Genomic DNA, 115,343 nt, shown 5'->3' with positions numbered 1-115,343 from the left:
GCGGGTTGCTGTTCAGTATGCTCATGCTCAACCACATGCTGCTCTGCAAGTTGTTGAATTCCTTCCTCTACTTTTTCATCCACTGGCGGTTTGACTGCATCCGTGTCTTTTGCCTGGATCGAAACCTTGGCAATCACATCATTCTTTGGCGCATCTGAAGCTGTAGTCTGCGTAGCAGCAGGCTCTACATTATCCGACTTCTGTTCAGTGGCAACCTCAGCCCCCTCCCCATCCAGAGTCTGATCCTGTTCTGTCTTCAACGCAGGTTGCTGTTCAGTATGTTCATGTTCAGTCACATGCTGTTCTGCAAGCTGTTGAATTCCTTGCTCTACCTTCTCATCAACCGGCGTTTTGGCAACATCACTATCTTTGGCCTGAATTGAAACACTGCTAATGACATCATTTTTTGGTGCATCTGAAATCACACCCTGCTTAACCTCTTCCCCACTTGTATTTAATAAGCGCGGTGCTGCCTTTTTCAATAAAGTCTCGGCTTTATAGTAGGCTTCCAGTGGAGAAATATTTTCATCCGGGTGCTCATTTAAATAGAAACGCGCTGCACCAAAAATAGCTTGTGATTTGTGCCCGACATCTTCCAGCAGTCTCCAGCTATAAAAACCGCTCAACACAGCTCCGGCAACAGGGGTTAGCTTACCGACCACGGAAACTTGAGGAACACGGTTTAACCAGCCAAATTTAAATTGTCCTTGTTCATCTACCAGCCACTTCTTGACCAAATCAAAATCATTATTCGATCCGAGTAGTTGCTGAAACTGTTGCAGGTCATGTGTTTCCAGCATTGACTTCAAGGCTTTTAAAGCCACCAGCAGGGTTTGTTTTTCTGCCACCAGACTCAGGTCAATTTCCTTAAAGATAAACGCCACAATCTCTTGATCAGTCTCTTCCGACAAATCGAAGCCATGGGAACGTCCTGTCTGATAAATGGTTCGCAAGGTCAAAACAATCGAAGCAGGAATATCGATGGCTGCACCCCATACACCTGTTGCCCCTGTGACCGCACCCTGAACAGCTGCCAATAATTTATTCTGCTCAATCAGGGCCTGACTTAAACGTTGGGAACGGCCTGTATCTTTGGTGAGTTCGATAATGTCCTTAACCCCGGCTTCTTCAAGGATTTTTTCAGTCAGGGAACTATTCGAACTGAACTCGTTCAGCCACTGGAATAAATAGTCAGAGGCTTTTTCTCCCAGATCAGGCGATACGAAAGATGCGATACTGTTTACGCGCGTGTAATGACGACCTAGAAACTGATGTGAAAGTTTAGGAAATTGCTGACGTAACATTTGTTGTGGACTTTCATATTTTTCCACTTCAAAAGGGCTTTTAAAACGAGCTTTTCCTTCAACCGTCTTGGAAGTATTTGCAAGTTCCGCCCCAGATGTAATCGGCGCTACTTGAAATTTTTGTAATTCAGAACTGAGCTTTTTAGCCACTCCAAAGGCTTGTGCAAATAAACCTGAAGATTGCTTGTTTTTAGATTTTGTCATCAAGAACCTCTGTTGTGTAATATGTGAATTTCTAGGTAAATACTAGGTTGAATGCAGATTTATCTCAACTTTTATGTGTGTACTTTCATTACGTTTCGTCACCAGAACTGCAATATTTACGAATATTTACACAACTGGAAATAGGCATAAGATTTGCCATAAGAAATAAAAAACCTTTCTGCTATCATGGTGTCATTCACTCATAAGCCATTCTAATCGTTATTTTCTCCTGATTTGTATTCATAGCGAGATGCACAGGGCTTAAGTATTACCATAAAAGGGATCTGTAAATGAAACGTGTTGTAATCACTGGTATGGGCATTAACTCATGTATCGGTAACTCTTTAGAAGAGGTCACTCATTCTTTAAAAAATGGAATCTCAGGCACACGTTTAAACCCAACTTATGCAGAACTGAATTTCAAGAGCCATGTTAGCGCTGCAGCTGAACAGGATTTTGATGGCATTGACCGCAAACTGAAACGTTTTATGGGCGTTTGCGCCATGTATGCCTATAACGCGGCAGTCGCAGCAGTTGAGCATGCGGGACTAAAACAAGAAGATTTGGCAAATAATCCACGCTACGGTATTGCTGGTGGTTCTGGTGGTAACTCAACTGCCTCTGTTGCAGAAATGATCAAACTGCTAGAAGAAAAAGGTGCACGTAAAATTGGTCCTTTCTTCGTGCCGCGCAATATGTCAAATACCATTACGGCAAACGTTGGTGTTGCCTTTAAACTTCAAGGTGTGGCGCATTCGATTACCAGTGCATGTGCAACTTCTGCCGATGCAATTGGTTATGCCTACAACCTGATTCAATTGGGTAAACAGGATCTCATGCTTGCGGGTGGTGGTGAAGAAGATCACTGGTCACAAAGCTTGCTGTTTGATGCGATGGGTGCATTGTGTTCAAAATATAATGACACCCCGGAAACTGCTTCACGCCCATATTCAAAAGACCGTGACGGTTTCGTGATTGCTGGCGGTGGCGGTTTCGTCGTGCTTGAATCACTTGAACACGCACAGGCACGTGGTGCCAATATCCTTGCCGAAGTGATTGGTTATGCAGCAAATAGTGATGGTGCTGACATGGTTGCACCAAGTGGTGAAGGCGCAACACGCTGTATCATCATGGCACTGGATGAAGCAAAGCAGCATGGCGTCGAGCAGATTGACTATGTCAATACTCACGGTACATCAACACCAGCAGGTGACGTAACCGAGCTGAAAGCAATGGAACGTGCATTTGGTGAAGGTCAGGTTCCACCACTCAGCTCAACCAAATCGATGACTGGCCATAGCTTGGGTGCTGCAGGTGTTCAGGAAGCGATTTATTCTGTATTAATGATGCAAAATGACTTTATTGCACCGAACATCAACGTAACCGAGCTGGATGAAGGCGCACAAGGTTTCGATATTGTACTTGAAAAACGTGATGCAAAACTGAATACTGTCATGAGTAACAGTTTTGGCTTTGGCGGTGTAAACGCCTGCCTTATTTTCAAGAAGTGGGATGCATAATCCCGCTTAGCAGGATTATCGATGGATGCACCTTCTGATGCTTTTTTGTGGGTAAAAGCATTACATATTATTGCCGTGGTTTGCTGGTTCGCTGCTTTGTTCTACTTACCACGCCTTTATGTTTATCATGCCATGAGTGAGGATGCCATCAGTCATCAACGCTTTGAAGTGATGGAACGTAAGTTGTATCGCGGGATTATGTGGCCGTCCATGATTGCCACATTAATTACCGCCCACTTTCTGGTCGACTGGGGTGATGCAACCCGGCATTATCATGAAGCCTTATGGTTTTATCTCAAGGTCGGTCTGGTCGGTCTTCTGGTGATTTACCATCTAGTGTGTGGTTATTATCGTAAAAAACTGATTGGCAATGCCCACTACAAAACACATAAGTTCTGGCGCTTCTTTAATGAGATGCCGACCCTGATCTTATTTGCGGTGGTGATTCTGGTTGTGGTAAAACCTCAGTTCTAACTGAGGTTTTTTTATTTTAGAATTCAATACGTCCTATCAATTTTCATACTTGAATTTCAGATGATCAAAGCACTTCAACAGGCGCTAAGACAAATAAATAACTGGTTCATTACAAACTTGATTGTATATCTCAAAATGAATCAGTTTCACTATCGCAGCTTAAGCTCTGGCGAGGTTGAAATTGCACGTCCTGTGTTTGGTGACCTGATTGATTATGCACAGGTCAAAGTTTTTAATATTCCCTATTTGCCCTGGCAACCCGTAAATATATTTATGGCACCAAATGGCAATTTATTTGTACATCAAAAATATTTTAGTACGGATTATTCAAAGTGCTCTCCCTCCTTACAAGGGATTTTTATTCATGAGCTGGCCCATGTTTTACAGTTTCAGCAACAGGTCCATGTCATTTTTAAAGGTGCTGTCCTGCAACTTGGCTACTATCTCAGTTTTAAAACATACGATCCTTATCAATATCAATTTGAACCCAATAAAGCCTTTTCCAGCTACAACATCGAACAACAGGGAGATATTGCACGCGATATTTTCTTCAAGAAAATTCCCAATATTATTCTGAAAAAATAAAAAAGCCCTGTCATTCTATACAGGGCTTTTTAAGTTAAAGCATCGCAACGGGTGTTATGCAGCTGTGCCTTTGCCAGTTTCATTAGCAGGTTCATAATCGACATCCATATCTGTTGTAAAATCTACACGCATTGCATCCTTAACAATGGTACCCATACGTCCAAAGCCTATCGCTAAACCCAAAGCGATCACTGGCAATAAAATCGTTGAACTCATAATCTCTTACCTCACGTTATTTAAAAGAGAATCTGATATTTAAGCTTGTGGTTCTTGTTCACGGAACATGACCGTACCGATACGACCAACCACAACTGCTAAACCAAACGCAATAACTGGAAATAATAAAACTGACATATCAACCACCTCTTGATTTAAGTGTTGCAATACACTTGAGTAAGCTCAAAGTGTATAGCCATTCACATTAATCAGGATCATAGCAGTGCACAAATGTACACTCAAGTGTAGCAAAGATATTCCCGATAAACGGTATATAAAACATACAAAAATCAAACAAGCATCTGAAATAAATATATTTTTTATCAGGTACAGCTGTTCCTCATTTTTTTGAATTATTTAATAGCTTTATCAAAGCCGCTCTTTTTATTAGAAATTTTAGAATTTATTGCACTTGTCACCGGGGTGTCATCTCAATAGGCGAAGATGACATTAAAAAAACTTGATGTGGTTATATTCAATTTATTCACAATCATGCACCATAACTACCTAAACATTGAGAAATGTTGCTTTTTCATACAGAAAAACTCGTTATTTTTACGCAGAAAAATGCGCATTTAGTATATATTAGTAAACTTGTCATTTTTCTTTAAGATATAAAATGTTTGGCGCCATGATATACAATCGTTTTTAACAACTATACTTATATAAATCAAAAACTTGTGTATCAAAACTTGTTAAGACTTAGGATTAGGTTTGAATGAAAAATTTTAAAATTGCCCTTGCTCAGTTCTCTCCGCATATTGGCAATGTTGACTCAAATACTCAAAAGATGATTGAGCAAGCAAATTTAGCGAAACAACAACAGGCTGATTTGATCATCTTTCCAGAACTTTCAACCATCGGTTACCCTGCGGAAGATTTAGTGCTTCGCCCAAATCTTCAAAAACGTACTCAAAAAGCTTTTGCCCAGCTAAGTGAAGTCAAAGACATCGTGATGGTATTTGGCTTTGTACACCAGACCGAAGATGGTCATCGTTATAATTCTGCTGCGGTGATGAAAGACGGTCAGGTACTGGGTATTTATAACAAACATAACCTGCCAAATTACGGTGTGTTTGACGAGAAACGTTACTTCCAGGAAGGCCATCAGCACCTTGTTTTTGAATATCTCGGTCATAAATTTGGCGTCCTGATTTGTGAAGATGTCTGGTCACTCAACACGGTGAAGCAGCTTAGCCAGCTCAATGTTGAAACCGTGCTGGTACTCAATGCTTCGCCTTATGAAGTGGGTAAACCACAGCACCGTATTCAGACCCTGAATGAATTGGCGAAACAGTTGCACCTCAATATTGTTTATGTCAACCAAGTCGGTGGACAGGATGACCTGATCTTTGATGGTTCCAGCTTTGTCAGCAACAATAGCGGTGAGCTGGTATTACAGGCACCGAGTTTCCAAGAAGCTGTTCATTTTGCTGAATATGATGCAGAACAAAAACAGTTCAAGACAGCTGCAGCAGTTCCAGCTTTAGAAACCTTTGCTGAAATTTATCAAGCATTGGTCATGGCAACCCGTGACTATGTACAACGCTCAGGTTTCCCTGGGGTTATTCTGGGTTTATCTGGCGGGATCGATTCAGCATTAACCTTGGCAATTGCTGTTGATGCGATTGGAGCAGACAAAGTCCAGGCCGTGATGATGCCGTATACCTACACTTCACAAATGAGTGTTGAAGATGCGGCTGAGCAGGCGCGTCGTATGGGCGTGACTTTCGGTATTGCCGAGATTCATCCAATCGTGAATAGCTTCATGCAAACCCTATTCCCATTCTTCGGCAATGCCCCTGCGGATGCGACAGAAGAAAACCTGCAGGCACGTACCCGTGGTACCCTGCTGATGGGCCTATCTAATAAATTTGGCAACCTTGTTCTTGCGACAGGCAACAAATCCGAGATTTCAGTCGGTTACTGTACACTTTATGGTGATATGGTCGGTGGCTTCTCGGTACTTAAAGATGTCTACAAAACCATTGTATTTGAGTTGGCCAAATACCGTAACACGCTGGAAGAAACGCCGGTTATTCCTGAACGTGTGATTAGCCGTCCACCATCAGCAGAACTCCGTCCAGATCAAAAAGATCAGGATTCATTACCTGCTTATGATGTACTTGATGCCATCTTGTATGCTTATATAGAAGAAGATCTCAGCCAGGCCGATATCATTGCCAAAGGTTATGAAAGCGATGTGGTCGAAAAAGTAATTCGTCTGGTGGATCGTAATGAATACAAGCGTCGTCAGGGCGCGATTGGGCCGCGGATCAGTTCACGTGCTTTCAGTCGTGAACGACGCTACCCGATCGTCAACGGATGGACCGCGAATGACTGAAAAAATTGTTTCTGAAAAGTCACAATTACTTGCTCAAGCACTTTTGCTTGAGCAAGTTAAGTTTTATAAAAATCAACTTACAACACAACTTTCCGCTGATTTCTTCCAGCAATTTATCCAGCTCTTTCTGCAACATGCACCCAATATTCAACTCAAAGAAGTGGTCGAATTAGCGCAGATTCAGGCTGTGGTCAAACGTTATGCTTTTGAAATGCAGCTGGGTGCAGGCTTACTGGAATTTATTGGCGAGATTGCACAAAGACTGCATGTGTTTTCGCTACAGTCATCCGCCCAGTTACAAGATGTATTTTCAGACCACCAGTTTGAAATGTGGCTGTCCAAGTTTCTGGAACTTGAAAATATCCGTCATTATTTAAACCAGTTTCTAAAAGAAAGCCCTTCTATTCAGCAATTATGCCAATACATTGCGACCACAACCTTACAGAACAAACTACCTAAATTATTTACTCAGTCAGATGACGATAGAACTTCAGAAAGTAAATATGAGTGGCAACAAAAACTAAAAAGCTTTTCACATCGCCAGCAACAGCGTATTGAACAGAAAATTGAAGAAAGTATTGCCCGGTTTATTCAAGAACAGCTGGCCGATCTTAGTCTGCTGTCTAATGACGATCTGGAAAGTCTGGCCCGTAATGTCTGGGATGACAATAAAGCCAAACCTTTATCAGAATATACCAAACAGGTCACGCCACTGGATGTGGAAGAATTCTTTGTCATGATTTATGAATACTGGAAAGAATTACGCCAGTCTGCATTCATACAGGATTTAATCCTTTATGGCGTCAAAGTCTTTTATGATTTCTATAAAGATGAAAGTCTGGCCGATGTCTTTGCTGCCATTGGACTGGAAGAGGCCGACCTGCTGAATGAGGCAGTGCGTTTTTATCCCAAAGTTGTGGCCGCTTTAGACCAGCACGGTGTCCTCGAACCGATCATTACCCTGATCCTGAAACCGTTCTATGACAGCGCTGACACGCTCGCCGCCATCGAAAAACACCTATAAAAATAAAGCCTGTAAATACATCATTTACAGGCTTATATACGTGTCAATTATTTTTAAATCATATAGATAAAAAGAAACCACGCAGGAGCGTGGTTTTTAAAATGGTGGCTATGACGAGACTTGAACTTGTGACCCCCGCATTATGAGTGCGGTGCTCTAACCAACTGAGCTACATAGCCGTAAACTGTGTGCGCATTATCTAGTGTTACGTGCAACGGGTCAAGTCTATGATCTTGAAAATAGAAGACATATGCGTGGTTTTTGCACAAAGATATTATCAACTGTATATTTTTAACTCAAAGTCTGTTCTGATAGCAATTTCCACCTCATCTTCCAGCCGATATTGCTCTGAATACTTCTTTTCGGCTTAATGTTTTTCCCGATAAGACACGTAGGAACAGCCAATGCACGCCACCATAATCATGATAATTGCCAGAATCTGGTAAAGATTCAATGCTTCTCCCAAAATACACCATGCAGCTACAGCGCTAATCGCAGGTGAAGCGCTGAGTAACATCCCGAATACATGTGCAGCCAGTCTTTTCATCGCCACAATATCCAGCAAAAAAGGAATCATGCTTGAGAATAAGGACACAAATACGCAGGTAAAGAAAACCTTATAGGAGCTCACCACTAAATCTAGATGCTGAAAACCTACTGGAAGCGCACATAACGCCGCCACTAACATTCCGACGGCGACAGAACTGCCACCGGCAGAAGCGACTCGTCGTCCATAGATGATATACAACCCCCAGCAGATCGCCGCCGCCAATGCCAACCCCATGCCTTGGTAACTAAAATTCTGGTTAACGCCTCCCAATGGCAATATGACGATTCCAATCAATGCACACCCCGCCCACAGCAGGTCCTGCTTACGCTTGGACATTAACATCGCAACAGTCAACGGACCGAGAACTTCAATGGAAATTGCAATACCAACCGACATATAAGCAAAAGCTTTATAAACCAAAACATTCATTCCACTGATAAACATGCCGTAAATCACCAGATTGCGCCAGTTGGTCTGCTGATAGAACAATTGCCACGGCCTGAAAATAACACAGAGAAGAATGGCGGCTATGCCAAGACGAACCAACGCAACTGTTTCTGGGCCTAAAACCGGAAACAGGGTTTTGGCCACTGATGCTCCGATCTGAACAGATACCAACGATAATGTCGCAGCGAGAAATGCAATGCTTTGTCGCGAATCCAGTCCGACCATGACCATGCCCCGTAATATAGAGATGCAATTTTAATTCACACATCTCCGTTTAATTCTGCAATTTTATGCAAGAATATGAGTAAATTACTCTTTATTATTCTTAGGATGAGAGATTTAATCGTGTCAGACATTTCATTGGATCAGTTCGATTATGCAATTTTAAGACAATTACAACACGATAATAAAATGTCGCATCGGAAAATAGCCGAACTGGTCAATCTCTCCCAAGCGTCAGTACAGCGGCGTATTGCCAGGCTTGAACAAGAACAGGTGATTGAGAAAAATTGTGCCGTGCTCAATCCCAAAAAGTTTGGCGAAAAAATTACATCAATTATTGAAGTGCGTTTAGCGGAAGACCGTTCTATCGTGATGGATCGGGCCAAACAATATTTTGCCCATATCGATGAGATCCAGCAGTGTTATTTCGTCAATGGTGGCGTTTCTTTTATTATCATTATGATTTCCGATACCTTATCCCATTTTGAGGCGTTGGTACGCAAGCACTTTGCAGATAATCAGGATGTCAGCACTTATCGGACACTGATCGTTTTAGATCGGGTCAAAGTCGGATTAGAGTTATCTATTTAAAAACAGCAGATAAAAAGAGACCACGCAGGAGCGTGGTCTATAAAATGGTGGCTATGACGAGACTTGAACTTGTGACCCCCGCATTATGAGTGCGGTGCTCTAACCAACTGAGCTACATAGCCGAAAACTGTGGGCGCATTATCTTAACTTTCGCTACACACGTCAAGCACAATTTTCAAAAAATTTAAGAAGTGGGCCTATAAGCCGGGTTCTGTCGAGGACGATCATTCCTCTAGGCGTACAATCACTCATACGCTCAAGCGACCTACCCGAATCCAGCACGGGCCGTGCCTCAGGATTCCTATTTGGTCTTGCTTCAGGTGGGGTTTACCTTGCCGTGAACTGTTACCAGACACGCGGTGCGCTCTTACCGCACCCTTTCACCCTTACCTCACGAATGAGGCGGTCTACTCTCTGCTGCACTTGCCGTCGGCTTTCGCCGCCCAGGCGTTACCTGGCACCTTGCCCTTTGAAGCCCGGACTTTCCTCCCCTGCTTCAGTCACGGAGACCTCCACAGCAGCGACCGTCCGGCCCACTTCGTGGCGCATCTTACCAAAGTTCGCTGTTAATTGCTTGCATTTTTTTGCGCAGTCAGCTTTTTATATTTCTCCATCAACTCATCATGCGATTCCACATGCTGAGGATCTAGCGGAATACAATCGACCGGGCAAAATAACTGACACTGTGGCTGATCATGATGTCCGATACACTCTGTACACAGTGCAGGATCAATCTCATAAATCAGCTCACCCATATAAATGGCGTCATTGGGACAGACAGGTTCACAGACATCGCAGTTAATGCATTCATCTGTAATATATAAAGACACGTTACCAACCTTGTTGATGTTTACGTTCAAAGGCCTCGACCACAACGCCAGGCACAAATTTGTTTACATCACCTTTTAAACGGGCAATTTCTCTCACCAGTGTCGATGAAATAAATGAATATTGCTCAGATGGAGTTAAAAATACCGATTCAAAATGTGGATCAAGCTGACGATTCATATTGGCCAGTTGAAATTCATATTCAAAATCTGAAATTGCTCTTAAACCACGTAGTACAGCTGTCGCACGCTGTTCACGGAAAAAATTGACCAGTAAGCCATCAAAACCTACAAACTCAACATTGTTCAAATGACTGAGTGAGGCTTTTGCCAATTCAACACGCTCTTCTAAACTAAATACCGGATTTTTATGATGACCAATCGCAATGGCAACCACAACTTCATCAAACATTTTTGATGCTCTTGCAACCAAATCAACATGTCCATTGGTTATTGGATCGAAAGTCCCCGGATAAATCACACGTGTTTTAGACATGCGGTGTACTCTAGTGAATGAGATAAGGTGCGTATTTTAACAAATCTTCAGCCTAAACGCGAAATTCCTAAACATTGGAAAAAGATTGCGTTTTACGGCACAATAGAAGCAATTGTGGAAGTTTGAATTATGGCGCAAGCAACAGTTGTAAAAAAACATAATGGTGGCACGATTGCTCAAAATAAAAGAGCGCGCCACGATTACTTTATTGAAGAAAAATTTGAAGCAGGCATGTCTCTCCAAGGCTGGGAAGTAAAATCCCTACGCGCTGGGCGTATGAGCCTGACGGAAAGCTATGTCATTTTTAAAAATGGTGAAGCTTATTTATTTGGTTCACAAATTCAGCCGTTACTGTCTGCATCAACACATGTGGTTCCAGAAGCAACCCGCACCCGCAAGTTGCTGTTGTCTCGCCGTGAGCTGGAAAAGCTACTCGGTGCAGTCAATCAAAAAGGTTATTCATGTGTACCATTGGCATGTTACTGGAAAGGTCATCTGGTCAAGCTTGAAATTGCCCTGGTAAAAGGTAAGCAATTACATGATAAGCGTGCGACCGAAAAAGATCGTGACTGGCAGCGTGATAAAGCACGTATCCTGCACAAATAAAAAAAACCTCCAATTGATGGAGGTTTTTTTTATTTCGATCTTCAACTTACACATGTTTGAGTCTTAATTCAGCCAGATATTGGCCAAACTTGCGTGCTGTTTCCAGATCACCTTCGGGTGGTGTCACTTCAACACTGGCATTGTCAGATTGCGTCATTAGTCCTAAAAAACTCGACATCCGGTTAATATCCGATTGACCACGCCCAGTGGGCATAAACGGTAAACCTGCCCATAACATGCCATGCTGCATTGCAAATAAATTTATCTGCTGCAATACGGCCAGCTTATCACCGCTGAGTCCACCGCCATTGGTAAAACCGGCAGCCAGTTTGCCTTGCCAAGTACGCGCCAACCAGCGTTTGGAGGAATCTTCCATAAACTGTTTCAAGGCAGAAGTTAAGCTTCCCATATAAGTTGGACAGCCCATGACAATCACATCCGCCTGATCAAGCAAGTCCCATTGCGGTGCAGCCACAGACAACAGATGCACTTCGGCACCTGCCTGCTCTGCGCCCTGAGCAATGTATTGCGCAACTTTGGCCGTGTGCCCATAAGGGCTGTGATAGACCACACACACTTTGACCTGGGAAGAATTCAACTCAATAACAGACATGGAAAATTTAAAAAACCAAGGAATTAGATCAAGTTTAACATTTTTAAATGCGACAAGGCCAATCGGCAATGCAATGCCGGCAATTTATTGCATAAATACAAAGCTGGCCATGCGACCGGTTTTGGCATCACGGCGATAGGAAAAGTAATCCTCAGCTTGCTGATACGAACACTGATCACCACCAAGCACCGTTTCCACGCCCAAACGCTTTAAGATAAAACGAGCGATTGCATACAGGTCTGCCTGATATTTACCCTCGATCTGCCCTGCCATAAATGCAGATGCCAGTTCAGGATATTTCTCACAGAAAGCAGCCTTGACTTCTGCCCCGACTTCAAAACATGGCTGGCTAATAGCGGCGCCTAACCATACCCAACTCGGCTGAGACTGCATTTCAGCGATTGTATTTTCCACAATGCCTGCCGCCAAACCGCGCCAGCCTGCATGCAGGTTGGCAACTTCAGTCCCTTCAGCATTGCCCAAGACTACAGGCAGACAATCAGCTGTCATCATCATCAAGGCATGACCGGCACGTTGTGTAACCAGACCATCGCCCTCAAGGGCAATAAATGGAATTTGCTCATTCACGGTATGACAGATGGTGCTGTGGGTTTGCGTCATCCAGGTGATTTTATCCACACCGAATTCACTCAGTTGATTCAGCAAAATCATACGATGTTGCTGAACACGCTGCGCCTCATCATTGACATGCAAAGCCAGATTGAACCCTGACAAACTCTGATTCGGCGTTGCGACTGTGTCTGGATGGTCAATGCGTGTTTGGCCGACAAAAACACCTTGAGGCAGACCTTGTACAAATTCCATAAATATCTCCAGAGCTATTTTTCTACCGTTAACCTATTCCTAACTCTCGCCTAAAAAAGAAGAGGGAATTTAAAGCACTGTAAGGCATTAAATTCACCAAAGTCTTCCACCTTTAAGGAGGAAGGCTTAGAGGGAGCTAGCGCTTCAATTAATAGGCTTCATTTTCACTGCGTAGCACTTCAACCAGTTGCGTGAAGTCTTCCGGCCACGGCGCCTCAAACATCATTTCTTCGCCTGTACGCGGATGCACCAGACCCAGTTTGGCTGCATGTAAGGCCTGACGCTTAAAGTTACGCAACATATTACTTAACTTTTCTGAAGCACCTGCAGGAAAACGCACACGGTTGATATATACCGGATCTCCAACCAGACCATGGCCTAAATAACTAAAATGGACGCGAATCTGGTGAGTACGACCTGTTTCAAGCTGAGCCTGAACACGGGTAAAGTCACGGAAACGCTCTTTCACATTATAGTGTGTCACCGCATCACGACCGCCTGGCAAGATTGCCATTTTGATACGATCCACTGGATGACGTTTGATCGGCTCATCAATGGTCCCACCCGCGATGATATTGCCGTAGGCAATCAGATCATAAACACGATAAACTGTTTTCTTTGCCAGTTGCTTGCTGAGTGAAAACTGAGCTTCCAGATTTTTAGCCACCACCAGTAAACCACTAGTGTCTTTATCGATACGATGCACCAGACCGGCACGAGAAAGTTCGGCCAGTTTTGGTTCATGATAAAGCAATGCATTTACCAAAGTTCCAGATGGATTACCTGCACCCGGATGCACCACCATGCCAACTTCTTTATTGATCACGATAATGTCGTCATCTTCATAGACAATATTTAACGGAATGTTTTCTGGCTGGCTTGAGGTTTGCGCTTCAAGCTCAACTTCAAGTGTAAGGAGCTCATTTCCTTCACAGCGGTACTTTGGCTTGACAATGTTACCATTTACCAACAGATGGCCGTCTTTCATCCATTGCTTGAGTTTTTCCCGTGAAAACTCGCTCCACACCATTGCGGCAACCTGATCAATACGTTGCCCTAAATAGTTTTCATCGAGTTGAATTTGCAACGATAAACGTGTTGCAGTTGAGTCAGAATTATGATTATCTGCATCGACAGAATCTTCGAGTAAGAAATCTGTTTCAGAGATGTTTGAATTGGAAGATTGTGCTGAAGTCATTTGATGATCGGTACAAAAATGGTTTAATAGCACCATTGTAGCTCATTGCCCAGAATAACAGAGGAGTTTTTATGTCGCTACCACGTTATAAAATTACGGTGCTTGCACTATCTTTAGGTGTAGCGTCTGCATTTGTGGGCTGTAGCAGCAATCCAAGTAAGAAAGAAGTGGTTGATAAAGGACCACAATCAAGTGAACAAGTTTATTTCGAAAAAGCGCAGAAATCACTTGAACGCAATCAATATACTGATGCGGTTAAATCACTAGAAGCGTTAGATACCTATTATCCAACGGGGCAATATACCCAACAGGCACAGCTTGAGCTTCTCTACGCGAAATTCAAACAGAAAGATTATGAAGGGACGATTGCGCTTGCAGAGCGTTTTATTCGTTTAAACCCGCAACACCCGAATGTTGACTATGCTTACTACGTGCGTGGCGTCGCCAACATGGAAATGAATTACGACAGCCTGATTCGTTACACTTCACTACAGCAATCACACCGTGATGTAAGCTATGTCAAAGTGGCGTATCAGAACTTTGTTGACCTGATCCGTCGTTTCCCAAGTAGCCAGTATTCTGTAGATGCTGCACAGCGCATGAAATTTATTGGTCAGGAACTGGCTGAAAGTGAAATGAATGCAGCGCGTTTCAACATTGAACGTAAAGCATGGCTGGCTGCCGCTGAACGCGCACAATGGGTGATTGAACATTACCCACAAACTCCGCAAACCCCTGAAGCTTTAGCCACTTTGGCATATAGCTATCAAAAATTAGGTGATCAGGCGACCTCTCAACAATATGTTGAAATTCTCAAGCTGAACTATCCGAATTTAGTTAAATCGAATGGTGAAGTGAATTTACGTGCAGCACGTAAAGAAGGTAGTTGGGTCAACCGTGCCACTTTAGGTCTGTTAGGACGTGAATCAAAAACCGTACAGGTGAAAGAACAAGCCAAAAGCGATACGGAACAACGCAGCTTAACCAACCGCTTAAGTTTTGGCCTACTGGATAAACCTGAAACTGAAGCAACCGTTGCGCCAGCACCTGTGGCTGCTCCGGAAGCACCCGCAGCAAGTACAGACAAACCAAGCTGGAAAAACCGTTTAAGCTTTGGCCTGTTAGACAAGCCTGAAGCAAAAGCCACGACTGAGGACGATGCTGCAAACTAATTTGCAATCATCTGATACAGCAAACAGGCAAGTCTCCCTTGCCTGTTTTTTATTTTATGCAACAATGATTGCTGACATTTTTGCAGAGCAACGATGTTTTATTTTCTGTCTGAAATGGTTTAACGCACATGGCAATTCCACAGCATACGATTGATCAAATTCTGGATCGAACCGACATTGTCGATTTGATCGGTCAGCGTGTGAAGTTAAAAAAGACGGGCCGTACCTACTCCGGCTGCTGTCCATTTCATCAGGAAAAATCACCGTCTTTCCACGTCTATCGGGACAAGCAGTATTATCACTGCTTTGGTTGTCAGGCCAATGGCAATGCCATCCGTTTCCTGATGGATATCGACGGCCGTAACTTTGTCGATGTGATGAAAGAGCTGTCTAACAAGACCGGTGTCGACCTCCCCAAAGATAATCACGACAATAAAAAACTCTCTTATAAACGCAGTCCACAACAAGCCGCTACACCTCAGCCAGTAAAACCAGCACAAGAAAATCCAGTCGCACCACCTGTAGTCGACGAATTTATCGATGGACATTTTGTCGATATGGATCGGGTGATGGATGATCCGTTTGCCCAGTTTGATCCCTCATTCAACATGGATGAGCAGGTACAGGAAGGTAATCTGTATGATCTGCTGGAGAATGTGGCGCAGTTTTATGAACGCCAGTTACCGAATAGTCAAAAAGCCCAACACTATTTCAGACAACGTGGCCTCTCGGCACAAACCATCCAGTTTTGGCGTTTAGGTTATGCACCAGAAGACTGGCAGCATCTCGAAAAAGCCTTTCCACAAGATATTGAAGGCTTAAAACAGCTCGGCCTGATTCGCTCAAGCGACAGTGGCCGGGATTTTGACTTGTTACGTGAACGGGTGATTTTCCCAATTCGCGATCATAAAGGTCGTGTGGTCGGTTTTGGTGGTCGTGCGCTCAATGACGAGATTAAACCGAAATATATCAACTCACCCGACTCGGAAGTGTTCCATAAAAACCAGTTGCTTTACGGTCTCTATGAAGGCCGTAAACTGAAAGCAAATGACTGGTTGATGGTGGAAGGCTATATGGACGTAATTGCGCTACAGCAATACGGTATCAATGGCGCCGTCGCAACACTTGGAACAGCCAGTAATGCCGATCACTTAACCACGTTATTTAAACAAAACTCTAGAATTACCATTGCCTTTGACGGGGATGCCGCAGGACAAAAGGCCGCACGACGCACGCTGGAAATTGCACTGCCGCTACTGAATGATGGCCGTGAATTAAAATTCTTTGTTTTGCCCAATGAGCATGATCCTGACTCGCTGATCCGCCGTGAGGGTCTGGAAAACTTCCAGAAATTACTGCAACAGGCACCGCTGTTATCCGACTTTGTGTTTGCCCATTTAACCGGCCAGCATGACGTCAGCACGCCTGAGGGTAAAAGTCTGGTGATGGGTGAACTGCGTGAATTGACCGACTTGTTGCCGAAGCACGGTTCATTCCGCTATTTGCTGAGTCAATCTTTCCGTGAAAAGCTGGGTTTAGGCAAACGTTTTACCCCCCAAGTCAGCCACGATGCTTCATTATCTTTTAACATCCAGACCAAAGATGAAGATTTCGCGGTGGCGATTTTGATGCACCATCCCTTCTTGTACATTCATTTTGAAGAATTACGCGCGGTGATTGATCAGGATGAACTGTTGGCAAAAATTTTAGCCGTATTAAATATTGTGTTTGATGAATTGCCTGATGATCAGGAACTGGCAACCTATTATGTGCTAGGTGCATGTAGTAATTATAGTCATGAACTGGCTGATATCATGCAACGCACTAATATTCAGTCTTTAACTCAAGCACCTGAAATTGCAGATAAACTTGCCAAAGAATATGCATTGGGTTTACAAGAAAAATATCTGCGCTTAAAACTTAAATCACCGATTTCCTTGATTGAATCACGCAATTTGCGTCAACAGCTGAATGAGTTAACCAAACAGATTAGTTTGCGACTGTTGTCTTAGTATCGTAGCGTTACTGCCTCGGTTTACGTTCGTGCTCAAATACGTCTTGTAAATGCTGCTGTAGCCATTCGAAATAATCCGGATTTTCAGCTTTGGCGGCCTCTCTTAGCAAGATTGAAGTCGGGTGCATTAACTTCTGGGTTAAACGATGCGCGAACTCGTGTAAGACCTGCTCTGCGGCATGTCCATGCTGTAATGACTCTAAGGCATGCGTCAATTCTTTCTGACTGATTTCTTCACTATGCTGACGATAGGCCTGAATGGTACCACTCGCCTCTTTGACTTTTTGCTGGGTCATCAACTGGGTAGCCAATTGATTGACCATAACCTCGGCTTCAACCGCTGCCTGACGACGTTGTGCCAGATTTTCATCAATCACACTTTGCAAATCATCAACGCCATACAAATATACGTTATCCAGTGATTCAACTTTGGGATCAATATCACGTGGCACCGCTAAATCGACCATCAGCATCTGTTGATAGCGACGTTTTTTCAATGCCGCTTTGACATCTGAATATTCAATCACTTGATGCAAACTACCTGTACAACTCGAGATGACATCTGCTCGATGCAAATTCTGTGCAAGTTCCGTAAAAGGAATAATTTCAACATCAACCTGATGGGCAATTTCCTGTGCCAGAACATCGGCACGTTCACGGCTACGGTTACAGATCAGGATCTTTGCCACCCCCATTTCAGCCAGATGTTTAGCGACTAAACTGTTCATCTCGCCCGCAGCCACCACCATTACGGTCAGTTTTTCTGGACGGCTAAACACTTGTAATGCCAACTGAGCAACGGCATAACCCATTGAAACGGCATGACTTCCGACAGAGGTTTCAGAACGGACCCGCTTGGCGGCATAAAAGGCATATTCAAAGACACTGTTCAGTTCAGGCGAAACGGTTTCTGCCTCTTTTGACAGCGCCAAGGCACTTTTTACTTGCCCCAAAATCTGTGGTTCACCTAGCATCAGCGAATCCAGACCACTGGCAACCCGCATCAAATGTGTAACAGCCTGAGCATTCTCGTAACGATAAACATGATGAATTAACTGTTTTACATCAATATTATTCACTTGGGCCAGCCAATTGAGGACACTTTCGGCATCTTCTGTCATGGCATAGACTTCGGTGCGGTTGCAGGTCGACACCACCACAAGGTCATTCAAGGATGACTTCTGGTTTTGTTCAAGCAATAGCGCAGCTAATCGCTCTGCATTGAAAGCAATTTGTTCACGAAGTTCAACAGAAGCTGTTTGATGGTTGACACCCAATGCAAAGAAAGACATATCAGATCATCATTTCGCTAAATTTATGTTATTGTGCAACATCGGTGTCATAAAAAGCATTACTTTGGATCAATAAAAATTGCGTCAGCTATATCGCCGTACCCTTTTTAGCGGCAAGACGATTAGACGGTATTCTACCACAATCTTGTTGTTAGGTAGCATGAGCTCTTATGTCTCTGCACAAGCAATACACGACATGTATGCAGATAGCAGCTTTGAAAATGCTTTACAACAAAGCATGATTGCTGAATTTTCTCTTGCTTATGATGATATTGCAACTGCTCTACACAATTATACCGTGCTTGCAATTCGTAGTAATTCAACCACAATCAAGCAGCGCGCCTTAGATGTAGCCTTAGAATATAATGACTTACAGTCTGCCTTAGACATTGCAACCCATTGGGTAGAGCAAGAACCCAAAGATGTACCAGCGTTATTCTATTTATCGCATATCGCGCTCAAAACGCATGAGTACGAGCTGGCTGCAAAAACCCTGGATAAAATTTTAAATATTGATCCGACTGCCGATCTGGAAGAAATTTTAGCCGGGATTGCCCCCGAACAGGCACAAGACCGCGAAGTGCTGTTAAATGCCCTGCGTGCCAGCGAAGAGCGTAACAATCCCTCTATTCTGGCCTTGATTGCAGGTTTAGAAGCGCAAGATGGTTTGTATGAACAAGCGCTTAAAAATATTAATCGGGCACTCAGAAAACGCTCGAAAACCACCAGTTTCATTTTAATGAAAGCCAATCTGCTCATGGCTTTGCAAGATGATGAAGAAACACAGAAATGGTTTGCCAAAGCAAGTCGCAAGAACAAAAACAATATTGATATTCGTCTGGCCGAAGCACGCTATTACATTCAGATCAACCAGCAGCAGCAAGCTTTAGAAAAACTTGAAGATATCATTAAAGATCATCCCAAAGCCGAAGAAGCGCTGTTTATTGCAGGTTTGACCAGCATTGACCTGAAGCAATATGAAAAAGCCGAGCAATATCTGGTGGAATTACGTTCATCCGCCAAATATCAAAATGAAGCCTATTACTATCTGGCGATCAATGCCCAGCGCAAACAGCATTATGAAACAGCCAAGGCTTATTATCGTCTGGTCGATGGTAGCCTGTATATCGTTTCCAGACGCAACATGATTGCGATTTTTGAGAAACAGGACCAGCTCAATGATGCCTTACGCTTCCTGACGCAGGAACGTGTTAACTATCCGCAACATGCCAGTTTCCTCTATCAGGCACAGGCCGATATTCTGAAGAAAATGGATAACAAAAAGGCCGCTTTGGCGTTGCTGGATGAAGCCATCAAGAACTTGCCGGATGATCCGGAACTGATTTATGCCGAAGTCCTGTTACTCGACCCATACACAGATCGGGACAAATTAGACAAAACCTTAAAGCAATTGCTGGTGCTTGAGCCAAATAGCCCAACTTATCTAAATGCATATGCCTACACCTTAGCTTTGCAAAACCGCCGCCTCAAGGAGGCGCGTAAATACGCCGAGATGGCACTGGATTTTGCACCTGAACAGGCATCGATTCTGGATACTCTGGGTTATATCGCTTTCTTACAAAATGATTTTGACACGGCTGCCAAAGTGCTTGGTCAGGCCTATTCGCTCAGTCAAAATGTCAATATTGGTATTCGCTATGCCAAAGCCTTGTATATGCAAGGCGCACTCACGCAATTTAGCGAGGTGTTACAGCAATTGAAACAAAAACATGCCAATGCCCCACAATTACAACAGCTTGATAGCTTAATCTTACCCATCACTGTAAAAAAGAGTTAAACCCATGCGCGTGTTTTCAAAATTATGCTTCGCCGTGTGTAGCAGTAGCATTTTGTTTTTAACCGGTTGTCAGAGTCTGAGCCAGCCCAATAAAGTGATTACCTCACCACAACTACAAGACGAAAATAATTTTAACCTGCAAGGCAAAATCGGTGTCCGCACACCGCAACAATCTGGCAGTGCATTTTTTACATGGGTACAGCAACAGGATCAGTTTGATATTGAGCTGACCGGTATCCTCGGCGTAGGTAAAACCCAGATTGAGGGCAAACCTGGTCAGGTCACCTTAAATAGCGCTAAAACAGGCTTGATTACGGCCGCAACACCAGAAGAATTACTGGAAAAAGCAACCGGTTGGCAAGCGCCGATTATGCATCTTGCCTACTGGATTCAAGCCAAACCCGCAACCCAGAATGCTCAAGTCAGTAAAGATGAGCAAAATCGTCTTAAACAGCTGATTGAAGATGGCTGGACTGTAGATTTCAGTTATAACGATGCACAAACGCTTCCGAATAAGCTTTTGTTGAAGCAAGCTCTTGCAGACGGTAAAGAAAACCGTATTACAATGGTGATTCAAAACCGATAATTTTTAGATTATTTTTTATGATTAGAGCACCTTCCCCCGCCAAGCTGAATTTGTTTCTGCATATCACCGGTCGTCGTGACAATGGTTATCATGAATTACAGACCATTTTTCAGTTGATTGATTTATACGACTGGATGACTTTTGAACCGCATGCGGAAGAAAATATTCAGATTGAAGGTCTGGCAGAAGTACAACTCGAACAGAATTTAATCTATCGCGCTGCACAGTTATTACGTCCGCATGCCAAAAAACCATGTGGGCTGAATATCCGGATTGAAAAAAATATTCCGATGGGTGCTGGGCTGGGTGGCGGTTCGTCCAATGCCGCGACCACCCTGATTGTGCTGAACCAGCTCTGGCAATGTGGCTTAAACGAGCAACAACTCGCCGACTATGGTGTACAGCTGGGTGCGGATGTTCCTATCTTTGTTTTTGGCCGCAATGCTTGGGCTGAAGGCATCGGTGAACATTTATCATTCATAGACTTAGCTCAAAAAAAATTCATAATCCTGAAACCTGACTGTTTTATCAGCACTCAACAGCTTTTTTCGCAAAAAACATTGACAAGAGACTCTAAGATCACTAAATTTTGCGCCTATCAGATAGAACCTTCTAATTTTGGAAATAACTTTGAACCTCTGGCTCGACAGTTATACCCTGAAGTAGAAGAAGCAATGCAGTATTTAGATCAGTTTGGTCGAGCAAAGCTTACAGGTACAGGTGCTTGTGTTTTTATTGAAGTAACCGGTGAAATGGATACAACGCAAATTTTGCAAAACTCGCCTTGTAAATCTTACTTGGTCAACAGTTTAGCAGAGTCTCCGTTAAGACATTTCTCAGTTACACGTTAGGGGCGTCGCCAAGTGGTAAGGCACCGGGTTTTGATCTCGGCATCCGTTGGTTCGAATCCAGCCGCCCCTGCCAATTTTCACCTGTAGATGTATATGTAATAGGGGCGTCGCCAAGTGGTAAGGCACCGGGTTTTGATCTCGGCATCCGTTGGTTCGAATCCAGCCGCCCCTGCCATTACATATCATCGAATTTAGGGGCGTCGCCAAGTGGTAAGGCACCGGGTTTTGATCTCGGCATCCGTTGGTTCGAATCCAGCCGCCCCTGCCATATCTTTAGACAGACTTGTTTTGTATCGATATTTGCTCAAATATATTGACATTGTCCTATAAAACGATTAAAGTTCTGCCGCATTAGGGGCGTCGCCAAGTGGTAAGGCACCGGGTTTTGATCTCGGCATCCGTTGGTTCGAATCCAGCCGCCCCTGCCATATAATAGATTGTTTCCAAATTACCCGTTGGAAAAATTAAAATTTTTCCCTTGCGCTCGGTCGAAGCATAGCTTCGCTTAACCCTCGCTCAGGTGCTTCATGCCCAATCTTGTCGTTTTTAGTGGAAGTGCTCATCCACAGTTCGCCCAAAAAGTCGTAAGCCATTTACATATCCCACTCGGTGCTGCTTCTGTAAGCAAGTTCTCTGATGGGGAAATTTCAGTTGAAATTACTGAAAATGTTCGTGGTAAAGACGTTTTTATCGTCCAATCTACTTGTGCCCCAACCAATGATAACCTGATGGAAATCTTGGTGATGGCGGATGCTTTGCGTCGCGCAAGTGCTGGTCGTATCACTGCCGTCATTCCTTACTTCGGTTATGCCCGTCAGGATCGTCGTCCACGTTCTGCACGTGTACCGATTACTGCCAAAGTTGTTGCAGACATGCTAACAACTGTAGGTATTGACCGTGTAGTCATGATTGACTTACACGCAGACCAAATTCAAGGCTTCTTTGATATCCCGGTTGACAACATTTACGGTACGCCAGCGCTACTGGCTGACTTACGTCAACAACAACATCATAACCTCGTTGTGGTTTCACCTGACGTTGGTGGTGTTGTTCGTGCCCGTGCTGTTGCCAAGCAAATGGGTGATATCGATTTAGCCATCATTGATAAACGTCGCCAAAAAGCAAATGAATCACAAGTGATGCATTTGATTGGTGATGTAAAAGATCGTGACTGTGTCATCGTTGATGATATGGTCGATACAGCAGGTACGCTTTGCAAAGCTGCCGATGCACTAAAACAATTTGGTGCTCGTCGTGTTGTTGCTTATGCAACCCACCCTGTTTTATCTGGCAAAGCCATTGATAACCTTCGTAATTCTGTGATTGATGAACTGGTTGTTACAGACACCATTCCACTTTCAGATGAAGCCTTGAGCCTCGGCAAAATTCGCCAGGTTTCGGTTGCGAGCATGGTTGCTGAAACAATTCGTCGTATTAACAACGAAGAATCTATTAGCGCAATGTTCGATAGTTATCTATAATAGCCCAGCTTTTTTTCTTAAACCCTAGCTCGCTAGGGTTTTTCTATCACTAAACTGGTCGCAAGTTTAGTTCATTAAACTCCATTGAGGATATGCCCATGGCAAACTTCGTATTAAACGCTCAAGCACGTGAAGTCGCACAACAAGGGAAAGGTTCGAGCCGCCGCCTTCGTCACGCTTCACAAATTCCAGCAATCATCTACGGTGGTAGCGCTGAGCCTGTAGCAATCACTTTAGAGCTTCGCGAAATCGTTAAAGCTTTAGAAAACAATGCTTTCTTCGAAGAAGTGATCGAAATCAAAATCGGTGACAAAGTTGAAAACGTTAAAATCCAAGCGTTACAACGTCACCCAGCGAAAAACACACCTATGCACGCTGACTTCAAACGCGCATAAGTGTTAAAGGCGTAAATTAGTGTCAAATATTTCGCTAATTGTCGGTTTGGGCAACCCTGGAAAGGAATATGCCCAAACCCGCCATAATGCAGGCTTCTGGTTCGTTGAACAGCTTGCAGACCGTTATGGCATTTCCCTAAAAGCTGATCCTAAATTTCATGGATACAGCGGTCGTGGTCAAATTGAAGGTCGCGACGTACGTCTATTACTTCCCACCACTTTTATGAACCGTTCTGGTCAAAGTGTTGTCCCTTTTGCCAAATTTTATCAGGTTGCACCAGAAGCAATTTTAATTGCCCATGATGAACTGGATATGGACCCTGGCATCATCCGTTTAAAAACAGGTGGCGGACACGGCGGACATAATGGTCTTCGTGATATCGTTCCGCATATCGGTGCAAATTTCCATCGCTTACGCATTGGCATTGGACATCCAGGTTCCAAAGAACGTGTTTCTGGTCATGTGCTCGGCAAAGCGCCTAGTAGTGAACAAGCTCTAATGGATGCAGCCATTGATCATGCCTTATCAAAAGTGAAAATGCTGGTTGACGGACAAGTATCACAGGCAATGAATCAAATTAATGCTTATAAACCCGCTTAAACTGAATTGTTGATCAATCACGCTTGCCATATTGCATTTTTAGGCGCAAAATGCGCATCAAACCGCCCCTAGCCCGCGGAAAACGTGACAAGTCAACCATAAGATAATCATCTTAGGTCTTACTCAGGAGACGCTAGCCATGCTATCTCGTTTATTAAAATGTAAAATTCACCGTGCAGTTGTGACGCATGCAGAGCTTCATTATGAAGGTTCTTGTGCAATTGATGGCGTATTAATGGACTTGGCAGGAATTCGTGAATACGAAGAAATCCACGTATGGAACGTTACGAATGGCAAACGTTTCACCACTTATGCAATCCGTGGTGAAGACGACTCAGGCATTATCTCGGTCAATGGTGGCGCAGCCCATCAAGCTGATGTGGGTGATCTAGTGATTATCGCAACTTTTGGTGATTTTACTGAAGTTGAAGCCAATCTTCACAAACCACGTCTGGTATATGCAAACCCGGACAATACCGTGAATCACACCGCAAACTGTATTCCGGTACAAATTGCATAAAGCATAAAAGATTCCTAAAAAGCCATGAGCCGCGAATCAAGCTGCTCATGGCTTTTTTTATTGGCACCCCAAACCGTCCTCCCCTATTCGCATAAAAGCTGTCCTACTTCAGCTCAAGCCTGATTTTACGCAAACAGACTTGAAAAACATCGCCAGGCTTTGTTTAATAAACAGACAATAACGATAATTTGATCAATATGGATATGCTTAATATTCTCAGCAAAGTCAGCCTTTTTGCTGAATTGGATGGTTCGACACTTGAGAGCTTGATTCCCGCTTGCCATATTCGTCATCTACAAACCGGACAAACTCTGTACTGTGCCCATGATATTGCCGATCATGTTTATATTGTGATTTATGGGCGGGTCAAGCTCACCACCACAACGGGAGTATTGACTTACTATGGCCGTCATGAACTGGTTGGCGAAACCGGTGTGATTTCCAATCAGCCACATCATTGTACGGTGAATGCAGTTCGGGACACTGCACTGATTGGTATTCCACAGCAACAATTTTTGGATTTCATCCATCAGCATCCTAAAGTCCTGTTCGCTTTATCCCGGCTGATCATTCATCGCTCGCAATCCGAACAGCAGCATAGTCATGCCATGGGCAGTAGCCGAACGCTCTCTGTTATTCCTGTCTCGGCCCATATCCCTGCCACCCATTTGGCAGAAAAACTGACTGAACATTTACAGCGCTGGCCGCATGTTCGCTTGGTGTCAGCAGCCCATGTCGATGCCCTGTTTGGGTCTGGTTTTAGTCAAACCCCATTGGATTATAGCCCTGCAGATTTACAGCTCAGGCAGTGGCTTGCCAGCTTGGAAGAAAAACATTGCTATGTCCTGTATGCTGCCGATAATAGTGAAGATGAATGGTCAAAACGCTGTTTACATCAGGCGGACCGAATTCTGATTCTGGCAGAAGCCAATCAAACCCCGACTCGAACCCCACTCTCGTATGTGCTCAGTCAACATGACTGGCAAAGCCCGATCGAACTGGTTTTGCTGCGTTCCGAAGGTGATCCTTCTCCCCACACCCTATTATGGAAGCAGCTTTATCATGCCCGCGCCCACTATTTTGTCCACCCCTGGGCGCAAAATGATATCTGTGCGGTAGCACGACAGATTTCCAGTCAGGGGGTTGGGTTGGTGCTGGGTGGCGGCGGTGCTCGTGGATTCGCGCATATCGGTTTGATTCGTGCCCTGGAACAGCTACATATCCCGATTGATATTGTCGGTGGAACCAGTATGGGGGCATTTGTTGCGGCGCTGGTGGCATGTGGTTTTGATAGTGTCGAAATGACCCATATCGCCTATGAGACTTTTGTGGCACGTAACTATCTGAATGATTACACCATGCCTCGGGTTTCCCTGATTCGGGGACAACGTTTCCATAGCCGCCTGCATGCCATCTTTGGGCAACGGCGGATTGAAGAACTCAGACAGACCTATTACTGCATCTCCACCAATCTGACCACCGGACAGGCGGTCATTCATGATCAGGGGGAACTTGCCACCTGGGTTGGCACCAGTATGAGTGTGCCAGGCGTTGCACCCCCTGTGGCCTGGCATGAAAATCTGCTCTGCGATGGCGGTGTGATCAATAACCTGTCCACCGATGTCATGCAAAATCTGGAAAGAGGCACCATTATTGCCAGCAATGTCAGCTTGCATGATGATATTCGCGTTCCCGGTATCGGACTGGAAGAACCCGATTAGAGTGCCCTGCTCAACTGGAATAAAATTATTAAAGATAAGCTGTTACACGCACCACGACTGGCTGAGATCCTGATGCGTACTGCGACCCTTGCCAGCGATACCATGATTCAAAGTGCAGCGATTGAACGGGCGAATTTACACATTCGTATGCCGATTGAGGGAATTGGCATGTTTGACTGGCATAAGCTGGATGAACTGGTCGAACGCGGATATGAACATGCGCTCGAAATGCTATTGCCTATTCGGGATACACTTCCCTCATCTTGAATTTAGCTTCCCGATCCGGTCATAGCGGACTGAATCTGGTAACGCTCCAGCAATGTATCTAAATATTGATAGGTCTCAGGATCTAACTGCTGCATATAGCCATCAAGGATTCGATGGCACTCCTGCTGCTTTGCGACAGGCATGCGTCGCATGATGTCAAATGTCACTTCCCACTGGGAACGCAACAACGAAGCATAGGCAATATGGTGCAGGACCTGCTCATCAATTTGTGCAATTGCGCGCGCGACCACGTCTCTGGCCTCATCTTGCATATAATTGACAATCACCAGCATATCCGTCCATAAATCACAACGGTCAGCCGCCTCAACAATACTCTGGATAATCTCGACCCGTCTTAAGGCCGGCAAATTAGCAACAAAATGCTGGGCTTGTGCTGACAGGCAAGCCACCACCGGTAGCATATCTTCCCACAACTGATCTTCTTGCGCAGCCTGAATAATGGCATTGATTACAGGCTCGCCTTGCAGAACCGCCAGATCACCCAGCTCCTGCTTCAACCCATAACTGATGTAACTCATCAAGGCCAAAACTTTTGGCCAGATGAGACGCTGTGCCGGATCACCAATAATCAATAACGCTTTCTCGATCCGCTGTTTCGGTAAGACATGCACCAGATGGTCAATTTGCTCGCGTGACTCAATAAAAAATGCAATTTCCAGCAAGTCACTTTCACTCTCGACCACTTGCGCCACATCTTGTAATACCGCATCGGACAGCATACTGACGAAACGCCCCATGGTGACAAAGTCACGTTGTTCCAGTAGAACTCGGGTAATCTCCGTAATCTGATGCGTGGTGAGATAGCCCAACAATTCTCTTGCCAAGCGTGGGTCGAGATACACCGAGATAGCAGCTACAGTTTTGGCAGGTAAATGCTTTACGATGCGATAAGAACTTTCTGTCGATAAATACACGGCAATTTGTGCCACGATAAATGGCTCTAAGCAGTGTTTGACCATAAAAACACTGATCCAGCGCGGCAACCAGCTTACCCAGGCAGCCAAATAACGGAAGCGTTTTTTCTGCTGATTTTGTAATCGTTCTAATATGGCAAAACGGAATTGTCTTAAATTTTCTGGTGCCAAAGGCTGCAAAAAGGCTAATTCAGCTTCAGTGACCTTCAAGATACGCGCCAATTTGATTAACTCTGCCTGTACCGCGAGTCGAGTCATAAGCTTGCCCCCTAGGCTTTATCTCGGAACAGCCAACGTAGAAAAAAAGGAGTTTGATACAAACTCTGATTCATTTTCTGATCTTCATGTTCTAGGGTATGTTGTAATTGTTGGTTGAGCCAGGCCAGCTTTTGCGGGTTTAATTGAGAAAATGCCTTCAGGCTCATGACAGGCCGATGTAATTGTTGTGCTAGCTGTTCCAGCTCGATTTTATCTGTCTTTTCCATGATAGAACCTACTCCAGATTATTGTTGTTTTATCTTTTCAGTCTATGCTCAATTGAAATCGATTACCAGTTGCACTGATCATGATAGAAAGTAGCGTCAAGTCTCAGCAGTTTTCTTCATTTTTATAGAACGATACATTCTATAAAAAGTTGCCTTTTCACTTAAAAATCTGGCTATAATCGACGTACATCGCTTCAGGGCGGGGTGAAATTCCCCACCGGTGGTAAGTTAGGCAACACAATCAAATGACCTACCCAGCCCACGAGCCTGTATATATTTTTATATACTCGCAGATTTGGTGAGATGCCAAAGCCGACGGTATAGTCCGGATGAAAGAAGACGAAACCACTGAAACACGCTTTTGCGTTGTTTTGGTGTACGCTTATTTTTTACATCAGTCCTGAAATGTTCAACCGTATCCTATTTACGAGAGCGTTTCATTATGTCTAGTTTAATTCAACCCGAACTTTTCTTCTCAGCCCTTTCCCCTGCTGAACAACGTATTCAACAAGCTTTAGAAGATATCCGCCAAGGCAAACCTGTGTTGGTGATGGATGACTTCGACCGTGAAAATGAAGCTGACCTGATTATTGCAGCCGAAACACTGACTGTTGAAACCATGGCACAAATGATCCGGGATGGTTCAGGTATTGTATGCCTATGTTTGACTGAAGCGCTGGCAGATCATTTAGAACTTCCACCGATGGTCGTGGATAACTCAAGCCAGTTTAAAACTGCGTTTACCGTGACCATTGAAGCAGCACAAGGTGTAACCACAGGTGTATCGGCCAAAGACCGCGTCACTACCGTTTTGGCAGCCACCAAAGATGGGGCTGTAGCGAGTGATCTAAGCCGTCCTGGTCATGTGTTCCCTTTACGTGCACGTGAAGGTGGTGTTCTGACCCGTCGTGGTCATACCGAAGGTACGATTGATCTGGCGCGTTTGGCAGGTTTAAAACCATCAGGCGTATTATGTGAACTGACCAACCCGGATGGTTCAATGGCGTCAGGTATTCAAGTGTTAGCTTATGCACAAACCCATGGCTTGACCGTGATCAGCATTGAAGAACTGGTGCAATACCGCTTAAAACATAATGTCTGATTAGACATAAAAAAGCCTCGATATTTCGAGGCTTTTTTTACTACCTGGATTTTAAGAAACCTTACGTTCTGCATTCAGTTCAGCCACCGTTTCAATGAGCTGGCTAAATTGAGAAATTTGCGTTACCGGCTGTGCCTGAGCCAGTTCCTCTGCCCGACCATAACCATAATTAACGGCAATGGTTTCAATCCCGTTGGCACGTGCACCCATAATGTCATATTGACGATCCCCCACCATGATACATTGCTGGGCATCGAGATGTTCTTGCTCAAGAATATAGGCAATCAAGTCCGCTTTATTGGTCCGCTCACCGGTTAGCTCACTGCCATAGATGGCGGTAAAATATTGATCCAGCTTGAAATGAGCCAAAATTTGTTTGGCAAAGACCACGGGCTTGGCGGTGGCAAGAAATAATCGATAGCCTTCCGCCTGTAATTGCTGCAGTGTTTCTGCGACTGAAGGATAAACTTCATTTTCAAATAAGCCTGTCACTGAAAACCGCTCACGGTAAGCTAGTAATGCCTGCTCAGCCAGTTCATCATCCTGGGTATTGAGTAATTTTGCCAAAGATGCTTTTAAGGGTGGGCCAATGGTCCAGTCCAGATCCACGTCATCAGTCAAAGGTTGACCTAACTTTTGCAAAGCAAAACGAATTGAACCATGAATTCCTGTTTTAGGGTCAGTCAGCGTCCCATCTAAATCGATGAGAATATTTTTGATCGTCATTCGTTCAATCTCTTGCAGCCTTACACAACAGAGTCGAGAGTTTCTCGAAACTTCCCTATACTACCGTATATTGAAGACTAAAAGGAAATTGCAGTGCGTCCGACCGTGCTTTGTTTTTCAGGTTTAGATCCATCTGGCGGGGCTGGCTTACAGGCAGATATTGAAGCTATTGGACAAAGTGGTGCGCATGCTGCCATTGCCTGTACCGCATTAACCATCCAAAACTCACAACAAGTATTTGGCTTTGAAGCCACTTCAAAAGAATTGCTCCTTGCACAGGCCAATGCCGTGGTCGGTGACTTGCCGATTAAATGTGTAAAATCAGGCATGCTGGGCACAACTGATAATATTGCTGCACTGGCTGAATTCTTGCGCGCCCATCCAGACTATCTCTATGTCCTAGACCCTGTTTTAGTCGCAAATAGCGGTGGTTCATTGGGTGACCAAGCCACATTAGTCAAAGCCTTTGTTGAATTGATTCCTTTAGCGACGGTAATCACGCCCAATACGGTTGAATTAAGAGCTTTAACCGGTCTGGAAGATATTGAACAAGCCACGCAAAAACTGTTTGAAATAGGTGCAAAAGCAGTATTGGTCAAAGGCGGCCATGAAGATACACCTGATCATATCCGTAATGTGCTTTATGCAGATGGAAAAATGCTTGCAGAAAGCCGCTGTCCACGCTTAGAAGGTCAATATCACGGTTCAGGTTGCTCTCTGGCAAGCTTCATTGCAGGACGTTTGGCACTGGGTGATTCTTTAAAAATTGCCGTTCAACATGCCGAAACCTGGTTGTTTGGCGTACTGAAATGGGCAGAAACCCCTGTACCCAATGGGCAAAAGATTCCAAAACGCTTTTAAGCGCTGCAGAAACCGGTCGTTTTTTCAAAAAATTTTCACTAAAAAAGGCGCATCAAGCGCCTTTTTTAGTTCCATCAGATTACTGTGGAATACGTAAAACCTGTCCCGGGAAAATGTCATCGGCATTTTTAAGTAACGGACGGTTCGCTTCAAAAATCTTGTTGTACTGGTTCGGATCGCCATAATATTCTTTTGAAATCTTCGATAGGTTATCGCCTGATTTCACGGTATAGAATTTACTTTCTGGTTCTGGTGTTTCCACAGTCATCTGATCATCCACTTTCGCAACATGATCTGTGTTTCCGACCGCCAATACGATCTTTTCTTTATCGGCCTGACTTTTTACCTGACCTTTAATTGTTGCGGTATCTGTACTGCCATTATAGGTCACAGACAAACCTTCAACCCCTAGACCCAAACTCTTAATCAAACCTAATAACTTATTTGCAATCTCTTGAGCTGATGGTTCAGCTGGTGTTGCTGGCGCAGCTTGTGGCTCTGCTGGTGCTGTATTTTTCTTACCGATACCTTTAACAAAATCAAAAAGACCCATTGTTATTACCTCTGTAATTATTAATCTCAAATCGTCAAAATAGACTTACTTTAGTTATACCGAAAAAAATAATCACTCGAGTTTCAATTTAAAGCGGTCTTGTAAATATATGTATATCCACTAAAACTCAGGATATTTTCTGCTCTTGTTCAATAGCCCATAAAAAAGCCACCTGACGGTGGCTTTTTTATCATGCAAGCTGATTAAGCAAGTTTCTTAGTTACGTAATCGATTGCAGATTGAACAGTTGTGATTTCATTTGAATCTTCATCTGGAATCGTGATGTCAAAATCGTTTTCGAAAGACATTACAAGTTCAACCAAATCTAAAGAGTCAGCACCTAAGTCATCCATGAAAGATGCTTCGTTTTTAATCTCTTCAGCACGCATACCTAATTGTTCAGCTACAGCTTGTTTGATGCGTTGTTCGATATCGCTCACAGGAATTCTCCTCATTGCTTGTGGCGTTTTAATTTGCCACTAGTTTAATTGAATATAAAAATTTTTAAAAGTTTATACATCGCCAGTTAGGCCATGTATAGACCACCATTTACGTGTAAAACTGTACCAGTAATGTAACTCGCCTTATCGCTGGCAAGGAAACTCACTGCATCAGCAATATCTTGAGGTTCGCCTAGACGATTTAAAGCTACTTGATCAGTCATTTTTTTACGAATCTCTTCGCTTAACTGATCAGTCATTTCAGTGGCAATGAAACCAGGTGCAACACTGTTCACTGTAATCTGACGGCTCCCCATCTCTTTTGCCAAGCTACGACTGAATGCTTCAATCCCTGCTTTCGCTGCCGAGTAGTTCGCTTGTCCAGGATTGGCAAAATGAGCAACCACTGAACTAATATTAATAATGCGGCCGAAACGTGCTTTGGTCATGCCTTTCAATACACGCTTAGATAAGCGGTATACCGCTTTCAGATGAATATTGAGAATGTCATCCCAGTCATCTTCCGACATACGCAGCAACAAATTATCTTTGGTAATGCCTGCATTGTTAACCAATACCAGCACCGAACCATATTTTTGTTCGATATCTGAAACCAGTGCATCAATCGCAGCACCATCACGCACATCGAGTACAGCACCTGCACCATGTTCAGCAAAGCTTTCTGTCAGCTTTTGCGCGCCTGCTTCAGAAGTTGCGGTGCCAACCACAAAAAAACCGTCTTGAATGAGTTGCTGTGCAATTGCAGCGCCAATACCGCGGCTTGCTCCTGTCACTAACGCAACTTTTCGTTGTTGTGTCATGCAATTTTTCCTTCTGCCACTAACACTGCGTTTAGGGCATCTTCCATACGTGCTTTGCTATCAATGGCAAATGCTTTTTCTATGTTCGGTAATCGCTTGGCAAGATTGCTGAGCACAGTCCCTGGTCCACATTCAACCATGTACTGGATTCCCTGATCTTGCAGATATTGCATGGTCCGTGTCCATTGAACCGACTGGTACAATTGGGCTGTTAAGGCCTGACGTAACTGCGCAACATCTGTCGCGATTTCCGCGTTGACATTTTGTATTACAGGAAGGCATGGTAGCTCAATGGCAGTTTGTTCCAAAGCTTCAGCAAACTTTTCTGCTGCCGGCTTCATCAAGGTACAATGTGAAGGCACTGAAACTGGCAATGCAATCGCTTTACCTGACTGCTCTTTTGCTTCAGCCATCACTTGCTGAACCAATGCAGCACTACCCGCAATCACAACCTGTCCCTGTGCATTGTAATTTGCAGCTTCAACAGAACCTTGACCCGCAGCAGAGACCTTTTCACAAAGTTCAACCACTTTGTCATCTGCCAAGCCAAGAATTGCTGCCATTGCGCCTTCGCCTTGAGGAACAGCGCTCTGCATTAATTGACCGCGTAAATGAACCAGTTTAACCGCATCAGCTAAAGTCATGGCTTCTGCTGCAACAAGCGCACTGTATTCCCCTAAAGAGTGCCCAGCAAGGTACTTTGGCACAATTCCACCCAGTTCTAACCACACACGCCATAAGGCAATACTTGCAGTTAATAACACAGGCTGGGTGTTTTCAGTCTGGTCTAAACCTTCACCGCTCTGGGCAATATGCCAAAGATCAAAACCAAGTGCTGCCGATGCTTCTGCAAATGTGTCTTGAACGACACTAAATTGCTCTGCAAGTTCAGCCAACATACCTGCTTTTTGTGAACCCTGACCAGGAAAAACAAATGCTGTTTTTGTTGCTTGAGCAGCCTGCTCAAGTCGCTTAGTCGACATATAAAAATCCTTAAAATGGTCTATCGCCAATTTCATCAACATGCATGATTCTACATGAGAATGACAACAGACTCTTTTCCGATGCGGCAATTTACCATTGATTAAATCGTTTTTTAATTGCGAAAAACAACAAAAAAGGGAGCTTTCGCTCCCATTTTTTCTATACTTTAAGCTAACGCTTAATGCATATGGTTCAATTATTCAGCATCAGCTGCTTTAGCGAATAATTGACGACCACGGTAGATACCATCTTTAGTCACGTGGTGACGACGATGAGTTTCACCCGTAGTTTGGTCTACAGATAATGCATTCTCGGTTAAAGCGTCATGTGAACGGCGCATGTCACGGCGAGAGCGACTTTTACGGTTTTGCTGAACGGCCATGATGGCTCCTTACAAAGATCGAAAAAATGGATCAGAAACAAATTCAGTTGTCTTAACTCAACATTATATCACAAATTATGAGTTAAGTTTACCCTTCAAACTTGCCAAAACATCAAACGGATTATCCCGTTTCTCTTCGACAACGTCCTGAATGGCAGGTCGATGCTTATGCTCACAAACATCATGCTTGGGAGATAAAGGCATCAACAATAACAGTTCATCTTCTAGTAGTGCGAGCAAATCAATCGAAGCAGGTGTATCAAAATCACCTTTTTTCGAAGACTCGCTTTCACCTAAAACGATGAAATCAGCATCCTCATCCAAGCGCTCTATCAGTGACTCATCATCGATCAAGGCCAAATGAAAATCTGAAACAAGTTCAGTTTCAACAGTATCCAGACAACGCTGGCATTCCATTGGAACTTTCGTTTCAATACGTCCATCCAGCCATACAATGCGATGATATGCATCCATTGATAGCTTACAGTCTACGTTGATCAATCGATCATTAATTGATCCAACAGCTTCACGAGCGATACGAGCAAAGCGAGACAATGGCAGTGTGCCTGACCATGTAAAGCCCTGTTCAGCCCATTTAAACGGCTCAATCTGTGCCGGAAAGGTATTTGCTGACATAATTAAGGCGGCAATTCTACAAATTCATCGGTACTCTGTCAAAGATTAAGATACAATTTTGCACTTCTTTAGACAGAACTCGGGGTAAATTAAGCAATGCACCTGTTGCAGCCGCAACTTGAAGTAACAACTTCATTACTTGTAAGCACCCATTCAACCTCTGCTCCTGCATTAACGCCAGATCAAGTGCAACGCTCATCTTGGCAAAAGTTAACATCAGAACCAGAACAGGTCGATTGGCTTATTTTACACTTTAATCACTGGTTTTCCCACCATAATGTCACACTAGTTAAAGGTGATTTTGAACCAGAATATTTCCCGGCGGAAAATGGACAGCCTGCAAGAATCCAGTTTGCCCACGGTTTCTTTAATAGTGCCCTGCATGAAATTAGTCACTGGAGCATCTCTGGTGCACAGCGTCGCCTACTCCCGGATCTGGGATACTGGTATGCGCCAGATGGTCGAACTGCTGAACAACAAGCGCTGTTTGAGCAGGTTGAAATCAAGCCACAAGCCATTGAATGGTTGTTTGCAAAGGCTTTTGGCCGGAAGTTCCGTGTCTCTTTAGATAACTTGACCGGCGATGGCGGTAATGGTCAGCAATTTAAAGATCATGTCTTTGCTCAGCTACAAGATTATTTTTCAGGTGAAGCCAAGTTACCACGCGATGCTGCGCATTTTATTCATTACATCTGTCTATGTACCCGTCATGGCCGACCGTTACAACTCGATGAATTTAAACGTGAAGACCTTGATTAAAGGACAAAATTGTCACATCTAATGCTTGCAACTTGACCGCAACCCGCTTCATACTCAAATTAGCCATATAGATCAGGGAGTTCAAAGATGTTGCATTTACATATTCATCCCGAAAATCCACAGGCACGCTTAATCACACAAGCAGTGGAACGTATTCGTGCTGGGGATGTGGTGATTTATCCGACCGATGCGGCCTACGCCATCGGTTGTCAGATCGGAAATAAAAATGCGATGGAACGTATTGCACAAATTCGTGGTCTGGGGCCAAAGCATCAATATGCCATTATGTGCTGTGACCTCTCTGACATTGCGACCTATGCCAAAGTCGATAATGCCATGTATCGTTTATTAAAAAATAATACACCTGCTGTCACCACGTTTATTTTGCCGGCGACCAGCGAAGTACCAAAACGTTTAATGCATCCGAAGAAAAAAACCATTGGCCTGCGTATTCCTAGTAATCCTGTTGCGCAAGCTTTATTAAAAGAACTCGGTGAACCGTTACTGACCAGTACTTTAATTTTGCCAGATCAGAAAGACCCACTGGATGATCCATACGATATTGAAAACCAGTTGGGTAAACGTATTGATGTGTTTATTGACAGTGGTTTCGGGACCTTATCAACCACCAGTATTGTCGACCTGTCAGGAGAGAATCCTGAAATTGTGCGTCGTGGTGTCGGTGATGTCAGTGCTTTTGAATAAGGACTGACACCCGCTCTCTTCTCCCAAGCTTAGGCATAGGGAAAGTTTGGACATTGCGCCAGAACTTGCTGGGTACTTTGTATGTTCTGGCCAGACATATTAAAAATTTCGATTTCAAATGACAGCCGATCTTCAATTAAAAGCCCATACACCTTGGTTCTTGTGCTTTGTTTAAGCGTCTGAAAGTTTTTTAGAAAGATACAGCTTTGCTGCTGAAGCTGCGCAGCGCTGACCGGGTTATGACCTTCACCTCGTAATTTCATCTTCACCCTAATCTTCGGGTAGGAATTAACGGCGTGAATATCCATTTTCCACTTCGAAGCCGTCGGGTTGGCGCGATGATTAATCTTGCTGACGATCAATCTGCCTAAATACTGCCTTAACAGTTCTTTTTGAACAGAAGGATTGTTCCAGACAAAAAAACTTCCGATCAGAACAATCGGTAAGGTCAGCATCAGGCCAACAATTATTTTTCTTTTCATTGAAGTGATATACCGCAATATTTCTCATTAAAACGACGAACAACAACTCAGATTTCAAAAAAGTCTGATAATCGCTGTTTCTGGAATCCCTGTGCATCAAAATTTGATGGATTTAACCACTGTAAGTAGCATTGTTGCAGTGTCGGCCACTCCTCATCAATGATTGAGAACCATGCAGTATTACGGTTACGGCCTTTAGTGATGCGGTCTTGGCGGAATAGCCCCTCATATTGAAAACCAAAGCGTAAAGCCGCTGCTTTAGAGGGTGCATTGCAGTCATCACATTTCCACTCTACCCGTCTAAAGCCCTGTTTGAAGCATTGTTGTAACAATAAAAATATGGTTTCCGTCGAGGCTTTGGATTTTTTCATCTGATGTGAGTAGTACACATTACCGATTTCAATCGCTCCATAGTTTAATCGTGGGTTCAATAGCGCAATCCAGCCCTGAACTTTGCCATCCACTTCAATCAGAAAATGGGTGGAACCCTGAAAGCCAAATAAATCATCTAAGCTTTGTTTTAGTTGTGTTTTGCTCTCTGGCGCAGAATAAGGTAAATAGGTCCAGCATGCCGCATCAGGCTCAGTTTCTACAGCCTGCCAGATTTCAGTTGCAGCCTGATCGGAAATTTCACCGTCAATATGAAGCAGTTGAACGTATTGCCCCGTCAGATTTTGCTCAATGGGTAGACAGGGCTGATGATCAATGGCAAAGCCAACACTTTGTCCAAACGGATTTTGTTGCGTTTTTAAATATTTTTTCATGGCAATTTATAATTAAGAAGCAAACATGATTTTCGCTGCTCATTTAAGCATAAGTTTTTTAGCTGACCTAGCTGATCCTACATAAATAGGAAAAATACCCTGAGAAGTTTAAGGTTTTTGTAAGTCAGCAATTTATTAAATTTGGGTTTTCGAGTAGAATGAGCGTGCTCTTGGTAGCATGTGCCTTTCTTGCACAAAAATTATATCTTTTCATGCTTTTGAAAATTCGCGTGGCTTATAACGGTAATGAACCAAATTCTCCCCCAAACTTTGGAGTCCACTCCTTCCATTCGCGTGCTTGACGAGTGGCAAGAAGTCATACCTGAAGATTTGTATATTCCACCTGCCGCGTTTGAAATTTTACTGGAACAGTTTGAAGGGCCGCTGGATTTCCTGATTTACCTGATCCAAAAAAATGGCTTTGATCTATTACAAGTGGATATTTCACCGATTGCCACCCAGTATCTGTCTTATATGGACAGTATGAAATCGTTGAATATCGAACTGACAGCGGATTATATGGTGATGGCCGCGCTTCTGGCGGATCTGAAATCACGTCTGTTATTGCCCAAACCTGCTGTTGTCGATCAATTTGAAAAAGATCCAAAACAGGAATTGATTGACCGTCTGGAAACCTATTTACGGATTAAACAGGCTGCCGAACGATTGGGACAAATGCCGATCTTCGAACGCGATACCTTTAGTGCCAATGTCAGTCTGGGGCATATTGCACCGATTTATGAAGGCTATGATGTCGCTGCCTTACATGATGCATTATTTTGTGTATTTAACCGCCCTGAACCGGTCACGCATGTGGTCGCGCAGGAACCCGTCTTGCTAGAAGAACGGATTGCCTTTATTGAAAGCCAGCTCGCATTAGGTGAAGCGTTGAGTTTTATTGAATTATTAAATCCCCAGCAAGGTCGTATGGGGATGGTGGTGACCTTTATGGCCGTACTTGAACTCACACGTCAGCAAAAAATCCAGATTATTCATACTGGTATTGAAGCTCCGTTGACCATTCAGGGAATTGCCGCATGAGTTTAGAACAGTTAGAACAAAATGAAAGCCTGTCACTTGAAGACATTCATCACGATGTTTTATTACAAATCGAAGCGATCCTGTTCGCCAGTGACTCACCAGTTTCGATTGCCCGTCTAAAAGAAGCCTTTCAAAACCAATATAATAAACAACAATTACGGACCTTTGTGCAGCAACTGGCGATGTTGCAGCATGGCCGTTCGGTTGAATTGATTGAAACGGCGCAAGGCTTTCGTTTTCAGGTGCGCGCCAAATATCGCAATATCATTGCACAAGTCTGGCCGGAACGTCCGACCAAGTTATCACCCTCATTACTCGAAACTGTCGCAGTGATTGCTTATCATCAACCTGTAACCCGTGCCGATATTGAGCAGATTCGTGGTGTCTCTAATAACAGCCAGATTTTAAGAACACTTTTTGACTGGAACTGGATTAAAGAAGCCGGTTTCAGAGATTTACCCGGAAGACCTGCGTTGTTGATTACAACGCCCCAGTTTTTAAATGCTTTTGGTTTAGCTTCGCTAGGTCAATTGCCTCCCCTGCAGAACGCCAAGGAAGCATTCATGGCTCTCGATGCACATGCGCCGAAGTCTTGAGAAGGTGAACTGTTGATCATTATGTCTAAGGTTGTGCTGTCATGAGTGAAAAATTACAAAAGGTTTTAGCGAGAGTCGGGCTCGGCTCGCGTCGCTATATGGAGGAAGTCATTGCTGCTGGTCGTGTCAGCATCAATGGTCGTATTGCCCAGGTCGGTGAACGTATCGAACCAGGTGATGAACTCCGTATCGATGGTCGTAAAGTACAGTTCCAGATTGAAGACGAAATCCGTCGTCGTGTGTTGATTTACTATAAGCCAGAAGGTGAAATTTGCTCACGCAATGACCCTGAAAAACGCCCAACCGTATTTGATCATTTACCTCAAATTGCCAATGACCGCTGGGTCATGGTGGGTCGTCTGGACATCAACAGTACAGGTCTGTTGCTATTCACCAATGATGGTGAACTTGCCAACCGTTTAATGCACCCTTCAAACGAAGTTGAGCGTGAATACGCGGTTCGTGTCATGGGTGAAGTGACACCGCAAATTCGCAACAACATGCTCAAAGGTGTTGAGCTTGAAGATGGCCCTGCGAAATTTGAATCTTTCTCTGAAATTGGTGGTGACGGCATCAACCGCTGGTATCAAGTGGTGGTAAAAGAAGGTCGTAACCGCGAAGTACGTCGTATCTTTGAATCACAAAGCCTGAAAGTCAGCCGCTTGTTACGTACTCGTTACGGCACGGTGATTTTACCGCGTGAATTACGTACCGGTCGCTGGATGGAACTGGATAAAACCGATATCGACAATTTAGCCAAATCAGTCGAGTTAAAACCACGTCAAGGGACCGGTCTATTCGGCATGGCAAAACGTCGTACCGAACGTATGGCAGATAAGCCAATGGCTGCACGTCGTGGTGGATATTTACGTCAACAGCGCCGTGATGATGAACAAGATCAATCACAGCAACGTTCAAGCGGCAATAGCAACAATAACAATGGTCGTAAAACCATTGGTTTCAACAAAGGCTTTAAAAAGTTTTAAGCCTGAGATCTGAAATAAAAAAACGCTCTTATTAGAGCGTTTTTTTATGACTTGATTTTAATGATGGGCAATCCCTTGCGGAATTGCATTCAATAGTTTCTTGGTATATTCATGCTGTGGATGCAAATACAGTTGATCCGAATTGGCGATTTCAACCAGTTCACCATGATTCATCACCATCACCTGATCTGAAATATATTTCACCACCGATAAATCATGTGAAATAAAGATATAGCTCAATCCAAACTCATCCTGTAGATCCTGCAATAAATTCAATACTTGTGCCTGCACCGATACATCCAGTGCAGAAACCGATTCATCACAAATCAAAATCTCAGGTTTTAAAGTCAAGCAACGTGCAATCGCTATCCGTTGCCGTTGCCCGCCAGAAAACTCATGTGGATAACGGTCATAAGCTTGTACTGGCAGACTTACTCTTTCCAGTAATTCCAAAGCAATCTTTTTCCGTTCCGCATCATTTTGACCAATACCATGAATTCGCATCGGTTCCAATAAAATCTGTCCGATGGTAAAGCGTGGATTAAGTGAAGCATAAGGATTCTGGAAAATGATCTGGATCTTGCGTTGATACTGGCAAAACTCTTTCTCACTCATGGCCAGAATGTCTTTACCGCCAATCAATGCCTGGCCACCGGTTGCTTGGTGTAAACGCATCAATAACAACCCGATGGTGGTTTTACCTGAACCCGACTCACCGACCAAACCCAATGTTTTGCCTTTGGCCAGTTGAAAGGACACCCCTTTCACGGCCTGAAACTCCTCTCGTCCCCATAAGCCTTTACGACTATAAAACGATTTTTTCAGGTCTTTGACCTCTAAAATAATCTGTTCATCTCCCTTCAGACCACGAGTACGTTGTTTGAGATTCAGGTCAGATCGCTGGCTCACTTCAACCCATTGTCCATGTTCCTGTTTCATAAAGTCACTAGTCACAGGCAAGCGGTAAGGTCGTGAAGCCAACTGCGGACGACAATGCAGCAAAGCTTTGGTATAGACATCTTGTGGCCGTTCCAGCACTTGCTCAACCGGACCACATTCCCGAATTTCCCCATGCCGCATGACAATCACCTCATCGGCAATTTCCCCGACCAGTGCTAGATCATGGGTAATAAACAACATCGACATCTGGTGACGTTGTCGTAATGACTCTAGCAAATCAATGATCTGTTTCTGAATGGTGACATCCAGCGCTGTGGTCGGTTCATCCGCAATCAAAAGCTTCGGTTCACAGGCAATAGCCATCGCAATCATGACCCGTTGCTGCTGTCCCCCCGAAAGCTGGCTGGGATAGGCATCAATCTTGGTTTCAGGTGCAGGAATACCAACCTCCCGGAGCAATTCCAATACCCGGGCTCTGGCCTCCTTGCGCCGCAAACCCAGATGAATACGTAGGACTTCGGCAATCTGATCACCAACCGTAAATACCGGATTTAATGAGGACATGGGTTCCTGAAAAATCATGGCAATGTCTTTACCACAAATCTTTCGGATTTCACCTGCTGACAGGTGCAGTAAATCCTTGCCTTCAAACTTGATCTGGCTGCGTTCTGCAATCTGGCTCTGACCTTTTGGCAATAGCCCCATCACCGCCAGTGAGGTCACTGATTTACCGCTGCCGGACTCACCCACCAAAGCCACGGTTTTATTTTTAGGGATCGAAAATGAAATTCCTTTCACGGTTTCAATCCACTGTTTATTTTCGCCTTTAAAGCTGACCCGAAGATCTTGTACCTGTAATAGCGGTATTTCATTCTGATGTTGCATATTGTTCTCTCCGCTATTTCAACTTAGGATCTAGTGCATCACGTAAAGCATCGGTAAACATCGAGAATGCCGTGACCAGTATCGCCATTGCCATTGATGCGGCTGCCAGCTGCCACCATTTCCCCAGAATCAGTTCACTTTGCGCTTCATTCAGCATACTGCCCCAAGACACCACACCGACAGGCACACCAAAACCGAGGAAGCTAAGGATTACTTCCGATTTGATAAAAGACACCACCAGAATCGAAATCTGTACCAGTGCAATATGACTCACATTAGGAAAGATATGCACAAACATACGGCGTAAATGACTGACACCAATCGCCTTGGCAGCAAGCACATATTCACGCGACTTGTGTTTCATATATTCGGCACGAATCAGACGAAATACTCCAGTCCAGCCCGTCAAACCGAGAATAAGTACAATCGACAAAATGCCTTTTTGCTGGAGTACTGCGGCAATCGCCAGGACCAGCAACAAATAAGGAATCGAGGTAAAAATGTTGTAAAACCAGTTCAGAATATCATCGACCCAACCGCCAAAATAACCTGCAATCGCCCCCAGAAAAGTCCCGATCACCACGGCCAGCAGCGCCGACAATAAACCGACCAGAATCGACGTTTCCGCCCCTTTAATGGTTTTTAATAAGATATCCTGCCCCCATTTATCGGCACCAAATGGCAAGGTGGTTTTTAACTCCTGCTTTTGTTCAAGCAAATGCCCACCCAGTTGCTGATCAATTTGCTGCATATCTTCCGCCAAAGGATCAACCACACCATAATGATCCACATAACCGCCTTGCTGTTCATTCTGGATCTCGCTGTTGAGCTGGCGGATGACATCTTTTAAGGGGTCTACCGGATTTTCTGGTAGCGTTTCGTTAAGCTTCGCCGCTTCCCCAGTTGACGAGGCATCGGCATCTGCGCCTAAAAAGGTTGGTGGTGCATAACTGACCGCCACTTCCTTATTCCAGTCCGATGCAATCACACCGGTCATGGATAAGGCCAGCAGGATGAAATAGAACAGCACCACAATAAAGGAAACTACCGCAATACGATCTGATTTCAGTCGCTTTAATGCCAGTTGCCATAATCCTGTCGCAGCAATGGATTCATCAGAAGATGCTTTGCTTTTAAAAATTGTACTTAGCATTGTGCTCTCCTCTACTTCAACTGAACACGAGGATCGAGGAGCTTATAAATCAGATCGGCGATCAGGTTAAAAATCATGGTCATTGCAGCGATATAGACCGTAATTGCCTTGATTACCGGAAAATCGCTACGCTCTACTGCGATAATGATTTCCCGTCCAATTCCCGGGATGCCAAAAAAACGCTCAATCAGGAAGGCACCAATTAACAAAGCCGGTAAACTTGCCATGACTTCGGTCACAATCGGGATGGACGCGTTACGCAGCACATGCACACCCAGTACACGCGATTCGCCCACACCTTTGGCACGGGCGGTACGTACATAATCCTGATGAATCTCATCCAGCACAAAACTGCGATACAGCCGTAAAGTCGGTGCAATACTTACCACCAGCATAATCAGGATCGGTAATAGGGCGTATTGAAACAGGTTTTCACTGAAATGATCACTCCAGCCCTGCACCGGAAACCAGCTCAGTTGATAAGCCAAAACGTACTGGAAGACAATGATATACACCAGAATACTGATCGACATACCAATGGTGCACAGCATCATCACCATACGGTCTGTCAGCGAGCCACGTACCGAAGCAACCGCCAGAGCCAAGATAATTGAAATTACGGTTTGTAAAATCGTCAGTGGAATCAATAACGTCAGTGATGGCCCTAAACGGGTCAGAATAATCTGTGAGACCGATTCACCGGTACTCCAGCTGACACCATAATCAAAGCTCAGAATCTGCTTGATAAAAATCCATAGCTGTACGTAGTAAGGTTGATCTACGCCCAACTGTTTACGGATGTTTTCGATTTGCTCCGGGTTAGACATCTTTCCTGCCAGAATGTATGCAGGATCGCCCCCCACCCAGTTAAATAAAAAGAAAATCAGCAAAATAACACCCAACATGGTCGGGATCATTTGCCATAGTCTACGCACGACATAAGCAAGCATAATGGCAAATCCTTATTTGACCCGTTGACCAGTAATTTCATTAAAAAATGCTTTGTTATCAGGCTCTCGACCTAAGAAGTCTTTCACCAGTTGGGCTGCATCCTTTTGGCTGCCTTGTGACAGAATGGCTTGGCGATAGCGTTGGCCAACTACCGGATTGTTCAAGTTGTCCCCAAAAGCCGACAACATGTCCAGCGCCAGTACTTCAGACCACATATAACCATAGTAGCCAGCCTGATAGCCCATCAAATGCCCAAACTGGCCTGGAAATTCGGTAGTGGGTACATAGCCTAATGCCGTGACTGACTCCATTTTCTTCCAGACATCCATCGGCCGGACTTTCAAGGCATCGGCGCCATGCAAAGCCATGTCGTATTGTGCATACAGGGTCTGACGTGCATAACGCATACCACGTCCATAATTATGGACCGATTTCAAACGGGCAATCAGGGCATCATCCACACGTGGACAAGCTGGATCACAATAATCCGCCACTTTAGCTAAGGTCTCTTTGCGGCGAGCCCATTCCTCATACATTTGTGAAGGCGCTTCAACAAAATCACGCTCTACCGAGGTTCCTGACTGGCCTGAATAACGGGTTTTCGACAGGATGCCATGTAAGGCATGACCAAACTCATGCACAAAGGTTTCAAGCTCATCACTATTTAAACCTTTGCGGTTAAAGTTGGTCACCAGTACAGAAATCGGTTTACGCTTGCTTAAAGTGCTGCCCCCATAGACGCCCCACACCGCTGCATGACCATATTTGCCTTCACGCGGGAATTTATCCATATACAGGCCACCCAGCACTTCGCCGGTTTTCTTGTCTGTCACATCGTAATATTCAACTTCATCCTGCCATGTATCAACTTTGGCGGGTTTAAACTCGATGCCATACAGATCTGAAGAAATCGCAAATAGCCATTTTTGCGCGGCTAAAGTTGGAAAATAATCACGCAGTTTTTCCTGATCAATCTGGTATTTAGCTTTACGCAGCTTTTCACTCCAATACCCCACATTCCAGCGATTAATTTCTGTTTTTTCAATCGGCGTGTTTAAGGTTTTAGCTTTAAACGCACGTAGTTCTTCTACTTCTTTTTGCTCGAGTGGTGCCACCACTTTATGTACATCCGTCAAGAAGCTATTCACTGTTTTTGGTGTTTTCGCCATGCGTTTTTTTAAGGCCAGATCAGCATAACTAGCCTGACCAAACAACTGCGCCAGTTCATAGCGCAAGTCGATAATCTGTTTCAGTAAAACCAGATTCTTTTCCGTACCACGACGGGTAAAGGCGGTTTGATAACGCTTACGTGCAGCATCGCTGTCTGCCAGTTCCATGAAAGGCTGATATTCAGGATATTCAAAGCCTAATAAATAATTACCTTTGTCATTTTTCTTTAACCCTGCAATATAACTGTCAGGTAAGCCCTTTAATCCCGCAGGGGTAAACTCCAGTTTTTCCGGATTATCACGGATATTACGGGAGAACTCTTGCGAAAGTTTGGTCAATTCATCAAAAATCGTTTTCACCCGAGCTCGCTTCTCAGGGGCTAATTGCACACCGGTATCTTCAAAGGCATCGAGGATGTCCTGACGATATTTACGATCAATGGCATCTGCTGCCACAGTATTTTTAATGCGCTGATACAGTTTCGGATTCTGATAAATTTCAGTTTGTAGCTGGTTCAATTTGACTTCACAGTCTTCGGCAGCTTTACGCAATTTCGCATCCGGATCAACATTGCTATATAAGCTGATCGGTCCGGCAAAATCTTCAAAGCTTGCCATCAGTTGATCCCACTCAGCCAAGACTGGTGCGGCATCAGACTGCTGTTTTACTGTTTGTTTTTCAAGTTGAGCAATACGCTGTTGTAATTTTTCTAAGTTGGCATCACACCATTGCGCACTAGCCGCGGTTTTTAAAATAGGTAAGGTGGTTCTTTCAGCCCAGATATTCTGGCTCATGCCGATGGCCGTCATGGATAACAAAGCCAGACTCGATAATTGCAATATTTTTTTCGCCATTCTTTCTCTCCAATTTAATGTGTTGGTTATTTCTTATCTTGTATATCAATGTACATCCACTCGGCTGGCAAGATAGGATGCTTTTTATAGCCCAGCACCCGAGGCTGTGCGACCACAGTCCGATAACGGGTCGAGACGAATTGTACGGGTGAGTAAAACTCTAAAAGACGTGACATTTTGCGATATAACATATCGCGTTCAGGCCCATCGTCCAGTTTCAGGGATTGTTCATATAAACGGTCATATTCTGGTAATTTAAAGCAGGTATGGTTAGTGGCATGAATATTATTGCCATAGAATAACTGCATAAAATTATCGGCATCGGGATAGTCGGCAATCCAGGCAGAGGCTTTAAACATGGTCTTACACTGTTTTTCCACCTTTAAACCTTCCGCGAAAGGAACGGGCTTGGATACCATATTAATTTTGATATTGCTCAGGTCTTTCTTGAGTAGTTCAGCCATTTGCATACTACGGGCACTGCTGGTGGATGGCATAAACTCAATCACCAGCGGCTTGCCATCAGGCAGTCTGCGCCAGCCATCGGCCCCGACTTTATAGTGATACCGATCCAGTAACAGATTTGCGGCCTTGACCGAATAAGGAATACTGCTTTTATACTCAGGGTCATGCCCCGCGACCCCATAAGGAATCGGAGATTCCAGTTTTTTAGCATTGCCTTTAGCCAGAATCGTAATCATTTTATCTTTGGAAATGGCCATCGACATGGCACGGCGCAAGGCGATTTTATCTTTACCAAAACCACCGACCACCGGATTCTGGATATTCCAGTACAAGTAATCAATCGATGGATCCGGTATACGCGACAATTGAATACCTTTCTTGGCCAGCTCGGGCTTTAAGCTGCCATCTTGCTGTAAGGCTTGTGCAGGTAACTCACCGTCCAGTGTGAATAAATCCAGACCGTCTTTCTGAAAAGCAAGCCATCCTGATTGTGATTCTTCAATGACGCGAATATCAATCACTCCGATCTGCGGCATTTTTTTGCCTTGCATCTGCTGGACGATTTTCTGCTCGTCTGGTGTGTTTGCCTTAAAGTTCCAGTTAAAACCGCGATAATCAGGGTTGGCTTTCAAAATAATCCGTGAACCTGGCGTCCAGTGTGCCAGCACATAAGGGCCTGTTCCGACGGGATGCGCCATGGCATAGCCTGTTGTTTTATCCCGATAATGTTCAATCACTTCACGGGCGACTGCTCCTGTCGGTTGATGGGCAAGCAGCATAGGGAAATTATGATTCGGTTCTTTCAGACGAATCACCAAGGTATAACGATCTGGTGTCTGTAATCCGCTGATCGGCTGATCGTAGTTAAATTTTCCGGTTTTACTGGCCTGTTGAATTAAAGCATCCATCCCGTTAATTTTGTCTTCAAATAACCAACTATTCGGTGAGCGTAAATTCGGGTCCAGTAAGCGCTTATAGGAATAGGCATAATCAGCTGCCGTCAACTCTCTGGGCTTGCCTTTAAATACCGGATCAGCAGCAAAATAAATCCCTTTCTTTAGCCGGATGGTATAGGTCAGGCCATCTGCACTGACCTCGGGCAAGGCAACCGCAGTATTCGGAACCAGTTTTGCTGGAGATGCCAGATAGTCATAGGTATAGAGGGTTTCAAAGACAGAATATAAAACATGGGCAGAATATAAATCTTGAGTCGCCACGGGATCAAAGCCCGTTTCTGCCACCGGAAAAGCATAACGCAAGACTTTTTTGGGATCGGCAGGGTTTTTGGCTTGTACTGAGCTGAAACCTGAACCTAGGGTCGTCCCCAATACCAGTGCCAGTCCTGCACGCAAAATAGAAATTTTAAAATTTTGCTTCATCGTATACACATCACTTATTTTTGATTTGGTGAAGCAATATCAAGGTATTGCCAATTGGTATTCATAATAGGATGAGCCTTAAACCCCTGAACTTCTGGTTGAATCAACCAGTTGCGAATCCGTGTATCCTGTAAAATCCAGGTATTGTCGGCCTCAATCTGGCGACTCATTTTTTCATAGAATGGTATGCGTTTTTCAGGTGGTTGCTGCATGGCCTGCTTATATAAATTGTCATAAGCAGTAGATTGATAACAGGACTGATTACCGCGTCCAACATTAGGTCCATAAAGTAACTGAGTGAAGTTTTCCCCTTCAGGATAGTCGGCATGCCATGCACCACTCCACATCATATATTGACACTGCGTGGCCGCTTTTAGGTTATCGGCAAAATTACTGACTTTAAAATCAGCACGTATCCCGATTGCGTCCAGATTTTTCTTCCATAATTCAGAATACATTACTGAAGATGAGCCACTTTCAGTATTGATTTTTAAGGTTAAAGCTTTGCCATTAGGTAGGTTACGATAACCATCGGCACCCTTTTTATAACCGAAATGATCCAGCAGTTTATTGGCCAATACAGGATTGTAGCCAATGCTACTGCGGTAATCGGGGTTATGCCCACTAATCCCTGCAGGAACCAGCATTTCAGCCTTCACTGCCTGGCCTTTTCGTAATATGCGAATATATTCATTCACATTAAACGACATTGCGATTGCTCGCCTTAAGGCAATTTTGTCCAGACTCTTCCCGCCGACTACCGGATCACGCATATTCAACATCGAATAAGTAATCTCAGCCTCTTTATTGGCATACAGGCGAATCCCCTGTTTTTTTATGGCGGGCTTGAGTTGATTGTTGTGATCAAGCACTTTAGGAATCGCATTTGAGGTGACTTTGTCAAAATCGAGCTGCTTGGACTGAAATGCCAGCCAGCGCGACTGTTCTTCTTCAATAATACTGATATTGACCTTGCCGATTTGTGGCATCTGCTTGCCGCTCATTTCCTTAACCAGTTGATTGTCCCAAGCCGTGCCCGTCGATTTAAAGTTCCAGACAAAACCCCGGTAATCCGGATTGGCAACCAGTTCGATCTTGCTGCGAGGGACATATTTACTCAGCATATAAGGGCCCGTACCGACAGGATGCATAGCCAAACGATCTTTATAGTATTCAACCACTTCACGTGCAGTTGCCCCAAATGAACTATAAGCCAGAATATAAGGAAAGTTATAATCAGGTTGCGTCAGCGTAAATTGAATCGTATATTTATCGAGTGCCTTGATCCCTTCAATCTTGGCATCATAATTAAAATTTCCAGTTTTCTTTGCCTGTTCAATCAGCGCATTGGCACCGACAATTTTATTATCAATAAAAGAAAATGATGAAGCATGATTTTTAGGATCTAAAATGCGTTTAATGGAATAAACATAGTCTTCAGCCACCAGCTCCCTGCGCTTACCTTTAAATGCGGGATCATCCGTAAAATAAATACCTGACTTTATTTTAAAGGTATACACCTGTCCATTTTTTTCAATGACCGGTAAACTTTGTGCAGTTCCAGGCATTAGTTTAACGGGATCTGCCAGATAATCATATTGAACCAGTCTTTCAAAAATAACATCAGCGACATTTCCACTATAGTAGTTGAAGGTTTTAACCATATCAAAACCATCATCTGGCGCCTCAAAAGCAACACGGAGTACTTTGTCAGCTTGAGCTGGTGTTTTTGCATAAACCATGGGCATACATGCAACTACACTGGATAAAACAGTGACCGTAATAAAAATAGACTTCAACTTAATACTCACATCATCGTTTTTTAATAAATACTAGACTTTCGCATAGCATTCAACACCACAACCATTTCTCTTCTTTAGATTAACCTTGAAAAATTTTTATCATAAAATCATTTGTTTAATAAAAATTTATCATTTGGAAAAAATTAATCCCAAGAAAGAATGCTTTATCACAAAAAAATTAACTAGCGAATTTCGTGCCACTTTTCCAATAAAAAAATAATGCTTATTTTTTGACCATAAATATTTTAATGCCATTCCGGTTTTCAGGCATCTTAAATAAAAGTAACTTTCTGCCAAATCATATTTTTTTATATTAATTCCCATTTCCATGAAATCATATTAATAAAATACATGTTTTCTGTGGATAGAGAAGCTTTTGCACTATAAAAAAGCAAAAATAAAACGTTATGATTCATTTTAATGCGTAGGAGAAGAACACATTAATTGGTACTTTATGACAAATACCCCACATTCTTTATTATTTTATGTTTTTAATAATTGGTAAAAATATGAAAAGCTTATAAATAAAAACTAAAACACTTTTACATAATTTATTCTACATTAAGCGAAATCTAAAAATAGGGCTTGGCACAGGTCTTGCTAAAACGGATTTATCTAATTTTAGAGTGGCAAACCATTAGGGGTTCAATAAACAATGAAAAAAGCCAACTTCGCTCAACCTAACGCTACGTCAAAAACGAGCAAAACCCTACTTAAACTGAGCACCTTGAGTTTAAGTATGCTGTGTCTAACCATGGCACATGCTGCCGACGCGGACTCAACAACTGAAGAAAAACCCACCAAGGTGGTTAAGGTCGCCGTGACGGGATCTTCCATCAAAGGCGTTGCAGCTCAAAGTGCCTCGCCGATTACCATTATCAAAGCCGACGACCTTGCTAAACAAGGCGTGACCACCGTTGAAGAAGCGTTAACCAAAGTGAGTGCTAACCAGGCTGGTTTCGCAACCGCCCAAAATGTGGGAGCAAGTAATACCGAAGGTTCATCAGCGAATTTACGTGCTTTAGGTACCGACAAGACTTTGATTTTATTGAATGGTCGCCGTTTAGCGTATAGCCCTTTTAGTACATCAACAACCAACTTGAATATTATTCCAATGGCGATGGTTGATCGTATCGAAATCCTCCGTGATGGCGCTTCTGCAATTTATGGGGCAGATGCGATTGCAGGCGTAATCAATTTTATTACCAAAAAGTCCTTTGAAGGATTAAATATTAGCGCGGGTTTAATCCAGCCTGAAGAAAGTGGCGGTGATAAGCAGGATGTCTCAATATTTGGTGGCTACGGAGATCTGGAGGAACAAGGTTTTAATGTGATGGGCGTCATTGATTACCGCCGTTCAAATGACATTATGGCAAGAGATCGTAAAGCCAGTAAACGAGGCGGGCTTCTTCCGGAATTAGGAATTGATGCCAGTTCAGCCAATGGTTTTCCAGCCAATTTTCGTGATCCGAAAACAGGAAAACTTGGCAACCCTTATGCAAGTACAGCATGTAATAATGCTCCAAATACCGTTTCAGATGGTGAACTGTGCTATCTAAATACTCAAGCATTGATCGGTATCGTTCCAAAATCAGAAACAATTTCTGCACTCGGACGCGGCACGTTCAAATTAAATGACAATTTTAATGCTATTGGTGAATATATTTATTCACGTAACGAAGTTACAACGTCTATTGCCCCTGATGTTTACAGCCGTTCGGTTACGCTTCCCTCAACAAGTCCTTATTACCCAGGAAATGGTATTACCCCTGCTGTCAGTGGTTTAAGTGGCGAACCTTTAGAACTTTATTTACGTTCGCAGGCAGGAAATCGTATATCTAATCCTGTCAATGAATCACATCGAGCACTACTTGCTTTGGAAGGTGAAGCGTATGGATGGGATATCAACACGGGGATTTCCTATGCACGCAGTGAAGCAACAGATGGTTTTGCTGGCGGTTACCTCAATCAGAGCCAAGTACAAGCTGCTTTAAATGCTGGGAAACTGAATCCATTTGGTCCAAGTGCGGATCAAAATATATGGCAATCATTTGAAGTTAAGGGAGATACCAATAAAGGCACCTTAACGGCAACGACATTTGACTTTAATGTCAGTCGTCCAATTTATACCCTTCCCGCTGGTGATGTTGGCTTTGCATTCGGGGGAAGCTTTAGTTCTCAAGACTGGAAAGCAAATGTTAACTCAGAAATTGTAAAACAAGTTCCAGGGAGCGGTATTGATCCAGACAAACCAGAAAGTAAAGGTAAACGCGATATCACAGCTGTTTTTACTGAGCTACATATACCCGTTACCAAAACACTAGAAGCCCAACTTGCTGCCCGTTATGACAAATACAGTGATTTTGGTGATACTTTCAATCCCAAAGTCGCCTTCCGTTGGGAACCTTTAAAACAGTTAATGTTCCGTACATCTTATAGTACAGGTTTCCGTGCACCAAGTCTGTATGACATCAATGCACCTCAGAGTAAGACCTATACTGGAGCGAAATACAATGATCCTGTGCTTTGCCCAAATGGCCAAGCCATCTCAGATCAATATAAGACCGAATGTAATACACAGTTTTATCGTACTCAAGGTGGAACTAAAGGTTTGCAACCGGAAGAATCTACCTCGATCACGGCTGGTTTCGTCGTAGAGCCGATTAAGAATCTTGTTTTCTCTGCCGACTATTACAACATCAAAATCGATGGACTGATTAATAGTATTGGTGAAGCCATGATCTTTGGTGATCCGGAAAAATATGCAGATCGCTTCATTCGTGGAGATGATGGTCGTCTCCAATATATCAATAGTGCATTAACCAATATGGGCGGGGTTAAAACTCAAGGGATTGACCTTGCCCTCAATTATCTCTCCCCAATGACCGTAACAGGTCGCTTTGGCTTTGGAATTGATGGTACCTATATTATTAATTATGACAGACAAGAAGAAAAAGGCGGAACTTGGGATGGCTATGCAGGCAAGTACGATGATCCTGCAATTTTACGCTGGAAGCATGTTGCAAATGTAAATTGGAGCTACGAAAACTGGAAAATGGTATTCGAGCAAGAATTCTATCGAGGTTATAAAGACCAGAATGAAACGGGGGATGATAAATATGACAATCACCGTGTTAGTGACTACACCCTCTACAACATTTCAGGAACCTATAAAGGCTTTAAAAATCTAGAACTTACTGCAGGTATAAAAAATATATTTGATGCTGAACCATCTGCATCGAATGTATTAGACAACTTCCAATATGGTTATGACCCACGCTATAGCGATGTCACAGGTCGAGCATATTTCCTAAGAGGCACCTACAAATTTTAATACGTTTCGCCACTATGGCATGACTACTGTTCTGTCGTAGTGGTTCACCGTAATCCTCTGATTCATTGAACATTAAAGTGGTCAGTATCAATTTTTAATTGATCCCTTCCTCCAAACGACGATGAATTCATGATTACAATTTCAGGAGTAATTATGGGCATCCCCTTTTCTGAGAATGAAAATCAACCTGCCAAACGCCTTGTTGGTATTGGTTTGGTGTTATTTCTACATCTCATTATCGCCTATATTCTGATGACAAGTTTAGCGACCGACTTTAGCAAGCCTGTCGATAAGCCTGTAGAACTACAGATTATTCAGGACATCAAACCACCACCGCCTCCAAAACCAGAGGAACCAAAACCTAAAGAAAAGCCACCCGAGCCACCGAAAATGGTCGAAAAAGTGGCCAAAATGCCTGACCCACCTAAACAGGTGGAGAAAGTCACACCTGTGCAAAAACCAGCCCCAGCTCAACCGACCAAAACGGCTGTTGCTACACCAACACCTACGCCTGCTGCAGCAAGTCCAAGTCCTGTTGCTGCTCCAACAGCGCCTGCCGCACCTGCGGCTCCAGCTAAACCGGCAGGAATTTCACGCGGCGTTTCTGAAGGCGAAGCGGGCTGTCAAAAACCTGAATATCCTCGTGAAGCCTTGATGAATGAAGAAGAAGGTACGGTGCGTATTCGTGTACTGGTTGATGGTTCAGGCAAAGTCATTGACTCAAAAGTCAAAAAATCAAGTGGCAGTAAAAGCTTAGATAAGGCGGCTATTAAAGCGTATAGCCTGTGTACTTTTAAAGCAGCAATGAAAGACGGTGTACCACAACAAGAATGGTACGAAATCGAATATCCATTCACGCTTTCCTAATTAAATGTATCGAACAAACAAATTTTTGGAGAATTTAAAGATGACAAACACAGCAAAACGTATTTCTCAAATCGCAGCAATTGGCCTGATTGCAGGAAGTACCTTACTGCCCGTTGCAACCGTGTGGGCCGATGAAACTACGCAAACCACAGCGGTAACAACTGTAGCGACTGATGCCACAGCACAAGCAACACCAACCCCGCCACCATTACCTGCAACTGTTGAAAAAGTCCATAATCCTTATGGCCTGGAAGCCCTGTGGCGCGAAGGTGACTTAGTCGCGAAATCAACCTTGTTTATTTTAGTCCTGATGTCGATTGGGACGTGGTACATCATTCTGTCGAAAGTATTTCAACAAAGTAAAATCAAGCGCCATGCTACAGAAGCTGAGCGTAATTTCTGGGAAGCGGAATCTTTAAATAGTGCAGCCGATAGTTTAAATGCAAACAGTAGCTATCGTTATATTGCAGAAAAAGGCATCCGCTCGACCAAACACCATGACGGTACCTTATTAGAGCGTATTGATTTCAACACATGGGTGACCATTTCAATCCAACGTGCAATCGAAAAAGTACAAAGTCACTTAAGCAATGGTCTAGCCTTCCTTGCTACTGTGGGTTCAACCGCGCCATTTGTCGGCTTATTTGGAACAGTTTGGGGGATTTATCATGCGCTTACAGCGATCGGTATTTCAGGCCAAGCATCGATTGATAAAGTTGCTGGACCTGTGGGTGAAGCACTGATTATGACCGCAATTGGTCTCGCTGTGGCTGTTCCAGCTGTACTTGGTTATAACTGGTTAACCCGTCGTAATAAAGCGGTTATGGACAATGTTCGCTCATTTGGTTCGGACCTACATGCCGTACTCCTCAGCGGTGACTTAAACAGTAACCATCCAAACCGTGATTCTAAATAAGGAACACCATTATGGGCATGATGATTAATTCAGATCAAAATGATGATGATGTGATCGGAACAATTAATACCACCCCGTTAGTCGACATCATGCTGGTACTACTGATTATCTTTTTAATTACAGTGCCAGTGGTCACACACACCGTTCCAGTAAAACTGCCTGAAGAAAAAAATACACCTTATGCCACCACACCACAAAATATCCAGCTTTCAGTGAATAAAACGGGTGATATTTTCTGGAATGAACAACATGTTGCAAATAAGGAAACCTTACTTGCACGCTTACAGGCCGAAGCACAAAAACGTCCGCAGCCTGAGGTTCATATTCGTGGCGATCAACTGACACATTACGACGCGATTGATCAGGTAATCAGTACAACTCAGCAAGCGGGTATTGGCAAAATTGCATTTGTCACGACCCCACCTGCGACCACACCATAATAGGAGAATCACACATGGGTATGAATGTGGGTTCAAAAAATGATGAAGAAGATGTCATGCTCGACGTCAACATGACACCGCTGATTGATGTCATGTTGGTGCTGTTGATTATGTTCATTATCACTATCCCGATTCCGAATAATGCGATTAACATTAATTTGCCAAATGGTACGCCACCGCCACCAACAGATCAAAAACCACCAGAGACCATCAATCTGCGGGTCGATGCGCAAGGGCATATTTTCTGGAATGATCAGGCAGTGGCTGATCGTCAGGCACTAAAGGTTTTATTTGAATCAGTTGCCAAAAAAGCCGATCAGGATCAAATCAAGTTTAAACCTGATGCCCAGGCGGAATATAAAAACATAGCCATGGTGATGGCACTCGCTCAACAGAGCAATGTCACCAAAATTGGCATCGTCAGTAATAACTAAACAATAAAAATAAGAAATTCATTCAATAATGACAAGTTTACTCCTGTGCTAACAAGTTCGCTTGTTAGCTTTTTTTATTTTATTTCACTAATTACAATCGGAATCAGCTTACTACTCACTTTATAGCCTTGAGGTTTATTGTTGCAGGCATCCCCTGTCACGGTGGTTCGAATAACATAAGGTGAATAAGGCATCACATTTAAATAGCCTGAATTATCTCGACCAGTACGACAGTCTTCTGCTCCTGATTTATCATCATAACGCCCTTCGTAAGAAGACTCCTCTACCTCTGCAATCAGCTTACTGGTCCATTGATTTAAATAAACCAGACTTTTACTCGACTCTACGGTGCCCTGTCCTGAGCCTGCGCTTTCAATTTCGATCAGTTGAATCGGCTTACCTTTATAAACAGTTGGATGCACTTTAAAACTATTCGATTGACCACCAAACGCTTTCAAGATTCGCGCCTGCTTTAATTTTGGACGGGTTAATACATAACCTCCCCAAAAGTTACGCCCTGCATTTTCAAAACTCACACCCGATAAATAAGCTTCTTCTCCTGAGATCAGTTTTACGGCTTCAGTAGAATCGATCTGAATGGCTTGGGGTGGATTGGCATTTGAATCTTGTAAGTTGGTGATCCAACTGATGATGGTTTTATCTGTCGGTACAGCAGCATAGGATGCTGAGACTGGAATCAAAAATCCAAATAAAATGGATAGAACTAATTTATTTTTCTTGTTCATTTTAGGCCTTACTTTTATACAAGCGAAACTTTCACATGAAATATGATACTCGGAAACGTCATCCACAACCTGCGTGAATTTTGCAATATATTGTTTCTGCGAGATAATAAAAACAAGAACAAAAAGAGAACAGGTTTTGTGGATGACAATGCCTTTGCCTACTTTGGGCGAAACCAAAGTAGGGCGAACCGCAGGTTTATCCCAAACCTTAGCTTAAACTCGGCACGACTCCATGAAGAGCCACTATTTTGATTCTAATTAAAATTATTTAAACTTTTCCAACTCAATCCATTGCGCATCAGGAAAATGCTTTGCCAGATAAGCTCTTAGATAATCTGCGGTATCTTTAGAAATCACCGGATCTTTCGACTCATCCTTTAAGTTATACACTAAAGCATGCAAACTCAAACCACGTTGCTTTAATGCCTCTAAACTCAACAAAGTATGGTTAATACTCCCCAAACGCCCAGAAGTGACCAAAATCACAGGAAATTGATGCTGAGCGATATAATCGATGGTCAGCAATTCTGTGGTTAAAGGCACCATTAAACCACCCGCACCTTCTAACAACACCACCTCAAAACGCTGAGCCAGCTCTTTGGTCGCAGCTTCAATCTTGGCAAAATTCAGATCACGCCCATCCAGACGGGTGGCTAAATGCGGCGAGGCAGGATAAGTAAAAATTTCAGGCATGGTGAGCTTGTCATGGTCTTCCTGAAACCAGCCACTGCCCATAATTTCACGGTGTTTTTCGATATCTTCCGAGACATCAACATTCCCCGTCTGCACCAGCTTCTGGGTAATCACTCGTCGCCCTTGTTCGGTCCAAAGCTTGGCGAGATAGCCTGTGGCATAGGTTTTACCAATTTCGGTATCAATGCCGCTGACAAAATAAATTGCTGCACTCATGCTATTCTCCGTGCAATCACATAAATCGGATGATAAGTCAGGCGGAAACCCTGCTCATCATAAAACTGTTGATAATCTGCATAAAACTTCTGCAAGGATTGCTTGGTCCAGCGATGTGATTTCGCTGTTGCGGTTACCCCAGTCGCTTTCAAATGCTGCAATACCGATTTGGGATGATCAAAATAAACCTGCTTCAGTTCTTGCGCGATGAATAGCACTTCAAAGCCTTGCTGTTGCAACTGCTGTTGCAGCACATCACGATCGACATAATTTAAACCCTGTCCTGTCAGTTGCTTAATTTCAGTGAGATTATCAGGACCAAAGGTAGAAAAGCCGAAATATCCATGAGGGTTTAACGTCCCATGAATCCGTTGCAATAACGCAGGCAGGTCCATCATCCATTGCAAAGCAGAACTGGAAATCACTGCATCCAAACATTGCGGTAACATTAGTTGCTCAATATCACCGATCAACCAATTAATCTTGTCAACGCTTGAAAAATGCTGCTCGACATCCTCATATAAATCGTTTAAAAACAGCTGTTCAACCTGAAAATGGGACTGAAACAAATGAGTGAGATTACCCGAACCACAACCGATCTCAAGAACTGAGTCCAAGTTGTGTGGATAATATGCTTTCAGATATTCAAATAATTGCGCACTAATCTGTTTCTGTACCACAGCATGCTCGACATAGCTTTGCCCTGCTTTGGCAAAACGTTGCGCAACCAGTGTTTTATTGATGCTCACAAACACTCCACCAATTGCTCCAACTCTGCTTTTTGCACCAAAGAGGTTAAGGAAATACGCAAGCGTGAACTATTCTGTGGCACGGTTGGTGGGCGTACTGGCATGGCATAAAAACCCTGTTGTTGTACATAGCGTGCTTTTTCAATGGCCGCTTGGCTTTCGCCTAAAATAATTGGAATGATATGACTGCTGGAAGGACTAGAGAAACCTTTGGCAACCACTGCCTGTTGTAAATACTGACTGATCTCAGCCAAGTGCTGACGCTGTGGCTGCATGCTCAATACTTTATTAAACATGAAATCTGACCATGCCATCGAGATCGGCGGTAACGCAGTACTAAAAATCAGTGGCCGCATTTTATTGATCAGATAATCACGGATGATTGAATCACAAATGATATAGCCGCCTACCGAGGCAATTGCTTTACCAAAGGTTCCCACCAAGAAATCAATCTGATCCAATACACCATATTGTTCAGCACAACCAAGACCTTGCTTACCCCTGACGCCAATCGCATGAGCTTCATCGACATACAACATGGTTTTGGCAAAGCGTTGCTTTAACTGTACCAATGCAGCTAGATCCGTTTCATCACCATCCATACTAAAAATACTTTCGGTCACCACAATAATGCGTTCAATTTGCTCATCTTGATGATACTTTTGCAATAACTGTTCCAGATGCTGCAAATCATTATGACGATAACGTACATATTGAGCAGTTGATAATCGAATGCCATCAATCATACTGGCATGCACCAGTTTATCGGCCAGAATCATGGTTTTACTATCAGCTAAGGCTGGCAAAATACCGATATTCATGTGGTAGCCGCTATTAAAGAGTAAGGCCGCACGGCCAAAGGCTTTGCTTAGGCTATTTTCAAACTGTTCATATTCTGCAAAATTACCTGTGAGCAAGCGTGAAGAAGATGAACTAAAGAGCGACCGTTCGATTTTCAGTGTATCAAGAAACTCTTCTCTTAAAGTTAAATCAGCGGCAAGACCTAAATAATCATTGGATGCCAGATTCAACATGGTTCGATCTTGAATGGTGATCCATCGTCCTTGCTGTTGATTTGAAGTAAATTGGCGAAAATTACCTTGCTGTTTGAGTTGCTCAAGCTGCTCGGCATAATGATCAAGCAAGGACATTGGCATTTACTCCTTGCATATTTTTCACCACCTCACTCATCTGTGCTAATAAATAATGGAGTTCATCATCGCTAATCACATACGGTGGCATTATATAGACCAATTTTCCAAATGGTCGTACCCAAATCCCCCGTTCAACAAACTGTTGCTGTAAGGTTTTCATATCCACATTGCTGGTTAATTCAACCACGCCAATCGCCCCTAAAACCCGTACATCCGCAACGTGGTCAAGCTGTGCTAAATCGGTTAATTGTTCAACCAGAATCTTTTCAATTCGTTGAATATTGGCTTGCCAATCCTGTTCCACTAATAATTGAGTACTTCTTAAAGCAACTGCACACGCCAATGGATTCGCCATAAAGGTTGGCCCATGCATAAATACGCCTGCTTCCCCTCGACTAATGGTTTCAGCCACTTGTTTAGTGGTTAAGGTCGCAGACAGGGTCATATAACCGCCTGTTAAGCCCTTACCTATACACATGATATCGGGTTCAACCTGTGCGTGTTCCCACGCAAACATTTTACCTGTGCGCCCAAATCCCGTGGCAATTTCATCAAAGATTAACAATAGATTGTATTGCTCACACAACGCTTTGGCCTGACGTAAATATTCAGGATGATAAAAACGCATGCCGCCTGCACCTTGTACAATTGGCTCGATAATGAGGGCTGCAATACTGTGATGATGCTGTTCAATCTGTTGCTTGAGTTCCTGAATGTCTTGTGGATTCCATTCTGCATCGAAGCGGCTTTGGGGCGCAGGCACAAAAATGCGATTGGGTAAACTAGTACCAAAAATCTGATGCATTCCCGTGACTGGATCACAGACAGACATTGCATTCCAGGTATCACCATGATAGCCAGAGCGCGTGGTAATAAAATTGGTTTTCTCGGGTTGATTCAACGCAGTCCAATATTGCACGGCCATTTTTAAAGCCACTTCTACGGCAACCGAACCTGAATCTGCATAGAAAATCTTATCTAAGTTCGGCGGCGTAATTTTTAATAAGAGTTTACCTAATTCAATCGCCGGTTCATGAGTCAAACCGCCAAACATGATATGTGCCATGTTCTGCAATTGATCAGCAACGGCCTTGTTCAGTTCAGGATGGTTATAACCATGAATCGCACACCACCATGACGACATGCCATCCACCAAAGTTCGACCATCTTCCAGTTCAATAGTTGCACCATAGGCACGTTTCACTTTAAAAGTTGGCAGTGGATTCAACATCGAAGTATAGGGATGCCATATATGTTCTAAATCAAATAAATCGGTCATCCTTTACCTCATTTGCTACTATTTCAAAATTTACCATTTGCCTGATCACACTTTTCGATACTCGGAAATGTCATCTGCAGCCTGCGTGGTATAAATAAAATACAAGGCTTCGTACACTTGATCAAAAGAAAAAATGAAAGAAGTGAGCAGGTTCTGCAGATGACAAATGGTTTTGCCTACTTTTCCCGAAAGAAAAGTAGGTCGCCGAAGGCATATCCTGAAAATGGATGAGTACTCGGCACGATTCCGTTAGATCTATAAAATAGGTTTTATCTTAAACTTGTCAAAATCTAAAATATATTGCGAGAACTTTCAATTCAAGCAAGATTAAACTGTCTACTGAATAAAATCTTCAATTATTTGCACAGTCTGCTCCACCATAAAGCACGGAAAACCATGCGAAGCGCCATCAATCGAAACAACAGATAGATTACTTGCAGCTAAATCTTTAGTTTTTTGTACAACTTGGTAAGGAACTAATGCATCATGCTCGGCAAAGACATGCAACTGTCTACCTTGATAATTTTCATACCACTCAACCAAGTTCAATTGCTCCAGCAACTCTAATCCCTGCCGAAGCAAGGCAATCGGTTGTGGACGAATCAATTTTTGCATCGCTACGAAATCTTTCTTTGCAGAATTTGCACCTTGACAGACCAACAAGCCAAAACGCTTTAAAGTACTAATCGCATCCTGTTCAAATGACTGTTTGAACTGCATAAAGGTTTCCACAGGCATAGCAGTGCTCCAATCTGCTTGTGCTACAAAACATGGATTCGACGCTAAAGTGATTAAAACTTTCTGTTCAGCATATTGTTGTTGGATTTGATTGGCCAGTAAGGTTGCCAGTTGTCCACCAAGCGACCATCCCACAATCACATCAAATTTCACTGCACGTTCAACCTGCTGTTGCAATATCTCATCATCCAGCGCATTAAAGATATTAATCCGTTCAACGCGATGTCTCTTTTGTTCTAAAGCCTCATGTAAAGGTTTTAATAATTCGGCACCACCGCCCCATCCCGTGATGAGTAGAATCTTATAGGTCACGTGCTTGCTCATTTCCAAAAACTTCAATGCAGTATACCCTGATTAACACTGCTCATTATTTTCCAAATCTACCAAAAGCTGCGCTGGAATCACCTGCGCCCAATGCTGCTTGAACTGTCGATGGACTTGATCAATCTCAAAGGCACTGTTTCTTGCAACCTGTTGTGCATGCGCAATATCTTTAGCACGCATATAGGCGAGTAAATAATCGTCGCCATTCAGTTCAAGTTGAAACCAAGATTCAACGGTTACTCCTTCAGCTTGCAGCGTTTGAATCGCTTCGGCTTTACGTTGTTGAATTTCACGTTGCCAGACTTCGACATCGGCCATGCTATTGGCTTTTAATTTAATCAGGACTGCACCAACATCCATTGATTTTCCTTTTCTTTTTTAATGATCATTCGGTTTAAATATATAAAGCAGATCAAAACTCTGTAAAGAATTTTCTACCCCATCCAATCTCTAAATTTGCTAAAGTAGCTGCTATTACACTTTGAGATCAACATGATGAATACGATAAAGTCCAAAGTTCTTGTTTTATGTAGCTCACTTTTTTTACTCGGCGCACCCACATTAACTAGTGCACAAAATACCTTATTTTCGAAACAAGATACTGCACAAAAAGAATGGGTTGGAAAATCCGCACCGGATTTCAAACTGCAAGACCAGAGTGGGAAATGGCATACATTGAGCCAATATAAAGGCAAATGGGTGGTGCTCTATTTCTATCCAAAAGATAATACGGCGGGTTGTACCCAAGAAGCCAATCAATTTAAATCACTCTACCCTCAATTTACCAAATCAAATGCTGTGGTGCTGGGGGTCAGTCTGGATGATGTTGCCTCACATCAAAAATTCTCGGAAAAACTCGGCCTGCCCTTCCCAATTCTTGCAGATGATCAGGGTGAACTGGCAACTAAATTTGGCATCGTTCGAAACCTGGGTATTACTAAAATTGCCAAACGCGAGAGTTTTTTGATTAATCCTCAAGGCGCGGTGATGTATCACTACACCAGCGTGAATACGCAAACTCATGCCGATCAAGTCTTGAAAGATCTCAAAACTTTACAAAGCAAATAATTGCGTTGAAGATTCTGAGTCAGCTTAATGAGTAATAATATGCCTAGCTATTTGAAGTCTAGGCATTTTTATACTTACTTAAAAATCAATGCCATTGGAATCATCAATCGGATTCTGATCCAGTGTAAATACAGTGCGCTGATAAGGAATGCCTTCCAGATCATAGACCTGATAAACACAATCAAATAACAACTGTAGGTCTTCACTACGATCCATTGCCCGTGCGGTCAGAAAGATGGGGCTGACGGCTCCATTGTCCAGAATTGGAATGTAATTGAGATGGGGAAAACGAATGGTATCCGCACTGGCAGGAATCACACATAAACCTTCACCTGCCGCCACGAGACCTAAAGCCAGCTGGATTTCCCGTATCTCATGCATATTTTTGGGGACCAGGCTATGCTCGGCAAAAATATTCAACAGTTGAGTCGAAAAATTAGGTTTTGGAGATGTGGGATACATAAACATCTTTTCATCAATCAGATCAGCCAGATAGACTCCTTCCGTCCGCTGCGCAATCGGATGGCTGGTATGCGCCGCCACCACCAGACGTTCCTTGCGCAATAAAATTCGCCTAACCGCAGGGTCACTAATTCTTAAGCGACCAAAGCCCACATCAATGCGACCTTCTTTTAAGGCTTGCACTTGTTCTGTGGTGCTCATTTCCACCAGTTGAATATTAAGATGCGGCTGCTGTTGCCTGAATAAATAAATGATCCGTGGCAATAGGCCATATAGCAACGATCCGACAAAACCAATCGTGACACTGCGTTCAATCAGTCCTATCCGTTTCGCCATACTTTTAATTTCTTCAGCATTAGACAAAAGTTTAATCGCATGCTGATAAAAGAAATGTCCGGCAGGTGTGGTTTGTAGAGGTCGACTACCGCGCTCGAACAGTTGAATACCCAACTCACTTTCCAGATTTTGAATCTGCCGGCTCAAAGGTGGTTGAGCAATAAATAGTTTTTCTGCGGCCTTGGTGAAGCTCTGTTCTTCAACAACCGCAACAAAATACCGTAAATGACGTAATTCCATGAGGTTTCCATACCTTTAAGATATATAAAAATATAAATTCAGTCTTAGACAGAGTTTACTCATTCTTTTAAGGTATAGACAAGAGATAAACCGATGAAGTTATGAATCGCTTCCGCTAGATTCCAGCTGCCCACATTCATCCTTATCGGTTCAAGCCACCACACTCGCTACATTCAACTTATTAGGATATCGAGACGCTTTAAGCGCAACTCGATGACTTCCACAGTTTTGGAAAGTCGGAGAACGGACATGCCACGTATTCCTGTAATCAATACCAGCCATCTTGACCGCATTGATGAATTACTGGTCGATAATATCGACACGGGTGAATTTAAACTTCATCGTTCAGTGTTTACCGATCAAGCGCTATTTGACCTTGAAATGAAATACATTTTCGAAGGCAATTGGGTGTATCTGGCCCATGAAAGCCAAATTCCCAATAACAACGATTTCTACACCACCCACATTGGTCGTCAACCTGTCATCATCGCCCGCAACCGTAACGGCGAACTGAATGCCATGATTAATGCCTGTTCGCATCGTGGTGCCCAACTTTGCCGTCATAAACGCGGTAACAAAGCCACCTATACCTGCCCTTTCCACGGTTGGACCTTTAACAACTCAGGCAAACTCCTCAAAGTGAAAGATCCCAGTGAAGCAGGTTATTCGGATTGCTTTAATCAGGACGGTTCACATGACCTGAAAAAAGTCGCACGTTTTGAAAACTACAAAGGTTTCTTGTTCGGTAGCCTCAATCCAGATGTACCCTCACTTGAAGAATTCTTGGGTGAAACCAGCAAAATCATCGACATGATTGTTGATCAATCCGAGCATGGTCTGGAAGTACTGCGTGGCACATCATCCTATACCTATGAAGGTAACTGGAAACTGACGGCTGAAAATGGGGCTGATGGTTATCACGTTTCGGCAGTGCACTGGAACTATGCCGCCACTACACAACACCGCAAAGAGACCCAAGCTGCCGATAATATCCGTGCCATGAGCGCAGGTTCTTGGGGCAAGCAAGGCGGTGGTTCTTATGGTTTTGAAAATGGTCATATGTTGCTATGGACGCAATGGGCCAATCCAGAAGATCGCCCGAACTTCCCGAAGGCAGATGAATATACCGAGAAATACGGTGCAGCCATGTCGAAATGGATGATTGAACGTTCGCGCAATCTGTGTCTGTATCCAAACGTATATTTAATGGATCAGTTCGGTTCGCAAATTCGGGTATTACGTCCTATCTCAGTCGATCGCACTGAAGTCACGATTTACTGTATTGCGCCAAAAGGTGAAGCCCCAGAGGCACGTGCGCGTCGTATTCGTCAATACGAAGATTTCTTTAATGCCTCAGGCATGGCCACTCCCGATGACCTGGAAGAATTCCGTGCCTGTCAGGCCGGTTATGCCGGGATCGCACTGGAATGGAATGACATGTGTCGTGGTTCCAAACACTGGATTTATGGTCCTGATGAGGCTGCCAATGAAATTGGTTTAAAACCCATGCTCAGTGGGATTAAAACCGAAGATGAAGGACTTTATCTTGCCCAACATCAATATTGGTTAAAAACCATGAAACATGCGATTTCATCAGAGAAACAAATTGCTGATCAGGGAGAAACAGCATGAGTGCCCAAGACAACCTAACTTTAGAAAATATTGCTCAGTTTCTCTATCGTGAGGCTCGCTTTTTAGATGATGAACAATGGGATGACTGGCTGAATTGCTATGCAACTGAGGCCAGTTTCTGGATGCCGGCATGGGATGACAATGACCAGCTCACGCAGGATCCACAGTCTGAAATCTCGCTGATTTATTATCCAGATCGTCAAGGACTGGAAGACCGTGTGTTCCGGATCAAGACCGAACGCTCTTCTGCCACCATGCCTGATACCCGTACTTGCCACAATATTGCCAATGTTGAAGTGATTGAACGCGACGGCGATAAAGTCACCGTTCGCTTCAACTGGAATACCTTGAGCTTCCGTTATAAAAGCACCTATAGCTACTTTGGCATGTCACGTTATGTGATCGATTGTTCGGGTGATCAGCCCAAAATCCTGAGCAAGTATGTGGTTTTGAAAAATGACTATATCAATCAAGTGATTGATATCTACCACCTGTAAAAAATAGCTCTCCTCAGCCAAACGGACTGTTGGCTGAGGGTAAAAGTTTCAAATATTTTGTAGGATACATGCCATGTCAAACCACAATATCGCACTTCAATTTGAAGATGGTGTGACACGTTTTATCAGTGTCGCTCAAGGTGAAACCCTGTCCGATGCTGCTTATCGCCAAAAAATTAATATCCCGTTGGACTGCCGTGACGGTGCCTGTGGTACTTGCCGTGCATTCTGCGAATATGGCAGTTATGACATGCCGGAAGAAAGCTATATCGAAGATGCCCTCACCCCAGAAGAAGCGGAGCAAGGCTATATTCTGGCGTGCCAATGCCGCCCAAGTTCAGATGCCGTATTCCAGATTCAAGCTTCTTCTGATGTCTGCAAAACTGAAATTCATGCTTTCCAAGGCACATTGGCTCGGGTTGAGAATCTATCAGACTCGACCATTACTTTTGACATCCAGCTGGATGAAGGTCAGCCCGATATTCACTTCCTTGCAGGACAATATGTCAATGTCGCAATTCCTGAAACAGGTGAAACCCGTTCATATTCATTTAGCTCAAAACCGGGCAACCGCTTAACGGGCTTTGTGGTGCGTAATGTCCCAAATGGCAAAATGAGCGACTTCTTAAGCAAGACCGCACAAGCGGGCGATAAAATGACCTTTACCGGTCCTTTCGGTAGCTTTTATCTACGCAATGTAACGCGACCTGTGCTGATGCTGGCAGGTGGTACCGGTATTGCCCCATTTATCTCGATGCTACAGGTGCTGGAAGAAAAAGGTTCTAACCAACCTGTACGTTTAGTGTTTGGCGTGACCAACGACTTTGATCTGGTGGCTTTAGAAAAACTGAATGAGTTGCAGGCGAAATTCCCGTGGTTCGAATATCGAACGGTGGTGGCAAATCCTGACAGTCAACATGCGCGTAAAGGCTATGTCACAGGCCATATTGAATCTGAATGGCTCAATAGCGGCGATGTCGATATTTATCTGTGCGGTCCTGTACCGATGGTCGAAGCTGTCCGTGGCTGGTTAGATGCTGAACAGATCAAACCTGCCAACTTCCTGTTTGAGAAATTCTCAGCAAACTAATTCAAGGTGAGAAAGTTATCCATGTCAAACCTGCAAAGATTTAGCGATAAAGTGGTGATTGTCACAGGTAGTGCTCAAGGCATTGGTCGTGGGGTGGCGCTACAACTGGCGGCGGAAGGTGCACAACTGGTTCTGGCCGACCTTTCCGATTATGTGCAGGATGTGTTGGCTGAAGTCAAAGCCTTAGGTGCTGAGGCCATTACGGTTCAAGCCGATCTGGAAAGCTTTGCAGGTGCACAAACTGTGGTTACCAAAGCTATTCAACATTTTGGTCGGGTCGATGTGCTGATCAATAATGTGGGGGGCGCAATCTGGATGAAACCTTTTCAGGAATTCTCTGAACAGGAAATTATCAAGGAAGTGAATCGCTCGTTGTTTCCGACATTATGGTGCTGCCGAGCGGTCTTGCCTACAATGATTCAGCAACAGGCTGGTGTGATTGTCAATGTGTCATCGATTGCAACTCGCGGGATTAACCGTATTCCCTACTCTGCCGCCAAAGGTGGCGTTAATGCACTGACGGCATCGCTGGCCTTTGAACATGCCAAAGATGGAATTCGCGTCAATGCCATTGCCACAGGCGGCACCGAAGCCCCACCACGTAAAGTGCCGCGCAATAGCAGTCCACTCAGTCAAAATGAAAAAGACTGGATGCAACAAGTGGTGGATCAAACCATAGATCGCACCTTCATGGGCCGTTATGGCAGTATTGAGGAACAGGTCAAAGCCATTGTCTTCGTTGCCTCCGATGATGCCTCTTATATCACCGGCAGCGTCATCCCCGTGGGAGGTGGAGATCAGGGTTAATCCTGATCTTTTGCATTTTAGATAAAGTACCGGATGTGCATGGAGGCCATCACCTAATGACAACTTTACTCAAAACATTAAAACAAGATTGGTCCATTTCAGCCACGGTTGCGGGTTTTCTTGCGGTTCTGATTTCTTATTCAGGACCACTGATTATTTTCTTTCAAGCGGCGCAACGTGCCCATGTCTCAACCGAGATGATGGTGTCATGGATCTGGGGCATTTCCATCGGTGCTGCGGTGGCGGGGATTTATCTCTCGATAAAATATAAAACACCCGTTATTACCGCATGGTCTGCGCCCGGTACCGCCTTATTGGTGACGCTATTTCCTGACATTTCACTGAATGAAGCAGTCGCGGCCTATATCACCTCCGCCATCGTGATTTTTCTCATTGGGATTACAGGCTGTTTCGACAAACTACTGAAATGGATTCCGCAAGATGTTGCTGCAGGGATGATGGCGGGAATCCTGTTCCAGTTTGGCATCAATCTGTTTACTGCTTCAGATCATATGCCGTTGATCGTGTTTAGCATGTTGATTGTGTTCTTGGTCGCTAAAAGGCTGATGCCGCGCTACACCATGATTTGGGTGTTAGCTGCTGGAGTTTTATTAAGCCTCATTTTAGGCAAAATGAATCCGGTTGATGTGAGTTTTAGTTTAGCTATTCCACAGTGGATTAGCCCAGAATGGACATGGAACTCAACACTCAACCTCGCTGTTCCGCTCATTTTAGTCAGCCTAACCGGCCAGTTTTTACCGGGTATGGCGATCATGAAACTGAGCGGCTATGACACGCCTGCCAAACCCATTATCAGTGCTACCAGTATTGCTTCTTTAGCCGTTGCCTGTGTTGGCGGTATTACCATCGTCCTCGCCTCGATTACAGCGGCCTTGTGTATGGGCAAGGATGCCCATGAACTGAAAGAAAAACGCTATATCGCAGGGATTGCCAACGGGATTTTTTATATTCTCGGCGGACTGTTTGCAGGCAGTCTTGTGATGTTATTCAGTTTGCTGCCAAAAGAACTGGTTGCGGCTTTGGCTGGCCTCGCCTTACTCGGCGCAATTGCAACCAATATCACCGCTGCCATGCAAAATCCTCAACACCGTGATGCTGCACTGATTACTTTTCTCGCCACCGCTTCTGGCATGCATTTTCTAGGCTTAAGTTCAGTCTTCTGGGGGATTTGTATCGGGGTAATTGCCCATCTGATTCTCACGCCAAGCAAGCATGCAGCTTCGACTTAACAACAAAATTACGCTTCTTTTCTAAATCATACGCTCTATTTTTCCAGAAAACTCAGCTCTTGCTAGACGTTTTCTGGATTTTTGCATTTAAAAATTTAAACTCAAAAAGAATTAATCCGAAGATAAAACGAATTTTATTCTGTATTTTAACACTTGATAAAACAACCCGATCATTGAATAAAAACCTTATTTATTCACTTATGATTATTGATCCAAAAATATTTAAAAACACCACTTTAAAATAACCAGTATTCTCGTATTTTAATATTTAACACTAATTCACCCTCTTATACCACAGCATAAAAACATAAATTAAAAACAATATTTTTCAAATATTTAACCAATAAAAATCACAATACTTTAAAGACATAAAGATATATCAATTAGGTTTTTGACTCTGCTCCGATAACAAAATAGTTTAATAAAAAATAACCTGTACTTCACAAATTGGAGGTGAAGCAATGGACACAAACAAGGTCAATATTAATGACATTATTGATAAAGCCCGTTTTACCGCATTTCACTGGAAGGTTTTAATCTGGTGCCTGATCATTATTATTTTTGACGGTTATGATCTGGTCATTTACGGTGTTGCACTGCCCTTGCTGATGCAGCAATGGTCACTGACTGCCGTGCAAGCGGGATTGCTTGCCAGTGCAGCGTTGTTCGGAATGATGTTTGGTGCCATGATTTTTGGCACACTCTCAGACAAACTGGGCCGTAAAAAAACCATTCTGATCTGCGTCACTTTATTCAGTGGCTTTACCTTCTTAGGTGCTTTTGCAAAAAGCCCCACTGAATTTGCCATTTTACGTTTTATCGCGGGACTTGGCATTGGTGGTGTGATGCCAAACGTTGTCGCGTTGATGACCGAATATGCACCGAAAAAAATCCGCAGTACCTTAGTCGCACTGATGTTTAGCGGCTATGCCATTGGCGGCATGAGTTCTGCCTTACTGGGTGCATGGTTAGTCAAAGACATGGGCTGGCAGATCATGTTTTTAATTGCAGGCATTCCGCTGTTACTGTTGCCTGTGATCTGGAAATTTCTGCCTGAATCATTGGCTTTCTTAGTGAAATCGAATCATCACGATCAAGCCAAAATGATTGTCACTAAAATTTCACCTGAAACTGAATTAACCCACAATTCAGCGCTGGTTCTAAATGAAAGTACCACGACTGATGCCCCTGTTCGTGCCCTATTCCAGCAAGGTCGTAGCTTTAGCACCTTTATGTTCTGGATTGCCTTCTTTATGTGTCTGTTAATGGTCTATGCGTTGGGTAGCTGGTTACCGAAACTGATGCTACAGGCGGGCTATTCTTTAGGTGCCAGTATGCTGTTCCTGTTTGCATTGAATATTGGCGGCATGGTCGGTGCAATTGGCGGGGGTGCCTTAGCGGATAAATTCCATTTAAAACCCGTGATTACCAGTATGTTCGTGATTGGCGCTGCTGCCCTGATCTTACTGGGTTTCAATAGCCCACAATTTATCTTGTATAGCCTGATTGCAATTGCTGGTGCCGCAACCATTGGCTCACAAATCTTACTCTATACCTTTGTTGCACAATTCTACCCCACCGCAGTACGTTCAACCGGTATGGGCTGGGCCTCAGGCATTGGTCGAATTGGTGCCATCATCGGTCCTGTGTTAACCGGTGCTTTACTCACCTTTGAATTGCCCCATCAAATGAATTTTCTCGCCATCGCGATTCCCGGCATTATCGCCGCGCTCGCCATCTTCCTAGTGAATTTAAAAGTCTCTGTTGCGGCTCAACCCGCGACCCGCTTTAACTCCCAACCTTCATTGACTCAGCAATAAAACCCTGTGCACCGAGGACTGGTGCACTGACTTCGGATATGGATTATGAAATTATTACAGCACTTTTCCCCTTCGCACTTAACGGTTGCAACCTTATTGGCAATGGGCGGCTTGGCTTGCCCAATGGTTTTTGCTGCCGAGATGACCCAGCCCACTCAGGATGAATGGAAATTTACCCTGAAAAATGCTTATATCAATCGCGACTATGACAACCCAAGCCTGAAAGATACGGGAAGCTGGTCACAAGCGGCGTCTTTATTTTACAAATCCAATATGCAGGATACGCCACTGCAAATCGCAGATAAGCCAGTCACCATCGGGGCAGATGCTTCAGTGCAATATGCGCTACGTTTAAGCAAGGATAAGCATGTGGCAGATACGGTGTTACCCTTTGACACCCAAACCCAATCACAAGCCTCTGATTATTTAAAATATGGTGCGACCCTGAAACTGGGCTATGACAAGACCCTGCTCAGTGTCGGTGAACTCTGGCTGGATCTGCCTGTAACGGCAGTAGATGCCAGTCGCCAGTTATTGGCTTCTTATTGGGGTACCAATTTAAAGTCACAGCTCTCTGACCAGCTCTATGCCGAAATAGGCCGTGTCACCAAAGTATCGTCCCGCAATGAAGAAGATTTCCGTAAATTTTCTTTTACCGCGAATGGCAAAACTGAATATTCCGATGGCTTAAATTATCTGGATCTGCGTTATCAACTGACACCTTCATTAAAGGCCGAATACTACTTCGGCAATTTAGAAGACCTCTACAATAAACACTATGTGGGGCTAGAGCATACCTGGAAACAACCCGACTTCACCCTGAATTCCAAGTTTAAATATTTCAATGCCAAAAATGACGGTAGCAACTTTGATATTGATGCGCAAAATATTGGTGTTCTGGAAATGCTAAAACTAGATAATCAGTCTTTTGGTTTGGGCTATCAACAGATTATCGGGGAGTCTGCTTATCCTTTACCTGACGGCTTCCTGCCTGAAACCTATTTTATCAACTGGAATGCCACAGGTTTCTTCAAAAAGAATGAAAAGTCATATCACCTGATGTATGGCTATGATTTTAAGGACTATATGCCTGGGCTGAATGCCATGGTGAAATATGTCTATGGACATGACTTTAAGGCAGCCAATGGTGAGAAAAACCATGAGACCGAGTCCAATATTATTGTGAATTATGCCTTTCAACAGCCGTATCTCAAAGGCTTTGCTTTGCAGTACATCCGCATCGACTATGATGTCAAACATGGCAATGACTTTGGTGAAGACCGCTTATTTGTGAACTATAGTAAAAAATTCTAAGTTTTATATTTCTTCCTCACAAAAAAAGAGAACTTCAGATGAAGTTCTCTTTTGCAGCACACATTCAAACGGCTCAATTAGATTTGTGATTGAATATAATTCTGCAAACCGATCAATTCAATTAAACGTAATTGCTTTTCTAACCAGTAGGTATGATCTTCTTCTGTATCAGAAAGCTGCTGACGCAACATATCACGGCTAATGTAATCGCCTTTATCTTCACACAGTTTAATACCCACTGCCAGTTTTTCACGGACATGGTATTCAAGTGCTAAATCAGCCTTTAAGCAGCTGACAACATCTTTACCGACATTAATGTCTTCACGGTTCATATTCGGTTGAGCACCAAGAAACAGAACACGACGAATAATGGCATCAGCATGAGATGCTTCTTCCTGCATTTCATGGTCAATACGCTCATAGATCTTGTTCAGGCCCCAATCTTCGTACATTCTTGAATGAATTAAATATTGATCACGAGCAGCCAATTCACCGCCAATGAGCATATTTAAATAGTCGATGACTTCTGGATTGCCACGCATAATACTTACTCCTATCGAATGACAATATTATGGCCAAGTTATAATGGAATTGCAAAAATAAAAGTGTGTAAGTTTATGATTTTTATAAAATTAAAATGAGAAACATACGCATTTACAGTTCTGGTTAGCCGAATTTATCTAAATAAAATAAGCCTTTGCATATCATTTATTGCTTTAAAAATGGATAATTCTATTGAAAATCATTTGTTTGATTTTTTGTAACGATTAGCAATGCTTCTTATTTCGCCGAAGTTTTGATCAAAAAAACCTAAAAAATGACTGCCCAGCTGTTGTTTGTTTAAGCAAAATTCGGTAAATAACAGCAATCACAAAAACATAATGTGGAAACCACAATGGATAAAAGTAAACCGATTTTGGTCACTGGCGCGACGGGTTATATTGCAGGCTGGATTATTGAACGCCTGCTCAAGCAAGGTTATACGGTTCATGCCACAGTGCGTGATCCATCAAAGAAAAACAAGATTCAGCATCTCTATGATCTGGCAGAGCTATCATCTGGGCACATCCAGTTTTTCAAAGCAGATTTGCTTGAAACAGGTTCATTTGATGAAGCAATGAAAGATTGTGAAATCGTGATTCATACTGCATCACCGTTCGTGGTCACCAACTATAAAGATGCAGTCAAAGACATTATTGAGCCGGCGGTAAAAGGCACAGAAAATGTTTTAAACAGCGTTAATCGCACTGAATCGGTTAAACGTGTGGTACTCACCTCAAGTATTGCCTCAACCTATGGCGATGCAGTTGAGATTCAAAATACCGCCAATAATGAATTTGATGAAAATCACTGGAACACCACCAGTAGCGAAACACATCAGCCCTATCCTTATTCCAAAGTCATGGCCGAACGCAAAGCCTGGGAAATGGTAGAACAGCAAGATCGTTGGGATCTGGTGTGCATTAACCCGGCTTTAGTCATGGGGCCATCCCTCACCGATGCGAGTCAGTCAGGCAGTATTGAAGTATTGCAACAGTTTGGTAATGGCACCACCTTGTTTGGTGTACCACCGATGTGGAATGGCATTGTTGATGTACGTGATGTGGCAGATGCCCATGTCGCCGCTGCATTGAATCCGGAAGCACACGGCCGTTATATCATTTGTGGGGGCACACTCAGCTTATTGGACATGGGCAAAGCACTTACTCAGAAGTTTGGCTATAAGTTTCCCTTCCCGCATTTTACTGTGCCAAAAAATGCCTTTGCTTTTGTCGCGCCAGTCCTCGGCCATTCACGTGAATTTGTAAAATTGAATATGGGTTATCCAATCTATTTTAATGCGCAACGCAGCGTCAAAGAACTCGGCATTGAATATCGCGATGTGCGTGAAAGTGTCTGTGAACATTTCCAGCAATTGCTGGATGATGGCATTGTGAAAAAATATATTTAATACAAGAAAAAGGCGGCATTGATGCCGCCTTTTTATCAATTCACACTGATTCAAAATTTAAATCAAGAATCTATGCTTCATACTGTTGCAAGAACTCTAAGAACTCTTGTTCATTCATTACGCGAATTTCCAGTTTCTGCGCTTTATCCAGCTTGCTACCCGCTTTCTCGCCCGCAACCACACATTTGGTTTTACTGGACACACTGCCACTGACACGGGCACCTAAGGCTTGCAGCTTTTGTGTCGCCTCATCACGTCCCATGCTTTCCAGCGTTCCAGTCACCACCCAGCTCTCACCATTCAATGGTTGACGCGTTGGTGCAGTCGGTGCATCCCAATGAATACCCGCCGCCATTAAACGATCCAGTACCTCAATGTTATGCGGTGCCTGAAAGAAATCAGCAATCCATTCTGCGGTAATATCACCGACATCAGGTGTTTTCTTGAGTGCTTCAATATCTGCTGATTTCAGAGCCTCAAGCGTCTGGAACGTATTCGCCAGCATACGCGCTGTGGTCTCACCCACTCCACGGATCCCCAGGGCATAAATAAAGCGTGCCAACGTGGTTTTCTTGCTGGCTTCAATCGCATCAATCAGGTTCTGAACCGATTTCTCACCCATTTTCTCGATGGTCAATAAGGTCGCGCGATGTTCATGCAAATGATAAATATCAGCCACATCTTTGAGCAAGTCGAGATGCAAAAGTGATTCCACCCAACGATCGCCTAAACCTTCAATATCTAGTGCTTTACGTGAAACAAAATGACGAATCGCCTCGATACGCTGCGCTGCACAATACAAACCGCCCGAACAACGTGCCAAGGCCTCACCTTCCGGCATCACCACAGGCGAGTCACAGACGGGACAATTTTCTGGAAGATGTACCATCTCGGCATCCACAGGACGGAACTCTGCCCAGACTTTCTCAACTTTTGGAATCACATCGCCAGTACGGTAGACACTGACGGTATCGCCAACGCGCACATCTAAACGATGAATTTCACCAATATTGTGTAAGGTCACATTTGATACCGTTACCCCACCCACAAAGACAGGTGCTAAACGTGCAACCGGTGTCAATGTTCCTGTACGACCCACTTGCCAGTCAATATTTTCAACTTTGGTCAGTGCGGCCTGTGCAGGGAATTTATAAGCCGTGGCCCAACGCGGTTCACGACTCAAAAAGCCGAGTTGCTGCTGCTGTTTAAGGCTGTCCACCTTAATCACCATACCATCAATTTCAACCTTGAGGTCTGGGCGTTCTTGTTGAATCTGTTCATAGCGCTGTTGTACCTCTTCAATTGAAGCACACAAGAATTGACGTTCTGCAATTTCAAAACCAAATCGGGTTAACCAATGCAAACTGTCATGCATGGTCTCAAGTCCATGATTCGGTACACACTGCGCAATCCCATAGGCATAAAACGCCAATGGGCGTGAGGCTGCAATATTCGGATCAAGCTGTCTTAAGCTACCTGCTGCAGCATTACGTGGATTGGCAAAGGTTTTATCGCCTTTGGCTTCCTGATCGGCGTTGAGCTTTTCAAAGCCCTGCTTCGGCATCAACACTTCACCACGAACCTCAAGAAACTGTGGAATGGCTTGATGCTGGCCAGATAATACTTTTGGCAAGTTGCGAATGGTTTTGACATTCTGGGTAATGTCTTCACCCGTCTCGCCATCGCCACGAGTCACACCACGCACCAACACCCCATTTTCATACCACAGTGAAATCGCTAAACCATCCAGTTTCAGCTCTACTTCATACTGGACTTTCTGATTCGGTAAACGTTCATCAATACGGCGGGCAAAAGCAAACAGGTCTTCCTGATTAAAGACATTGCCCAATGACAGCATCGGTACTGCATGGGTAACACTTTCAAATTTTGATAAGGCTTGTCCCCCCACTTTATTGGTCGGGGTATCTGCCTGAATACAGTCTGGATATTGTTGTTCGAGTGCTTTCAGTTGATGAAATAAATGGTCATATTCACTGTCTGAAATGGAAGGCTGATCCATCACATAGTAAGCATGATTATGTTTTGCAATCAGTTGAATCAACTGACGCATTTGCTCAATAACTGAGTTGTGTTCCATTTAAATTTCACCATATAAAAGGGCGGAAAAACCGCCCTATAACTTTTCACTGAATTTATTATAAAAGATTCATTAAGCTGTTGCTTGATTTGGACGATAATCAATCACGTGATGACGCCAATGTTCTTTTAACTGCGGGGTAAATTCCAGATTATTTTCATCATAAACCTTACCATCCACTTCACGCGCAATTAAACCGGCAATACTGGTCATCATGTCATAACCGGTAACGGCTTTGCTATTGGGTAAAGCCAGGAAGAATGCAAGACCTTGCACCTGTTCGCCAGATAAGGTTTCCAGATCAAAACCCGCTGGGCCATTATCGGTCATACGCAATACCGAGAACATCAAGGCACTTGGTTCATCGGTATTTTCATAACGGTGGAAGCACGACATTTCACCGAAACGTAAACCGTATTTCAATAAGACTTTGAGTGCTTTATCACCTGACAAGGCACGGCGCGGATTCGGATAAACATTCAGGGCAATGATCTGCTCTGCGGTGGCTAAAGCACTCTCATCGTCGTAGCGTTGCTGCTCATGTAAATGCACATCCAGAATATTACTTTCGCCATCGAACTCTTCAATGACGACCGTTTCAATATTCGGATTCAAGCTCAGTTCTGCTTCGGTTTTATTTTCCTCAGCTTTCTCTGTAGTCTCTGTATTTTCAGGGACGACTGTTGTTTCTGCTTCAGCAGTCACGGTCTCATCTTTTTGAACAGTTTCAGTGTCTACAACTGCTTCAACAGCTTCTTCTTTAGCCACTTCTGCTGTTGAAACTACAGCTTCTGTTTTTTCTACAGTATTTGCAGTCTCACCTGTTGTTTGCACCTGCGTCTCTGCCGCAACCGCATCTGTATATAAGCTTGGTTCAACACGTTCAGTTGTGGTGACCACTTCGTCTGGTAAAACTTGATCTCGTACATGACGAGGAATAACAGGCTGCTGACTTTCAGGATTAATATATAAATCCGCTTCTAATGACGGCTCGACCGGTTTTGGTTTTCTAAACAGCATCATTAAACCAACGAGCATAATCACAACGGCGATAACAATGCCTATTATTGTATTCATTTCCATACTATGACTCCGCAACTAACCCGTATTCTTTTGCCTGCTCTAAATCGACAGTCACTAATTTTGATGTGCCTGGCTCTGGCATGGTCACTCCCAGTAAGTCAGTTGCCATTGTCATCGCCAATTTATTATGTGTAATGTAAATGAATTGCACCTGTTCAGAAAGCTCTTTTACCAAATTACAATATCGCTGCACGTTAGCATCATCCAGAGGGGCATCAACTTCATCCAGAACACAGAATGGTGCAGGGTTTAATCTAAAGATTGCAAACACCAGCGCCAATGCGGTCAAGGTTTTTTCACCACCAGACAACAGCGCCAATGAACTATTGCGTTTACCTGGTGGGCGTGCCATCAATTTCACCCCAGATTGCCAGTCATCCTCAAGACTTAAGCTGGCTTCCCCGCCATTAAAGACTTTAGGAAAGAGGACTTGCATCTCTTGATTGACCTGATCAAAAGTGCTCATAAATAACTTACGGGTTTCCTGATCAATGCTTTTCATGGCATCTTTCAGTTGATCAACCGTATTTTGCAAGTCCTGCATCTGATGACTCAGCTCATCAAAACGCTGCGACACCTCCTCATATTCTTGTGAGGCTGCCAGATTGACCGCACCAATTTTTTCGAACTGCTGCTGGGCCTTTTCCAGTTTCTGCTGATGATCTTTGATTTCAATCGACAAATCGGATAAAACGTCTGCATTCAACTCTTTCAGTTGTTCCAGATAGTGCTCACGATCCGATTTGGCTGCCTGCCAAGCCAAACGCTTTTGCTCTAACTGTTCACGCACCTGCTCATCTTTTTGCTGGGCTTGATGACGCTGTTCAGTCAATTGCTGCTGTTTCTCTTGAATCTGATTCAGTTCCAGTTGCCATTCATTCCAGTTTTTTTGCAATTTTTCGGTTTGCTGAAATTGCTGCTGAAATTGTGACTCTAAATTTGGCAATTCCAGCTGAATCGGATCAACAAATTTTTTCGCCTGCTCAATTTGTTCAATGATCTGATGATATTGCGTTTTCAAGAACGAAATATCTTTCTCTAACAGTTCAATTTGCTGATTGGCCTGAGAGGTCTGGCGACGCAGACTTTCACGTTGCTGTTGCTGCTGAAGCAGTTGTTGCTGTTGCTCATCCAGTTGCTCATTCAGGTTTTCCACCTGAAACTGCAAGGTTTTATAATTTGGCAATACTGCTTCGAGTTTGAGTGCAAGTGCATGCAAATCTATTTCCAGATCATCACGCTGCATCGCATCTTCTTCAAGCTGTAAATCCAGCTGTTTGAGTTGATCTGCCAATTGCTGTTGCTGCAACACAAAAGCCTGTGCAGTACTTTGCAATTTGGCAATTTGCACATCCAGCTGTTGCAGCTCTTTCTGTTTTTGTTTCAGACTGTGCAGTTGTTGCTGTAACTGTTGTTGTTGCTGTTGCAAGCGCTGCTGCTGTTGAGAAAATTGCTGTTCCAGTTCAAGCAGCTTAGGCTGTTTCTCCGCAAGTTGCAGCGCTATTTCGTCTAAACGCACCTGATGACTGAGCATACCTTGTGCGCTTTGGCTATCTTCATCGTAATGCAGACCAATCACCCAATCTGCGCCAACATGATAACCATCCAGCGTTAAAATTGACTGTGTCTGTTGGAGTTGTGCTTGATGCGCTAAGGCGATTGCCAGATTTTCGGCTACAGCCACACTGGCCCAGAGTGAAGACTGTGGCGCTTCAATCCAGTCACTTAGACAGGTCAAATGTTGAATTTGAATACGTTGTTGCGTCGCTGACTTTAATTGACGCGCCACGCCTTCTTGAAATGACTGCTCATCATCCAATAAATGCGCTTGTAACCATTTGGCTAAGAACTTTTCAATGATACTGGCATGGCTTTTACCTTGCGCAGTTAAACGCAGGCTTTGCATCAAGCGAAGCGTATTCTGCTGCTGATTTGGACTTTGTTTCGCCACCAGTTGATTCAAATTCTTTTGTTCAGCCAGTAAAACCTGTATTTCGGTTTTAAGTGTCTGCACATCCGCCTTATCCAGCTGTTGTTGTTCTTGTTGTGCCTGTAAATTTTGCTGTAGTTCTTCAATGGCTGCTTCCAGTTCAACCATCTCTAGATGCAGTTGTTGCTGCAATTGCTCAAGCTGCTCCTGTTCTTCATCTTGAACCTGCGCACGGATCTGACCACTTTGCGATTGTAGCGTTTGCTTTTGCTGTTCGATTCGCAGCACATTTTTGGCAAGCTGCTCAATTTGTGCAGCCATCTGCAATTTTTGCTGTTGCTGTTTGTCAACCTGTGCTTTCAGTTGTTCAAACTGCTGCAATGCCTGCTTGTGCTGGGCCTGAACATCACTCACATTTTGTTCAGCCGTTTGTGTTTGCTGTTCTAATGCCAACAATGTTTGATTTTGCTCATCAAACTGGGCAGATAAAGTTTCGATCTGGAGTTCAGACAACTGTAAACGTTCTTTGGTCTGGACTTTTTGCTGCTCAAGCTGCACCAGGTTACTGCTATTCTGCTGGTACAGACTCTGCTTCTGTTCCAGTGTCATTTTCAGCTCAGCCAGTTTTTTCTCTGCCTGTTGCCACTCCTGTTGCAACGGTGAAGACTGCTGAATCAGACGCTGGAATAAAGCACTGGTTGCTTCCAGATCATGTTCAATGGTCTGTGACTCGGAACGCACCAGCTTAAAATTTTCACCCAATGCCGTCATTTCAACGGTATATTCTTGCTGTAATTTTTGACTTTGATTGGCTTGAAAAGACAGGATTTCAATTTTTAAAGTACGGATCTGGCCTACTAAGGTTTTGTATTGAATCGCAGCTTCAGCTTGACGCTTCAAACTTCTCAGCTGTGATTTCAGTTCTGCAGCAATGTCATCTAAACGCGCCAGATTCTGTTCAGTATGTTCTAAATGCTGCAAAGTCTCGCGACGACGCGCCTGATAACGAGATACGCCAGCCGCTTCTTCAATAAAGACCCGCATTTCTTCAGGCTTGGCATCCACCAGACGGTTGATCATTCCTTGCTCAATCACTGCATATGAGCGCGGTCCTAAACCGGTCCCCAAGAAAATATCGGTGATATCACGACGACGGCAACGTGTGCCATTCAAAAAGTATTCAGACTTGCCTTCACGCGTCACCTGACGACGGACGGCCAGCTCATTATAGGCGTTATATGCCCCACCCAATTTGCCATAGGTATTGTCAAAACGAAGTTCGACACTGGCGACACCAACAGGTTTACGCTTGGCGGTCCCGGTAAAGATGACATCCTGCATGCTACCGCCACGCAATTGACGTGCGTTGGACTCGCCCATAACCCAGCGAATCGCATCAATGACATTGGATTTACCACAACCGTTCGGCCCCACAACCGCAGTTCGGTTCGCCTTGAAATTTAATGTTGTACTATCGGCGAAAGATTTAAAGCCTGAAAGTTTTAAACTACTTAAACGCATACTGCCCTAACTAGCGGCGTGAGCGTCTAGCCCAGGCCAATTCAATCTGTTTCATACGTGTCAGAGATTCCAACACAAGGTTACGCAAGTGTCGACAAAAATCTTCCATAAATAAAGCGGCTTGTTGTGATTTTCGGATCAAAATAGCATCAATCACCAGCTTAAACAGGGTAAATGACTCTTGCAGCTCCCGACGCGAGGTATTCAGGGTGAGAAAATAGCTACGACGCAAGGACGGCAACAGTTCCTTATAAAATTGCATCAGGTATGGATTTGCCACCATTTCATGTTGTTCGGCTAAATATTTAAAAATCGCATCGTAAAATTTTTCAATGTCACCAGCGCGTACGAACTCCACCAATTGATCGAGTAACGCTTGTAAATGCTCTGCTTCATTGACACGCCAGGTTTCGCTAATCCGTTGCACGATATGCCCGAGTACCATCACATTGGTATCAAACAACGCTTTGACCTGTTGTGCCGACATTTCCGAGACAATCGCACCACGTCGTGGAAAAATTTCGATTAAATAGGTACGTTCCAGTAATAACAATGCTTCACGGACAGAACCGCGACTGACATCCAGTTCTTTTGCAATGCGCAACTCTTGAATACGTTCGCCTTCAACCAGCTCGCCGCTAATAATTTGTTCACTAATATATTTTGCAATCTGTTCAGAAAGACTATCAGCCTCTTCGAGATTCATGAGCGCCTCACTATCTTTGTTATACGCATTGTCCAATGCTATTTACGCTTTTTTGTTTTAACTGATCTCACCCTATAAATTCTATATCATTGTCTGACAATTTTATTGCTTTTTAAGCCAATCGTCCTGAAAAAACACCGATCCATTCTCAAAATAGACTAAAAAATCATTTTTTCTCTGTTAAGTATCAAATATTTATCTTTTTGATGAGTCATGAACCATTCATCTGATCCAGCATTAGTTTCATGAAATAAATCACAAAAAAAATTATTTATATTAAAGCAATCGCAATTTAATCATGGATGAATACGCACATAAGCGTGTTCATCCATTCTTGACGTTCATAACCAAAGAGATAAATTAAAACCTACATCAGCCCTTTGTAGATGAAATAACAGCCCACCACCACCAGTAAGCCTGCAAAGCATTTTTTCAACATGGCGGGCGATAAGCGATGAGCAACTTTGGCACCAAATTTCGCGGTAATAAAGCTCATAACGCTAATGCCAAAAAAGGCGTATACATGGACATAGCCAATGGTATTGGGAACGTCAATCTGCTCTTTGGCTCCAAACCACATAAAGCCCAGAGCACCCGCCACAGCAATCGGTAATCCACAAGCAGCAGAGGTTGCAACGGCTTTTTGCATCACCACCCCATGACGATTTAGATAAGGAACGGTTAAGCTGCCACCGCCAATGCCAAAGATCGCCGATGCCACACCAATGCCACCACCTGCAGCCAGCTGTAACGCTGGGGATGGCAAGTGTCGATTTGGATCAACCACAGCATGGGCCCCTTTAAACATCTTATAAGCCATCCAGACCGCAAATACGCCAATTACCAGTTGCAAATGCTGCCCTGACATCAAGTCGGCAATACCGGCGCCTAAGAATGAACCCGCTACCAGTCCCGGTGCCAGATTACGGAACACGGACCACAGCACCGCACCTTTCTTATGATGGGCTGTTACCGAACTGATTGAGGTCACAATAATGGTGGCTAATGATGTGCCCACTGCAATATGCATAATGACATTCGGGTCATAATTCATTTGCGTGAACACAATATATAAAATTGGCACAATAATTAGGCCACCGCCCACGCCAAACAGCCCCGCAGCAAATCCGGCAATTGCACCAATCAGCAAATATATGATTAACTCCATAAACACATGACCACGCTACTTGTAAAAATGATGGATGATTTCGCAACCCGCCAGCTTCAACAGTTATTGAACGCAAAAAATCAGTTTCCCGAAGTGGTCTTACTCAAGACCACCACGACATCAACCAATGATGATATGCGTGAGATTGCAGAAAAAGGGATTACCACAGGACTGGTGTGTAGTGCACAGCAAACCCAAGGTCGTGGTCAACATCAACGACCATGGTCCTCTCCTGAAGGAAACATTTATTTAAGCACACTGATCCAGACCAAGACAGCACTCGACGGTCGTCTGGCATTGGAAATTGCGTTAAATATTCTACAGATGCCGAGCTTACACGGTCTTCACCTACAAGTGAAATGGCCCAACGATTTATATAGTCCTCAAGGTAAATGGGGCGGCATTCTGGTCGAACCGCTGTCGGCCCATCAAGCGATTATTGGGGTGGGTATCAACCTCACCACACCACCAGTAGAAAATCCAGACCAGCAAATTACCTCATTACAAATGCTCGGTTTAGATCCGATTGACCGAATCGGCTTAATTGCCGAGCTCTACACAGCAATCCAGCAGGCTGCCCAGTGGTTTGAGCATGGCAGTTATAATCTGGCAGAGCGTTTTAACCACCATGCTATCTGGCTCAATCAGCAAGTTGAATTTGAACACACTCTAGGCAAGGTGCAAGGGCTATTCCAAGGGATTTCCAATGAAGGGGCGGTATTGATCAAGACCGATCAGACCCAGCAATTTTATCAAGGCCGTTTACGTCTCGCATCGATCTGAGGAAGTGAAAATTCTATGAAAAGTTTATGGCTTGATATTGGTAATACCCGCCTAAAATACTGGATTACGCAAAACGATCAGGTGCTTGAACATGCAGCCGAATTACACCTGCAATCCCCTGCTGATCTGTTGCTCGGTTTAATCCAGCATTTTCGTCATCAAAAGCTAACCCAGGTCGGTATTTCTTCAGTTCTGGACTCAGAGAATAATCAGCGGATTCAGATGATTCTGGATATTCTGGATATCCCGATCATCTTTGCCAAAGTGCATGCCGAGTATGCCGGCCTGAGATGCGGTTACGATGTGCCAAGCCAGCTCGGGATTGACCGTTGGCTGCAAGTATTGGCCGTGGCCAAAGCTGACGAAAACTTTTGTGTGATTGGTTGCGGGACAGCGCTGACCATCGATCTGGTGGAAGGATTACAGCATTTGGGCGGTTATATTCTGCCAAATTTATATCTGCAACGGGATTCACTGATCCAGAATACCAAAGGGATCAAAATTCCAGACTCTGCTTTTGATAATTTAAAACCGGGTCATAACACAGTCGATGCAGTCCATCACGGTATTCTGCTGGGTCTGATCAGTACCATTGATCAAATCATGCAGCAATCCCCGAAAAAGTTGATCTTAACCGGTGGCGATGCCGCTTTGTTTGCCAAGTTCCTTAATCATTATCAGCCTCAAGTTGAATCCGATTTACTGTTACAAGGTTTAAAACATTATGCTCAGCTCAATTCAGCTTTGAGCAAGGTCTGAAGTGCCTGCAACAACTGTGGAAATTCCTTAAAACCATCTTCCGCACGGAAATGCCCTGCCTGAGTGACCTCAATCAGTTGGGCATTCAGCAGGTTTGAAAATTTAAAGGTCAATGGCACAGGGATCACGGGATCATTACTGGAAAAGAACACCAGTCTTCGCTGAATATTGGCCCTCAGCATGCCACTCTCAAACTGGGCCTGCTGAATAAAAGCATTAAATTCTGGACGTTGAGCAATCGGGTCATTAAAACCCGCAATAAAAATCCCCGCCTTGATGCTCATGTGCTGCAATTTCTTGGCTAAAAATCTTGAGAGCGCCACACAGGACAGCCCATGTGCCACGACAATACTCCGCTCATTCAGTCCTTTTAATTGCGCTTCCAGACAGGTTTGCCAAATCTCGGCTTCAGGATGACTGGCATCGGCAAGAAATACACGCTCAACGATCAAATCATCGCTTTTCAATTGGTGTTCTAACCAGGCATACCAATGCTGGTCGGGATCGGCATGTTCACAATGCAGAATAAATACGCTATTTTTTGAATTATGTGACATATTTAACACTATTTTTCAATAAAAACATAAACTTATGAAATATATTGCTCTTTTTCAATCATGCTTAACATCGATATTTTGTATCAATTTTATACAATACCACTCAAAATGCAGGTATAAAAAAAGGCGCATTACGCGCCTTTTCAGAAAGTCGATAGAACTTACTTTTTCTGGTCATTACTACCAAATAAAGGGCCCATTCCACCGCCACCGCCGAATTGTTTTTGCATATTACCTAATGATTTCAGCATTTTGCTCATACCTGATGGATTCGCAAATTTCTTCATCATTTTCGCCATTTGTGCCTGTTGCTTGATCAGTTTATTCACTTCAGCAACGTCCATACCACAGCCGGCAGCAATACGTTTTTTACGACTTGGATTAATCAGATCAGGATTACGACGTTCCTTGATCGTCATTGACTGAATGATGGCTTCCATACGCTTGACTTGTTTTTCAGGGTTGGCTTTTTCAATTGCGTCCTGAATACCCGCATTGCTCATGCCTGGTAATTTGTCGAGGAAGCCCATCATGCCGCCCATTTTGCTCATTTGCTCAAACTGCATCAGCATATCTTCAAAGTTGAAGTTACCGCCTTTTTGCAGTTTTTTCGCCATTTTCTCGGCTTTTTCTTTGTCGATTTTACGTTCAACTTCTTCGACCAAAGAAAGGACGTCACCCATCCCCAAGATACGTTGTGCAACACGATCCGGATGGAATGGCTCAAGCGCATCCAGTTTTTCACCAATACCCAAGAACTTGATTGGCTTGCCGGTAATGGCACGAACCGAAAGTGCTGCACCACCGCGTGCATCACCATCGGTTTTGGTTAGAATCACACCCGTTAAAGCTAAAGCATCATTAAAGGCTTTGGCAGTATTGGCAGCATCCTGACCAGTCATTGCATCGACAACGAATAAAGTCTCGGTTGGTTTCACCGCCGCATGCAATGCCTTGATCTCGTCCATCATGTCTTCATCGACATGTAAACGACCTGCGGTATCGACAATCAGAACATCAGCAAACTGGATTTTGGCCTGTTCAATCGCACGATTGACAATATCAATCGGCTTTTCAGACGCTTCAGATGGGATGAAACCGACACCGACTTCATTCGATACTGTTTCTAACTGCTTGATCGCTGCTGGACGGTATACGTCGGCAGACACGGTCATCACTTTTTTCTTTTGGCGTTCTTTTAAGAAACGTGCCAATTTTGCAGCAGTCGTGGTTTTACCCGCGCCCTGCAAACCGGCAAGCAGTACAACCACCGGTGGTTTTGCACTTAAATCTAATGTTTCATTAGCCTCACCCATCATCTTGGTGAGTTCATCATAGACAATCTTTACAAATGCCTGACCAGGAGAAAGCTGAGTCATGACTTCCTGACCGAGCGCTTCTTCCTTAACTTTCGCGATAAATTCACGAGTTACAGGTAACGCGACATCGGCTTCAAGAAGTGCCATACGTACTTCACGCAGGGTATCTTTAATATTGTCTTCGGTCAGCTGCCCTGAGCCAGTAACATTTCTTAAACTCTGTGTGAGTCGTTCTGTTAAGGTATCAAACATTGCGAAATCCGCTTAAAATGGCTAGTTGCAAAAAAATCTTTCTTAAAATAGAAAATTTATGCATAAGATGCTATAGGATACTGTAGTTCGAAGCGAATTTATATCTTATATGGCGAATATTATTCATCCTCCTAAAAAAGGTTTGACATGATCAGTCTCCCCTTGGTTTACACAATTTTGGCACTTATCGCCTATACCAGTTCATTTTGGTATTTGTTTATTCGATTGATGTCAAAACGTACTCCAAATCTTTGGTGTTATGGCCTGATGGTCGGTTTAGGACTGGTGCTACATGCGACCGTTCTTTCCCAAGACATGCTGACATCTATTGGGGTGAACTATGATGTATTCAACCTGATGTCCTTCACTTCCGGACTGATGTTGGCACTGAGTCTGATCCTGAGCCTGATTCGCCCGATCCTGCCTCTCAACCTGATTGGCACCCCTGTAGCTGCCTTTGGTTTAATTCTGGGCTTCGCATTTAGCCAACCCAATCAGGTGATTGAACAACATAGCTTTGGTCTGGACCTACATATCATTCTGTCACTGGCAGCTTATGCCGTACTGCTGATGGCGACCATCCATGCGGTGCTTTTATGGTTTCAGGACCGTGAACTAAAAAAGAAACAAAAACGACGCATCTGGGTGAATTTACTTCCGCCCTTTCAGGTCATGGAATCTGTTTTATTTGATCTGATCATTACTGGATTTGGCCTACTCACTGCCGCATTATTGTTCGGTTTCTTTACCATTGATAACTTTTTTGCCCAACATCTCGCACATAAAACTGCATTTAGTATCATTTCATGGTTCTTGTATGGCGCATTATTGATCGGACATTACAAATTTGGCTGGCGTGGACGCAAAGCAATTCGTTTTACCATTACCGGTTTTGTCCTGCTTGCGATTGGTTTTATGGGCAGCAAATTTGTTTTGGAAATGATATTAGGACGTTGATAAAACGTTCTAATATGGACTCTCATGTACTCTTACTATAAAAATACAGATAGAGATGGTGTAATAGTCCTGTATGAATTAGATCAGGAATATTACTGCTTAAGAGCAATTTGTTTCACACCATCAGTAATTTTAAATTCAGCTATTATCGATGAACAATCTAATTTTTTCCTTCCAGAAGGAAGCTTTTCAGAAAGTTTAGAACAATTATCTATTACGACAAAGGAAAATTTTTTAAACTTTTGGAGTAAATCCATATCTCAATATTTAGAAGCATGGAATAGGTTAAAGACCAAATTTCAGATCAACCAATGCATTGATTCAGAAATCGTTTGTTTTTATCCCCAAGGAGTAATTGTCAAATTTGGAGAAAATTTTTATGGTCTAGCGAACTATAAAGACTGCGAATCCATTTTAGGAACAGACCATATTTATCCTCAACAAAAAATTAAGCTTTATGTGCAAAACTTTGATGATGAAAACTTATGGATAAACTTCTCTGTAAACATCCAACATCAACTTGTGTAGAACCCCCTATCATTTTCTAGACATCTTACCAAAAAATGCGTATAACGCTGTTTTCGCTTCGCTAGGTAAAAATCGTGAAACTTGTACTCGCTCCAATGGAAGGTCTGACTGATCCGATCATGCGTGATGTGCTCACCCATGTTGGCAGTTTTGATTGGTGCGTGACCGAGTTTATCCGTATTACCGATAGCATTCAGCCCGATCATATCTACTACAGCTTTTGTCCAGAACTGAAAAATGGCGGCAAAACTGCGGCTGGCACCCCGGTACATGTACAGTTTCTAGGTAACAATCCAGAGATGCTCGCAGCCAATGCAGCCAAAGTGGTTGAACTGGGTGCACCTGCAATTGACCTGAATTTTGGTTGCCCGGCCAAAACCGTAAACCGCCATCGTGGCGGTTCTGTATTACTGGATGAACCGGAAACCGTACACCTGTTGGTCAAAGCCGTTCGTGATGCCGTACCAGCACATATCCCTGTTTCAGCCAAAATGCGTTTGGGCTATCTTGATGAAAATCATACCTTAGACAATGCCCATGCCATTGAAGATGCAGGCGCCAGCTGGCTCACCGTACATGCACGCACCAAGGCAGATGGTTATACCCCGCCAGCCTATTGGGAAAAGATTCAACCGATTACCAAAGCATTAAAAATCAATGTCATTGCCAATGGTGAAATCTGGAACAATACCCATGCAAAAGCCTGTCTGGAACAATCTCATTGCCAAGATTTAATGATTGGCCGCGGTGCGGTGACTACACCAGATTTAACCTTATGCATTCGTCAGGATATGGATCATGCGCTGCTATCTTGGCAAGACTTGGTAGAACTGCAGCTACGTTTCTTAAGCGGTCAATACAAGACCGAAATTGGCATGGTCGGACGTTATAAGCAATGGTTAGGAATGATGACCAAGGCCTATCCTGAAGCTCAACAACTGTGGGCACACGTGAAGAAGATCAAACAGCTTGAAGATATCCTTCAATATTTAAAACAGAGCTGAGGCTTGTACTTAAGATTTAAATAAAAAAAGCGGCCTAAGCCACTTTGGGAAAACCCAAAAACACTTCATTACATGCCACTGACTTTCATTTTTAGATTTGTGATCGAAGCACCTGTCATGCCAATATTACCAATTGAAGCATTTGGTAAATTATTAAAAACACCTGACTGTTGAGCTGCATTTGAACCTAACAGGACATTGTTTAGCTGTAAATCAAACTTGTCTGTTGTGCCGGCATTGCCAAAAATAAGCCCCCCCTTATCAGTCCCTTCAGGGCCATAAACTCCAGCATAAAAACCTTTAAGCCCAAAAGGATTACCATTATTTCCTGTCAATTTAAAATTAAAACTTGCGCCAACCGCCGGCGTTGCAGAGTTTCCTGGTGTTGCATAATCAGATACCAGCATGATATTACAGCCATTTCCTGATCCACAAATGGACTCAATTGCTCCATCAAACATTACCATATGACCTTGCGGTGCTGCACCCAGCTGGATATTCATACTGGGTTTATTCGCTGCAAAAACAATATCGATTCCTCCAACCCGCAACAGCTCTTTGACATCACTTTTCAGTAAAGTCCCTGCTGTAAAGATGGAGTTACGTGTATAGCTACTTCCATTTAAATTAGAAAGTGAACTTGATCCTGCGGTATAGATAGAGAAAGGTGAGATTCGAAGTCCTGTAATACTATTATCAAAAGTTAAATCAATATTAGCAAAAGCGCCCTTTGCTGAAGCATTACCTTTATCCGTATCGATCGTTGCTTTTAAACCGAAAGTGGTCTCAGTACTACCATTCAATCCCGTTACTTTAACTGGACTGGCAACAGCTTGACCCGCTACGCCTGCAATTACCAGACCAGCACGCCCTGTATAGCCACCACTCGGTAGACCGTCATTATCAATGATTGCCAATTGATTAAACTGGACATTGGACTGTACGCCAATAGTCAAACCGTCTTGTCCAGTTGTTGCTGAAAGACTCTGATCATCCATCGGTTGCATCGCCATTGTTAATGGACTTAACAATACTAATGACAAACACGCTAGTTTCTTGTTTTTATTCATTGTCCTCATCCATAGACAAATGTTTAAAATATATACTACAGCTTAACATAACCGACTCGTTACACAATCAATTTATCATTTGATAGATAAGTAGAAGCATCTACTGTTACGCCATCAAATATCTTAGTTTCGAGGCATGATTGAAAATTGACTGGTTAAGCGTCCACCCGTAATTGCCATTTCACCTAAACGCTGAGCACCACCACTCGGCCCATAAAGGTTAATATCTCGAGTTCTAAAGACACCGTCAGTGGTACGATTTGGGTTAAAGGTCAGCCCGGCATTAAAGCTTGCTACCCCTTCTCCTGAGCTATCTCGACTGATCTTAATGGCGTTATTAAACGCAATATCACCCTGAATATTATCTAGGCCTAAAGTTGAACCATCCACAGGATCACTAATTTGTATTGTGTTATTGCTTGCTGCATTTAATTTAAGATCACCAACAATATTCAAGGCATTGCCTGTACCATCCGCTTTATATTCGTTATTTGGAATAAGAGACAGATTCATATCTCCTCCAATACGAAGTTTTAAACCAAATAGCACATCATTACTCAGTGCAAAGTTATTATTAGGTGACACGCCACCTGTATAGGTTGCACCAGGTAAATAACCCGCAGCAACTTCTGCCGCCATCACAATGAGCATATCTTTAAGTGTTGCATTGAAACTGCCATTTTCAAGACCGAGGCTTCCCGTTCCTTTTAACAACATATCAATATTACGCAAGCCCATGTAATAGTTTCGAGCACCGTCAATTACCAGAATAGAAGTGGTTTTATTTCCTAAAGCCTTATAGGCGCTATCTCGATCTACACCTGTGGTACTGAGACCTAATGAAAAACCTAATCTCGGCGTTTCACCACTGTTTCCTACACTACGCTTCACACCATTTTTGTCAAAATAGAATGCCTCATTGGCATTCACTTTTGTACCATACATGGCCATATTGGCATTCAGGTTATAAAAAGGTAATGCTAGACCCCAGTTATTATCCGTATGATTGGTAATTGCTGCATATCCACTTTCAGGATTACTGGTTGCACTGTTGGTGAAACGTCCGCGTCGAGAAATTGCCTGAAACTCTGCGCCACGAATGGCCACAAGCAGACTATAAGGGTTTGTGGTTCCTGTTTGGGTATGCAGACTTTGTGTATAGTCCACATCTCGGGTTAAGAAACTGCCATTACCAAATTTAGAAGTTTGAAAAACATAGTTTGCTGGTAAGTAGACTGAACGGGCATCCACCAGATTGAGATAGACATTGCCTGTATCAAAGGAGCCTCGGGTGCCTAACTGTAAACCCGTTAAATTGCCGAATTCAAAACCATAGGTATTTAATCCTGCACCACCTATTTCTAAGGTTGTGGCCTTTCCATCAGTCCCCAACATCGAGTCATTATCTTTGGTAAATTCAGCCTTCATACGGAATGCAACACCTGTTTTCCCCATGATGGCATTTCCGCCAGTGGTGCTGCCGAGGATATTGGTTCCCTCAGGATTGCCATAGCTGCTTCCATAAGCAGGATTCGCTGCATTACTTGCATTGATACCACGCAACTGTAGAGAACCATTGATCATACGACCATTGGCTCCGACACGAATTAAACCTTTGGCCTTATTATCAGGACTGGCTTGCTGATTTAACGGTGTGTTGGTTGCATCCAGTGTATAAGGAGAAGCTGGATTTGCTTTTTTATTCAACAAAAACTCTAAATTTAATCCAGCATTGGTCGCTACACCGCCATCTGCGTAGGTTCCAGCTGTAACATTGCCGGTATCTTTAACTCGGGTAAAATCGACATAACCATAATCAGTCGTCGGCGTCTGGGTCAATGAAGCATTTGCTGCATTTCCAGTAAGTAATGCATTATTGGTTTGTAGCTTAATCCCTTCAACAGAATCGACAAACATCACGCCTTTACCTAAAAAGTTAAAATTCAGGTTTTTCAGCACCAGTTGATTCAACTCATTATTTGAGGTCTGTCCCAAATAAATATTGGCATTTTTAAGACCTAACTCTAACGAAGCCTGGCTGCTTTTACTAAACAGTCCGTCCGTCGTTTTAAACTTTAAATCTAATGGTGAAGTGGTCTGAATTGCTAAATTACCAATATCACTACTACATCTGTTGGTGTCACAAATCTGAAATGAATCAATGGTGATGAGAGATGGATTTGAGGAAAGTTCGATGTCCAATCCCGTTTTATTACCATTGCTTCCTGTATTTAGCTTATAGGTTGTTCCAAGCGGATTGCCTAAAGCATTTTGCTGAATATTAAAATTGTTAGCGACTGCTTTTAAAGTAGTACCCGCCGCATCAGAACTGCCTCGCCCAGCATCATCTTGCCAAAAAAACTGGTCCACATGAATTTTGTCATAGGTGGTTTCAATATGGACACCATCTTGTCCATTCACACTACGTAGAGCACTATCATCCAAAGCTTGTAATGCATAAGCAGAATGACTAATAAAAAATATACTTGCAGCTAAGGTATTGAGTGCAAAACCTATATTCCGACTATTTTCATTATTTTTTTTCATCGCTTCAATCCTTTGAAATTTAGATCCGATTAGCAACGTGGATGGCTTGCATCGCAAGAAAACATCATTACATTTCCTTGAATCGCCAAATTACCATTCATTTTTAACCCCATAAATCCCGTTTCTTTATTACGGTCATACACGGAAGGATGATCTGCAGCGTATGTAGGTGCTTTTAAATAGCCATAGCCACTTGCTGGCGGTGTAGTCGGATTATTCCCTTCGACCAATTTTCCATTACTATCATAGTAACTGGTAAAATCATCTTGCTCGATGGCAAGGGCATTAAAACCAAAGTTACGGATCAAAATTGGCTTGGTTGGGTCAAAGCTTAATTGCATTGCAGGTTTAGTTCTTGCAGCTCCACCATCATCGTTATAAATCAGGTCAACACCATCCAGACCTAACTTTTGCAGATCAATGGTGCCTTGTATGCCTTTAAAGACTAACCAGACTTTATTTGCCGGATTGGCTTGGGTCGGATCACTGACAGGCTGATTGCCATTTCGGACAAAACGTTTATTCACTGAAATCCCAAGATGACAAAAGGCCAAGTTTTCACACACACCACCCAGACCATTATCAAACTCATATTTTCCAGTGGTACTGTTATAAATCTGGTTCAATGATAATTTGAGAGATAAATCCGCCCCTGCCTGTCCTTCAACAGCCTGCAAAGCCTCATTATCCAGACTTTGTAATTCGGCATGCGTTAATGTTGTGGCTAATACAAGAAGTAAAGTTGTGATTTTTTTCATCGCTCTACTCCTTTTACAGTCCAGTTGTCGTAATTTTAAGATGCTGAATCAAGACGCCATCTATCACAGCCGAACCCATATTATTGATTGGTGAACCAGATCTATAAGTATTGATATCTGCATTTGGTGTGGTTGTATACCAACGTCCACCTTCAAAACGGGCATCCGGTAATGCTCCAGTCGTTGGAACCACAAATTTTTGACTGCTATTTCCGGCATCTTGACGTGTATAACCAGCATTTAAAACAGTTGGGTCATACAGTGCAGTACTATCAATATTAGCCCAGTTTACACCGCTGGTAGAATCAAATCGCAGGCCGTAATCACCATTACTTCCTGTAGTGGTGCCACTGCCAGTGCGATATTGCCAACGATAGCCACTACAAAACCATCCGCTACAATCTACGCTTGTTCGTTGCTGATTTTGTAGTTGATAAAAATAACGTTCTCTTGAGACGGCGCCTGATTTTAAAGAACCAAAAGAAATACCCACCGCATCCTGTGTGTCAGTTCCCTTGAAAGCCTGAAGGGTTGTACCGCCATCATCACTATAAACAGTACCGATACCAATACTGCTATGTGTTGCATTTGAGCCTTGATAAGTTTTACCGCCCAAACTGATATTGCTGCCACATTGATAAACGTTACAGGTAGATCCTTTATAACTTGTATCAGCACCTGTGTAATCAGTATAGATTTTCTTATATATACTTTCTTTATTTGGGATACGTGCAACTTCCAGACTAAAGTTCTTGCCATCTGAACCTAAAATTACAGGCTGATATAAATTACCTAATACAAGATTGGTATTCAGGTTATAGATAAAAATCCCTTCATTGGCATCAAAAGTAGGCGCATTGCCACCTTGGATCGCAGGTGTTGATAAATTCGCTGTATCTGTTGTTTCTCTGGTACTTAAGCGGAGTACACGATCATTTAAACCTGTAGGTGCGGTCCAGTTACCTGTTGAGGTTATTTTAGTGGTCTGACTACGGATACGATATTCGGTCACACCAGCCGCACCAGGGTTACTGGTTTGTCCCGGACTATAACGAGGTGTCCAGATGTCTGTTCCAGAGCCGCAGGCTGTACAAGTTTCTCCCGCATTTAGCGTAGGCAGAGTATCTGTTTTTGTAGAGGTAGGTGTATTTATAACCATACCCGCTTTTAAATTGGCACCATCCCCGCTATTGAAACGAAAAACACCTGCCAAACCCAATGTGTTATTATAAAAAGGACTTAAGCCCCCCGTGCTTCCTGCACCATTCAAAGTCTGGAATATTTTTAAATTACTGCCATTTAAACTAAAACCGTTCCATATACCTTGTAAACGCAGACGATTTGCACGGGTAGGATCAATACTGGTACCAACTAAACCTACATTGTTTCCATACTGAAACTGATCCGCTGCGCCATCAGCTTTATTGGGATTACGTACAAATGCATCAGCCCATAGCCCTAATTTTAAATTATAAGCATTAACACCAACTGGATCTGCCCCTGTTTTAATTACCGTAGGGGCACCGACACCTGTCGTATTATCATTATAATATTCATACAAAGGCGCTTCTAAAGCCATGTAGGTGATTTGTCCAGTATCGGTATTCGGCGTACTTCCATCTGGTGTAAAGGTAGGAATATTGGCTTCCGACTGAACTTTTACAATCCATGGGTTACTCGCTGAACCCCAGCTACTAATTGCATTAATTGCTGTACCCGCAGTATTCAAACCCACCCGTTCATTATTATTGCTTGTACGACCTGGATTTGAGGCAGAGAGCGCCAATCCGTATAAAAATAAATCGGCTTTACCGACTGCACGGTCTCCCGCATCTACACCACCACTTTTATTAGTATCTGTTGCAGCAAGTGATAATGGTCCAACTGGAACATAGTTAATATAGCCGGTATCTAATTGCCGATTCAGTAAATCTGCCCCTGTCGTGGTATTTTTTTCTCCCTGAAAAATCATATAAGTGTTTTGTGGGAGTAATGCGATCCCTTCACCTGTGGTTTGGCTTAAACCTTCATCTGAGAGTTCTTGTAACGCAAAAGTAGATTGACTGATACATAGTCCAATAAAACTTGCTAAAACAGTCTTTTGAAATGAATCCATATGGGGTATAGCCATCTTGACCTTCCTAATCACCCGATGCTCCGCACCTACGTTATATTTTTTCTTTCATCCTTCTGAGTGATTTTAAAAACTGCTTCCTAGCATCACTCAAGCTATAGACGAATCATGTCTATCTCATCACAATTTATTATGCCGAATAATTACACAAATGCAAAACAAACTGGCTAAATGTTACATTTTTCCGATGAGTGCATAAAGCAAAAGCAGCCGAAGCTGCTTAATTCATTATTCGTATCAAACTAGCAGAACTTTAAAGTTCCATAACAATTCGGTGTGAATTTTTGAGTCGCTAACTCCAAATTCGTCAAGGCCATTTGTGGACGGGTTGCATTGATTAAATCTACTGTACCAACTGGAATAGCACTACCAAGCAAACAATTCTCTGCAATAATTCCGCCACATTTGACAGGCGTATCATACAAGAAATCACTTACTTGCTTAAACGCTTCATTTAATGTGGCTTTAGGAATATCTACCGCTAGCGTAGGCTGAATAAATCCAATATCGATCGGATTGGTAAACTCAAGCCACCAGCCATTTTGAGAAATAGAGGTGTTCTTGGTCCATTGGATATTCTGTGACTGTAAAGACAATGAGGCAGCTGTACCATTGAGGTTGGCTTTGTGGAAATAACCTAGATCTTCATTAATCGCCACATCGACGGTCAAGTTTTTGATGAGACCACTCGCATCTTTATTATCTAGATTAATGATTCCTGCTGCTTTTGCACTCAGTTTACCGCTCAGGTCAATGTCACGGACCTTGGCCGTAGCAGTCAGATTGGCACTGGTAATACGTTTGCCAGTAATCGGTTGCTGCCCTAAAATTAAATCTCCTTTTAAGATATTACTCCCTGTCGCTTTATCTCTTAAATTAAGCGCATAAGCTGTTGTCGTAAAACCAATCGGAATGCCTAAAACACAGCAAGCCCTCCCCGTAATCGCATTATAACCATCTGACTGGTTTAACGTGCCTTTCGCGGCCTCGCCTGCAACTAGACTTGTTCCAAACCCGTTTACATTGGCAATACCTGTTGTTGCGGCAATCTGCATATATCCGCTCAATGAGTTAATCCCACTTTTAGCCGGACCATTTTCCAGACCAAAAGTAATCAGACCTAAGGCCTTTTCTGCACTTAGATTCAGCCCGACAATTTGACGTGTCGATGCTTTATCTGGATTCTTGATTGCAAACTCGATAAATGGATTGGTTAAAACCGCCGAAGAGCCTGCCCGGGCAGCTCTGTCGCCAGCACTGTCCGTATTAGAAGTTGCAGAGTTACCTAGACCACTTAAACTCAGGTAATCAATATCAATATCACAACCGCCAGGTCCATTACTCCCGCCACAGCCTAGTTGAAGCTTTTTAATATTGACGTTCAGTTCCATTTCAGCTTCTAAACCGAGTTTATAAAAGCCAATGGTGTTATCTCCACCAAAACGCTTTGCTTCCTGATTGGCCGAATCAGTGGGTGCCACATAAGACAAACTCATCAATGCCTGTCCTGTTGTTGCAGACATTTCACTATCAGTCATACTTTGCAACGTATGCGGAACTGCATAAGTCACATTGCAACACCAACTCATTACCCCTAGAAAAAATATAGATGAATATCTATTTTTCATTATAGAAATCCCTTTAAGTTCTAAAACTTAGATGAAGTCATGATCATCATAAGTTTTATTAATAGGTATAATCGACAGATCTACCTTTCCCCTCGATCAATATAAATCAATCTATTGTTAAATAATAAGTAACTTCCGATGAAACTCTCCAATATTTAAGTTTTGGGTTATCAACGGATCTATCTATTTTTATTATTTTTTTCTTTAAACCAATATGTAGAATATAAGTGCGATAAATCATTAGACCAATAAAAAGCAGCCGAAGCTGCTTAATGTTTTCAGGTTAAATTAGCAAAATTTTAAAGTACCATAACAGTTCGGGGTAAATTTTTGAGTCGCTAGCTCTAAATTCGTCAGGGCCATTTGTGGTCGGGTTGCATTGATTAAATTCACCGTCCCTGTTGGGATCGTATCACCAAAAAGACAATTCAATACCCCAAATGTTCCACAATTAATCGGATGATCGGTCAAATATTGAGATACTTGTGAAAATGCTTCATTAAGCGTCGCTTTAGGAATATCAACATTCAATGTAGGTTGAATAAACCCAATATCGATTGGATTACTAAACTCAAGCCACCATCCATTTTGCGAAACAGATTTATTATTACTCCACTGGATATTCTGTGACTGTAAAGAAAGTGACGCCGCTGTACCATTTAGATTCGCCTTGTGGAAATAACCTAAATCTTCACTGATTGCAACATCTACAATAAGATTTTGAATCGTACCGGTGACCTGTCTATCCAAATTCAATCCAATTGCCTTTGCCACAATATTTCCACTTAAATCAATATCACGGACTGCGGCTGTAGCAGTTAAATTCGCACTGGTAATCCGCTTTCCTGTAATGGGTTGTTGGCCCAAGACCAAGTCACCTTTTAAAATATTACTTCCTGTGGCTTTATCCCGAAGGTTGAGCGCATAAGATGAGGTTTCAAAGTTGATTGTAGGAACACAGAGAGCGGGAAGACTACATACCTTACCTGTAATCGGATTATAGCCGTCGGATTGATTCAAGGTTCCTTTGGCCGCTTCTCCTGAGACCAGACTTGTTCCAAATCCATTTACATTGGCCAGACCAGTCGTGGCCGCAATTTCCATATAACCACTGAGTGAGTTAATACCTGTCTTAGTAGGTCCATTCTCAAGACCGAAAGTAATTAAACCCAAAGCCTTCTCGGCACTTAAATTTAATCCAACAATTTGACGGGTTGAAGCTTTATCTGGATTCTTGACTGCAAACTCAATGAATGGATTGGTTAAAACCGCTGATGAGCCAGCACGTGCTGCACGATCAGCCGCACTATCGGTATTAGAAGTTTCAGAATTACCTAAACCACTCAGACTGAGGTAATCAATATCGATATCACAGCCACCTGCTCCATTGGTACCACCACAACCTAACTGGAGTTTTTTAATATTGACGTTCAACTCCATTTCAGCTTCCAGTCCCAATTTATAGAAACCAATGGTTTTGTCTCCACCAAAACGTTGTGCTTCCTTATTAGCCAAATCAGTAGGAGCAATATACGACAAGCTCATCAATGCCTGACCTGTGGTTGCAGACAGTTCCGTATCCGTCATACTTTTCAACGTACTGGTTGTCGCATAAGCAGGATGAACAAAAACTCCGATCATCCCCAAAAAGATTGTAGATAATCCTTTCTTTTTCATTATAAAAATCCTTTTTTTTGATTCTAAATCTTAGCTCTAAACAATTTTCCGCCCTAAAATTAAGGGACAAAAAAATTAGTAAGCTAATAATTACTTTTATAACTACACCTACTATAACCCTGAAAAGTGTTAAATAATATACAATATATGACAAAAATGACCCATAAAGGTAAAAAAATATCACAAAAAAATAATCATATTAAATATCAAATAGATCATTTCTCATACAGCAAGTTGAAATATTGCAATGTAAATAAAGTGTTGTTTCATACGCGCCTCCTTCCACATCACCATAAGGAGAGTTTTAGACATACTTTAGATGGGACAGAAGAAACATGAAGGCTAGCTCCTTGTTTTAGAGGCGTCCTAAGCTACTGCGATTTTTGACAATAAAGGGGGAATCAAGTGGAATAACGTGAAAAAATCAAATATAAAGATTTAAGTTCTATATATCCGTTCAACTCATCATCTAATGAATTGTATTTTAAAGATAATTAATTGGTATCTCTTAGTTAACCTATGAAAATATATAAATAAAAAGCAGCCAAGCTGCTTATTTTTTAGATTAAATTAGCAAAATTTTAAAGTACCATAACAGTTTGGGGTAAATTTTTGAGTCGCTAGCTCTAAATTCGTTAGGGCCATTTGTGGTCGGATTGCATTGATTAAATTCACCGTCCCTACAGGGACTGTATTCCCCAGAAGACAATTTGCCGCACCAAGTAGTCCACAATCAATCGGATGATCGTTCAGATACTGAGAAACCTGAGAGAATGCTTCATTAAGTGTCGCTTTAGGAATATCAACATTAAATGCAGGTTGAATGAAACCAATATCGATTGGATTACTAAACTCAAGCCACCATCCATTTTGTGAAACAGATTTGTTATTGGTCCACTGGATATTCTGTGACTGTAAAGAAAGTGATGCCGCTGTACCATTTAGATTCGCCTTGTGGAAATAACCTAAATCTTCACTGATCGCGACATCAACTAGCAAATTCTGAATCGTACCGGTGACCTGTTTATCCAGATTCAGTCCCATTGCCTTCGCTACAATGTTTCCACTTAAATCAATATCACGGACCGCGGCTGTAGCAGTTAAATTCGCACTGGTAATCCGCTTTCCAGTAATCGGTTGCTGACCTATAGCTAAATCCCCTTTTAAAATATTACTGCCTGTGGCTTTATCCCGAAGGTTGAGCGCATAATCCGTAGTTTCAAAATCAATTGTGGGTATACAAAGAAGAGGTGTAGAGCATATCTTGCCAGTAATCGGATTATAACCATCAGATTGATTTAACGTGTTTCTGTCTGGCTCCCCAGATACCAGACTTGTTCCAAATCCATTTACATTGGCCAGACCAGTCGTGGCCGCAATTTCCATATAACCACTGAGTGAGTTAATACCTGTCTTAGTGGGTCCATTCTCAAGACCGAAAGTAATTAAACCCAAAGCCTTCTCAGCACTTAAATTTAGTCCAACAATTTGACGGGTTGAAGCTTTATCTGGATTCTTGACTGCAAACTCAATGAATGGATTGGTTAAAACCGCTGATGAGCCAGCACGTGCTGCACGATCAGCCGCACTATCGGTATTAGAAGTTTCAGAATTACCTAAACCACTCAGACTGAGGTAATCAATATCGATATCACAGCCACCTGCTCCATTGGTACCACCACAACCTAACTGGAGTTTTTTAATATTGACGTTCAACTCCATTTCAGCTTCCAGTCCCAACGTATAGAAACCAATGGTTTTGTCTCCGCCATCTCGCAACGCTTCTTTATTGGCCAGATCAGTGGGAGCAATATACGAAAAACTCATCAATGCCTGGCCTGTGGTTGCAGAGAGTTCCGTATCCGTCATGCTTTTTAATGTACCGGCTGTGGCATAAGCAAAATTTACGTATGAACTACCTAACAAAAGCATAGCTAAATGAAGAGATTTAAACTGTCGCATGACCGACCTCCATGTTTAAAACATCCATATTTGTTTATTTTTATAATGTTTTATCTCAACTACACACAGTTTTCTAATTTATATCCGCACTGTGAACGGCGATAAAACAAAGCATTTTTTAATTATATTTTAAAACAAATTAAATACAAGTTTAATTTATCTAAACATTTTAGGCCAAAAATATACAACTTATTTAAATGCATCACATAAAAAAAAGCTCACCATAGTTTATATGATGAGCTTTTTTTTAAATCTAATAATCAGGTCTTTGGCAAAGTCACGCCAGTTTGACCTTGGTATTTACCACCACGATCTTTATATGAAGTTTCACATACTTCATCACTTTCAAAGAACAACATTTGTGCAACGCCCTCACCTGCGTAAATACGTGCTGGCAAGTTGGTTGTATTCGAGAATTCTAGGGTAACGTGACCTTCCCACTCTGGCTCTAACGGGGTTACGTTTACAATAATGCCGCAACGTGCATAGGTTGATTTGCCAAGGCAAACGGTTAATACATTACGTGGAATACGGAAATATTCAATGGTCCGTGCCAAGGCAAACGAGTTTGGCGGAATAATACATACATCAGACTCGATATCGATAAAGCTTTTATCATCAAAGTTCTTAGGGTCAACAATGGCTGAGTGCACATTGGTAAACACTTTGAACTCACGCGCACAACGGACATCATAGCCATAGCTCGATACCCCGTAAGAAATCAACTTTTCACCGTTTTTATCAAAACGAACTTGATTTTCCGCATAAGGTTCAATCATGCCGTGTTTTTCGCTCATTTCACGAATCCAACGATCAGATTTTATAGCCATGACTTTTTATCCAAAGACGAAGTTAATAATTGGCGAGTACTTTAACTTAAAATGCTATTAATGAAAACAACACCTCTCATGCGTTCGCTTCAATAGAGGTGAGAATGTTATAAATTGTTGAGCGCTGAATAGCTAATTGGAATCGCAAAGCTGACTAGCACAACACAGGCGGTACGTTGCAGTTTCGCTTGAGAGAGCCAGTTTACCTTCTTGCTTGCCAGCATTGCACCGACTGAAATCCAGAATAAAGCAATCGGAAGAATTAAAGCCACAAATGTCCCCATGTGTGCCATATAAATGTCCTGACTTTTCCAGGCAGCAGCAGGGAAAATGGCTGAAGCAAACAGTAAAGCCTTAGGATTGAGCAAAGTTGCGCAGAGGAGTTCTTTGGGGCGAATGGTCGGCTGATTTAAAACCACATCCTGATTCGCCGTACGCCATAACTTGATGGCAAGAAAAATAATATAAGTCGCACTCAATAATTTCAAAAACGTGGGTAATAAAGGAAAAGTGGCCGATACTTTACCAATCAACATGCCCCAAGCCGTAATGGCAATAATATAGCCGACCGCTTCCGCTGGAATAAGCAGTAAAGATTTACGTAATCCGACCTGAATCCCTGAAGATGCAAGTAAGGTATTAGTTGGGCCTGGTGTCAGCAGAATGGTGATTACTAAACCAATAAAAAACCATGAAATCATTGAATGACCTCACTATGAGAGATTTTCAGATTAATCCAATTACTCAGCTATAGCAAAAAAACAACTGTAAGGACTTATGACGAAAATCTTTATAAGCTTTTATTTTATTTATGTTTTTAAAATTTCAAGTAGTACTAACTGCACAGTCACAGGCAGATGCCTGAGTATTTAAGATTCAAATTATGGAGATGGCTTGATAAGTACCCCCGCTACCCCCAGATAAATGGAGACATGATTTTAAGTTTTTGCTAAGTAATTAATGTTATTTTATAAGCTGTTTCCCCTCCTATCTCTTATTCGCTCCACATGATTTATGCCTAAGCAATTTTTTCATAAGTGGCTACCTTCTTCGGAAAAAGTCGCTCGACTAAAATTTATGAAGATTTTTGGTGAACGCACCTTAAATCCACTGCTTTGGTATGTAAATCGCCGTTCTATTGCAAAAGCTATGTTTATTGGCACCTTCTGGGGCATTTTACCGGTTCCGTTTCATAGCGTGTTTATTATCCTGACCGTGCTACTGTTTGAAGTGAACTTGCCGATTGGATTATGCATGGCATGGTTAACCAACCCCTTTACGGTTGTACCGATTCTTTATTTAGGGTTCTGGTTCGGTAGCAAGATTTATCACGTCAATATGATCAATAAAGACATGTTGCTTGGTGTTCTGCATCAGATTCTAAACTGGATCAAAAATTTTGGGCATGGACATATTGATTTTAGCCTTGCCAAGATCCTGGTTTCAGGGCTGATGATTGAAGCAATTTTATTTGCGGTTTTATTTTATGCGGCGACACACTTACTCTGGCGTTGGAGTGTAATTCGGAGCTGGAAAAATCGTGAGAAAGAGAGAAAAGAAGAAACCATCTAAATGATTTCTTCTTAATAAGAATACTTATTTCGCTGCGGCTTTGGCCTTCATATATTGTTCTGCCACATCGAGTGCATATTCCTGACATGCTTCACCTGTGGCAGGGTCATAGGCACCATTATTGGTAATGTTATTGGATAACACACGGATCCCCAAGAATGGCACATTGAACTGATGGGCAATCTGGGCCACTGAAGCTGCTTCCATCTCTTCTACCGAAGTACCATAAACCGTATGGAACTGCTTGATGCGATCAAGCTCGTTATTCCAGGTATCTGCCGAACCAATCGTACCTTCCACCACTTGTCCTTTGCTGTAATTTGGTTTTGCCTTGTAAGCAGCAAGCAAGAGTTCTTTGTCACCTTCAAATTTACGGATCGCAATTGGCTCAGGATCAGACTCATCATCAGGTAAAACATCAAAGGCTTCATTCCACTCTAAAGCATTTGAACCACCACCAAGGGGTTTATTGGGTGTTTTAAACGCACCGATATTGGTGGTGTATTTACCTAATACAATATCAAATACATGTAGGTCTGGATCATGACCACCGGCTGTGCCCTGATTGATAATCGCAATCGGTTTGTAATGTTGAATTGCAAGTGCAGTGGCAGCAGCAGAATTACTCATGCCCATACGCGTCTTGGAAATCACCACAGGATAACCTTTATAGGTGCCCTTCCAGAACTTCCATTCCCCAATCATTTCTACAGTCGCATTCTCTAACTGGGCCGCCATTTTTTCCGACTCGACAGGTAATGCTCCCTGAATCACGATCGGCTGGAGTTTCGCTTGTTCTTGAGGTTGAGTCGAATTTGAGTTGCTATCACCATTACATGCAGCTAAAAAAAGCGTCGTACATAGCGTGGCAATACCGATAAAAGATTTGAATTGCATCATTCACCTGTCTTAAAAAAGAAAGTCTATACAAAGCAAGTTACGTACCTACTTTGTTTTTAAAAGTGAGTTATGGAATGGTCTAGATCAAAATTTGATTTCGATTAGAAAGCAAAAACCCAACATTTGCGTGTTGGGTTTTCGGTGGGCTTAGAAAATTCGTTTATCGTCTTTCTGACGCTTCGGCAGCTTATCCATGTGTTGCAACACGGCTTGTGCAATATTGAGATAGCTTTCGGCAGCGGCATCCTTCGCGATTACACTTGGTGTGCCCTGATCGGCATGCTCACGGATTTTCGCATCTAAAGGTAAGCGTCCCAGTAATGGAATCTGGTATTGCGTTGACAACTGATCGCCACCGCCTGTACCAAAAATCTGCTCTTCATGTCCGCAATTCGAGCAAATATGGGTCGACATATTTTCAATCACACCCAACACAGGAATATTCACTTTATTGAATAGCTCAATGCCTTTGGTCGCATCCATTAAGGCTACATTTTGTGGGGTAGTGACAATCACCGCACCCGTGACCGGAATACGTTGTGCCAAGGTCAATTGAATATCGCCAGTTCCCGGTGGCATATCAATGACCAGTACATCCAGATCAGGCCATAAAGTCTGGTTAAACAACTGCATCAATGCACCGGTGGCTTTTGGTCCACGCCATGCCACAGGCGTATTGTGCTCACCGATTAAATGACCAATCGACAGTACGGCCATGCCATAGGCATCTAAAGGTACAAAGTGTTCATTTTCAATCAGTGGGGTTTTGCCGGCATTGCCCAACATGGTTGGAATACTTGGGCCATAAATATCGGCATCCAGCACCCCAACTTTTAAGCCGAGCTGCTGTAAAGCCAATGCAAGGTTTACTGTAGTAGTTGATTTACCCACACCACCTTTACCCGACGACACCAGAATCACATTTTGAATACGGGGATGTGCTGTCACATCGCGCTGTTGCGGTGCAGCTTTTTGAATCGGCGGATTATTGGGATCTACTTCTGCTTTTGGTGAAGCATCCATCACAGGCGGTAAATTGCTATTTTCTGCTTTTGGTTTGGATGAGCAGCTATGACCTGCCTCACCATGCGCCGCATGTTTTTGCTGAATAATATGTAGGTTTAATTCCTGAATGCCACACTTTTCCAATGCTTCTGCAAGTTCGTCATGAATCTGTTGCAAGTGATCTTTTTCTTGGGGAAAGGTATTGATGGTCAGCTGTAGAATGCGGCCTTGTACATTGACCTGACTAATGCGATCTTTGAGCGCATTTTCTGAATGCGGTAACACATAACTTTGTAGAACTGTTTGAATCTCGTCTTCCTTCACTTCTTGCGCTGGTGAAAAAACAGATTTTAAGGAAGAAAGCCACGACATTTTGTTTACTCCAAAAACAGATCAACATAGCATTGAGTTTGCTTAGTTTAGCAGTATTGAACAACTGACGCTCCTCTCAAAGCAGATAATTTCTCATTTTTTATAGCAACTTTTCTGCTTTAGATTTCTCTGCCCAACAATACACTTTTTTTGTTAGAAAAAGCTTAGATCGAACAACGCTAGACTGGATAATCGATCTCATGTCGCCCAGATATTTTTAAATCCCTTTAAATAAAAAAATCCCCAAACATAGCGTAGATATGTTTGGGGAAGTCTTTCATCCTATTCGCAGATCAAACGTATTAACCTTTGAATTTATTGATGGTATCCGTTGCGGCTTTCTTTAAATCATCCAGCTTGTGACTGGCCTGAGCTTTAAGATCATCAAATTTTGCTGCCGCTTCATCTTTCAATTCAGCGGCTTTGGCTTTGGCATCATCCAGTTTATGGCTAGCTTCTTCTTTCAAGTGGTCAAATTTGTCTTGAACCGCATGCTGGGTATCTTCCAGTTTTGCTTTGATATCATCCACTTTGCTCGAAGCCGCCTCTTTACCTTCAGCATTTTTTTCGGAAACATCTTTCTTTAGATCATCGACGGCTTTTTCGCCTTTTAACTTCAGTTCTGCGGCAGAATGTTTTAAGTCATCAATTGCCTTTTCACCTTGTAGCTGAGTTTCTTTTGCTTTGTGTTTTAAGTCATCGCCCAATTCAGCGGCTTGGTTTTTTAATTCATCAAGTTTTTCATTTGTCATGGTATTTCCTCACTATAGGTAAAAAACATATTGTTTGGAGCAATCTTAGTTATACCGCGTTTAACGCTATTTTTTGCTGAGCGCTGCAAATTGAAACAAATGAAATACAGGAAGATTCAAATTATTGCCGAACAATAAATTATTTTATTATCAGATATAAAAAGCATATAAATGAATAACATCCTGCCTAGCGAACAAAATTCTTGTGTAATATCTCGTAGAGCACGTGCCAACTGAGTGGATGATCTTTGGCTATAGCTGGATGCTGAAATTCACCAACTTTATTCATGTTTAATTTATGCATGACTCTTTGCGATTTCGCATTGTCCAAGGTAGTAAAGGCCACCACTTTATCCAGCTTTAACTGCTCAAAAGCAAATGCAAGCGCAGCTTGGGCAGCTTCAGGCGCATAACCCTGTCCCCAATAAGCCTGATCGAGTCGCCATCCAATTTCCACACAAGGCGAAAAGGAGAATTGTGTCGGTTGATTATGCAACCCGGTAAAGCCAATAAATTGCTGGTTATGTTTTAACTCAACCGCCCAGAACCCCCAGCCTTGCGTGTCGATAATTGATTTCATGCGCTCAATCAAAGCATCACTTTCTGCCCGTGTCAGCAGGTTCGGAAAGTACTGCATTACTTGAGGATTGCTACTCATGGCCGCAAAGGCTTCATTATCCTCTGCTCGCCATTGTCTGAGACGTAATCTGGCTGTTTCGATCATTTTTAGAACCAATAAATGTGTATTAAAAACTATTAACAATATAAGGAGATAGATCGGATATACTGCTGAAAATATCTCAATCATAGACCTTGTCGTCAAAATTGCCTATATGAATGAAAATGAACTTCTAGAAATTCAACAAGAACTTCAGGCCCAAGAAAAACGCTTGAAGTACATTGTTTCAAGTAAAAGAAGAATCCAGAATATGATTCTGTCTTTTGAAAAGGATTTGGCTGAACAGTTAATTCCGGTTATTGATCACATCAGTGATGATAAAGCGCCGGTTGAAAGCAGTTTAGCGCTGACCATTTGCTGGAAATTTTCGAAAGCCGAGTTTCCTAAAACTGAACATTGGTGCAGCGAACTGAGCATTACTGACCTTGAAATCAAAGATCAATTTACTGTGGTGTTAAAAGCACAGGCATGGTTAGGGACATTGGGCAGTGATGAGCTTTGGCAAACGCCGATGTTTGCTGAGATTACCCTTGATCCGAAAACGGATGGCTTAAAGAGCTATTTCATCCATTTCCTGTCTAAAGGAAAAGTCATTTCGTTAAGAAAGAACTCCAAGCACAGCATCACAGTCAAGCAAATGCAAAGTATGTAATCCTTCGGGATGCATACTTTTCTAAAATAGATGTTCAATCAAAGTAATTCATTAGTATTTACTTAACAGTCTTTCGATCCAATTCGTAGTAATAAAGCCTAATATTAATGGAAATAACATAAATACAAATGAGAGGATTAAAGTTGTAAATATAGTCAAATCCAAGCTCTGAAAACTTAAGAAAACAACACTACTCATAACATAACCCAAAAATAGAAGACCTAAACCTTTAAGTATTTGAGAGATATCTACAATTTTTTTAGAGTGCCGTAAAAAATAATAACTAATAAAATAAAGAAAGCTATGCCAACCAATTAAAACTGGCGTGAACATGATGATTGCAGCAACGCCTCTAAGAGCCCCATTAGAAAGTTCTTGAGGTGAAAACGTCTGCTCATAAATCAAAAATCCCCAAACAAAAAACACGATACTGAGCGTTGCAACTGTGCCCGAAATCACTGAACGGATACACCACCAGACAAAAGAAGTCTGTTCGCCATGATAATTTTTCATCTATTTCTCTTTTTATTTAATATAAATATTAATTGCTTACACAAATACATGACAAAACAAGCCTGTAAAATTTATTATAAGATAAATTCAGATAATCGTCTTCAAATAAGATCACAAATAGCAAGTATATCCAATCTAACAACTCAATTTACATGACCTATAGAACAAGATCATAGATGATGAAAAATAAAGTCCATCCAGAAGTAATATTGTTAATTCTAGAGCAAATGAAGTCTGTATAAAGCCGTCAAAATTGCCTCCGAACCTAGCTTGAAAAGATTTCACTGAATCCCTTGTGCAAGTCGGGGTCAAGTCATGTAAAATCATCTGCCTTGCAAATACGAATGAGAGAACAATATCCGTGCGTAAAATTTTAGTCACCAATGCCCTACCTTATGCCAATGGTCCTATCCATATGGGTCACTTACTCGGTTATATCCAAGCAGATATTTGGGTTCGTGCGATGCGTGCAATGGGCCATGATGTGACTTATGTATGTGCGGATGATGCTCACGGTACCGCGATCATGCTGCGTGCTGAAGCCAATGGCATTAGCCCGGAACAGCAAATTGCCAATGTTCAGAAAGAACATATCCGTGACTTTGATGGTTTTGGCGTACATTTCGATCACTATGATTCAACCAACAGTGATGAAAACAAAGCGCGTTCAGAAGAGATTTATATTAAAAACCGTGAAGCAGGCAATATTGCAATTCGTCCGGTTACCCAGTTATTCGATCCTGAAAAAGGCATGTTCCTGTCTGACCGTTTCATTAAAGGCACATGCCCGAAATGTAAAGCGGAAGATCAATACGGCGATGCCTGTGAAGTGTGCGGTACAACGTATAATGCAATCGAATTAGAAAATCCTCGCTCAACCTTGAGCGGTGCAACTCCGATTGAGAAATCATCGGATCATTATTTCTTTAAACTTCCGAATTTCTCAGAATACTTACAGAAATGGACGCGTGATCAAGGTCGTCTGCCAGTTTCAATTGCCAATAAATTAGACGAATGGTTTGAAGCAGGTTTATCGGATTGGGATATTTCGCGTGATGCGCCTTATTTCGGTTTTGAAATTCCAGATGCGCCAAACAAATATTTCTACGTTTGGGTTGATGCACCAATTGGCTATATGTCAAGTTTTGAAAACTACATCAAAACCAAACGTCCAGATTTAAGCTTTGATGATTTCTGGAGAAAAGACAGCGATAAAGAAGTTTATCACTTCATCGGTAAAGACATTGTTTACTTCCATGCGCTGTTCTGGCCTGCAATGCTTGAAGGTGCGAACTACCGTACCCCATCAGGTTTATTCGTAAATGGTTTCTTGACCGTGAATGGTCAGAAGATGTCGAAATCTCGCGGTACCTTCATCAAAGCTGAAACCTATTTAGAACATTTAAATCCTGAATATTTACGTTACTACTTTGCATCTAAACTTTCTGACAAAGTTGAAGATTCAGATTTAAACTTGGATGACTTCGTTCAGAAAGTGAATTCTGACCTTGTCGGTAAAGTGGTGAATATTGCCAGCCGTTGTGCAAAATTCATTAACACCAACTTCAACAATACTTTGTCAGATACATGTACAGAGTCTGAACTGGTGCAAAGCTTTATTGATGCAGGCGATTCAATTGCGCAAGCCTATGAAGCACGTGAATTCTCAGCTGCAATCCGTGAAATCATGGCTTTGGCTGACCGTGCAAATCAGTACATCGATGAGAAAAAACCGTGGGCACTTGCCAAGCAAGAAGGTCAGGAACAACAAGTTCATGATGTATGTTCGGTGGGTATTAACCTATTCCGTCAACTTGCGATTTACTTGGCGCCAGTCTTACCAACACTTGCTGCACAGGTTCAAGCCTTCTTACAACTTGAAAGCTTTGACTTTGCATCACGTCAGCAGATTTTGCTTGGTCACGAAATTGCTCAATTCCAACCATTGATGCAACGTGTTGATGCCAAAGCTGTGGCTGCAATGGTGGATGCATCTAAAGATTCTTTAGCTGCGGCGGCAGAAGCGCCAAAAGCTGAGAAGAAAAAAGAAAAGAAAGCCGAGAAGAAGCCTGAGCCTAAAGTAGGTGAAGCTGACATCATTGGTATTGAAGACTTTATGAAGGTTGACCTTCGTGTGGCAAGAGTATTGGAAGCTGCGACTGTTGAAGGTTCTGATAAATTGCTGCAATTGACTTTAGATGTAGGTGAAGCTGAACCGCGTAATGTGTTTAGCGGTATTCGTGAGTTTTATCAGCCAGAAGACCTAAAAGACAAATTGGTGGTGATGGTGGCTAACCTCGCACCGCGTAAAATGCGTTTTGGTATCTCAAATGGTATGGTACTTGCCGCTGGTAATGGCGAAGGTGTTTGGGTGATTTCACCTGAAACTGGCGCTAAACCAGGCGATAAAGTGTCTTAATCCATAAAGTATCAAGGGCTTCTTCGGAAGCCTTTTTATATTATTTTTAAATAAATCAAATAAAGCTCAAAATGAATAAAAACAACTCAGAAACAACCACATTTACACGTTATGGTTCAACTATTGGAACATTTATCATTGTAATCAGTTTCCATATCTTGATTTATCTAGACCATCCAATCCGTTTTTTACAAAGTCTAATCACACCCAGTATAGTTATTCCTATGCTTTGCTTAATGTTAATTGCGATCGCAGTCGGATATGTTGTTGGCTACATTCCTGCCTATATTACAGGTGAGTTATTTTTACATCTATTCAAAGATAAGTTAGTAAATGCAAATCTGTACCAAGCCATCGCTTACGGTTGTTTTACCAGTTTATTATGGGCACCTCTTTTATTGCTACTTTCACAATTTTCTCACGAATGGTTGCTGACTTTTTTATATCTACAATTTGTTTTAATCCTGCCAATTACGACTATTTGTGCCGTTATTGAATGGAAAAAATCAAAATAATAGTTAATACTTTTAATCAAATAAATTCTCTCAAACTAGATACAGGCTGTACCTTTCTTCCAACCCAAGCGTAACTACAAACAATAAAGCAATCGGAGATTATAGTATTTCTTCGATAATGATTATTCCCTTTTAAAGAATAGATATCCGTGCTAAAAAGTAGACAATTCAACTAAACTTGAGAATATCTATAAATGAAAAAAACAGCCCTACTTCTTTCTATCTCATTCTTGAACAGCATCCCTTTACTGAGCCATGCAGAAACAAGCAAAACCCTGCCGATCATTGAACAACAAAAACAGGTAGCAGGCTTCTATCAACACCAAGTGGGTGATGTGCAAATCACTGCCCTGCTCGATGGCACTAACTTTATGTCACCAAGCCTGTTTAAAGATATTTCACCGCAACAAGTACAACAGATTCTGAAAAAGTACTATGCAGACCAAGACAAAGGAGTGCAAACCTCCATCAATGCTTTCCTCGTCAATACAGGAAAATCGCTGGTACTCGTCGATAGCGGCGCAGCCAGTTGTTTTGGTCCACATTTAGGTTCTATCCTAAAAAATCTAATCGCTTCAGGTTACAAGCCAGAACAGGTCGATACCATTTTACTCACCCATTTACACCCTGATCATGTCTGTGGCATCAGTAAAGATGGCGTTGCCAATTTTCCCAATGCAACCGTGTATGTCTCGAATGATGAAGCCAATTACTGGTTAGATCCCAAACAAGCAGCCAAGCTTCCAAAAGACAAACAAGCGGGCTATGAAGCAACGGTGAAGCAAATTAAACAGGCGATTGCACCTTACCAAGCCAAACAACGCTTTAAAACTTATAAACTTGGTGATGACATTCAGGGTTTTAAAGTCATTAACACGGCGGGACATACTCCAGGCCACTTTAGTTATGAACTTAGAAGCAAAGGCGAAAGCGTGGTCTTTATTGGCGATATTGTGCATTCACATACCGTGCAATTTGATCAACCTAAAACTGCGATTGAATACGATATTGATCCGAAAAAAGCAGTGGCGACCCGTTTAAAACAGTTTGCTGATTTCGCCAAGAATGGACAAACCATTGCCGCACCACATTTACCTTTCCCGGGGATTGGGCATATTTATTCAGCAGATGGTAAGAGCTATCAATGGATGCCTATACATTTTAAAGATTAAGCTGAATACGCTGATTTTAGGCAATAAAAAGCGACCTTCGTGGTCGCTTTTTCTATGGCATTATTTCATGCCAAAAATCAGTTTTAATCCCAACAGCGTCATCACGCCACCTGCGATACGGTCAAACACGGATTTGGATTTTAAATAGACTTTGCGTGGCCCTTCTGCTGACAAGGCAACCGCCACCAGCGAATACCAACCTGCGTCAATAAAGAAGCACAACATCGGTAACACCACATAGTAGTAACTTGGGATATCTTTCGGTAATAAGGCCGTGAAAATACTGGCCAAGATAATGGCAATTTTCGGATTACTGAGCTGGGTAATCAGCCCTAAACGAAAGGCTTGTGCATAGCTCATCTGATTCACAGTACCATTGACTGCTTCCATTGGCTCTTTGGCATGCTTGATAATTTTATAGGCCAGCCAAAGCAAATACAGGCCGCCGAATACTTTTAAAGCGATATACGCAGAAGGCACTGCCAATAAAATTGCCTGTAAGCCCATGACTGCCAGCAAACCAAACAAGGCTGCACCCGTGCCTGTACCTAAAGCGGTAAATAGGCCATGTTTACGTGAAATCGCAATTGAATTCTTCGCCACATAAATAAATGTAGGGCCCGGGCTAATCGCCCCTAACATTAAGGCCAACGCAATTGAGCCTAAAATCAATAACGATTCCAAGATAACCTCTAGATTAGAATAATTTTCAAGCAATGATTTTACTTAAAAACGGGATCAAGGTGATAGATAAATTTTGAGTTGCCCTCTTATTTTTCACGCTTGAATACAATATTTTTGAGCCTATACCTTTTATATAAAACTTAAGCCCGACTCAAAACCAGATACATCACTTCACTACGAAATGAGCCATCGGCCTGAATCTGATAATATTGGCGTGTCTGATCGGAAACTTTGTGTTGTAAATGCCGTATGGTCTGGACTGCATATTCAGGCGTTTGCATCCGTTCCGTCCAGCTCTGTAATTCCAAATCTAAATGTTGTTTTTCAACAGTTTCTACGGTGAAACCCGCATATTCGGCAAAATGTGCCCATTCTCCCAAACTATAATTACGTACATGACTCGGATCGCGAATGCTTTCCATGGTCTGGAAGAAGGTATCCATGACGGGATTCGAGTGCCCTAAAATATCCACCATAATCACCTTGCCTTGTGGCGCCAATACACGGTGAATTTCCGCCATCGCCTGTACCACGTTCTGCCAGTGATGCGCTGAATAACGGCTAATGACGCAATCAAAACTTTGATCGGCAAAAGGCAAAGCCTCAGCAGCCCCTTGTACGGCCATGACATGATCAAAGCCCTTTTGCTGGGCCTGCTGAGCCACCAGTTCGACCATCGATGGCGTTAAGTCATAGGCAGTCACCTGCTCTACGAAAGGTGCAACTTGATAACTGACATGCCCACCGCCACAGCCCAAATCCAGTACTGTTTTAAATTGATGCGCCTGAATCAACTGCTGCATTTTCTGAAATTCAATCCCCTGCGCATGCACGCTACTGGTTAAATAGGCCTGAGATTTATTCTGATATTGCTGTTGATTGACTTGATGCTGGGTGCTCATATTCTTATCCTTGCTGTGTCTGATTCTCTTTACAATAGACAGCTACAATCAAAAATAAAAATGATCAATTTTAATCTTATTGATAAAAATAAGTTATTAATTTAATCCGATTAAACTTGCCGCGACATTGATCGCGACCGCCAGAATCACGGTATTAAAGATAAAGGCCAGTACACAATGAAAAATATTTAAGTGTCTGAGTGCGGAACTGGTAATCGACACATCTGCTGTCTGAGCCGAGGTACCAATGATGTAGCTGAAATAAATAAAATCCAGATAGTCGGGTTGATCTGTTTTAGGAAAGTCCAGTCCTGCTTCTTCATGACGGCTTTTGGCCAGATAATAGTCATGGGCATAGTGAATCGCAAATAAAGTATGCAGTAATAACCAGGTTGAAAATATCGTGCCGATGGTCAGTAGAATCAGTGCGCTTTTTAAAATAGGAAAATCTTTCGGCACATGACTGAGCTGTACCACAATTGAAATAAAACAGACCACAATCGCAATCAATACCACCGTGAGAATCACCCACTTGCCTTCATCCTGTTGCCGGGCACGTTTTAAAATGTGTGTTGCATCTAGATGCCACATCATTTTCAGGGTCAGAAACAAATACAGCCAAATAGCAATATTCCAGCCTAACTGTAAACAGGTGGCCCATTTCCAGTCGGTAAAAAAGTGCAATGCCGCATAGATCAGCAACCCCAGACTAAAAGTTGCGGACAGGTAGGGACGATGTTTTATCCCTCTCGCAAAACCCTGTACAAATCCTTGCATGCTTCACCTGATTGTATTTTTATTCATGATTCATTTCACTTTATTTTTTAACACTGTATGCACTTGGAAAAATATCTTCTACGATGGATTTTACCGAAAATAAACAAAATAAATTTTCGCTACATATTTACTTCGGACAAAAATGTCCGTTTAATTCACATTATATCTTCCACGAGTCTTGGTCATGGCAAAACGTCAGCAATTGGCGGCTCACAATCGTGATGAACTCCTCAACGCCGCAGAGGAAATTTTCCGCAAGCAAGGGGTTCATGTGCCTTTACAGGCCATCATTGATCATGCCGGTGTGGGACGGGCAACTTTTTATCGTAATTTTGCTGATCGTAAGGCCTTGATTGCAGCTTTGCTGGAACGGGCTATCACGCGTCTGGAGCAGAAGGCCAAAGAATTACGGGTCTTTAATGATGGCTTTATCCGTTTAATCGAAGGTCATATCGAACAGATTCCACAGCTGGTGGTGCTGATTGATTACTGGCGCATCATTGATCGCCAAGACCCAATCATGCTAAACATTTATGAACGACGCGATAAAGCATTACAACCGCTGATTGATCAGGCGATCCAACACCAGTTATGTCGTGCTGATCTTACCCCTCAAGATTTTGGTATGATCACCGCGATTTTGGGGTCCTCCTTTCAGGGACATCAGGCGAGCGACCAGCTACGGCTGGCGAAACGTGCAATAGAATTATTATTAAACGGCATTAAAGTGTAGTTCGAGGAAGAATATGGATAAAAACCCTCGCTATCTAGAGACTCCTCCGGATTGGTCTGCAGACGAGCGTCCAACCTTACCGGGCTCGCCTGCAGCAATTGCACATGCTCGCCCGAAACGTTTCGCCTACTTTGTTATTGGCCTGCTGATCTGTATTGCTGCCAGTCTCAGTAATGGCTTTATTGTTGCCAATTTACCGATTTTTCAGGGGGAATATGGATTAACCGCTTCACAAGCGGCCTGGCTCCCTGCGGCCTATGTCATGGCTAATGTCAGTTCAAACCTGATCCTGTTTAAGGCCCGTCAGCAATATGGCCTGCGCCTGTTTTCAGAAATCGGGTTACTGGTTTTTATTGGCGTACTGATTCTGCACATCTTTGTCAAAACCTATGAAATGGCGCTCTTTGTCCGTTTCATTGCGGGTCTGGCCGCAGCTCCCCTCAGCTCGCTCGGCATGTATTACACCATGCAGGCCTTTGGCAAGGCCGATATGGCCAAAGGCATTTA

108 protein-coding genes, 6 tRNA genes, 1 other RNA gene, 1 pseudogene and 1 riboswitch (2 of these 117 running past the window's edge) are annotated in these 115,343 nt (G+C 43.0%); of the genes and pseudogenes, 54 read left to right on the top strand and 62 right to left on the bottom strand.

All coding sequences use genetic code 11. The features are described from left to right. Positions 1-1,508 carry the 5' portion of an EcsC family protein gene (locus IEV39_RS15070; RefSeq protein ID WP_005283955.1) on the bottom strand. The gene continues 103 nt to the left of window position 1, outside the view, so only the first 1,508 of its 1,611 coding nucleotides appear in the window; its start codon is at positions 1,506-1,508; its stop codon lies off the left edge, out of view. Between the two features lie 290 nt (positions 1,509-1,798). Here IEV39_RS15070 and IEV39_RS15065 point away from each other — a divergent pair, with 290 nt between their 5' ends. Genes IEV39_RS15065 through IEV39_RS15055 form a run of 3 tightly spaced genes read left to right on the top strand, consistent with a single transcriptional unit; the run spans position 1,799 to position 4,087 of the window. Further along, positions 1,799-3,028 carry a beta-ketoacyl-ACP synthase II gene (locus IEV39_RS15065; RefSeq protein WP_004805136.1) on the top strand — a complete coding sequence of 410 codons (1,230 nt, stop codon included), beginning with the start codon at positions 1,799-1,801 and terminating at the stop codon, positions 3,026-3,028. 21 nt (positions 3,029-3,049) lie between these two features. Beyond that, complete coding sequence (locus IEV39_RS15060; protein ID WP_005283952.1) at positions 3,050-3,502, top strand: CopD family protein; 453 nt, start codon at positions 3,050-3,052, stop codon at positions 3,500-3,502. 60 nt (positions 3,503-3,562) lie between these two features. Beyond that, positions 3,563-4,087: a hypothetical protein gene (locus IEV39_RS15055; RefSeq protein WP_005283949.1), complete on the top strand. Its 525-nt coding sequence runs from the start codon at positions 3,563-3,565 to the stop codon at positions 4,085-4,087. Between the two features lie 54 nt (positions 4,088-4,141). Here IEV39_RS15055 and IEV39_RS15050 read toward each other — a convergent pair whose 3' ends face one another. After that, a complete protein-coding gene (locus IEV39_RS15050) occupies positions 4,142-4,303 on the bottom strand; it encodes a hypothetical protein (RefSeq protein WP_005283947.1) in 162 nt (53 codons plus the stop codon). Positions 4,304-5,021: 718 nt separating this feature from the next. On the opposite strand from IEV39_RS15050, the gene IEV39_RS15045 reads away from it, so the two are divergent. Together IEV39_RS15045 and IEV39_RS15040 are read left to right on the top strand one after the other, a co-directional pair. After that, on the top strand, positions 5,022-6,647 hold the full coding sequence (locus IEV39_RS15045; RefSeq protein WP_005283942.1) for an NAD+ synthase: 1,626 nt from the start codon (positions 5,022-5,024) through the stop codon (positions 6,645-6,647). Then, entirely contained in the window at positions 6,640-7,671 is a 1,032-nt protein-coding gene (locus IEV39_RS15040; RefSeq protein WP_005283939.1) for a hypothetical protein, read from the top strand. Before IEV39_RS15045 ends, IEV39_RS15040 begins: the two co-directional genes overlap by 8 nt. Before the next feature lie 102 nt (positions 7,672-7,773). Here the strand turns inward: IEV39_RS15040 and IEV39_RS15035 are convergent. Both IEV39_RS15035 and IEV39_RS15030 read right to left on the bottom strand, forming a co-directional pair. Next, positions 7,774-7,850 (bottom strand) — tRNA-Met (locus IEV39_RS15035). A gap of 188 nt (positions 7,851-8,038) precedes the next feature. Then, positions 8,039-8,893: an EamA family transporter gene (locus tag IEV39_RS15030; protein WP_005283936.1), complete on the bottom strand. Its 855-nt coding sequence runs from the start codon at positions 8,891-8,893 to the stop codon at positions 8,039-8,041. Positions 8,894-9,013: 120 nt separating this feature from the next. Here IEV39_RS15030 and IEV39_RS15025 point away from each other — a divergent pair, with 120 nt between their 5' ends. Then, the gene (locus IEV39_RS15025) at positions 9,014-9,481 is read left to right on the top strand and encodes an Lrp/AsnC family transcriptional regulator (protein WP_032883228.1); all 468 of its coding nucleotides are present in this window, start codon (positions 9,014-9,016) and stop codon (positions 9,479-9,481) included. A gap of 45 nt (positions 9,482-9,526) precedes the next feature. Here the strand turns inward: IEV39_RS15025 and IEV39_RS15020 are convergent. The 4 genes from IEV39_RS15020 to coaD all read right to left on the bottom strand — a co-directional run bounded on the left by IEV39_RS15020 (position 9,527) and on the right by coaD (position 10,804). Next, a tRNA-Met gene (locus IEV39_RS15020) sits at positions 9,527-9,603 on the bottom strand. A gap of 62 nt (positions 9,604-9,665) precedes the next feature. Beyond that, an RNA gene (gene rnpB / locus IEV39_RS15015) (RNase P RNA component class A) lies at positions 9,666-10,021 on the bottom strand. 26 nt (positions 10,022-10,047) lie between these two features. After that, positions 10,048-10,311 (bottom strand): YfhL family 4Fe-4S dicluster ferredoxin, encoded by a 264-nt coding sequence (locus tag IEV39_RS15010; protein ID WP_005229038.1) that lies wholly within the window; start codon positions 10,309-10,311, stop codon positions 10,048-10,050. A gap of 1 nt (position 10,312) precedes the next feature. Continuing rightward, positions 10,313-10,804, bottom strand: coding sequence for a pantetheine-phosphate adenylyltransferase (coaD, locus tag IEV39_RS15005; RefSeq protein WP_005283930.1), 492 nt, complete (start codon positions 10,802-10,804; stop codon positions 10,313-10,315). Between the two features lie 129 nt (positions 10,805-10,933). On the opposite strand from coaD, the gene smpB reads away from it, so the two are divergent. Then, positions 10,934-11,410 carry an SsrA-binding protein SmpB gene (gene smpB, locus IEV39_RS15000; protein ID WP_005229036.1) on the top strand — a complete coding sequence of 159 codons (477 nt, stop codon included), beginning with the start codon at positions 10,934-10,936 and terminating at the stop codon, positions 11,408-11,410. Positions 11,411-11,456: 46 nt separating this feature from the next. On the opposite strand, the gene IEV39_RS14995 is transcribed toward smpB, so the two are convergent. The 3 genes from IEV39_RS14995 to rluD all read right to left on the bottom strand — a co-directional run bounded on the left by IEV39_RS14995 (position 11,457) and on the right by rluD (position 14,046). Then, a complete protein-coding gene (locus IEV39_RS14995; RefSeq protein ID WP_005283927.1) occupies positions 11,457-12,023 on the bottom strand; it encodes a flavodoxin family protein in 567 nt (188 codons plus the stop codon). An 84-nt stretch (positions 12,024-12,107) separates the two neighbouring features. Next, positions 12,108-12,848 (bottom strand): peptidoglycan editing factor PgeF, encoded by a 741-nt coding sequence (gene pgeF / locus IEV39_RS14990; RefSeq protein ID WP_005283924.1) that lies wholly within the window; start codon positions 12,846-12,848, stop codon positions 12,108-12,110. Between the two features lie 148 nt (positions 12,849-12,996). After that, positions 12,997-14,046, bottom strand: a complete 1,050-nt coding sequence (gene rluD / locus IEV39_RS14985) for a 23S rRNA pseudouridine(1911/1915/1917) synthase RluD (protein ID WP_032883227.1) — start codon at positions 14,044-14,046, stop codon at positions 12,997-12,999. 71 nt (positions 14,047-14,117) lie between these two features. Here rluD and IEV39_RS14980 point away from each other — a divergent pair, with 71 nt between their 5' ends. After that, positions 14,118-15,218 (top strand): outer membrane protein assembly factor BamD, encoded by a 1,101-nt coding sequence (locus IEV39_RS14980; RefSeq protein ID WP_005283921.1) that lies wholly within the window; start codon positions 14,118-14,120, stop codon positions 15,216-15,218. A 128-nt stretch (positions 15,219-15,346) separates the two neighbouring features. Continuing rightward, the gene (locus tag IEV39_RS14975; RefSeq protein WP_005283919.1) at positions 15,347-17,230 is read left to right on the top strand and encodes a DNA primase; all 1,884 of its coding nucleotides are present in this window, start codon (positions 15,347-15,349) and stop codon (positions 17,228-17,230) included. A gap of 10 nt (positions 17,231-17,240) precedes the next feature. On the opposite strand, the gene hemA is transcribed toward IEV39_RS14975, so the two are convergent. Continuing rightward, positions 17,241-18,524 carry a glutamyl-tRNA reductase gene (gene hemA / locus IEV39_RS14970; protein WP_005283917.1) on the bottom strand — a complete coding sequence of 428 codons (1,284 nt, stop codon included), beginning with the start codon at positions 18,522-18,524 and terminating at the stop codon, positions 17,241-17,243. A 79-nt stretch (positions 18,525-18,603) separates the two neighbouring features. Here hemA and IEV39_RS14965 point away from each other — a divergent pair, with 79 nt between their 5' ends. The 12 genes and pseudogenes from IEV39_RS14965 (at position 18,604) to IEV39_RS14910 (ending at position 26,744) form a co-directional block, all read left to right on the top strand. After that, positions 18,604-20,322 carry a tetratricopeptide repeat protein gene (locus IEV39_RS14965; protein WP_005283915.1) on the top strand — a complete coding sequence of 573 codons (1,719 nt, stop codon included), beginning with the start codon at positions 18,604-18,606 and terminating at the stop codon, positions 20,320-20,322. 4 nt (positions 20,323-20,326) lie between these two features. Then, positions 20,327-20,908, top strand: a complete 582-nt coding sequence (gene lolB / locus IEV39_RS14960; RefSeq protein ID WP_005283912.1) for a lipoprotein insertase outer membrane protein LolB — start codon at positions 20,327-20,329, stop codon at positions 20,906-20,908. Positions 20,909-20,925: 17 nt separating this feature from the next. Continuing rightward, positions 20,926-21,759: a 4-(cytidine 5'-diphospho)-2-C-methyl-D-erythritol kinase gene (gene ispE, locus IEV39_RS14955; RefSeq protein WP_005283909.1), complete on the top strand. Its 834-nt coding sequence runs from the start codon at positions 20,926-20,928 to the stop codon at positions 21,757-21,759. Then, positions 21,758-21,832 (top strand) — tRNA-Gln (locus IEV39_RS14950). Before ispE ends, IEV39_RS14950 begins: the two co-directional genes overlap by 2 nt. Before the next feature lie 27 nt (positions 21,833-21,859). After that, positions 21,860-21,934: transfer RNA gene (locus tag IEV39_RS14945), tRNA-Gln, on the top strand. An 18-nt stretch (positions 21,935-21,952) separates the two neighbouring features. After that, a tRNA-Gln gene (locus IEV39_RS14940) sits at positions 21,953-22,027 on the top strand. Between the two features lie 85 nt (positions 22,028-22,112). After that, positions 22,113-22,187 (top strand) — tRNA-Gln (locus IEV39_RS14935). Between the two features lie 99 nt (positions 22,188-22,286). Further along, positions 22,287-23,240 carry a ribose-phosphate pyrophosphokinase gene (locus IEV39_RS14930; RefSeq protein WP_004770906.1) on the top strand — a complete coding sequence of 318 codons (954 nt, stop codon included), beginning with the start codon at positions 22,287-22,289 and terminating at the stop codon, positions 23,238-23,240. Between the two features lie 98 nt (positions 23,241-23,338). Continuing rightward, positions 23,339-23,635 carry a 50S ribosomal protein L25 gene (gene rplY, locus IEV39_RS14925; RefSeq protein WP_005229026.1) on the top strand — a complete coding sequence of 99 codons (297 nt, stop codon included), beginning with the start codon at positions 23,339-23,341 and terminating at the stop codon, positions 23,633-23,635. A 19-nt stretch (positions 23,636-23,654) separates the two neighbouring features. Then, the gene (gene pth, locus IEV39_RS14920) at positions 23,655-24,236 is read left to right on the top strand and encodes an aminoacyl-tRNA hydrolase (RefSeq protein WP_005229025.1); all 582 of its coding nucleotides are present in this window, start codon (positions 23,655-23,657) and stop codon (positions 24,234-24,236) included. Between the two features lie 139 nt (positions 24,237-24,375). Next, complete coding sequence (gene panD, locus IEV39_RS14915; protein WP_004655255.1) at positions 24,376-24,756, top strand: aspartate 1-decarboxylase; 381 nt, start codon at positions 24,376-24,378, stop codon at positions 24,754-24,756. Between the two features lie 197 nt (positions 24,757-24,953). After that, a pseudogene (locus tag IEV39_RS14910) lies at positions 24,954-26,744 on the top strand (patatin-like phospholipase family protein). A 2-nt stretch (positions 26,745-26,746) separates the two neighbouring features. Here IEV39_RS14910 and IEV39_RS14905 read toward each other — a convergent pair. Then, positions 26,747-27,937, bottom strand: a complete 1,191-nt coding sequence (locus IEV39_RS14905; RefSeq protein ID WP_005283895.1) for a hypothetical protein — start codon at positions 27,935-27,937, stop codon at positions 26,747-26,749. 11 nt (positions 27,938-27,948) lie between these two features. Beyond that, on the bottom strand, positions 27,949-28,164 hold the full coding sequence (locus IEV39_RS14900) for a hypothetical protein (RefSeq protein ID WP_005283893.1): 216 nt from the start codon (positions 28,162-28,164) through the stop codon (positions 27,949-27,951). Between the two features lie 187 nt (positions 28,165-28,351). Continuing rightward, positions 28,352-28,509, top strand: a riboswitch (FMN riboswitch). Between the two features lie 97 nt (positions 28,510-28,606). Here IEV39_RS14900 and ribB point away from each other — a divergent pair. Beyond that, positions 28,607-29,266 carry a 3,4-dihydroxy-2-butanone-4-phosphate synthase gene (gene ribB, locus IEV39_RS14895; RefSeq protein ID WP_004804956.1) on the top strand — a complete coding sequence of 220 codons (660 nt, stop codon included), beginning with the start codon at positions 28,607-28,609 and terminating at the stop codon, positions 29,264-29,266. 51 nt (positions 29,267-29,317) lie between these two features. Here the strand turns inward: ribB and IEV39_RS14890 are convergent, their stop codons facing one another. Next, positions 29,318-29,992, bottom strand: coding sequence for an HAD family hydrolase (locus IEV39_RS14890; RefSeq protein ID WP_005283890.1), 675 nt, complete (start codon positions 29,990-29,992; stop codon positions 29,318-29,320). A gap of 93 nt (positions 29,993-30,085) precedes the next feature. Here IEV39_RS14890 and IEV39_RS14885 point away from each other — a divergent pair, with 93 nt between their 5' ends. Beyond that, positions 30,086-30,853, top strand: a complete 768-nt coding sequence (locus IEV39_RS14885; protein ID WP_005283885.1) for a hydroxymethylpyrimidine/phosphomethylpyrimidine kinase — start codon at positions 30,086-30,088, stop codon at positions 30,851-30,853. Positions 30,854-30,932: 79 nt separating this feature from the next. On the opposite strand, the gene lysM is transcribed toward IEV39_RS14885, so the two are convergent. From lysM to IEV39_RS14855, 6 genes are all read right to left on the bottom strand, one after another. Beyond that, the gene (gene lysM / locus IEV39_RS14880; protein ID WP_005229019.1) at positions 30,933-31,406 is read right to left on the bottom strand and encodes a peptidoglycan-binding protein LysM; all 474 of its coding nucleotides are present in this window, start codon (positions 31,404-31,406) and stop codon (positions 30,933-30,935) included. A gap of 203 nt (positions 31,407-31,609) precedes the next feature. Beyond that, positions 31,610-31,846 (bottom strand): acyl carrier protein, encoded by a 237-nt coding sequence (acpP, locus tag IEV39_RS14875; RefSeq protein WP_005229018.1) that lies wholly within the window; start codon positions 31,844-31,846, stop codon positions 31,610-31,612. Between the two features lie 86 nt (positions 31,847-31,932). Beyond that, a complete protein-coding gene (fabG, locus tag IEV39_RS14870) occupies positions 31,933-32,667 on the bottom strand; it encodes a 3-oxoacyl-ACP reductase FabG (protein WP_005229017.1) in 735 nt (244 codons plus the stop codon). Beyond that, positions 32,664-33,650 (bottom strand): ACP S-malonyltransferase, encoded by a 987-nt coding sequence (gene fabD, locus IEV39_RS14865; RefSeq protein WP_005229016.1) that lies wholly within the window; start codon positions 33,648-33,650, stop codon positions 32,664-32,666. Before fabD ends, fabG begins: the two co-directional genes overlap by 4 nt. A 197-nt stretch (positions 33,651-33,847) precedes the next feature. Beyond that, complete coding sequence (gene rpmF / locus IEV39_RS14860; RefSeq protein ID WP_004638135.1) at positions 33,848-34,033, bottom strand: 50S ribosomal protein L32; 186 nt, start codon at positions 34,031-34,033, stop codon at positions 33,848-33,850. Positions 34,034-34,108: 75 nt separating this feature from the next. Further along, on the bottom strand, positions 34,109-34,669 hold the full coding sequence (locus tag IEV39_RS14855; protein ID WP_005229015.1) for a YceD family protein: 561 nt from the start codon (positions 34,667-34,669) through the stop codon (positions 34,109-34,111). A 96-nt stretch (positions 34,670-34,765) separates the two neighbouring features. Between IEV39_RS14855 and IEV39_RS14850 the strand changes: the two genes are divergently transcribed. Together IEV39_RS14850 and IEV39_RS14845 are read left to right on the top strand one after the other, a co-directional pair. Next, positions 34,766-35,428 carry an elongation factor P hydroxylase gene (locus IEV39_RS14850; protein ID WP_005283882.1) on the top strand — a complete coding sequence of 221 codons (663 nt, stop codon included), beginning with the start codon at positions 34,766-34,768 and terminating at the stop codon, positions 35,426-35,428. An 87-nt stretch (positions 35,429-35,515) separates the two neighbouring features. Next, positions 35,516-36,133 (top strand): L-threonylcarbamoyladenylate synthase, encoded by a 618-nt coding sequence (locus IEV39_RS14845; RefSeq protein WP_004770885.1) that lies wholly within the window; start codon positions 35,516-35,518, stop codon positions 36,131-36,133. Between the two features lie 29 nt (positions 36,134-36,162). Here IEV39_RS14845 and IEV39_RS18570 read toward each other — a convergent pair whose 3' ends face one another. Further along, positions 36,163-36,615: a hypothetical protein gene (locus IEV39_RS18570; RefSeq protein ID WP_227554528.1), complete on the bottom strand. Its 453-nt coding sequence runs from the start codon at positions 36,613-36,615 to the stop codon at positions 36,163-36,165. A gap of 47 nt (positions 36,616-36,662) precedes the next feature. Next, positions 36,663-37,379, bottom strand: a complete 717-nt coding sequence (locus IEV39_RS14835; RefSeq protein ID WP_005283877.1) for a GNAT family N-acetyltransferase — start codon at positions 37,377-37,379, stop codon at positions 36,663-36,665. 246 nt (positions 37,380-37,625) lie between these two features. Between IEV39_RS14835 and IEV39_RS14830 the strand changes: the two genes are divergently transcribed. From IEV39_RS14830 to rluB, 3 genes are read left to right on the top strand one after another with little or no spacing between them, the layout of a single operon-like run. After that, entirely contained in the window at positions 37,626-38,420 is a 795-nt protein-coding gene (locus IEV39_RS14830; RefSeq protein ID WP_005283875.1) for a segregation and condensation protein A, read from the top strand. Beyond that, positions 38,417-39,016, top strand: a complete 600-nt coding sequence (gene scpB / locus IEV39_RS14825) for an SMC-Scp complex subunit ScpB (protein ID WP_005283872.1) — start codon at positions 38,417-38,419, stop codon at positions 39,014-39,016. The genes IEV39_RS14830 and scpB overlap by 4 nt, the downstream gene beginning before the upstream one ends. 41 nt (positions 39,017-39,057) lie before the next feature. Beyond that, positions 39,058-40,002 (top strand): 23S rRNA pseudouridine(2605) synthase RluB, encoded by a 945-nt coding sequence (gene rluB, locus IEV39_RS14820; RefSeq protein ID WP_005283870.1) that lies wholly within the window; start codon positions 39,058-39,060, stop codon positions 40,000-40,002. Positions 40,003-40,059: 57 nt separating this feature from the next. Here rluB and IEV39_RS14815 read toward each other — a convergent pair whose 3' ends face one another. From IEV39_RS14815 to IEV39_RS14790, 6 genes are read right to left on the bottom strand one after another with little or no spacing between them, the layout of a single operon-like run. Next, positions 40,060-41,787 carry an ABC transporter ATP-binding protein gene (locus IEV39_RS14815; RefSeq protein WP_005283868.1) on the bottom strand — a complete coding sequence of 576 codons (1,728 nt, stop codon included), beginning with the start codon at positions 41,785-41,787 and terminating at the stop codon, positions 40,060-40,062. Between the two features lie 13 nt (positions 41,788-41,800). After that, positions 41,801-42,940: an ABC transporter permease gene (locus IEV39_RS14810; RefSeq protein WP_005283866.1), complete on the bottom strand. Its 1,140-nt coding sequence runs from the start codon at positions 42,938-42,940 to the stop codon at positions 41,801-41,803. 11 nt (positions 42,941-42,951) lie between these two features. Next, entirely contained in the window at positions 42,952-43,890 is a 939-nt protein-coding gene (locus tag IEV39_RS14805) for an ABC transporter permease (RefSeq protein ID WP_005229006.1), read from the bottom strand. Between the two features lie 12 nt (positions 43,891-43,902). Next, positions 43,903-45,915: a M3 family metallopeptidase gene (locus IEV39_RS14800; protein WP_005283860.1), complete on the bottom strand. Its 2,013-nt coding sequence runs from the start codon at positions 45,913-45,915 to the stop codon at positions 43,903-43,905. 26 nt (positions 45,916-45,941) lie between these two features. After that, positions 45,942-47,759, bottom strand: coding sequence for an ABC transporter substrate-binding protein (locus IEV39_RS14795; protein ID WP_005283857.1), 1,818 nt, complete (start codon positions 47,757-47,759; stop codon positions 45,942-45,944). A gap of 14 nt (positions 47,760-47,773) precedes the next feature. Beyond that, positions 47,774-49,558, bottom strand: coding sequence for an ABC transporter substrate-binding protein (locus IEV39_RS14790; RefSeq protein WP_005283855.1), 1,785 nt, complete (start codon positions 49,556-49,558; stop codon positions 47,774-47,776). A gap of 658 nt (positions 49,559-50,216) precedes the next feature. On the opposite strand from IEV39_RS14790, the gene IEV39_RS14785 reads away from it, so the two are divergent. The 5 genes from IEV39_RS14785 (at position 50,217) to IEV39_RS14765 (ending at position 55,552) form a co-directional block, all read left to right on the top strand. Next, positions 50,217-52,895 carry a TonB-dependent receptor gene (locus tag IEV39_RS14785; RefSeq protein WP_005283852.1) on the top strand — a complete coding sequence of 893 codons (2,679 nt, stop codon included), beginning with the start codon at positions 50,217-50,219 and terminating at the stop codon, positions 52,893-52,895. Positions 52,896-53,048: 153 nt separating this feature from the next. After that, positions 53,049-53,762: a TonB family protein gene (locus IEV39_RS14780; RefSeq protein WP_005283849.1), complete on the top strand. Its 714-nt coding sequence runs from the start codon at positions 53,049-53,051 to the stop codon at positions 53,760-53,762. A 40-nt stretch (positions 53,763-53,802) separates the two neighbouring features. Next, complete coding sequence (locus IEV39_RS14775; protein WP_005283846.1) at positions 53,803-54,678, top strand: MotA/TolQ/ExbB proton channel family protein; 876 nt, start codon at positions 53,803-53,805, stop codon at positions 54,676-54,678. An 11-nt stretch (positions 54,679-54,689) separates the two neighbouring features. Then, on the top strand, positions 54,690-55,118 hold the full coding sequence (locus tag IEV39_RS14770; RefSeq protein ID WP_005283843.1) for an ExbD/TolR family protein: 429 nt from the start codon (positions 54,690-54,692) through the stop codon (positions 55,116-55,118). Between the two features lie 14 nt (positions 55,119-55,132). Further along, positions 55,133-55,552, top strand: coding sequence for an ExbD/TolR family protein (locus IEV39_RS14765; protein ID WP_005283842.1), 420 nt, complete (start codon positions 55,133-55,135; stop codon positions 55,550-55,552). Positions 55,553-55,626: 74 nt separating this feature from the next. Here the strand turns inward: IEV39_RS14765 and IEV39_RS14760 are convergent, their stop codons facing one another. The 7 genes from IEV39_RS14760 to IEV39_RS14730 all read right to left on the bottom strand — a co-directional run bounded on the left by IEV39_RS14760 (position 55,627) and on the right by IEV39_RS14730 (position 61,811). Next, positions 55,627-56,298, bottom strand: coding sequence for a hypothetical protein (locus tag IEV39_RS14760; RefSeq protein WP_005283839.1), 672 nt, complete (start codon positions 56,296-56,298; stop codon positions 55,627-55,629). A gap of 264 nt (positions 56,299-56,562) precedes the next feature. Beyond that, positions 56,563-57,207 carry a dethiobiotin synthase gene (gene bioD, locus IEV39_RS14755; protein ID WP_005283836.1) on the bottom strand — a complete coding sequence of 215 codons (645 nt, stop codon included), beginning with the start codon at positions 57,205-57,207 and terminating at the stop codon, positions 56,563-56,565. Next, positions 57,204-57,956, bottom strand: coding sequence for a malonyl-ACP O-methyltransferase BioC (gene bioC, locus IEV39_RS14750; RefSeq protein WP_005283833.1), 753 nt, complete (start codon positions 57,954-57,956; stop codon positions 57,204-57,206). The genes bioD and bioC overlap by 4 nt, the downstream gene beginning before the upstream one ends. Beyond that, on the bottom strand, positions 57,953-59,107 hold the full coding sequence (locus tag IEV39_RS14745) for an 8-amino-7-oxononanoate synthase (RefSeq protein ID WP_005283829.1): 1,155 nt from the start codon (positions 59,105-59,107) through the stop codon (positions 57,953-57,955). The genes bioC and IEV39_RS14745 overlap by 4 nt, the downstream gene beginning before the upstream one ends. Then, entirely contained in the window at positions 59,094-60,389 is a 1,296-nt protein-coding gene (bioA, locus tag IEV39_RS14740; RefSeq protein ID WP_005283826.1) for an adenosylmethionine--8-amino-7-oxononanoate transaminase, read from the bottom strand. The genes IEV39_RS14745 and bioA overlap by 14 nt, the downstream gene beginning before the upstream one ends. A gap of 336 nt (positions 60,390-60,725) precedes the next feature. Then, positions 60,726-61,439, bottom strand: coding sequence for an alpha/beta hydrolase family protein (locus IEV39_RS14735; protein ID WP_032883226.1), 714 nt, complete (start codon positions 61,437-61,439; stop codon positions 60,726-60,728). A 42-nt stretch (positions 61,440-61,481) separates the two neighbouring features. After that, a complete protein-coding gene (locus IEV39_RS14730) occupies positions 61,482-61,811 on the bottom strand; it encodes a DUF6176 family protein (protein WP_005283818.1) in 330 nt (109 codons plus the stop codon). Between the two features lie 132 nt (positions 61,812-61,943). Here IEV39_RS14730 and IEV39_RS14725 point away from each other — a divergent pair, with 132 nt between their 5' ends. After that, positions 61,944-62,519 (top strand): peroxiredoxin, encoded by a 576-nt coding sequence (locus IEV39_RS14725; RefSeq protein WP_005283815.1) that lies wholly within the window; start codon positions 61,944-61,946, stop codon positions 62,517-62,519. 78 nt (positions 62,520-62,597) lie between these two features. Here IEV39_RS14725 and IEV39_RS14720 read toward each other — a convergent pair whose 3' ends face one another. After that, a complete protein-coding gene (locus IEV39_RS14720) occupies positions 62,598-63,557 on the bottom strand; it encodes a LysR family transcriptional regulator (protein WP_005283809.1) in 960 nt (319 codons plus the stop codon). Positions 63,558-63,806: 249 nt separating this feature from the next. Here IEV39_RS14720 and benA point away from each other — a divergent pair, with 249 nt between their 5' ends. From benA to IEV39_RS14685, 7 genes are all read left to right on the top strand, one after another. Further along, positions 63,807-65,189 (top strand): benzoate 1,2-dioxygenase large subunit, encoded by a 1,383-nt coding sequence (gene benA, locus IEV39_RS14715; protein WP_005283806.1) that lies wholly within the window; start codon positions 63,807-63,809, stop codon positions 65,187-65,189. After that, complete coding sequence (gene benB / locus IEV39_RS14710; protein ID WP_005283804.1) at positions 65,186-65,686, top strand: benzoate 1,2-dioxygenase small subunit; 501 nt, start codon at positions 65,186-65,188, stop codon at positions 65,684-65,686. Before benA ends, benB begins: the two co-directional genes overlap by 4 nt. A gap of 73 nt (positions 65,687-65,759) precedes the next feature. After that, a complete protein-coding gene (gene benC / locus IEV39_RS14705) occupies positions 65,760-66,776 on the top strand; it encodes a benzoate 1,2-dioxygenase electron transfer component BenC (RefSeq protein WP_005283801.1) in 1,017 nt (338 codons plus the stop codon). Positions 66,777-66,797: 21 nt separating this feature from the next. Then, positions 66,798-67,583 carry a benzoate diol dehydrogenase BenD gene (benD, locus tag IEV39_RS14700; RefSeq protein WP_005283798.1) on the top strand — a complete coding sequence of 262 codons (786 nt, stop codon included), beginning with the start codon at positions 66,798-66,800 and terminating at the stop codon, positions 67,581-67,583. 56 nt (positions 67,584-67,639) lie between these two features. After that, complete coding sequence (benE, locus tag IEV39_RS14695; protein ID WP_005283795.1) at positions 67,640-68,833, top strand: benzoate/H(+) symporter BenE; 1,194 nt, start codon at positions 67,640-67,642, stop codon at positions 68,831-68,833. 461 nt (positions 68,834-69,294) lie between these two features. Further along, complete coding sequence (locus IEV39_RS14690; protein WP_005283792.1) at positions 69,295-70,653, top strand: aromatic acid/H+ symport family MFS transporter; 1,359 nt, start codon at positions 69,295-69,297, stop codon at positions 70,651-70,653. 45 nt (positions 70,654-70,698) lie between these two features. After that, on the top strand, positions 70,699-71,967 hold the full coding sequence (locus tag IEV39_RS14685; protein WP_005283789.1) for an OprD family outer membrane porin: 1,269 nt from the start codon (positions 70,699-70,701) through the stop codon (positions 71,965-71,967). Between the two features lie 77 nt (positions 71,968-72,044). Here IEV39_RS14685 and ftn read toward each other — a convergent pair whose 3' ends face one another. Beyond that, on the bottom strand, positions 72,045-72,509 hold the full coding sequence (gene ftn / locus IEV39_RS14680; protein WP_005283786.1) for a heteropolymeric bacterioferritin subunit Ftn: 465 nt from the start codon (positions 72,507-72,509) through the stop codon (positions 72,045-72,047). 353 nt (positions 72,510-72,862) lie between these two features. Between ftn and IEV39_RS14675 the strand changes: the two genes are divergently transcribed. Then, the gene (locus IEV39_RS14675; RefSeq protein WP_005283784.1) at positions 72,863-73,918 is read left to right on the top strand and encodes an SDR family oxidoreductase; all 1,056 of its coding nucleotides are present in this window, start codon (positions 72,863-72,865) and stop codon (positions 73,916-73,918) included. A gap of 70 nt (positions 73,919-73,988) precedes the next feature. On the opposite strand, the gene ligA is transcribed toward IEV39_RS14675, so the two are convergent. The 5 genes from ligA to IEV39_RS14650 form a co-directional block, all read right to left on the bottom strand. Then, entirely contained in the window at positions 73,989-76,016 is a 2,028-nt protein-coding gene (gene ligA / locus IEV39_RS14670) for an NAD-dependent DNA ligase LigA (protein ID WP_005283782.1), read from the bottom strand. 72 nt (positions 76,017-76,088) lie between these two features. Next, on the bottom strand, positions 76,089-77,099 hold the full coding sequence (locus IEV39_RS14665; RefSeq protein ID WP_005283780.1) for a cell division protein ZipA C-terminal FtsZ-binding domain-containing protein: 1,011 nt from the start codon (positions 77,097-77,099) through the stop codon (positions 76,089-76,091). Between the two features lies 1 nt (position 77,100). Continuing rightward, entirely contained in the window at positions 77,101-80,550 is a 3,450-nt protein-coding gene (gene smc / locus IEV39_RS14660; RefSeq protein ID WP_005283778.1) for a chromosome segregation protein SMC, read from the bottom strand. Positions 80,551-80,560: 10 nt separating this feature from the next. After that, the gene (locus tag IEV39_RS14655) at positions 80,561-81,256 is read right to left on the bottom strand and encodes a GntR family transcriptional regulator (RefSeq protein ID WP_004770835.1); all 696 of its coding nucleotides are present in this window, start codon (positions 81,254-81,256) and stop codon (positions 80,561-80,563) included. Positions 81,257-81,623: 367 nt separating this feature from the next. Beyond that, the gene (locus IEV39_RS14650) at positions 81,624-82,424 is read right to left on the bottom strand and encodes a sulfite exporter TauE/SafE family protein (protein WP_005283773.1); all 801 of its coding nucleotides are present in this window, start codon (positions 82,422-82,424) and stop codon (positions 81,624-81,626) included. A 6-nt stretch (positions 82,425-82,430) separates the two neighbouring features. On the opposite strand from IEV39_RS14650, the gene IEV39_RS14645 reads away from it, so the two are divergent. Beyond that, positions 82,431-83,207, top strand: coding sequence for a biotin--[acetyl-CoA-carboxylase] ligase (locus tag IEV39_RS14645; RefSeq protein WP_005283770.1), 777 nt, complete (start codon positions 82,431-82,433; stop codon positions 83,205-83,207). Positions 83,208-83,222: 15 nt separating this feature from the next. Next, complete coding sequence (locus IEV39_RS14640) at positions 83,223-83,966, top strand: pantothenate kinase (RefSeq protein ID WP_005283767.1); 744 nt, start codon at positions 83,223-83,225, stop codon at positions 83,964-83,966. Here the strand turns inward: IEV39_RS14640 and IEV39_RS14635 are convergent. Beyond that, complete coding sequence (locus IEV39_RS14635) at positions 83,936-84,523, bottom strand: RBBP9/YdeN family alpha/beta hydrolase (RefSeq protein ID WP_005283763.1); 588 nt, start codon at positions 84,521-84,523, stop codon at positions 83,936-83,938. The two genes, IEV39_RS14640 and IEV39_RS14635, sit on opposite strands and share 31 nt — an antisense overlap. A 161-nt stretch (positions 84,524-84,684) precedes the next feature. Next, positions 84,685-86,094 carry a signal recognition particle protein gene (ffh, locus tag IEV39_RS14630; protein ID WP_005283760.1) on the bottom strand — a complete coding sequence of 470 codons (1,410 nt, stop codon included), beginning with the start codon at positions 86,092-86,094 and terminating at the stop codon, positions 84,685-84,687. A gap of 147 nt (positions 86,095-86,241) precedes the next feature. On the opposite strand from ffh, the gene IEV39_RS14625 reads away from it, so the two are divergent. From IEV39_RS14625 to IEV39_RS14615, 3 genes are all read left to right on the top strand, one after another. After that, complete coding sequence (locus tag IEV39_RS14625) at positions 86,242-87,051, top strand: cytochrome C assembly family protein (protein WP_005283757.1); 810 nt, start codon at positions 86,242-86,244, stop codon at positions 87,049-87,051. A gap of 24 nt (positions 87,052-87,075) precedes the next feature. Further along, positions 87,076-87,579 (top strand): hypothetical protein, encoded by a 504-nt coding sequence (locus tag IEV39_RS14620; protein WP_005283755.1) that lies wholly within the window; start codon positions 87,076-87,078, stop codon positions 87,577-87,579. 74 nt (positions 87,580-87,653) lie between these two features. After that, entirely contained in the window at positions 87,654-88,583 is a 930-nt protein-coding gene (locus tag IEV39_RS14615) for a tRNA dihydrouridine synthase (protein WP_005283752.1), read from the top strand. A 68-nt stretch (positions 88,584-88,651) separates the two neighbouring features. Here the strand turns inward: IEV39_RS14615 and IEV39_RS14610 are convergent, their stop codons facing one another. The 9 genes from IEV39_RS14610 to IEV39_RS14570 form a co-directional block, all read right to left on the bottom strand. Continuing rightward, positions 88,652-89,653 (bottom strand): DUF6160 family protein, encoded by a 1,002-nt coding sequence (locus IEV39_RS14610; protein WP_005283749.1) that lies wholly within the window; start codon positions 89,651-89,653, stop codon positions 88,652-88,654. A 123-nt stretch (positions 89,654-89,776) separates the two neighbouring features. Further along, a complete protein-coding gene (locus tag IEV39_RS14605; protein ID WP_005283746.1) occupies positions 89,777-92,200 on the bottom strand; it encodes a DUF6160 family protein in 2,424 nt (807 codons plus the stop codon). Between the two features lie 29 nt (positions 92,201-92,229). After that, positions 92,230-92,958 (bottom strand): DUF6160 family protein, encoded by a 729-nt coding sequence (locus tag IEV39_RS14600; RefSeq protein ID WP_005283743.1) that lies wholly within the window; start codon positions 92,956-92,958, stop codon positions 92,230-92,232. 13 nt (positions 92,959-92,971) lie between these two features. Further along, positions 92,972-95,089, bottom strand: a complete 2,118-nt coding sequence (locus IEV39_RS14595) for a hypothetical protein (protein WP_005283741.1) — start codon at positions 95,087-95,089, stop codon at positions 92,972-92,974. 245 nt (positions 95,090-95,334) lie between these two features. Beyond that, a complete protein-coding gene (locus IEV39_RS14590; protein WP_227554527.1) occupies positions 95,335-96,681 on the bottom strand; it encodes a DUF1667 domain-containing protein in 1,347 nt (448 codons plus the stop codon). A gap of 327 nt (positions 96,682-97,008) precedes the next feature. Then, complete coding sequence (locus IEV39_RS14585; RefSeq protein WP_005283734.1) at positions 97,009-98,397, bottom strand: hypothetical protein; 1,389 nt, start codon at positions 98,395-98,397, stop codon at positions 97,009-97,011. A gap of 570 nt (positions 98,398-98,967) precedes the next feature. Further along, positions 98,968-100,359 (bottom strand): hypothetical protein, encoded by a 1,392-nt coding sequence (locus IEV39_RS14580; RefSeq protein WP_005283731.1) that lies wholly within the window; start codon positions 100,357-100,359, stop codon positions 98,968-98,970. Between the two features lie 260 nt (positions 100,360-100,619). Then, positions 100,620-101,189, bottom strand: coding sequence for a dCTP deaminase (gene dcd, locus IEV39_RS14575; RefSeq protein WP_002120290.1), 570 nt, complete (start codon positions 101,187-101,189; stop codon positions 100,620-100,622). A gap of 107 nt (positions 101,190-101,296) precedes the next feature. Beyond that, complete coding sequence (locus tag IEV39_RS14570; RefSeq protein WP_005283728.1) at positions 101,297-101,890, bottom strand: LysE family translocator; 594 nt, start codon at positions 101,888-101,890, stop codon at positions 101,297-101,299. 313 nt (positions 101,891-102,203) lie between these two features. On the opposite strand from IEV39_RS14570, the gene IEV39_RS14565 reads away from it, so the two are divergent. Beyond that, positions 102,204-102,761: a DUF2062 domain-containing protein gene (locus IEV39_RS14565; RefSeq protein ID WP_005283725.1), complete on the top strand. Its 558-nt coding sequence runs from the start codon at positions 102,204-102,206 to the stop codon at positions 102,759-102,761. A gap of 24 nt (positions 102,762-102,785) precedes the next feature. Here the strand turns inward: IEV39_RS14565 and IEV39_RS14560 are convergent, their stop codons facing one another. The 4 genes from IEV39_RS14560 to IEV39_RS14545 all read right to left on the bottom strand — a co-directional run bounded on the left by IEV39_RS14560 (position 102,786) and on the right by IEV39_RS14545 (position 106,514). After that, positions 102,786-103,661: a 5'-methylthioadenosine/S-adenosylhomocysteine nucleosidase gene (locus IEV39_RS14560; protein ID WP_171067869.1), complete on the bottom strand. Its 876-nt coding sequence runs from the start codon at positions 103,659-103,661 to the stop codon at positions 102,786-102,788. A gap of 147 nt (positions 103,662-103,808) precedes the next feature. Next, positions 103,809-105,038 (bottom strand): iron-sulfur cluster carrier protein ApbC, encoded by a 1,230-nt coding sequence (apbC, locus tag IEV39_RS14555; protein WP_005283719.1) that lies wholly within the window; start codon positions 105,036-105,038, stop codon positions 103,809-103,811. Between the two features lie 302 nt (positions 105,039-105,340). Then, positions 105,341-105,790 (bottom strand): hypothetical protein, encoded by a 450-nt coding sequence (locus IEV39_RS14550; protein ID WP_005228953.1) that lies wholly within the window; start codon positions 105,788-105,790, stop codon positions 105,341-105,343. 187 nt (positions 105,791-105,977) lie between these two features. Continuing rightward, a complete protein-coding gene (locus IEV39_RS14545; RefSeq protein WP_005283716.1) occupies positions 105,978-106,514 on the bottom strand; it encodes a GNAT family N-acetyltransferase in 537 nt (178 codons plus the stop codon). A gap of 109 nt (positions 106,515-106,623) precedes the next feature. Here IEV39_RS14545 and IEV39_RS14540 point away from each other — a divergent pair, with 109 nt between their 5' ends. Then, entirely contained in the window at positions 106,624-107,121 is a 498-nt protein-coding gene (locus IEV39_RS14540) for a hypothetical protein (protein WP_005283714.1), read from the top strand. A 51-nt stretch (positions 107,122-107,172) separates the two neighbouring features. Here IEV39_RS14540 and IEV39_RS14535 read toward each other — a convergent pair whose 3' ends face one another. Then, positions 107,173-107,634 (bottom strand): hypothetical protein, encoded by a 462-nt coding sequence (locus IEV39_RS14535; protein ID WP_005283711.1) that lies wholly within the window; start codon positions 107,632-107,634, stop codon positions 107,173-107,175. 361 nt (positions 107,635-107,995) lie between these two features. Here IEV39_RS14535 and metG point away from each other — a divergent pair, with 361 nt between their 5' ends. The 3 genes from metG to IEV39_RS14520 all read left to right on the top strand — a co-directional run bounded on the left by metG (position 107,996) and on the right by IEV39_RS14520 (position 111,740). Further along, on the top strand, positions 107,996-110,053 hold the full coding sequence (gene metG / locus IEV39_RS14530) for a methionine--tRNA ligase (protein WP_005283708.1): 2,058 nt from the start codon (positions 107,996-107,998) through the stop codon (positions 110,051-110,053). 71 nt (positions 110,054-110,124) lie between these two features. Further along, the gene (locus IEV39_RS14525; RefSeq protein WP_005283705.1) at positions 110,125-110,568 is read left to right on the top strand and encodes a hypothetical protein; all 444 of its coding nucleotides are present in this window, start codon (positions 110,125-110,127) and stop codon (positions 110,566-110,568) included. Positions 110,569-110,762: 194 nt separating this feature from the next. Continuing rightward, on the top strand, positions 110,763-111,740 hold the full coding sequence (locus tag IEV39_RS14520; protein ID WP_005283702.1) for an MBL fold metallo-hydrolase: 978 nt from the start codon (positions 110,763-110,765) through the stop codon (positions 111,738-111,740). A 60-nt stretch (positions 111,741-111,800) separates the two neighbouring features. Here IEV39_RS14520 and IEV39_RS14515 read toward each other — a convergent pair whose 3' ends face one another. From IEV39_RS14515 to IEV39_RS14505, 3 genes are all read right to left on the bottom strand, one after another. Continuing rightward, positions 111,801-112,424 (bottom strand): LysE family translocator, encoded by a 624-nt coding sequence (locus IEV39_RS14515; protein ID WP_005228946.1) that lies wholly within the window; start codon positions 112,422-112,424, stop codon positions 111,801-111,803. Between the two features lie 140 nt (positions 112,425-112,564). After that, positions 112,565-113,326, bottom strand: a complete 762-nt coding sequence (locus tag IEV39_RS14510) for a class I SAM-dependent methyltransferase (protein ID WP_005283699.1) — start codon at positions 113,324-113,326, stop codon at positions 112,565-112,567. Positions 113,327-113,422: 96 nt separating this feature from the next. Beyond that, positions 113,423-114,103, bottom strand: a complete 681-nt coding sequence (locus IEV39_RS14505; RefSeq protein WP_005283696.1) for a DUF1345 domain-containing protein — start codon at positions 114,101-114,103, stop codon at positions 113,423-113,425. 184 nt (positions 114,104-114,287) lie between these two features. On the opposite strand from IEV39_RS14505, the gene IEV39_RS14500 reads away from it, so the two are divergent. Together IEV39_RS14500 and IEV39_RS14495 are read left to right on the top strand one after the other, a co-directional pair. After that, on the top strand, positions 114,288-114,836 hold the full coding sequence (locus IEV39_RS14500) for a TetR/AcrR family transcriptional regulator (RefSeq protein ID WP_005228943.1): 549 nt from the start codon (positions 114,288-114,290) through the stop codon (positions 114,834-114,836). Positions 114,837-114,849: 13 nt separating this feature from the next. Further along, positions 114,850-115,343: the 5' end (the start) of an MFS transporter gene (locus tag IEV39_RS14495; RefSeq protein WP_005283693.1), read on the top strand. Its footprint extends 1,153 nt past the window's final position; the window shows 494 of its 1,647 coding nt (coding positions 1-494); it begins with the start codon at positions 114,850-114,852; its stop codon lies beyond the right edge, outside the window.

The sequence above is a fragment of the Acinetobacter courvalinii genome, assembly GCF_014635545.1.
Taxonomy (GTDB): Bacteria; Pseudomonadota; Gammaproteobacteria; order Pseudomonadales; family Moraxellaceae; genus Acinetobacter; species Acinetobacter courvalinii.
The sequence above is the reverse complement of the archived record's forward strand: the minus strand, read 5'-3'. Positions and strand labels throughout refer to the sequence as shown.

What these genes read in the sequence shown, in the direction of transcription:
- IEV39_RS15065 (WP_004805136.1), top strand. Translation starts at nt 1,799, where the DNA reads ATGAAACGTGTTGTAATCACTGGTATGGGCATTAACTCATGTATCGGT.
- IEV39_RS15060 (WP_005283952.1), top strand. Translation starts at nt 3,050, where the DNA reads ATGGATGCACCTTCTGATGCTTTTTTGTGGGTAAAAGCATTACATATT.
- IEV39_RS15055 (WP_005283949.1), top strand. Translation starts at nt 3,563, where the DNA reads ATGATCAAAGCACTTCAACAGGCGCTAAGACAAATAAATAACTGGTTC.
- IEV39_RS15050 (WP_005283947.1), bottom strand. Translation starts at nt 4,303, where the DNA reads ATGAGTTCAACGATTTTATTGCCAGTGATCGCTTTGGGTTTAGCGATA.
- IEV39_RS15045 (WP_005283942.1), top strand. Translation starts at nt 5,022, where the DNA reads ATGAAAAATTTTAAAATTGCCCTTGCTCAGTTCTCTCCGCATATTGGC.
- IEV39_RS15040 (WP_005283939.1), top strand. Translation starts at nt 6,640, where the DNA reads ATGACTGAAAAAATTGTTTCTGAAAAGTCACAATTACTTGCTCAAGCA.
- IEV39_RS15030 (WP_005283936.1), bottom strand. Translation starts at nt 8,893, where the DNA reads ATGGTCGGACTGGATTCGCGACAAAGCATTGCATTTCTCGCTGCGACA.
- coaD (WP_005283930.1), bottom strand. Translation starts at nt 10,804, where the DNA reads ATGTCTAAAACACGTGTGATTTATCCGGGGACTTTCGATCCAATAACC.
- smpB (WP_005229036.1), top strand. Translation starts at nt 10,934, where the DNA reads ATGGCGCAAGCAACAGTTGTAAAAAAACATAATGGTGGCACGATTGCT.
- IEV39_RS14995 (WP_005283927.1), bottom strand. Translation starts at nt 12,023, where the DNA reads ATGTCTGTTATTGAGTTGAATTCTTCCCAGGTCAAAGTGTGTGTGGTC.
- pgeF (WP_005283924.1), bottom strand. Translation starts at nt 12,848, where the DNA reads ATGGAATTTGTACAAGGTCTGCCTCAAGGTGTTTTTGTCGGCCAAACA.
- rluD (WP_032883227.1), bottom strand. Translation starts at nt 14,046, where the DNA reads ATGACTTCAGCACAATCTTCCAATTCAAACATCTCTGAAACAGATTTC.
- IEV39_RS14980 (WP_005283921.1), top strand. Translation starts at nt 14,118, where the DNA reads ATGTCGCTACCACGTTATAAAATTACGGTGCTTGCACTATCTTTAGGT.
- IEV39_RS14975 (WP_005283919.1), top strand. Translation starts at nt 15,347, where the DNA reads ATGGCAATTCCACAGCATACGATTGATCAAATTCTGGATCGAACCGAC.
- hemA (WP_005283917.1), bottom strand. Translation starts at nt 18,524, where the DNA reads ATGTCTTTCTTTGCATTGGGTGTCAACCATCAAACAGCTTCTGTTGAA.
- lolB (WP_005283912.1), top strand. Translation starts at nt 20,327, where the DNA reads ATGCGCGTGTTTTCAAAATTATGCTTCGCCGTGTGTAGCAGTAGCATT.
- ispE (WP_005283909.1), top strand. Translation starts at nt 20,926, where the DNA reads ATGATTAGAGCACCTTCCCCCGCCAAGCTGAATTTGTTTCTGCATATC.
- IEV39_RS14930 (WP_004770906.1), top strand. Translation starts at nt 22,287, where the DNA reads ATGCCCAATCTTGTCGTTTTTAGTGGAAGTGCTCATCCACAGTTCGCC.
- rplY (WP_005229026.1), top strand. Translation starts at nt 23,339, where the DNA reads ATGGCAAACTTCGTATTAAACGCTCAAGCACGTGAAGTCGCACAACAA.
- panD (WP_004655255.1), top strand. Translation starts at nt 24,376, where the DNA reads ATGCTATCTCGTTTATTAAAATGTAAAATTCACCGTGCAGTTGTGACG.
- IEV39_RS14905 (WP_005283895.1), bottom strand. Translation starts at nt 27,937, where the DNA reads ATGACTCGACTCGCGGTACAGGCAGAGTTAATCAAATTGGCGCGTATC.
- IEV39_RS14900 (WP_005283893.1), bottom strand. Translation starts at nt 28,164, where the DNA reads ATGGAAAAGACAGATAAAATCGAGCTGGAACAGCTAGCACAACAATTA.
- ribB (WP_004804956.1), top strand. Translation starts at nt 28,607, where the DNA reads ATGTCTAGTTTAATTCAACCCGAACTTTTCTTCTCAGCCCTTTCCCCT.
- IEV39_RS14890 (WP_005283890.1), bottom strand. Translation starts at nt 29,992, where the DNA reads ATGACGATCAAAAATATTCTCATCGATTTAGATGGGACGCTGACTGAC.
- lysM (WP_005229019.1), bottom strand. Translation starts at nt 31,406, where the DNA reads ATGGGTCTTTTTGATTTTGTTAAAGGTATCGGTAAGAAAAATACAGCA.
- fabG (WP_005229017.1), bottom strand. Translation starts at nt 32,667, where the DNA reads ATGACACAACAACGAAAAGTTGCGTTAGTGACAGGAGCAAGCCGCGGT.
- fabD (WP_005229016.1), bottom strand. Translation starts at nt 33,650, where the DNA reads ATGTCGACTAAGCGACTTGAGCAGGCTGCTCAAGCAACAAAAACAGCA.
- rpmF (WP_004638135.1), bottom strand. Translation starts at nt 34,033, where the DNA reads ATGGCCGTTCAGCAAAACCGTAAAAGTCGCTCTCGCCGTGACATGCGC.
- IEV39_RS14855 (WP_005229015.1), bottom strand. Translation starts at nt 34,669, where the DNA reads ATGTCAGCAAATACCTTTCCGGCACAGATTGAGCCGTTTAAATGGGCT.
- IEV39_RS14850 (WP_005283882.1), top strand. Translation starts at nt 34,766, where the DNA reads ATGCACCTGTTGCAGCCGCAACTTGAAGTAACAACTTCATTACTTGTA.
- IEV39_RS14845 (WP_004770885.1), top strand. Translation starts at nt 35,516, where the DNA reads ATGTTGCATTTACATATTCATCCCGAAAATCCACAGGCACGCTTAATC.
- IEV39_RS18570 (WP_227554528.1), bottom strand. Translation starts at nt 36,615, where the DNA reads ATGAAAAGAAAAATAATTGTTGGCCTGATGCTGACCTTACCGATTGTT.
- IEV39_RS14835 (WP_005283877.1), bottom strand. Translation starts at nt 37,379, where the DNA reads ATGAAAAAATATTTAAAAACGCAACAAAATCCGTTTGGACAAAGTGTT.
- IEV39_RS14830 (WP_005283875.1), top strand. Translation starts at nt 37,626, where the DNA reads ATGAACCAAATTCTCCCCCAAACTTTGGAGTCCACTCCTTCCATTCGC.
- scpB (WP_005283872.1), top strand. Translation starts at nt 38,417, where the DNA reads ATGAGTTTAGAACAGTTAGAACAAAATGAAAGCCTGTCACTTGAAGAC.
- rluB (WP_005283870.1), top strand. Translation starts at nt 39,058, where the DNA reads ATGAGTGAAAAATTACAAAAGGTTTTAGCGAGAGTCGGGCTCGGCTCG.
- IEV39_RS14815 (WP_005283868.1), bottom strand. Translation starts at nt 41,787, where the DNA reads ATGCAACATCAGAATGAAATACCGCTATTACAGGTACAAGATCTTCGG.
- IEV39_RS14810 (WP_005283866.1), bottom strand. Translation starts at nt 42,940, where the DNA reads ATGCTAAGTACAATTTTTAAAAGCAAAGCATCTTCTGATGAATCCATT.
- IEV39_RS14805 (WP_005229006.1), bottom strand. Translation starts at nt 43,890, where the DNA reads ATGCTTGCTTATGTCGTGCGTAGACTATGGCAAATGATCCCGACCATG.
- IEV39_RS14800 (WP_005283860.1), bottom strand. Translation starts at nt 45,915, where the DNA reads ATGGCGAAAAAAATATTGCAATTATCGAGTCTGGCTTTGTTATCCATG.
- IEV39_RS14795 (WP_005283857.1), bottom strand. Translation starts at nt 47,759, where the DNA reads ATGAAGCAAAATTTTAAAATTTCTATTTTGCGTGCAGGACTGGCACTG.
- IEV39_RS14785 (WP_005283852.1), top strand. Translation starts at nt 50,217, where the DNA reads ATGAAAAAAGCCAACTTCGCTCAACCTAACGCTACGTCAAAAACGAGC.
- IEV39_RS14780 (WP_005283849.1), top strand. Translation starts at nt 53,049, where the DNA reads ATGGGCATCCCCTTTTCTGAGAATGAAAATCAACCTGCCAAACGCCTT.
- IEV39_RS14775 (WP_005283846.1), top strand. Translation starts at nt 53,803, where the DNA reads ATGACAAACACAGCAAAACGTATTTCTCAAATCGCAGCAATTGGCCTG.
- IEV39_RS14770 (WP_005283843.1), top strand. Translation starts at nt 54,690, where the DNA reads ATGGGCATGATGATTAATTCAGATCAAAATGATGATGATGTGATCGGA.
- IEV39_RS14765 (WP_005283842.1), top strand. Translation starts at nt 55,133, where the DNA reads ATGGGTATGAATGTGGGTTCAAAAAATGATGAAGAAGATGTCATGCTC.
- IEV39_RS14760 (WP_005283839.1), bottom strand. Translation starts at nt 56,298, where the DNA reads ATGAACAAGAAAAATAAATTAGTTCTATCCATTTTATTTGGATTTTTG.
- bioD (WP_005283836.1), bottom strand. Translation starts at nt 57,207, where the DNA reads ATGAGTGCAGCAATTTATTTTGTCAGCGGCATTGATACCGAAATTGGT.
- IEV39_RS14745 (WP_005283829.1), bottom strand. Translation starts at nt 59,107, where the DNA reads ATGTCCTTGCTTGATCATTATGCCGAGCAGCTTGAGCAACTCAAACAG.
- bioA (WP_005283826.1), bottom strand. Translation starts at nt 60,389, where the DNA reads ATGACCGATTTATTTGATTTAGAACATATATGGCATCCCTATACTTCG.
- IEV39_RS14730 (WP_005283818.1), bottom strand. Translation starts at nt 61,811, where the DNA reads ATGGATGTTGGTGCAGTCCTGATTAAATTAAAAGCCAATAGCATGGCC.
- IEV39_RS14725 (WP_005283815.1), top strand. Translation starts at nt 61,944, where the DNA reads ATGATGAATACGATAAAGTCCAAAGTTCTTGTTTTATGTAGCTCACTT.
- IEV39_RS14720 (WP_005283809.1), bottom strand. Translation starts at nt 63,557, where the DNA reads ATGGAATTACGTCATTTACGGTATTTTGTTGCGGTTGTTGAAGAACAG.
- benA (WP_005283806.1), top strand. Translation starts at nt 63,807, where the DNA reads ATGCCACGTATTCCTGTAATCAATACCAGCCATCTTGACCGCATTGAT.
- benB (WP_005283804.1), top strand. Translation starts at nt 65,186, where the DNA reads ATGAGTGCCCAAGACAACCTAACTTTAGAAAATATTGCTCAGTTTCTC.
- benC (WP_005283801.1), top strand. Translation starts at nt 65,760, where the DNA reads ATGTCAAACCACAATATCGCACTTCAATTTGAAGATGGTGTGACACGT.
- benD (WP_005283798.1), top strand. Translation starts at nt 66,798, where the DNA reads ATGTCAAACCTGCAAAGATTTAGCGATAAAGTGGTGATTGTCACAGGT.
- benE (WP_005283795.1), top strand. Translation starts at nt 67,640, where the DNA reads ATGACAACTTTACTCAAAACATTAAAACAAGATTGGTCCATTTCAGCC.
- IEV39_RS14690 (WP_005283792.1), top strand. Translation starts at nt 69,295, where the DNA reads ATGGACACAAACAAGGTCAATATTAATGACATTATTGATAAAGCCCGT.
- IEV39_RS14685 (WP_005283789.1), top strand. Translation starts at nt 70,699, where the DNA reads ATGAAATTATTACAGCACTTTTCCCCTTCGCACTTAACGGTTGCAACC.
- ftn (WP_005283786.1), bottom strand. Translation starts at nt 72,509, where the DNA reads ATGCGTGGCAATCCAGAAGTCATCGACTATTTAAATATGCTCATTGGC.
- IEV39_RS14675 (WP_005283784.1), top strand. Translation starts at nt 72,863, where the DNA reads ATGGATAAAAGTAAACCGATTTTGGTCACTGGCGCGACGGGTTATATT.
- ligA (WP_005283782.1), bottom strand. Translation starts at nt 76,016, where the DNA reads ATGGAACACAACTCAGTTATTGAGCAAATGCGTCAGTTGATTCAACTG.
- IEV39_RS14665 (WP_005283780.1), bottom strand. Translation starts at nt 77,099, where the DNA reads ATGGAAATGAATACAATAATAGGCATTGTTATCGCCGTTGTGATTATG.
- smc (WP_005283778.1), bottom strand. Translation starts at nt 80,550, where the DNA reads ATGCGTTTAAGTAGTTTAAAACTTTCAGGCTTTAAATCTTTCGCCGAT.
- IEV39_RS14655 (WP_004770835.1), bottom strand. Translation starts at nt 81,256, where the DNA reads ATGAATCTCGAAGAGGCTGATAGTCTTTCTGAACAGATTGCAAAATAT.
- IEV39_RS14650 (WP_005283773.1), bottom strand. Translation starts at nt 82,424, where the DNA reads ATGGAGTTAATCATATATTTGCTGATTGGTGCAATTGCCGGATTTGCT.
- IEV39_RS14645 (WP_005283770.1), top strand. Translation starts at nt 82,431, where the DNA reads ATGACCACGCTACTTGTAAAAATGATGGATGATTTCGCAACCCGCCAG.
- IEV39_RS14640 (WP_005283767.1), top strand. Translation starts at nt 83,223, where the DNA reads ATGAAAAGTTTATGGCTTGATATTGGTAATACCCGCCTAAAATACTGG.
- IEV39_RS14635 (WP_005283763.1), bottom strand. Translation starts at nt 84,523, where the DNA reads ATGTCACATAATTCAAAAAATAGCGTATTTATTCTGCATTGTGAACAT.
- ffh (WP_005283760.1), bottom strand. Translation starts at nt 86,094, where the DNA reads ATGTTTGATACCTTAACAGAACGACTCACACAGAGTTTAAGAAATGTT.
- IEV39_RS14625 (WP_005283757.1), top strand. Translation starts at nt 86,242, where the DNA reads ATGATCAGTCTCCCCTTGGTTTACACAATTTTGGCACTTATCGCCTAT.
- IEV39_RS14620 (WP_005283755.1), top strand. Translation starts at nt 87,076, where the DNA reads ATGTACTCTTACTATAAAAATACAGATAGAGATGGTGTAATAGTCCTG.
- IEV39_RS14610 (WP_005283749.1), bottom strand. Translation starts at nt 89,653, where the DNA reads ATGAATAAAAACAAGAAACTAGCGTGTTTGTCATTAGTATTGTTAAGT.
- IEV39_RS14605 (WP_005283746.1), bottom strand. Translation starts at nt 92,200, where the DNA reads ATGAAAAAAAATAATGAAAATAGTCGGAATATAGGTTTTGCACTCAAT.
- IEV39_RS14600 (WP_005283743.1), bottom strand. Translation starts at nt 92,958, where the DNA reads ATGAAAAAAATCACAACTTTACTTCTTGTATTAGCCACAACATTAACG.
- IEV39_RS14595 (WP_005283741.1), bottom strand. Translation starts at nt 95,089, where the DNA reads ATGGCTATACCCCATATGGATTCATTTCAAAAGACTGTTTTAGCAAGT.
- IEV39_RS14590 (WP_227554527.1), bottom strand. Translation starts at nt 96,681, where the DNA reads ATGAGTTGGTGTTGCAATGTGACTTATGCAGTTCCGCATACGTTGCAA.
- IEV39_RS14585 (WP_005283734.1), bottom strand. Translation starts at nt 98,397, where the DNA reads ATGAAAAAGAAAGGATTATCTACAATCTTTTTGGGGATGATCGGAGTT.
- IEV39_RS14580 (WP_005283731.1), bottom strand. Translation starts at nt 100,359, where the DNA reads ATGCGACAGTTTAAATCTCTTCATTTAGCTATGCTTTTGTTAGGTAGT.
- dcd (WP_002120290.1), bottom strand. Translation starts at nt 101,189, where the DNA reads ATGGCTATAAAATCTGATCGTTGGATTCGTGAAATGAGCGAAAAACAC.
- IEV39_RS14570 (WP_005283728.1), bottom strand. Translation starts at nt 101,890, where the DNA reads ATGATTTCATGGTTTTTTATTGGTTTAGTAATCACCATTCTGCTGACA.
- IEV39_RS14565 (WP_005283725.1), top strand. Translation starts at nt 102,204, where the DNA reads ATGCCTAAGCAATTTTTTCATAAGTGGCTACCTTCTTCGGAAAAAGTC.
- IEV39_RS14560 (WP_171067869.1), bottom strand. Translation starts at nt 103,661, where the DNA reads ATGATGCAATTCAAATCTTTTATCGGTATTGCCACGCTATGTACGACG.
- apbC (WP_005283719.1), bottom strand. Translation starts at nt 105,038, where the DNA reads ATGTCGTGGCTTTCTTCCTTAAAATCTGTTTTTTCACCAGCGCAAGAA.
- IEV39_RS14550 (WP_005228953.1), bottom strand. Translation starts at nt 105,790, where the DNA reads ATGACAAATGAAAAACTTGATGAATTAAAAAACCAAGCCGCTGAATTG.
- IEV39_RS14545 (WP_005283716.1), bottom strand. Translation starts at nt 106,514, where the DNA reads ATGATCGAAACAGCCAGATTACGTCTCAGACAATGGCGAGCAGAGGAT.
- IEV39_RS14540 (WP_005283714.1), top strand. Translation starts at nt 106,624, where the DNA reads ATGAATGAAAATGAACTTCTAGAAATTCAACAAGAACTTCAGGCCCAA.
- IEV39_RS14535 (WP_005283711.1), bottom strand. Translation starts at nt 107,634, where the DNA reads ATGAAAAATTATCATGGCGAACAGACTTCTTTTGTCTGGTGGTGTATC.
- IEV39_RS14525 (WP_005283705.1), top strand. Translation starts at nt 110,125, where the DNA reads ATGAATAAAAACAACTCAGAAACAACCACATTTACACGTTATGGTTCA.
- IEV39_RS14520 (WP_005283702.1), top strand. Translation starts at nt 110,763, where the DNA reads ATGAAAAAAACAGCCCTACTTCTTTCTATCTCATTCTTGAACAGCATC.
- IEV39_RS14510 (WP_005283699.1), bottom strand. Translation starts at nt 113,326, where the DNA reads ATGAGCACCCAGCATCAAGTCAATCAACAGCAATATCAGAATAAATCT.
- IEV39_RS14505 (WP_005283696.1), bottom strand. Translation starts at nt 114,103, where the DNA reads ATGCAAGGATTTGTACAGGGTTTTGCGAGAGGGATAAAACATCGTCCC.
- IEV39_RS14500 (WP_005228943.1), top strand. Translation starts at nt 114,288, where the DNA reads ATGGCAAAACGTCAGCAATTGGCGGCTCACAATCGTGATGAACTCCTC.